Origin of the sequence: Altererythrobacter aquiaggeris (assembly GCF_037154015.1) — a bacterium.
GTDB classification, from domain to species: domain Bacteria; phylum Pseudomonadota; class Alphaproteobacteria; order Sphingomonadales; family Sphingomonadaceae; genus Aestuarierythrobacter; species Aestuarierythrobacter aquiaggeris.
The window spans coordinates 1,140,109-1,253,820 of sequence record NZ_JBANRL010000001.1; the positions used below are offsets into that span (position 1 = coordinate 1,140,109).

The window sequence follows — 113,712 nt, forward strand, 5'->3', positions numbered from 1 at the left end:
CAGTGCCGCAGCGGGTGCATCATATAGCAGGCGGTCCACCACACCATCCCATTTGCGCGCGCGTTCGAACGTTTCATGGTTTTTCACGCCAACAGCTTTCCAAAGCTGGTATGGCGCATGCTGTTTGACAAGCGCCAACCACTGTGTCGTTTCATTACCATGGAACTGGATTATGTCGGGCCTGACTGCATCAATGGCAGCAGTGAATGGCGCAGGTTCCATGTTCACGGTCAGCAAAACCACTTTGACCCGCCCGGGAACACGGCGGCGCAGCGCAGCGGCCTGATCCAGGCTGACATGGCGCGGGCTGGGGCTGAAATGGACCAGGCCGATATGGGTCGCGCCGGCATCCACCGCGGCATCTACGGTTTCGGGTGTGGACAGGCCACAGATCTTGATCTGGATTGTCATGGTTTGTGCTTTGCTATGCTTTTGAGAGGATTAAAGCGTTGCCCCGATCGCTCTGGCGGCAGCAACCGGATCATCTGCCCGGCTGATCGGCCGCCCTATCACGAGCACGCTGGCCCCATCGTCGCGGGCCTTGCGCGGGGTTACCACACGCTTCTGATCACCTATGGTCGAACCGGCAGGCCGGAGTCCGGGAACGACAAAAAATCCGTCCTTCCACTGTTTATGCACTGATCCGACTTCCTGACCGGAACACACAATCCCGTCCAGCCCCGCGTCCTGCGCCAGATCGGCCAGCCGCAGCACCTGATCATGCGCGCTGCCGGTTACGCCGGTTCTGGCCAGATCGCGTTCGTCCAGACTGGTGAGGACGGTAACAGCCACAACCTTTGTCCCGTTTGCGGCAGCGGCCTTGGCATCTTCCATCATGGATCGTCCGCCGCTGGCATGAACCGTCAGGATCGATGGTTCGAGCACGTGCAGAGCCTGCATCGCGCTCGCCACGGTGTTAGGAATATCGTGAAGTTTCAGATCAAGAAAGACCGGTAGCCCGACATGGGCAATTTCATGCACCCCGTGCGAGCCGTGGGCGCAAAAGAATTCCAGACCGATCTTCAGTCCGCCGACATGGCCTTTTACTTTCCTGGCCATCGCCACGGCATCATCGAGCTGCGGCATATCCAGGGCAAGATAGATGGGATTGGTCACGTCCATGTGCCGGTGGTGCGGCTGTTATCGGGGCCGTTGTCCTGGCTGTTATCCGGGTCGGCATTTTCCGCCGGACGATCCGGCATTGGCGCAACAGAATCACCCGCATCGACATCGGCTGCGTTCACAGCAGGAGCAGACGCCGAAACGGCATAGGCCTGAGCCGCGCCTTCCAGCGCGCTGATCCGGCGGCCAAGGCGCCATTTGGTGCCGCGGTGCACCAGCCACATCGGCAATAGGCCAAGCATGAAGGAGATGATCACCAGCGCGGGAACCTTGGTTTCAAGAATCAGGTTTTCCCAGATTTTCACCTCGACCGGGTTCCAGTTGGCAAGGCTGAAAGCGATCAGGCCAACCAGAATCAGGATCCAGATAAGCGAACGGACTATTTGCATTGGGGGCTCCGAGGCAATTAAGTTTCCGCGAGGATGCTAGACCTGTCGCCAACCGTTGGAAAGGGCAGCGTGCCTGCAGCTAACCGAAAACACGCTCGAAGATGGTATCGACCTGTTTGAAATGGTAATCCAGATTGAAGCTCTGCGCGAGCGTTTCGGGTGCGATATGTGCCGTAACAGCGCTATCATCGGACAGCAGTTCGAGCAGCGAGAGCGCGCCGTCCGATTCCCATACTTTCATGGCATTGCGCTGGACCAGTGCGTAGGCGTCTTCACGGCTGATGCCCGCCTGCGTCAGCGCCAGCAAAACGCGCTGGGAATGGACAAGCCCGCCCATCCGGTCGAGATTTTTCTGCATCCGCTCCGGGTACACCAGCAATTTGTCCATGACCCCGGTCAACCGCGCGAGCGAGAAATCGAGCGTGATCGTGGCATCGGGGCCGATGAACCGTTCGACCGACGAATGCGAGATATCGCGTTCGTGCCACAGGGCGACGTTTTCCATTGCGGGAAGGGCATAGGAACGGATCATGCGCGCCTGGCCGGTGAGGTTTTCCGTCAGGATCGGGTTGCGTTTGTGCGGCATCGCGCTCGAGCCCTTCTGGCCCGGCGAAAAATATTCTTCCGCTTCGAGAACTTCGGTGCGCTGCAAGTGGCGGATTTCGACAGCCAGCCGTTCGATCGAGCTGGCAATCACGGCGAGCGTTGCGAAAAACATCGCGTGGCGATCACGCGGGATGACCTGTGTGCTGACCGGCTCTATTTCCAGCCCGAGCTTTGCCGCGACATGCGCCTCGACAGCCGGATCGATATTGGCAAATGTTCCCACTGCGCCGCTGATTGCGCAGGTTGCAATCTCTGCGCGAGCGGCCACCATCCGGGCGCGGCACCGTTCAAATTCGGCATAAGCCTGGGCGAGCTTTAGCCCGAAAGTTGTCGGTTCGGCATGGATGCCGTGGCTGCGTCCGATTGTAGCGGTGTATTTATGTTCGGCGGCGCGGCGTTCCAGTGCGGCGAGCAGCGCGTCAAGATCTTCAAGCAGGATGTCCGATGCCCGCGTCAGTTGCACCGCCAGCGTCGTATCGAGCACGTCGGAGCTTGTCATGCCCTGATGCATAAAGCGCGCTTCATCGCCCACCTGATCGGAAACCCAGGTGAGGAATGCGATGACATCGTGTTTGGTTACAGCCTCGATCGCGTCAATCGCGGCGACATCGATCAGTGGGTCAGTTGCCCACCAGTCCCACAGCGCCTTCGCGGCGCTTTCGGGGACAACTCCCAACTCTCCCAGTTTTTCGGTCGCGTGCGCCTCGATTTCAAACCAGATGCGGTACCGCGCTTCAGGCTCCCAGATGGCTGACATTGCGGGGCGAGAATAACGCGGGACCATGTGCGACTCCAGTTGGACGAGTTGATGGCGCGGCTATGCGGGGGGCACCGGCTTTGCAAGGGTTAGTCGAAGGTTTCTTGCCGGTTGCTTCAAACCAAACCGTGTGGCGTAAGGCAGATAGGGCGCCTGAGGGCGAATTAGGGGATTGAAATGGTTCGCATATTTCTTGGCGGTGTAGCCACCTGCGCGTTGCTGGCGACACCTGCATTTGCCGGAGATGTTGTGCTGTACGGGGCAGCCCCTGACTGGACCTCGCCGGTCGATTTCGATGCTGCACTGACCACCGATGAAACCGTTGTCCTGGCCGACCGGCAGGTCAGGCTGGAAGACGGGGTGGTTCACATGTTCAGCGATATCGCACTGCGGATTGATAATCCCAATTCACTTACCCAATACGGCACGGTCAAGCTCAGCTGGTTGCCGGACAAGGGTGATCTTTATGTCCACCGGCTCGAAATCTACCGTGACGGCGCAATTATCGACGTCCTGGGCGGCGGGTCGAAGTTTGAAGTCATCCGCCGGGAGACATCGCTGGAAAATCGCACGCTGGACGGCGTTCTTACTGCAACCATGCCGATCCCCGGACTGCGCGTGGGGGATGTTCTGCGGCGGACCGAATCCAGCACCAAACGCGATCAGGCACTTGGCGGTGAAATGCAGTCAACCGGATTGATCTTTGTCGAACCCGTCAAGCTGGGTTTCGCGCGCGCAATTCTGCAATGGCCTGAAAATTCCGACATCGCCTATGCGTCGACCCGCGGTGTGCCGTTGCCTGAGCCTGTGATCAGGGATGGCTATAAATTGCTGTCTCTGATGATGCCGATCGAAGAACTGGACGAAATGCCGAAGGACGCGCCGCTGAGGTATCAGCAAGCGCCAGTGCTTCAGGCTTCGAGCTATTCCTCGTGGGAGCACGTTTCGCGCAATATGGCGCCGCATTTCGAAACCGAAGGCAAAATCAGACCGGGCGGTCCTGTGGCTGCGGTAATTGCGCGGATCATGGCCGAAAGCAGCGATCCCAAAGTGCGGATGGCAACGGCGTTACAGCGGGTGCAGGACCGCATCAGCTATCTCGCAAATGGTCTGAATGGCGGCAACTACCTGCCGCAAGATCCCGAAACGACGTGGGAAGTGCGCTACGGCGATTGCAAGGCCAAATCACTGATTCTGCTGGCGATGCTGCGCGAAATGGACATCGAATCGTCGGCTGTGCTAGTTCATAGCAAGCTGGGCGACAGTGTGCAGACATTGCTGCCCATGCCGGCCGCGTTTGACCATATGATCGTGCGCGCGACTCTGAACGGCGAAGATTACTGGCTGGACGGAACGGGAGGGGGCACCCGGCTGGATACTATCGGAGAAGTGCCCGGTTTTCATACCGCCTTGCCGATCACCAAGGAGGGCGCAGGCCTGGTGGCGTTGAAACAGCGCTGGCAGAATGTCCCCGACCGCATCGTCAGAGTGACATACGATCAATCGGCAGGGGTCGATTTTCCCGTCCTTTATCAGGCTGAAATCGAATTAACCGGCTCGATGGCATCGCAGATCCAGCCGCAGACAAAACAGACCGACCCGCAAAAGGTCCGCGAGTTTGCGGCCAATTACGTCAAGAACATCGTCGGCGAGGGCGTAGTGATCGACGCTGCAGTGACATATGACGATGTGAGCGGAGTCGGTCTGATCAAGACGCGCGGCCTGTTGGGGGCGGAATGGTCCTTCGAACGGGGGCGCGGAACGCTTCAACTGACCACTCCGAGCTCGGGTTTTGAATTTGCCCCGGACCGGGCGCGCAAGGAATGGCGCGACATTCCGTACCGCGTCAGCGGACCGGTCAGATACCGCGAAGAGTTAAGCGTAAAATTGCCTGATGGCGGCGCAGGTATTTCGATGCAGGGCCGGGGCAAAGTCGACGAGATGGTCGCAGGTCACTGGATCAGGCGAAACGCAAACTTACAGAACGGAATGCTGGCTTACACCGATGATGTGGCCTGGGTACCTGACGAGATCGCCCCTGCCGCCCTGTCGAGGGAAACCGCTGCTGCCGCCAGGCTTCGTAGCGGCGATGTGGAACTGCGCGCAGACCAGAGTGTGACGCGCTATTGGGAAATCGACAAGGACGCAGCGCGGAAACGCTCGGCAGCACTGATCAAGGCCTATGACGAGATTATCGCGATCGAACCGGATGATGCGTGGCGCCACAGCCTGCGGGCCGGGCTGCGCACGATGCATTCCGATTATGAAGGGCAGGTGGCCGATTATTCAAAAGCAATCGAACTGGAACCAAGTGCGGATTTGTACATCAGCCGTGCCGGAGTGCTGGCCCAGCTTGGCCGTTACCGCGAGGCCGAGGTTGACGCGGTAATTGCATACGAGCTCGAGCCCAGCACGGACAACGCGATTTTCCGGTCACAGATGCATGTCTGGAATGGAGAATTTTCCGATTCGCTGGAGCTTCTTGAAAGCATCGATGTGTCGGGCGACGAACGTCAGGCGATCCTGATCGAGATGGCTGATGTCGAGGGCGAATCAGGCAACAGGGAAAAGGGCTGGGCGCTGCTGGAGAATGCCCTTTCCGAACGGCCGGGAGACGGTCAGCTGCTCAATTCCCGGTGCTGGTTCGCGGCATTGAATTCATTTCGTGTCGATCAAACAGAAACAATCTGCACCGAGGCCGTGCAAGCCAATGATTATTCGGCATCGGCGCTGGATAGCAGGGCGTTGCTGCATTACCGGGCGGGCCGGAAAGACAAGGCGCTGGCCGATTATGAAGCAGCCTTGAAAAGCGAACCCGAACTGGGAAGCAGTCGCTATATGCGCGGTGTCATTCGGCGGGAACAGGGCGATGCCGGTGGCCGCGAGGATCTGATATTTGCCGGACGGGTCGCGCCGACAATTGCGGCCTATTACAAGCGCTACGGCATTCGGCCCCCAAGTAAGTGACCAGCGCCTAGATCAGGCCCTTAGATCAGACCCTTTGCCTTGAGCGAGACGTGACCATCACGGCCGATAATGACATGGTCGTGCACCATGATGCCAAGCAGTCTGCCCGCTTCCGAGATCCGGTTGGTAATCTGGATATCGGCGCGGCTGGGTTCGGGTGAGCCCGACGGATGGTTATGCGCCAGAATAATCGCGGTTGCACCTAGATCCAGCGCCCTGCGGATCACTTCGCGCGGGTGGATCGAAGCCTCGTCAATCGATCCGTCGGCCAGGTGATCATCCTGGATCAGGCGGTTCTTGCTATTGAGGTAAAGGATTCGCACACGCTCGACAGTCAGATGCGCCATATCGATATGGAGATAATCCAGTAGCGCCTGCCAGCTGCCCAGAACGGGTTTTTTATCAATTTCCGTCCGCGCCAATCTGCGAGCCGCAAGCGCAACAACCTTTAACGCGGCAGCACTGGTTTCGCCCATCCCCGGATGCTGTGCAAGAGCCGCCGAATCGGCATTGATCACGCCGGCAAATGATCCGTATTTACGCAGCAGGTCCTTGGCGAGCGGTTTGGTGTCGCGCCGCGGAATTGCCAGCGCCAGCAGATATTCGACAATTTCATGATCGCCGAGCGCGTCGGCGCCGCCGTCAAACAGCCGTTTACGCAATCTCGCGCGGTGCCCCTTGCTATCCGCTGCGTTTGGTCGGTGTCCGGGTTCTGCTTCAGCTTGCGGCAACCTTATTCCCTGCACATCGTTGTAATTGCCTGCATTGCCTTTCAAACTGCAGACGCGCAAGGGTGGGAAAATGACGGGCCAGCAAGAACAGTCCGATGCGGCGGCATCCGAAGACATCCAGCGCCGCCCCGGATTGAAGATGTGGCGCGTACGGATTTCGCTGGCACTGGCCTTAATCCTGATTGTGCTTGGCGCTATCGCCTGGTCCCAGCGTGAAGACATTGCCGGCGATATTATCGCCGACGAGCTTGCAAAGCTGGGCATCCCTGCAACCTACGATGTGGCCCGCATCGGCGGACGGCGCCAGATTCTCACCAACGTGGTGATCGGCGATCCGCAAAATCCTGACCTCACGATCGAGCGTGCCGAAGTGGCGATCGACTGGGGGATGTTTTCACCGCAGATTACGCGCGTCACGCTGACCAGACCAAGGCTTTACGGCGCCTATCGTAACGGCAGGCTGAGCTTTGGTGCGTTGGACCCGCTCCTGTTCGACGACCAAAGCGACAAGGCAGCCGGACTGCCCGACCTTGAAATGGCAATAATCGATGGGCGGGCGCGGCTGCTGACTGATTTTGGTGCTGTCGGGATCAAGGCCGAAGGCGCGGGGAACCTGGCTAACAGTTTCAGCGGCATTATTGCCGCCAATGCGCCGCAGCTTGAGGTTGCCGATTGCCGCGCAAGCGGGACCACGCTGTTTGGCAAGCTGACGACAACGACCGGCAAGGTCGGGTTTGACGGGCCTGTCAGACTCGCCGCGCTCGCATGCCGGTCTGCTGCTGTCACAGCGAACAATTTCGCGGCTGCAGTCAAGGGATCGTTCGCTCAGGATTTTTCCAGTTTCGATGGTGATCTGGGGCTTGAAGGTGAAAGGTTGGCGGTTTCCGGAACATCGCTTGGCGGCATTGGCGGAAACGGCAGTGTGAAATTGGGCGGCTCCGATTTCTCGGCAGTCTATAAAATATCCGCGCAAGAAGCTGCCTCAGCCGGCGCCACTGCCGCGCTGGTCAAACTCGACGGAGATCTCCGCGCGCAGGACAATTTCAGCTCGTGGGAGGCCCGCTCGGGGATAACCGGCGAAAGATTGCGGCCGGGCAAAGGCTTTTACGCTGCGGTGAATAATCGTGTGGAGGGTTTTGACGGCACCTTGCTGGCACCCATTCTGGCGAAAGCACGCACAGCGCTGGAACGTGAGGGGCGGGCAAGTGAATTCGGTGCGGAGGTAATTATCCGTGGAACCGGCAACGGTTTGACCGCGGCTATTCCGCAGGCAATCATTCGCGGCACAAGCGGGAGGCGCGTTCTGTCGGTTTCGCGTTTCCGGATTGCGAATACCGGTTCCGGCAGCCCGCGCATCTCGGGCAATTTCAGCACCAGTGGGGAAAACCTTCCGCAAATTTCGGGGCGGATGGAACGGCAACCGTCTGGCAGCACGATTTTCCAGCTCAATATGGCGCAATACAGCGCGGGCAGCTCGTCGATTGCGCTACCCGAACTGCGTATTTCGCAAGCAGCCAACGGTTCGCTTGCCTTTGTCGGCAAAGCTTTGGCGAGCGGTCCATTGCCCGGCGGCGGCACGCGTAATCTGATGCTGCCTGTGAACGGAAGCTATTCGTCATCGGGCAGATTGGCGCTGTGGAACAGATGCACCACCATTGCCTTCGATCAACTGACCTACGCAAATCTCACACTGGAGCGGAAAGGTCTGACATTATGTCCGCGGCCTGGCGGTTCGATTCTGGCGCTGGATAACGGAAGGCTCAAAATTGCGGCAGGCGTCCCCTCGCTCAATGTTGCGGGACGGCTGGGGAATACACCGATCCGGCTGGTCAGCGGCCCGGTCGGCTTTGCATATCCCGGTATTCTCAAAGCGAAAAATGTCGATATTGCGCTGGGTCCGGCGGACACGGCGACCCGCTTTCGCCTGACCGATCTGGATGCGAAACTGGGCGGCGACCGGATTGCGGGGACATTTGCCGGGACCGATGTGTTCCTCGCTGCTGTCCCGCTCGATATCTTCGGCGCAGCTGGCAACTGGAGCTATTCGGGCGGAAAACTGGGCCTGACCGGAGGAAGTTTCCGTCTGGAAGACCGTGAACGGTCTGACCGCTTCCAGCCGCTTGTTGCGCGCGATGCGGTGCTCGGACTGGAAAACAATCTGATTACCGCCTTCGCCGTGTTGCGGCATCCAGGCAGCGACCGCGTGGTTACAGAGGTTGATATCCGTCACAATCTGACAACGAGCAGCGGCTATGCCGATCTCACCGTACCCGGTCTGGTCTTTGACCAATCGTTGCAAGCGGATCAATTGTCCAGACTTGCACTGGGTGTTGTCGCTAACACGTTTGGCACTGTCACGGGCACCGGGCGGATCGACTGGAATTCCACCGCTGTCACCAGTACGGGGCAGTTCAGCAGCGAAAACCTTGATCTGGCGGCAGCATTCGGTCCGGTTAAGGGCGCATCGGGCACAGTTGTCTTTAGCGATTTGCTCGGCCTGACAACTGCGCCCGGGCAAAAGATCAAGGTCCGCTCGATCAATCCCGGTATCGAGGTGTTCGACGGGGAAATCGGCTTTGCCTTGCGAAATGGCGAATTGCTGGCGGTTCAGGGTGGGAGCTGGCCGTTCATGGGCGGAACCATCACTCTGCAGCCGGTCGATATAAATATCGGCGTGACCGAAAGCCGGACGTATGTTCTGGTGATCGAAGGGTTGGAGGCCGGGCAGTTTGTCCAGCAAATGGAAATCGGCAATTTGGCGGCAACGGGTACGTTCGACGGCCGGCTGCCGTTGATATTCGATGAAAATGGCGGGCGGATCGAGGGCGGGCAGCTGGCTTCGCGCGCGCCGGGAGGCAGTATCTCCTATGTCGGCGAGCTTACATACCGCGATCTGAACCCGATCGCCAATTTTGCCTTCGATGCGCTGCGTTCGCTGGATTATCAGGAAATGCGCGTCGCTATGGATGGCTCGCTCACGGGCGAGCTGGTTACGCGGGTCCGCTTTGACGGTGTAAAACAAGGTGTTGGAGCCCGCCAGAACATCATCACCAGACGGCTGGCGAAATTGCCAATCCGTTTCAACATCAACATCCGCGCCCCGTTTTACAAACTGATAACCTCGATCAAGGCGATGTATGACCCTGCCTTTGTCCGCGATCCGCGCGATCTGGGCCTGGTAAACCGCGACGGAACCGTGCTGAAACGGGCAGTTTCTGGTGAGGATGTCGAACCCGAACTTGGCCCCCTGGATATAATTCCCGACGAAATTCCTATTCAGACCACAGAAAGCGAGAATCAGCCATGATCCGTGAGAAATTGACCTCGGCCTATGTGGCTGCAACAAGTCCGCTGATGGATTTGGGGCAATCAAGGAAAGTCACGGGGGCCGCGCTGGCCTTGATTTGCGGGGCGGGCACGCTGGGCGGGTGCATCACAGTCAATGCACCGGAAGACGCCATCGTGATCGAACTGAATATCAATATCCGGCAAGAGGTTATTTACCGGCTCGCGGAAGATGCGGGCAATACGATTGATGAAAATGCCGACATCTTCTGATACGGCGTTTTTTAGAGGGTCAGGATTATGACGCAGAAATTTATTCGCAATGCCGCAATTGCCATCGGCACAGCCGCTCTGGCGGTGGGCGGATTTGCCAGCGCCGCTTACGCGCAGCGCGATCCTGCTTACGAAGCGGCGCGCGCTGACGGACGGGTCGGGGAAAAGATGGACGGCTATCTTGGCATAGTCGGGGCGGGGGATGCTGCGCTTCAACGGTTGGTAAACGACATCAATATCAAGCGCCGCGCGGTTTATGCCGAGCGTGCGAAGTCGGAAAATGCCACGCTTGAGGAATACGCCCTGACCGCCGGGTGCCTGGCAATAGCGCGCACTTCGCCCGGCGAGAAATACCAGGCGCCTAACGGTTCCTGGCAGACGCGCGGATCGACCCCGCCGCTGCGTGACAGCCGCTGCCCGTAATCGCGGTTATAAATTTCATGACATAGAAGCGTCCGCTCCGGTTGACTTGGCGGATGTGCTTTTCTAAGGGGGCGACGCCTTCGGCGGGCGGCTCCTTGCCCGTGCTATATTCCCCTTTTGGAGGATTAAAGCATGAGTGATGAAAAACCCGTCCGGGAACCCATCGGTGAAGATGCGCGAATCGATGCGCTCGAGCAGCGGCTGAAGGCCGCACGCGAGCGTGAAGATCACCGCAACAAGCCGCAAGTCCAGGGACACGATGCGAATTATCGCATGGGGTCCCGTGTCCTTGCGGATCTTCTCGGCGGAATTCTTGGCGGATTGGTAATTGGCTGGGTCATCGACCATTTTGCCGGTACCGGTCCATGGGGTCTGCTGGTGATGTTGTTCCTCGGGATCATCGTCGCCTTCAGGAATGTTTTCAGGACCGCGAGCCGGAAGCCCGACAGCGACCAGTAGGTTGTTTCGGGATCAGGGTATTCGCTCGAAGCCAAGGATAAGTGACAGCGTGGCCGAACCAGCCAAAGTCGACCCGATGTACCAGTTCACCATCAAGCCGTTCGCCGGCACTGAGGGCTGGGAAATTGCGGGTTACAATATTGCGTTTACAAACAGCGCGCTGTGGATGGGCATCACGTTTGTTGCCCTGCTGGTCTTTGTGCTCGGCGGGATGAAGCGCGAGCTGGTCCCCGGCCGCTGGCAGATGGCCGTCGAAAGTTTCACCGGCTTTATCGAGGATATGCTCGAAGCCAATGTCGGTAAGGAAGGGCGTAAGTATGTGCCCTATATCTTCTCGTTGTTCATGTTTATCCTGTTTGCCAACCTGCTGGGGCTGCTGCCGCTGGGCCTTGTAGGGGTTCACCCGTTCACCTTTACCAGCCACTTTACGGTTACTGGCGTTTTGGCGATTATCAGCTTCGCGATCGTCCTGATCGTGGGCTTCTGGAAGCACGGCTTTCACTTTTTCTCGCTCTTCGTGCCGCAGGGCACGCCGTGGCCGATGGTCCCGATCATCTTCCCGATCGAGCTCGTATCCTTCCTTGTGCGCCCCTTCAGCCTCGCCTTGCGACTGTTCGTGGCGATGATGGCCGGGCACGTTCTGCTGGAAGTTCTTTCCAGCTTCGTGATCGATGGCACCAACGCAGGCCCGCTTTGGGGCACCGTGGTCGGCCTTCCCAGCTTCCTGCTGATGATTGGCATCTGCGCGCTAGAAATTCTCGTGGCCGGCATTCAGGCCTACGTCTTCGCACTGTTGAGCTCGCTTTACATCAATGATGCCGAGAATTTGCACTAGGTTTTCGTTTCAATCTATCTGATTTTCTAAGGAGTAATTACTATGGACGCAGAAGCAGCAAAGCTGATCGGTGCCGGTCTGGCAGCTATCGGTGCCGGCATGGCCGCCATCGGTGTGGGTAATGTTTTTGGCTCGTTCCTGGAAAGCGCATTGCGCAATCCCGGTGCGGCTGACGGCCAGCAGGGCCGACTGTTCATCGGCTTCGCCGCCGCTGAACTTCTCGGCCTGCTGGCATTCGTTGTCGCGATGATCCTGATCTTCGTCGCCTGACGCAAACCGATAAATTCCGGCCGGAGTGAGCTCCGGCCGGTTATCCTCTGATTGACCCTTCGGGACGTTTTCAATGCCTCAGATCGCACAGATTGCCGATACCTATTCGAGCCAGATATTCTGGCTGCTGATATTTTTCGGCCTGGTTTTCTTCGTGATCGGACGCGGTATGGTTCCCAAGGTGATGGACACCGTTGCAAAGCGTGACGGGCAAATCGCGTCCGACCTCGCAGCTGCTCAGGCGGCACGCGATCAGGCCGATGTCGAAGAGGAAGCCTGGCGCAAGCGCGAAAATGAAAACCGCGCTGCCGCACAGGCTTTGGTCGCTGAAGCAAAGGCGAAAGCCGGTGCTGACAGTGATAAGAAACTTGCCGCCGCGCAAAAGCGTATCGACAAGAAGCTGACCGACGCTGAAATGCGGATCGATGCCTCACGCCAGTCGGCTCTCAGTGAAATTCAGGATGTCGCAGCACAAGCCGCACAAGATATCGTGCGACAACTCGCCGGCGTCAAAGTGACGGCAGCGGCAGCCAAATCCGCTGCAAAGGAGGCTATGGCCAATGTCTAATGCGCCTGAAGTCTTCGCGACACAAGCTGCTGAAATCAACGCCACGGTCGAACATGGCGCCGGAAAGCATATCGAACCCGAATTGTTTGGCATTCCGCCGTTTGGCATCGTGGCGATCGCAATGACGGTGTTGATCCTGATCGCAATTTTCGGCGCAAAGGTTCACAAGACAATCGCCGGCGGCCTCGACAGTAAAATTGCCGACATTCGCCAGCAGCTGGACGAAGCCAGACAGCTTCGTGCGGAAGCCGAGGCACTGAGGGCTGAATATACCGCCAAGATTGCCGGTGCTCAGAAAGACGCCGAAGCGATGCTGGAAACGGCTCGCGGCGAAGCAGACGGTATTGTCGCGAAAGCGGAGGCCGATGCGACTGCCATGGTTGAGCGGCGTCAACGCATGGCGCAGGACAAGATCGCCTCGGCAGAGCGCGATGCAGTCGATCATGTGCGTGAAACCGCGGCAGTTGTCGCAGCCGGCGCTGCAAAGACATTGATCGCCAAAAACCATGATGCAGCGGCCGATCGCAGACTGGCCGACGAACTGATATCCTCGATGTAGATTTACGTCGATATTCAAACGGGCGGCCCGCGTGGCCGCCCTTTTTGTTTTGGCGTGCCCAAACTGCGATTTGGGTTAAAAGTTATCCTTGGCGACGCGCAGTGCGGCGAAGGTCGCAGCAGGCGTGTCACCGCCCCAGCGGGCGCTGATTTCAGCGCTGTCTGCGCGAAGAAACGGATTAGTCCTGAGTTCGCGGGCCAGCGGCATCGGGACAGTTGGCTCACCGCGCGCCCGCTTGTCGCGGATTTCCTCCGCATAGGCCGCCAGATCGGCATTGTCAGGGTCGGCATGGACAGCGAAGCTGGCGTTCGCGGCGGTATATTCATGTGCGCAGTACAGCATCGTGTCGGCGGGAAGCGCCTTCACCCTTTCCAGACTGCTCCAGAACTGATCGGGGGTCCCTTCGAACATCCGCCCGCAACCAAGCGCGAACACGGCATCCCCGATAAACGCGACGCCTGCTTCGGGCAAATGGTATGCGATGTGGCCGTTTGTGTGGCCGCTCACGTCGATAACATTCGCAGTGTGCCGGCCGAGTGAAACGGTATCGCCGTGTGCAACGATTGTGCCGATCGGGCTAATCCGTTCGACTTCTTTCGGCGCAGTGATGGTGCATCCCGCGGCGTCCTGTATCACCTTGTTGCCGCCAGCATGATCGGGATGCCAGTGCGTGTTCCAGATCTGGGTGATTTTCCATCCCTTGGCATCCGCCTGGCGTAGATATTCTGCACCATCAGGCGTATCGATCGCGGCCGTTTCTCCGCTGGCGGGGTCGTGAGCGAGATATCCGTAATTATCGGACAGGCACGCAAACTGGTGAATTTCGATCATCACAGCATGATAGTCCAGCAAACCGAAGTAGAAAAGGCCCGCCAGCTTCGATGAGCTGACGGGCCTTGCCTTATCTCACTACCGCGCGCGAGCGCGGCAGGATCAACCGATCAATACGATCAGTCGCCTTTCTTTTTGAGCGCTTCACCCAGGATGTCGCCCAGCGATGCACCCGAATCGGATGAACCAAACTTGGCCACCGCTTCCTTCTCTTCGGAAATCTGGTGTGCCTTGATCGAGAAGTTCGGCTTCTTGGAACGGTCGAAACCGGTAACCATCGCGTCGATCTTCTGACCGGTCTGGAAACGATCGGGACGCTGTTCGTCGCGGTCGCGGCCAAGGTCCGAACGTTTGACGAAGCCGGTAGCGCCGTCGTCGCCGGCCTGCACTTCGAGGCCGCCATCGCGAACTTCGAGAACAGTCACGGTGACTACATCGCCGCGCTTCAGCGCGCCTGCTGCCGACGCGCCTTCAGCCGAAGGTGCGCCCTTTTCAAGCTGCTTCATGCCCAGGCTGATGCGTTCCTTGTCGGTATCGACATCCAGAACAACTGCCTGCACTTCTTCACCCTTACGGTGGAGAGCGAGAGCGTCTTCACCCGAGATGCCCCATGCAATGTCCGACATGTGAACCATGCCGTCCACATCGCCATCGAGGCCGATGAACAAGCCGAATTCGGTAGCGTTTTTGACTTCGCCATCGACAACCGTACCAACCGGGTGCTTGTCGGCAAATTCTTCCCAGGGATTGCCCATGGCCTGCTTGAGACCAAGCGAAATGCGGCGCTTTTCCGAATCCACTTCGAGGACCAGCACTTCGACTTCCTGTGATGTCGAAACGATCTTGCCCGGATGGACGTTCTTTTTGGTCCAGCTCATTTCCGAAACGTGAACCAGGCCTTCGATGCCGGATTCGATTTCGACGAATGCACCGTATTCGGTGATGTTGGTAACGGTACCGGTCAGCTTTGCGCCAACTGGATACTTCGCTGCAACACCGTCCCACGGATCGCTTTCGAGCTGTTTCATGCCGAGCGAAATACGTTGTGTTTCGGCATTGATGCGAATGATCTGCACGGTCACGGTCTGGCCGATTTCGATCACTTCGCTCGGGTGATTAACGCGCTTGTAGCTCATGTCGGTGACATGGAGCAGCCCGTCGATACCGCCGAGATCGACGAATGCGCCGTAATCGGTGATGTTCTTAACGACACCGTCGGTAACCTGGCCTTCAGCCAGCTTGTCGATCAGTTCGCTGCGCTGTTCTGCGCGGGTTTCTTCCAATACGGCCCGGCGCGAGACAACGATGTTGCCGCGGCGGCGATCCATTTTGAGGATCTGGAATGGCTGCGGCATGTCCATCAGCGGGGTAACATCGCGCACGGGGCGGATATCGACCTGGCTGCCGGGCAGGAAGGCTACAGCGCCGTCGAGATCGACTGTGAAGCCGCCTTTGACGCGGCCGAAAATGCGCCCTTCGACGCGCTTTTCTTCACCAAACTCGCTTTCGAGCTTGTCCCACGCGGCTTCGCGGCGTGCGCGGTCGCGGCTGAGCATTGCTTCGCCATCGGAGTTTTCGACGCGGTCGACATAAACTTCGACTTCATCGCCGACTTTCAGTTCGCTATCGCCTTCTCCGCGAACGAATTCCTTGAGCGGGACGCGGCCTTCTGATTTGAGGCCGACATCGATCACTGCCTTGTCGTTTTCGATCGCGGTGACAGTACCTTTGACTACGCGGCCTTCAAAGCCGCCATCGTCGGCATTGCCGAATTGTTCGTCGAGCATCGCGGCGAAATCGTCGCGTGTCGGGTTGGGCGCAGTTGCCATATGTTGGAGTTTCCTAAGTATTCAAATTCCGGCCGCCGGTGTAATCCCGGGGTCTTTTCTCCGCGCCGGCGGGATTGCCGTTGCGGGCCAAAGGGGCCGACATCTCCACCGGGCCGAATGCCGTAATGGAGGTTCGCATGGCTAACGGAACGGTGGAGGCGGAATTACCGGGAGGAAGGCTGGAAAGCGCTTGCACCTGCCGGCAATGCTGTTGAGCTTGCCTTCGCCGGGCCGTATGCCCTTCGAACGGACGCGCGCCTAGGCGAAGGGCACACAAAATGCAAGCGATTTGGCATTATCCGCCCGCGTCGGTAAGCGAGGAATGTGGCCTTCCCGCCAAACCCGGGACGACATTACGCAGGATGCTGTTTGATTGCCTCTTCGACAGCTTCGATGGCGGCGGCAATCGCCTCGTCGCGGCCAAGTGTGGAGGTGTCCAGAATATACGCATCAGGTGCGGGGAAAAGCGGCGACGCGGCGCGTTTGCTGTCGCGGTCGTCGCGGCGGCGAAGATCGGCAGCGATCGTGTCCAGTGTCACATTTTCGCCGCGGTCCCGCATTTCGCGAAACCTGCGCTCGGCACGCGCAGCGACTGTGGCGGTTACAAACAATTTGGCCGCTGCCTCTGGCGCGATCACGGTGCCGATGTCACGTCCATCAAGGACCGCGCCGCCGCCTTGCCGGGCAAAGGCCTGCTGCCGCCTGAGCAATGCCTCACGAACGGACGGATGGACCGAAACCCGGCTCGCGAGACCGCCGACCGCCTCGCTGCGAAGCACGTCATCGGCCAAAAGTCTGTCTGGGAAGTTGCAACCGCGCAGCGCATCGCCGGCATCATCGGCATCACCGCCGTTCAATTCGACCTGTCTGCCGACCGCCCTGTAAAGCAGCCCGGTGTCGAGGTGAGGCAGACCAAAATGCGCTGCCAGTGCCTTGGCAATCGTCCCCTTGCCTGATGCGGTAGGGCCATCGACCGCGATGATCATGACGCGGCTCTCCTGCGCTGTATGAGTTCCTTGCCAAGGCCGAACAAGGCAATGGCCATCCAGACGATTTCGAGCACCAATGTGGGCAAGTTGAAGTTTACCAGTAGCGATATAGTCAGTAGAACAGCCCCCGCGAAATTTGTCAGGTTAAACAGTATCATGTTCATTTGTTTTACCACATTGCTGTAAGCAAAGGCAGAGACGATACAGATCATCCCCGCAAAGCCGATGAGGTCGGCGGTGAATGAACTGATATGGTCTGTCATGTTGCTCCTAGTTCGTGCAGCAATTGTTCGAAATTGGGGAAGCTGGTTGCAATCGGGGCTGTATCGTCAAGCTCCACGCCGCCGCTGCTCGCCAGCCCCGCCACAGCCATGCTCATCGCGATCCGGTGGTCGAGACGCGTGATGACCGGGCCGCCTCCGGGTAGTGGCGCACCGCCCGTTCCATCGATAGTCAGGCCGTCTTTCTGCTGGGTGACCGTTGCTCCAGCCAATTCCAAAGCGGTGGCCATCGTGTCTAGCCGGTCCGATTCCTTGACCCGCAATTCTTCAAGGCCTCTGGTCACTGTGGTTCCGCCGGCAACCGAGGCTGCAACAAACAGCACGGGAAATTCGTCGATCATGGCAGGGGCGAGGGCGGGGTCAACCTCCACACCCCGCAATCCAGAGTGCTTCACGAGCAGATCGGAAACGGGTTCGCCGCCCACTTCGCGCAGGTTCACTTCCTCGATATGGCCGCCCATTTGGCGCAGGACCTGAAACAGTCCGGCGCGTGTGGGGTTGAGGCCGACGTTCTCGATGATAATTTCGCTGCCCGGGACGATCAGTGCGGCGACCGCAAAAAAGGCTGCAGATGATGGATCACCCGGTACGTCAATATCTTGCGGCTGCAGGTCTGCGCCGCCGCGCACTTTGATGATACGTTCGCCGTCGACAACTTCGACCGTAACGTCCGCGCCAAAGCCCCCGAGCATCCGTTCTGAATGATCGCGCGTCGGCACCGGCTCGATGACTGTGGTGATGCCGGGCGTGTTGAGCGCTGCCAGCATGACAGCGCTTTTAACCTGCGCAGAGGCGACAGGCAGCCGGTAGGTGATGGGAATTGCGGGCTGGATACCGCGTAATATCAGCGGCAGGCGGCCACCGGGGGCTGAACTGATTTCAGCGCCCATTTGCGACAACGGTTCAATCACCCGGCCCATCGGACGGCCCGAAAGGCTGGCATCGCCGGTAAAGCTTGCCGTAATGCCTTGGCTGGCAATCAGGCCCATCAACAACCGTGTCGAGGTGCCGCTGTTCCCCATGTCTAGCGGCGTATCAGGCTGCAACAATCCGCCCACACCCACGCCGTGGACTTCCCAAGTCCCGTCATCTCGGCGCTTGATCGTGGCACCCATGGCGCGCATTGCCGCCGCCGTCGCAAGGACATCTTCGCCTTCCAGCAGCCCGTGAATTGTCGTTTTGCCGATCGCCAACGCGCCCAACATCAATGCACGGTGGCTGATTGACTTGTCGCCCGGCACGCGAATGCGGCCTTTCAGCGGTCCGCAAGGCATGAAACGGCGCGGCACCAGGCCTTCCAAGGTAGTTCCGGTGGACAAGGTTGCAATTCTCACAAAATAGGCTGCAGTCAGGGCGCACGCTTTGACAGTGCCTTTGGCCTATGGCAAGGCGCGCGCCGAAGTGGTCGGGTGCTTGATTCAGGCACACGCGCCACCCATCCTGATTTAGTTGAAATTGCAGCCTGTCGCGGACGGCGGGCGCTAGCGAGGAATTACAATGGTCAAGCCAGAGTGGGGCACCAAACGGAGCTGCCCGAAATGCGGCACCCGGTTCTACGATCTCGGAAAAGCTGATCCCGTCACTTGCATCGAATGCGAGAACGAATGGGATCCGGAACCCGTGCTTAAGAGCAAGCAGCCAATTCCGTTCGAAGAGAACGAGAAAAAGAAAGACAAGCAGGCCGACAGCGACCTTGCCGACGATGATGCGGATCTGGAAGATATCGACGACGGCGAAGATTCGCCCGATAATGATGTCGATCTTGGCGGTGACGACGATCTTGGCGTAGGCCCGGGTAAAGGCGATGATGACGACAAGCCTGAAAGCTGATATAATTCTTGCCAAATGGCGGGGCTCTTAATAAAGGGCCACCTCCCGCCATTTGGCAGGTAAATTGGTATGGGGCCTTAGCTCAGCTGGGAGAGCGCAACACTGGCAGTGTTGAGGTCAGCGGTTCGATCCCGCTAGGCTCCACCAATCATCTGGAAACCACCGGAATGTCTGGAAATCCCAGGTATTCCGCTGGTTTTCTTTTTGAAACACATCAAATCCGGCGGGCCTCAAACCGGCATGGGTCCAACTGGCATGCGTCTAACCGGGGCGGGGTAGAGTGGGGCCGGCACCTTAACGCGAAATGGTTCTTTGGCAGCTTCGTCGGCGCGCCCCTTGCGGCATCAAACCTGCCCGATCCGGCGCCCTGCCTTTTGCCGCTGACAAATCCGAGCCTATGCGACGCGAACCCGCGATGCCGTGCCTGACAAAATTATATTGTAAGATTGCTCAAGCGGGATTATTCGAAATTTACGAGCCGGGCCCCTCTGGCGGATGAAGCGTCGAGTTGTTTCGCCCGCGATGTCGGATCGTGCCCCAGAAGGGGGACCGATCGTCTGGTGAACAAACTTCACAAATCGGGACGGCTGTTCTCCTTCGGATCGACATCGAAGGACTGATTATGGCGCGAATTGCACAGCCGCACGGCGGATATACCGATACTGTTTGCCAAAATGATGCACCCTCACGCCAGCGCGTGGAGGGTTAGATCATGCGAACCCACGAAAGTGTCGCGTCGATGCTGTGTCCGGTATGTAAAACCGGCCTTTCCATGGCTGACCGAAGCGGGGTCGAGATAGACTTTTGCCCCACTTGCAGGGGTGTCTGGCTGGATCGCGGAGAATTGGACAAGATCATCGACCGCACGCAGGTGCCTGATGTCCGGGAAACGGCCGGTATGCGCGCGCCGGAGAACCGCAGCGGCGAGCGGCGCGGCGCCGCCGCCGGGGGGTTATTGGGCATGGCGGCATCGCTGATGCAGGGTGATGATGATAGATACGATCGCAGCCGCGATGTCAGGTACAACGATCATTATGACAAACGCCGTCCCAAAAAGAAGAAATCGCTCTTGTCAGAATTTTTCGACTGATCGATTTGTGCCGCCGGTCCTTTCCTAAACCCCGATACGCCATCGGGCTTCGCACACCAAGGCCGACCCATGACCATACTGTTTCTGCTGCTCGACCTTTCGATTGTCGCGGCGGCCTTCCTTTCGGGCTATTTCTGGTGGCTCGCCAGCCGGAAACGGCTGCGGCGAATCGGCCGCGACGAAATGCTTGACCATGCTGATTTCAACCGGTTGGTCGTTTCGTATAACCGTACCCAGATTTTAAATGCGCGGGCGGCCATCGCAACAGCCGTTGCCGGCATTTTTGCCGCAATGCGCCTGTCCGGAAATATGTTTGCCGAGATATTTTTATGACTATCTTTCTTATATTTGTCGGGCTGGTGCTTCTTGCGATAGGCGGTGACGTGCTTGTACGCGGTGCCGTAGCTATTTCAGCGCGGTTAGGGGTATCGCCATTGCTGGCGGGGCTTACAATCGTCGGTTTCGGCACGTCGACGCCTGAACTTGTCACCAGCCTGTTTGCCGCTTTCGAAGGCGCACCCGGTATCGCGGTCGGCAACATCGTAGGATCCAACATCGCCAACATCCTGCTTATTCTGGGTGTTTCGGCGCTGATTTTACCCCTGGCAATCAATCCGGCTGCATTCCGGCGGGATGGACTGGCGCTGGCGGTGGCAACACTTGCCTGCCTGGTTGCCGTTTTGCTCGGCTCTCTTAGCCGACCGGTTGGCTTCGCGCTGCTTGCGCTTTTGATCGGATATATAGTCTGGGCATATCGTAGCGAGCGGCGCCATCCTGATGCGGAGGCGGAGATGCACGAACATGTCGTGGCTGATGTGACTTCGCCCGGAATGGGCCTGTTCACGGCACTGGGCCTGGCTGCGGCAGGCATTATCGGCACGATTATAGGCGCACGCCTGCTGGTCGATGGTGCGATCGAAATTGCGCGCGACTTCGGCGTTACCGAAACGGTGATTGGCCTCACGGTCGTAGCGGTCGGCACATCACTGCCCGAACTGGTTGCCTGCGTCATCGCAGCATTGCGCCGGCATGCGGATGTTGCGCTGGGAAATATAATCGGCTCGAACATCTACAACGTCCTTGGTATCCTGGGCGTGACTGCTGTCGCCCACCCGATCACGATTCCGCCCGAAATCGCGGCTTTCGATATCTGGATTCTGCTGGGTACAACGGCGTTGCTGGGGCTGTTTTTGCGGACCGGCTGGAAACTCAGGCGATGGGAAGGCGGCGTGTTTCTTGTGGTTTACGCCGGCTATGTCGGGTATCTGACCGTTTAGTGGTGGTGCGTATCGGCTTGTGAGCCGGGAATGGGGCGGCCGAAGCTGCAAGCCGAAATTTCGGATTGCAAAATGGCATGGTTTGCGGCAACGGGCGCGCCTGTAGCCCATGCTACGATATGATCCGGTTCTCCAGCCCCGCCATTTTCGCCTCGACCTACGCGAAATAGCAGGCTATTGATGCGGACATAGTTTAAAGCCGGGAAATTCCCGCACGCTGGCCAACGAGGTTTCGTTCGCCGGCGTTTTTGGCATTTTTGCGTTCCTGTTTCCGGGGCGCCGCATGACGAGGAGTGAGAGCATGTTCGATAACCTGTCAGATCGCCTTGGCGGTGTTTTTGATAGTCTGCGCGGGCGCGGTGCGCTGCGCGAGCAGGATGTGCTGGATGCCATGCGCGAGGTGCGTATTGCGCTGCTGGAAGCCGATGTGGCATTGCCGGTTGTCCGCCGCTTCATCGATGCTGTCAGCGCGAAAGCGGTCGGTCAGGATGTGCTGCGTTCGGTCACGCCGGGCCAGCAAGTCGTCAAAATCGTCAATGACGAGCTGGTCGAGATGCTTGGCGGAGAACAGACCGAGGGTCTGGATCTTGGGGCCAAACCGCCGGTTGTGATCATGATGGTCGGCCTGCAGGGCTCGGGTAAGACGACTACGACTGCCAAACTTGGCAAATATATCCGCGAGAAGCATGGCAAGAAGGCCATGATGGCCTCGCTCGATGTCAATCGTCCGGCAGCGCAGGAACAGCTCGAAATTCTTGGCGGCCAGGTGGATGTCGCAACCTTGCCGATCATCGCGGGCCAGCAGCCAGCCGAAATAGCCGCGCGCGCAATGCAGGCCGCGAAGCTCAACAATTCCGACGTTTTGCTGCTGGATACTGCGGGCCGCCTGCATGTTGACGAAGCGCTCATGGCCGAAATGAAGGCAGTGGCATCGATCGCACAGCCTACCGAAGTGCTGCTGGTGGTCGATGCACTCACCGGTCAGGATGCGGTCAACGTCGCGCAAAGTTTCAGCGGCGAAGTCAACGTGACCGGCGTCGTACTGACCCGGATGGACGGCGATGCGCGCGGCGGTGCTGCGCTGTCGATGCGCGCAGTCACAGGTAAACCGATCAAATTCGCGGGTACGGGCGAGAAACTTGACGCGCTCGAGGCGTTTCAGCCCAGCCGCGTGGCCGGCCGTATTCTGGGCATGGGCGACGTAGTCTCCATTGTCGAGAAGGCTGCGGCCACGATCGACAAGGACGAGGCTGACAAGCTGGCCGAGCGGATGGCCAAGGGGAAGTTCGATCTGAACGACCTGAGGATGCAATTGCGCCAGATGAACCAGATGGGCGGGCTGGGTGTTTTGGCCGGTATGATGCCCGGCATGAAAAAAGCCAAGGCCGCGCTCGCGAACTCAGGCATGGACGACAAGGTTCTGGTGCATATGGACGCGATTGTCGGCTCCATGACGCCAAAGGAGCGGGAGAATCCGGCGCTGCTTAATGCGAAACGCAAGAAACGCGTTGCAGCAGGTGCGGGGATGCAGGTTCAGGACGTAAACCGGCTGCTGAAAATGCATCAGGAAATGTCTCGCGCGATGAAGCAGATCAAGAAGATGGGCGGCCTGAAGGGGCTTGCCGCCATGTTCGGCGCCAAAGGTTCTGGGGCAGGGATGGGCGGCATTATGCCCGGCCTGGGCGGGGCTGGCGGCGGCATGGGCGGTTTCGGTGGCCCCGGTGGGGAGATTCCCGCCGACCTAAAAAATTTACTCGATAAAAAATGAATTCGACAACTTCAATTATTTATACTGGAAAGGTTATTTAACATGGCAATTGCACTGCGTTTGTCCCGTGGCGGCGCCAAGAAGCGTCCTTATTACCGTATTGTGGCTGCCGACAGCCGCCGGCCGCGTGACGGCAAGTATCTCGAGCAGGTCGGGATTTATAACCCGCTGCTCGCAAAGGATGACGAAGGCCGCGTAAAGCTGAACGAAGATCGCATCCGTTACTGGCTCGGCGTTGGTGCCCAGCCTTCGGACCGCGTTTTGCGTTTCCTTGACGCTGCGGGCATCCTGAAGCGCGAACCGCGCAACAACCCGAACAAGGCGAAGCCGGGCGAAAAAGCCACCGAACGCGCTGAGGAAAAGGCCGAGAAAGCCACTGCAGCAGCCGAGGCTGCCAAGGAAGCGGCAGCGACTCCGGCTGATGAAGCACCGGCTGACGATGCAACCAACGAGAACACGGCAACCGGTTCGGTAAAGACCGAAGAGACCGCAGAAGCAGTGGCCGACGCATCGACCGAAGCGCCTGCAGATGCTTCTGCAGAAGATGCTGCGGCAATCGCTGAGGAAGTCGCCGAAGGCGGCCCGGTCGCCGAGGAAAAGCCTGCTGAAGACGACAAGTCCGAAGACAAGGCCGAGGGCTAAGGTCTTTGGAACAGGATAAGCCCGTCACCCTGGCCGCCGTTATCGGTGCGCACGGTGTGGCGGGCGAAGTCCGGTTAAAGCTGTTCGGCGAGGGCTGGGCAGAGTTAAAGCGTTACAAGACCTTCAACGAGGGCGCGTTTACGCTCAAGAAAATCCGCGATGATAACAAAGGCGGCGCGGTCGCCCGTTTTGCGGAAGTACAGGACCGCAATGCCGCCGAAAAAATGCGCGGCACAGTGCTGACAATTCCGCACTCGCAACTGCCGAAACTGGGCGAGGGCGAGTATTATCACGCCGATCTGCTTGGCCTTGAAGTCGTTACGGACGGTGGAGAGGCTGTGGGCAGAGTTGCGGCCATCGAAAATTTCGGTGCGGGTGATATCGTTGAAATTGCCAAGCCCGACGGTAAGACATTCATGGTCCCGATGACTGAATCCGCTGTTCCAGGCTGGGATAGCGAGAAGTTGGTAATCTCGGCAGAATTCGCCGCATAAGCATACCGCGCCCGCATGCAGACGCGCCGGAACTCAACTGAAACTCTTTACATAGCCTAATAGTTATATAACATATGGCTGTGGATGATTCGCTCAACTTGGCTTTCTCGGCCCTATCTGATCCCACGCGCCGCGCGATCCTGGCGCGGCTTGCGACGGGAGAGGCGACCGTGTCCCAGCTGTCCGAGCCGTTTTCGCTTAGCCAGCCCGCCATTTCAAAACATCTCAAGGTACTCGAAAGCGCCGGCCTTATCGAAGCTATCCGCGACGGCAAGCAAAGGCCCCGCAGGCTCAAACCGGCAGGGCTGGAACAGACACGCCAATATGTCGAGCAAATGGCATCCTATTGGCCCGACCGGTTCGGCCAGCTCGGCGCGTTCCTCAAATCATCCCGCGCAGGGGGCACTGACACATGACCGATACGCCTGTGTTCACGATCACCTGCGTGTTTGATGCGCCGATTGGCGATGTTTTCGATGCGTGGGCCGATCCCGATAAGATGGCCGCATGGTCCGGGCCTCCGGGAGCAAAGCTGACATTGCTGTCAGGCGAAATCAGCGAAGGTTCGCTGATGCATACGCGCTCCGATCATGATGAAATGGGCACGAATTACACGCTGGCTTTGTGGACGGCGGTGCAACCGACCAGCCGTATCGCGTGGGAGCAAAGCTTTGCGGATGAGGCGGGCAATAAGATCAGGCCATCCTTCGTCCCGCGTTGGCCGCTTACGCTGCTGACCGATGTACGATTCGAAGAGGTCGATGGCGGCACCAGAGTGACACTGACGTGGACCCCCGTGGAAGCCACGGCCGAAGATCTCGCCGAGTTTACGAAGCAAATGGCATCGATGAAAGGCGGTTGGAGCGGCAGCTTCGACAAGCTCGCAGAGTTCCTCGCAGCGGGCTGAGCAATTCCCATGTCGGTTGCAAAAGGGGCCTGATTGCGCGCAAAGGCATTGAATGACGTTCGCGGCCACCATCCTTACCCTCTACCCCGAGATGTTTCCCGGCCCGCTGCGCCTGTCGCTCGCGGGGCGCGCGTTGGAGGAACAGAAGTGGTCGCTGGATACTGTCCAGATCCGCGATTTTGCGACGGACAAGCACAGCAATGTCGATGGTACGCCAGCGGGCGGGGGTGCGGGAATGGTGCTAAAAGTCGATGTGCTCGCCGCTGCGGTCGATCATGCCAAGCGCGTGCAGCCAAAGGCGCCAATCCTCGCCATGACGCCGCGCGGCAAGCCAATTACGCAGGAGCGAATTCGCGAACTTTCTGCCGGGCCGGGGGTCACGATCCTGTGCGGCCGGTTCGAGGGTTTCGACGAGCGCATATTCGAAACCCGCGAGATCGAGGAAGTGTCTGTTGGCGATATCGTTCTGTCGGGCGGAGAGCCTGCGGCATTGACGATTCTCGACGCTTGCATTCGCCTACTTCCCGGCGTAATGGGCGCGGCTTCAAGTGGTAGCGAGGAGAGCTTCGAAGAAGGGCTCCTTGAATATCCTCAATATACCCGGCCCGCTGAATGGGAAGGGCGCACGATCCCTGAAGTGCTGCGATCGGGGGATCATGCGAAGATCGCCGCATGGCGTAAATCCATGTCGGAAGATCATACACGGTTACGCAGACCGGACCTTTGGGAACGCCATATCGGTGTTCGGGACCAGTCTGCCTCTGGCGAGCGGCATGAAAATAGGAAACCAGGTAAATGAACCTGCTCCAGACTCTCGAGGCCGAAGCAATCGGCGCTCTTAGTGACGGGAAAGAGATTCCCAAATTCCAGGCTGGCGATACCGTCCGCGTGGGTGTGCGCGTCGTCGAAGGCGAACGTACACGTGTCCAGAATTTCGAAGGCGTCTGCATCGCCCGCTCCAACCGCGGCATGGGCAGCAACTTCACCGTGCGTAAAATGAGCTTCGGCGAAGGTGTGGAACGGGTGTTCCCGCTTTACTCGCCCAACCTCGACAGCCTGACCGTGGTTCGCCGCGGTATCGTGCGCCGTGCGAAGCTTTACTATCTGCGTGGCCGCACCGGTAAGCGTGCGCGCATCGCGGAACGCCGGGATAACGCACCAAAGGCTTGATCTTTGTCGGCATAAGTTTCTCGCAATTGCGAAATTGGAAGGGGCGCTCCGGGATGATCGGGGCGCCCTTTCCTCGTTCGCGCTTGCTATGGGCGGCAGGTGCGTTAACTTCGCAACAAAGAAACCTAGGGGTATCACATTGTTATGCGCTTCATTCGGGCAGCTCTGCTTTCAACAGCACTCGTTTCCGCTTTCACGGCAATTCCTGTTCTCGCCGGAGATGGCCATATGAAAACTGAAAAACGCGCAGCGGAAACCGGACAGGGTACACTGACATTCGAGCGGGTGTTCGGCAGTCCGGGGCTTAATGGCTCCAGCCCGCGCGCTACACGGATTTCGCCCGACGGACGCTATCTCACGCTGCTGCGGAACCGTGAGGATGACAAAGACCGCTACGATCTGTGGGGCTATGACCGGACAAGCGGCGAATGGACCATGCTTGTGGATAGCGAGAAGCTGGGTTCAGGCCGCGAATTGTCCGAAGACGAAAAGATGCAGCGCGAGCGTGCGCGGGTCGGCAATCTCAAGGGCATTATCACCTACCAATGGTCGGCCGATGGCAAATCGGTCCTCGTCCCGCTCGACGGCGATCTTTATCTTGCGGGGCTGGAGGGCAGTGTCACGCGCCTGACCGATACGGAGGCGAGCGAGCTTAACCCCAAACTCAGCCCCGAAGGCGGTTATGTTTCATTCGTCCGCGATCGCCAACTATGGACCGGAAAGGTGGGCAGTGATGCCGCACCGGTTACGCCCAAGGAAGGCGAAACCATTCGCTGGGGCGAGGCGGAATTCGTTGCGCAGGAAGAAATGGCCCGGCTGACCGGCTTCTGGTGGTCGCCGGATGATGGCCGGCTTGCGGTTGAAAGGTTTGACGAAGCGCCCGTGGGCATCGTCACCCGGGCGGCCATCGGCGCGACCGGCACCAAGGTTTATGATCAGCGTTATCCCGCTGCGGGCACACCCAATGCCGACGTCCAATTGTTTCTGATGGATCCCGATGGCAAGAACCGCGTCGAGGTTGATCTGGGCGCCGAGAAAGACATCTACCTTGCCCGCGTCGATTGGGCGCCAGATGGCAAGACCTTGTATGTCCAGCGCCAGAACCGCGGGCAAACAGTTCTAGACATGTTGAAAGTCGATCCGGCGACCGGCGCCAGCGAAGTGCTTTTCTCCGAGAACGCTGCGGTCAAGGATTACTGGATCAACCTGTCCGACAATTACAAATTTCTCAAGGACGGCAGCTTGATCTGGTGGTCGGAACGGGACGGCTATGGCCACTTGTATCATTTCAGTGGCGGCGCGTGGACGCAGCTTACTAGCGGCGAATGGGTCGTCACCAGCCTGAACGGGGTTGATGAAGACGCGGGCCGCATCTTTTTCACCGGGACCCGGGACGATGTGCTGGCCCAGCAGGTCTATTCGCTAAACCTTGCCGATCCGGCAAATGTGACGCAGTTGACGGATAGTGGTTACAGCAATGCTGCTCGGATGGACGAGAAGGGGCAAACGCTGCTGATTTCCCGTTCCAACGAAACGCAGCCGCCGCAAAGCTACATCGCCGATGCCGCTGGCACCCGTCTGGCGTGGATCGAGGAAAACGTGCTGGATGCCGCGCATCCTTACACGCCATTTGTCGCCAGCCACCGCGTGCCCGCTTACGGTACTGTGATGGCAGACGACGGCAAGACGCCGCTTTATTACCGGATGATCACACCTGAAATGGAGCCGGGAAAGCGCTATCCGGTCCTGTTCGCGCATTATGGCGGCCCAGGTCCGCAGGTGGTGCAAAAGAGTTGGGGCGGCGCACTGGAGCAAGCGGTTGTCGATATGGGTTACATCTGGTTTGAGCTGGATAACCGCGGTTCAGCCAATCGCGGTGTCGAATTCGAGCAGCCGATCTACCGCGCAATGGGCGGCGTCGAAGTGCGCGATCAGAAATCCGGGGCAGAATTTCTCAAGTCTCTCGCTTTTGTCGATGGAACCAAGATTGCGCTCGATGGGTGGTCTTACGGCGGGTATATGACACTGAAACAGTTGCAGGCCGATCCCGGTCTGTATGCGGCAGGTGTGTCGGGTGCGCCCGTCACCCGCTGGGAGTTGTACGACACGCATTATACCGAACGTTACATGGGCACACCGCAGGCTGACGGGGATGCCTATGCAAAGGCGGCTGCGATCGAGGACGCGGTGAAGATAACCGATCCGCTGCTGCTTATTCACGGCATGGCCGACGACAATGTCGTGTTTGAAAACAGCAGTGAACTTATCGCCAAAATGCAGGGCGCGAACGTGCCATTCGAAATGATGCTGTACCCTGGGTACACACATCGTGTTGGCGGCGAGAAAATCAGCCCGCACATGTGGAATACAATCATGCGGTTCCTCAAGGACAACGGCGTTACGCCGCCCGATTGAGCCGCGCCTGCTAAACGCGCTTTTGCAGAGACAGCCGATTTATGTTGCGGCGCCGCATGGCTTGCCTAGAGCGACGCTGAACACGGACGGAGTATAAAAATGGGTTACCGAGTAGTTGTGGTCGGCGCGACCGGAAATGTCGGGCGCGAAATGATGCAAATTCTTGCCGAGCGCGAATTTCCGATTGATGAAATCGCGGCTGTGGCGAGTTCGCGCTCGCACGGCTCGGAAGTCGAGTTCGGCGACACGGGCAAAATGCTCAAGTGCAGGAATATAGAGCACTTTGACTTTGCGGGATGGGATATCGCGCTGTTCTCCGCTGGATCTGCCGTGTCGAAACAATATGCTCCGATCGCTGCTGCGGCAGGGTGTGTCGTGATCGACAACAGCTCTCTTTACCGGATGGACCCCGATGTTCCGCTGATCGTTCCCGAGGTAAATCCCGATGCAATCGATGATTTTGCAAAGCGCAACATGATAGCCAACCCGAACTGTTCGACCGCGCAGCTAGTCGTTGCGCTGAAGCCCTTGCACGATGCGGCGACGATCAAGCGGGTGGTTGTTTCGACTTATCAATCGGTGTCGGGTGCGGGCAAAGCGGGTATGGACGAACTTTTTTCTCAAAGCCGCGCGATTTTCGTGGGTGATCAGGTCGAACCACGCACTTTTACCAAACAAATCGCTTTCAATGTAATTCCGCACATCGATGTCTTCCTTGATGATGGTTCGACCAAGGAAGAATGGAAGATGGTGGTCGAAACGAAGAAAATTCTCGACCCGAAAATCAAGATGAACGCGACTTGCGTGCGCGTGCCGGTTTTCGTGGGCCATAGCGAAAGCGTCAACATCGAGTTCGAAAACGAACTTTCAGCAGAGCAGGCACAGGACATCTTGCGCGAGGCGCCGGGTATCATGCTCATCGATAAGCGCGAAGATGGCGGATACATTACACCCACAGAAGCGGCGGGTGAGGGCGCCACATATATCAGCCGCGTGCGTGAAGATCCGACGGTTGAATACGGCTTGTCACTGTGGTGCGTGTCGGACAATCTGCGCAAGGGCGCGGCACTTAACGCAGTGCAAATCGCCGAATTGCTTGGCCGGAGACATCTGAAGAAGGGATAGACCGCGATGAGATTACTCAACGGAAGTCTGTGCGCGGGGGCACTGTTCCTGCTGGCAGCGTGTTCGGCCGAACCGGGTACTGGCCCGGCCGGACAAACCGGATCGCCCACACAGCCTGACGTCTCGGCGGAAAAACCGGGCTTCGTCCGGTTGTCGGGAGAGAGTGTGCGCACGACCGGCGCCGATGGTTTTGAAATTCCGTTTGGCACCTCGCGCCAACTGACCGAAACAGCAATAGGTCTGGCTCTGGGCGACCCGCAATCCCGCAACGAAAATCTGGAATGCGGTGCTGGACCAATGCAGTTCAGCGATTACAAATCAGGTCTGACGCTGAATTTTCAAAGCGGAAATCTGGTCGGATGGACGCTGCGCAAGAATGACGACGAGCGACTGGTCACAACCGCCGAAAATGTGGCGCCCGGCACCGGTTTAGCCGGCGCCATGCGTGTCTATAAGCTTGATGCGCTGGAAGAAAGCACGCTGGGCGAAGAATTCGCAACTGACGAAGGGATTGGTTTGTTTGTCACAGATGCCGAAAGCGGGAAAGAGATCGAAAGCCTTTATGCCGGTACGAACTGCTTCTTTCGGTGACGCTGGCGGCTGAACTTTACTGGTCGTTCCGCTCCCCTTACAGCTACCTGGCGATCGGGCGTTACCGGGCGCTGACCGAAATGTACGACGTCGCAATCGATCTTCGGCCAGTCTATCCGCTGGCGATCAGGCAGCCTGAATTTTTTGAACGCAGCCACCCCAACTGGCTCGGCTATACCTTTCGCGACATGATACGGGTTGCCAAATTTCATGGCATCCCTTTTGCGCCGCCGCGGCCGGATCCAATTGTGCAGGATATGACCACGCGCAAAATTGCTGACGTCCAGCCACATATTCATCGCCTTACCCGTATGGGACAATCTGCCGCCCGGCGGGGCAAGTCGCTTGCTTTCGCCGATGAGGTTTCGCGGCTGATATGGGGCGGGACCGAGCGCTGGGACGAAGGCGATCATCTGGCCGGTGCCGCAGCACGCGCCGGGCTCGATCTGGCCGTACTTGAGGCCGAAGCCGTTAATGATGCCGGGGGTCTGGATGCGGAGATCGCCGCCAATCAGGATGCGCTGGAGGCGGCGGGCCATTGGGGCGTGCCGACCTTGGTGTTCGAAGGAGAGCCATTCTTTGGACAGGACCGGATTGAAATGGTGCTGTGGCGTATGAACGAGCATGGTCTGACAGAACGGTGAGCGCGGTATCAACACAAATGGTCGCTTCGTTCGACGGACAGGATATGGCGGTTCACCGGATGGGCGCGGGCAGACCGGTAATGCTGTTGCATGGTCTGTTCTCGAGCGCGGACATGAACTGGGTTCGATATGGTCATGCGGCGCTGCTGGCTGACGCCGGATTTGAATGCATCATGCCTGATTTGCGCGCACATGGTGAAAGCGCGAAGCCGCATGATGCGGCAAGCTATCCCGATGATGTACTGGCCCGCGACACACACGCCATCGTGGAGGCGCTGGCGCTTGACGAATTCGACCTGTGCGGGTTTTCGCTTGGCGCCAGAACCGCTGTGCGTAGCGTCATGCTGGGGTTAAAGCCGCGCAAATTGGTGCTTGCCGGCATGGGGCTGCAGGGTCTTGCCGGGTGGAGCGGGCGCTCTGACTTCTTCATCGATGCCATCGACCGCTTCGAGGATATTGTAAGGGGCGACCCGGCATATTTTGCCGTGCAGTTCATGAAGACGATGAAGGTGGACCGTGTTGCTGCCCGGCATCTCCTCAAGTCCGTCAGCGATACGCGGCCCTCTGCACTTGCAGACATCACAGCGCAGACTGCAGTGATTTGCGGCGATCAGGACCGTGATAACGGGTCACCTGCCGAATTGGCCGACGCGCTGGCTGACGGCCGGTATATAGAAATTCCGGGCACCCACATGAGCTGCGTGACCAGACCCGAACTGGGTGACGCGATAGCAGAATTCCTGTCAGCCTGATATCAGGCCACGCTTGATAAACTGCGCATCTGCGTTCAAACTGGTTTCAATCAAAACAAATCTGGACCGAGGATCGCCCGTATGAATCGCCTTTCCGCTGCAACATCATTAATCGCGCTTGCCATGGCCAGCAGTGCCTGCGCCACCTTACCTGCAGAAACCGCCATGAGCACGCCGGCCATGCCCGGGGAAACGGAGCAAGCCAAAGCGTTTCCGATGACACCGCAAGGTGCGGCTGACTGGGTGGCGATGGCAGAAAAAGACCTGTTCGATTTCTCTGTCGAATCGAGCAAAACCTACTGGGTCAACGCGACTTACATAACTGTCGATACTGACGCGTTGGCGGCACAGATCGGCGCGGAAGGAACCGAAAAATCGGTGAATTACGCGTTGCAAGCCGCTGAATATGCTAAAATTTCCGGTCTCGATGCCGAAGTCGCACGCAAGCTGGATATTTTGCGTAACGGCATCGTTCTGCCTGCTCCGACAACTGCAGGCGCGGCCACAGAGCTCAACGAAATCGCGACGAAGCTCGGCTCGCAATATGGCAAGGGCATGGGCACGCTGAATGGCAAGCCGATCAATGGCTCCGACATCGAAGCGGAAATGGGCAACCTGGATCGTACGCCGGCCGAACTGTCGGAAATGTGGGCGAGCTGGCACACGCAGGTCGGCGCCCCTATGAAAGATGACTATGCCCGCATGGTGGCGATTGCCAATGCCGGCGCAGAAGAGCTCGGATTCGATAATGTCGGCGCGATGTGGCGGTCCGGTTACGATATGCCGGCGGACGAATTTACCGCCGAAACCGAACGGATGTGGCGCGAAGTCAAGCCGCTGTATGACAGCCTCCACACCTATGTGCGTTCAAAGTTGAACGAACGGCACGGTGACGCTGTCCAGCCGGCCAGCGGACCCATCCGGGCTGACCTTCTGGGCAATATGTGGGCCCAGGAATGGGGCAATATCTACCCGCTCGTTGCACCCAAGGGCGCAGGCGATATCGGTTATGATCTGACCGACCTGATTACCAAAAAAGGGCTGTCGGAAGTGGATATGGTCAGAGTGGGGGAAGATTTCTTCTCGTCATTGGGCTTCGATGCGCTGCCCGAAACATTCTATGAGCGTAGCCAGTTTACCAAACCGGCCGACCGCGACGTGGTATGCCATGCCAGCGCGTGGGATCTCGATAACAAGGATGATCTGCGGATCAAGATGTGTATCAAAAAGAACGCCGACGATTTCATCACGATCCATCACGAACTGGGCCACAATTATTACCAGCGTGCCTATAACACGCAGGACTATCTGCATCTGAATGGCGCAAATGACGGTTTTCACGAGGCGATCGGCGATATGGTCGCGCTGTCGATCACCCCTGAATATCTTGTCCAGATCGATATGCTGGACCGCAAGGATGTGCCGGGCACGGACAAGGACATTGGCCTGCTGCTGCGCCAGGCGATGGACAAGGTTGCGTTTCTTCCTTTCGGATTGCTGGTCGATAAATGGCGCTGGGGTGTTTTCGACGGGTCGATAACGCCCGATCAATATAACACCGCCTGGCACGGACTGAAGGAACAGTATCAGGGTATTACGCCGCCGGTTGCGCGGCCTGCCGATGCTTTCGATCCCGGTGCAAAGTATCACATTCCGGGGAACACCCCGTATTCGCGGTATTTCCTCGCCCGGATACTGCAGTTCCAGTTTTACAAGGCAGCGTGCGATCAGGCCGGATGGAAGGGGCCGCTGCATCGCTGCAGCTTCTATGGTAACAAGGAAGTGGGCAAGAACCTCGACGCAATGCTGAAAATGGGCGCATCGAAGCCATGGCCGGATGCATTGGAAGCTTTTACCGGTACGCGCGAAATGAGCGGCGAAGCAATGATCGAATATTTTGCTCCGCTAAAGGCTTGGCTTGATGAACAAAACAAGGGCAAGCCGCAGGGCTGGTGACCACTTTTAATTCGCTTGCCCACTTGCGGCGCTGCATGACACACGCCGCTGGAGGCTCATGAAAAAGAAAAAGTTGCCAATTGTCGGGTGGCGTGAAGTTGTGAACCTGCCGGAACTGGGTGTTACGGGTATTCCGGCCAAGATCGATACGGGTGCCCGTACGTCGTCGCTTCACGCTGCCAACATCAACCTCTTTACCCGTAACGGTGAGGAGATGGCGCGCTTTGACCTCGACTTTGGCCGGGGTCAGGCTTATCGACATTGCGAGGCTGTGCGCGTGGCGCATCGCAATATCACCAGTTCCAACGGCGCGGTCGAGGAACGTTTGATCGTCAAAACCGAGATTACCATCGGTGGCGAGGCATTCCGGGCGGAATTCAGCCTGGCCGATCGCAGTGATATGGTGTTCCCCATACTCATCGGGCGAACCGCACTCAAAAGCAGATTTCTCGTTAATCCGGGGCGGTCGTTTCTTATTTCGGACCGCGCTGACGCAAAGGAAGAATTTTTATGAAAATCGCCATGCTGGCACGTAACCCGAACCTTTATTCACATAAGCGCCTGGTCGAAGCGGCCAAGGAACGCGGGCATACCTGCGACATTCTCAACACCACGCGCTGCACGGTGAACATCGCCAGCCATCGGCCGACAGTGATGTACAAGGGTGAAACGCTGGACAAATATGACGCTGTCATTCCGCGCATCGGCGCTTCGATCACGGCATATGGCCTTGCGGTGCTGCGCCAGTTCGAAATGGGCGGCGTCTGGCCGCTGAATGAAAGCGTTGCTATCGGGCGTAGCCGCGACAAATTGCGCAGCACGCAGATCATGGCGAAATACGGGCTTGGCCTGCCGCTGACCGCATATGCCAACGATCCCAAACAGGCGGAAGCGATCATCAAGGCCGTCAACGGCCCGCCGGTGGTCATCAAGCTGCTCGAAGGGACGCAGGGCATCGGTGTGGTGCTGGCTGAAACGCTCAAGGGCGGCGCGTCGATCATCGAGGCGTTCCGGGGTGCGAATATCGCGATTATGGTGCAGGAATTTATCAAGGAGGCGGGCGGCAGCGACATCCGTTGTCTGGTCGTGGGCGGCAAGGTTGTCGCCGCGATGAAGCGCCAGGGCGCCGAGGGCGAATTTCGCAGCAACCTGCACCGCGGCGGCAGCGCCCAGCTTATCAAGATCACCCCCGAAGAACGCAGCACCGCCGTGCGCGCCGCCAAGGCGATGGGTCTGAACGTGTGCGGTGTCGACTTGCTGCGATCGAATCACGGGCCAGTGATTATGGAGGTGAACAGCTCGCCGGGTCTGGAAGGTATCGAGAATGCCACGGGCAAGGATATCGCCGGGCAGATAATCGAATTCATCGAAGGCAATGCAAAGGCCGGAAACACGAAAACCAAGGGTAAGGGGTGATAAGCCGGTCACCGCAGATAAATACTGGCGACGAGCTGGATCTGGCCAGGCTGGTCGCGAAATATTCCCTTTTTCCGCATCCCGCGGTTGTGCGCGACGTCCGCGATCCGGTGTTCCCTACCCTGAGGGTCAATCGGGAGCATCGGTATAAACCAACCGGATGCGGGAGATATGTCGGCGACGATAACAAAAGCCCGCGATGGGCATTGCTGTGGGCGCACGGTTATAAAAGACAGACGGTGGCAAGCGGTTGGCAGGTCGCGCATATTTGGGAACGCGCAAAAGATCCGGCGTCATTCTCCCGGTTGGCCAACCTTGCTTTCGTGCCTAAATCGCTGACCCGATTGACGGACGAGGGCGGCGCAGCGGCGGCATATTTGCGCTGGCATAGCGCCCAGGTCTATAAATGGTCACCGGAAGACGCGAAAATAACCAAAGCTCCGTCCGGCTACGCCAAGCTTGAATGGAATTATTTGCCATTCTGCAAAAACCCGGCAGCGATCATTCAAGAGAGAAGGGCCAGCCAGGATTCGCTTATGCTGGCCATCAACAAGCTTCTTACCTGAACGGTGGTTCGTTAAACGCGCGCAATTTACGCGAATGCAGCCGTTGGCCCTCCGCGCGCAATAACTCGCACGTGGTGGTCCCGATTTTCAGATGCGAGCTGATAGCCTCTTCGTAGAATTGATTGGCTTGGCCGGGCATTTTGATTTCACCATGCAGCGGCTTGTCGGATACGCACAACAGGGTGCCGTAAGGTACGCGGAAGCGGTAGCCCTGGGCCGCAATCGTTGCGCTTTCCATATCAATACCGACTGCCCGGCTGAGGCTGAGCCGTTTGGCCGAAGCAGTGTAACGCAGCTCCCAGTTCCGGTCATCAGTAGTGACGACCGTACCCGTACGCATCCGCTTTTTCAGATCGGCACCGCCTGCACCGCTGACCATCTCGGCTGCCTTTGCAAGCGCTTGTTGCACCTCGGCAATCGCCGGGATCGGGATTTCGGGCGGAAGGACCGGATCAAGCACATGGTCATCGCGCAAATATGCGTGAGCCAGCACATAGTCGCCGATCTTCTGCGTCGGGCGCAGGCCGCCGCAATGCCCGATCATCAACCACGCTTCCGGTCGCAGCACAGCAAGGTGATCGGTAATCGTTTTCGCGTTTGACGGGCCGACCCCGATGTTTACCAGCGTAATCCCGTTCCGGCCTTCGGCCATCAGGTGGTACGCTGGCATCTGGTGTTTGCGCCAGGCGGCATCGGAAGCGTGTTCGTTTGCGTTCTGCGTTGCTTGATCCAGATGCATGCCGCCAGCCCCGGCGAGTGCTGTAAAATGGCCGTTGCCAATCTGCGTTCCGCCCCACTGGACGAATTCATCTACATAACGGTGGTAATTGGTGAACAGAATGAACTTTTGAAAATGCCGGGTGTCGGTGCCAGTGTAATGCGCGAGGCGTGCAAGCGAGAAGTCCGTTCGCAATCCGTCGAACAAAGATAGCGGTATAGGCAGCGCCGGATCGAGGAATTCGATCCCGTCGGCCAGCTCGTCCCCAATCATCGCCAGTTCTGTTGCGGGAAAGTGCATGGCGAGTTGCTGAGGGCTGATTCCCGCCAGTTCGGCGCCCGCATCACCGTCCAGCACATAGGGAAAGGGGATCTCCTGACGCGACCGGGCGACGCTGACTTCAACGTCATAATCGCTTGAAATCAATTCGAGCTGTTCGGTCAGATAATCGGCAAACAGCGATGGTTTTGTCACAGTTGTCGCATAAATGCCCGCATCATTCAGGCGGCCAAAGGCGCGGCTGCGATCTTCTGGCTGGTGGCCGCCCGCAAAGGACATCCGTAATTCGGGATAACAATAGCTCCCGTCACTGCGGCGTTCTGCCGGAGGTATTGCGCCGCCCTTGCCGTAACCAACAATATCGTTGCGGAGAGTATCGACCGACTTGCAATAGATTTCTTCAAGTTGGGATAAAATGTCGTTTATTGATGTCATCCATCGCAACTAGCGCGTGGCAATGTCTTTTTGAAGCAAAGCTTGCAATTTCCGGCTTACAAAGAGCAAAGAAAAGGGCGCAGCCCGCGAAGACTGCGCCCCAAACTTGTAAAACCGCAGGCTGTTACGCTTCGGTTTCGTCTTCCGGAGTGCCAACGTCGGAATCGGCAGAAGCCCCGTCTTCCAGCATGTCGGCAGGAATTTCACCAGGTTCAAGCGATGGATCGACTGCTTCGGTGAAGCCGACTTTTTCGCTCTGCTCTTCTTCGAACATTGCGGCCATCACGTCGATGCCCTGGCTTTGCAATTCTGCTTCATCGTCGGAACGGGCCACGTTGGCTTTGACCGTAACGTCAACTTCGGGGTGCAAGCGAACACGCACATCGAACATGCCGATTGTCTTGATCGGCGCGCCCAGAATAATCTGCCGCTTGTCGATCTGGTGGTCCTGTTCGGCCAGCTTGTCCGCAATATCGCGAACAGTCACAGAGCCGTACAATTGGCCGGAGTTCGACGATGCACGGATCAGGACGATCTGTGCGCCATCGACTTTCTCGCCTGCAGCGACAGCATCGACACGGCGTTCGTCATTCTCTTTTTCCAGACGTTCGCGGTTCGCTTCAAACACCTGCTTGTTGCCGTCATTGGCGCGAAGGGCCTTTTTGTTAGGCAGCAGGAAGTTGCGGGCGTACCCGTCCTTCACGGTGACAACGTCACCGATCGTACCAAGCTTTTCGATACGTTCGAGGAGGATGATATCCATGATTTAGTCCTCCTTACTTCACGAGGTAGGGCAGAAGGCCGATCTGGCGCGAACGCTTGATAGCCCGGGAAAGTTCACGCTGTTTCTTCGCAGAGACAGCCGTGATGCGGCTTGGGACGATCTTGCCCCGCTCGGACATGAAGCCCTGAAGCAGGCGTACGTCCTTGTAATCGATCGCGGGCGCACCCTTGCCGGAAAACGGGCAAGACTTGCGGCGGCGGAAAAACGGACGTGCCATTAGCTATCTCCATCCCGATCACGGCGCTTGGGGCGCTCACGATCATTTTTGCGCATCATAACCGATGGACCTTCTTCATGGGCGTCCACACGGATCGTCATGTAGCGGATCACATCTTCATTGATGCGGGTCTGGCGCTCAAGCTCGGCGATCAGCGTTCCCGGGCCGTCGATGTTCAGGAGAACAAAGTGTGCCTTGCGGTTGCGTTCGATCTTGTATGCGAGATTCTTGAGGCCCCACGTCTCGGTCTTGGTAACCTTACCGTCGTTCTTTTCGACGATTTCGGTGGCGGCTGCGGCCAATGCGTCAACCTGAGCCTGGCTCAAATCCTGCCGCGCGAGAAAGACATGCTCGTAAAGAGCCATCTTCGCTTCCTTTCACTTTTAATGCCGATCGCTGGCTAATCCGCAGGATTGCGGGGCCTCTCCGGCTTTCTTGATTCCCTACTTGCGTAGCGAAGGCGCGCGTCTAGCTGATCTGCAGCGTATTGCAAGCTTTGTGAGCAAGGCACGCGGATCAGTGCGTGCCGCGATGAGTTGACGGGTGACAAAGCTTGAAACCGATTTGCCAACCGCCCGTTTGGAAGGCCATGGGGGATTCAAACATACAGGAGAATTGGTTTGCCCGGTGGCTTGGTAGCTTTGCTTGATGATGTAGCGGTGATCGCCAGGACAGCTGCGGCCTCGATGGATGACATCGGCATCGCGGCAAGCCGTGCGGGCAGTAAAGCGGCCGGCGTCGTGATCGACGATGCGGCCGTGACCCCGTCTTATGTCACGGGCCTGTCACCCGCGCGAGAATTGCCGATTATCTGGAATATCACCAAAGGCAGTTTGAAGAACAAGCTTCTGATTTTACTACCGGGCGCCCTGATACTCAGCGAATTTTTGCCCGCTGCCATAATCTTTGTCCTGATGCTCGGCGGGCTTTATCTGAGCTACGAAGGGGCCGAAAAAATCGTCGAAAAGCTTGGCGGTCAAAAGCATGGCAAGACGCTGGAAGATCCGATCGAAGATCTGGACGCATTCGAGAAAGAACGCGCATCAGGCGCCATCCGTACCGATTTGATCCTGTCGGCCGAAATCATGGCGATTACCTTGAACGAAGTGGCGGCGGAATCGCTGGTTACGCGCGCAGTGGTCCTCGCTGTTGTCGGCATTGCCATAACTGTCGTAGTTTACGGCGCTGTCGCCATGATCGTGAAGATGGACGATGTCGGACTGCATCTGTCGAAGAAAAGTTCGGCGATTGCACGAAATGTCGGGCGTTTCCTGCTTGCGGCGATGCCGAAGCTTCTGACGGTTCTGTCGGTTGTTGGAACCGTTGCGATGTTGTGGGTGGGCGGCGGCATCCTGATCCACGCTCTGCATGAGCTCGGGCTGCATAACTTGTCCGACTTCAGCCATGGATTGCAGCACGGCGTAGAGGAACTGACCGGCGGGCTCGGCGGCATTCTTGGCTGGGCTACCTACGCAGGAGTTTCGGCCATGATCGGTCTTTTGGTAGGTGCGGTTCTGGTGTTCATTCTGCACAAAGTGCTCAAGATCGGCCATAAGGAAGCGCATTAGACTCACAGCGGGAGTCTGGTCTGGACACTGATCTGGAAACCGGTCCGCCCTCTTGTTTGGGCTCTGGTCCGGGCTCTGGTCCGGGCTCTGGTCCGGGCTTTGGGCCCAACTCTGACCGGCACTGATCCGGCCGGCGTGCCAGCCACTCTTCGTTCAGGCCAACAGGGAAAACAATTCGCGCGCAAAAACGGTCAATGTATCATCCCGGGCGCCCATCACGGCAATCCTGTCGCCGGGCCGAGCAATTTCCGCGATGCGGCGGGCGCAGTCTTCTCGTGCGCCAATATACTCGGCATTCCCGCCCGCTTCGCTGATCAACTTGACAATCCGTTCGCTCCCCTGCGTTTTATCGGTGGTCCCGCCGAAATATACCGGGTCGCAAAATATCGTTATATCGTGCGGCCCGAGTTCGCCGGCAAACGTTTCCGCCAATTCGCTTCCCATCTGGCGCAGCGGTCCATAGCCGTGAGGTTGGAAAAAGGCGATTATGCGGCCCTCGTGTGATTTGAGAGTCCGCAGCGTTGCTGCGCATTTTTCGGGATTGTGGCCGAAGTCGTCGATCACGGTAATATCGTCCGCCGTTGTGCCGATGATATCGAAACGCCGGGCAAGGCCCGCAAAACCGCCAAGTGCTTTCACCGCTTCGCCCACTGTCATGCCGGAGGCTGCCGCACCGGCAATCGCACCCAACGCGTTGGACAGATTATGTCTCCCGGGCAGGGCAAGTGCCAGTTTATGCTCGCTCCCGTCGCGACGGTCGATCACCACCGCATCCTGGCTGGTCGTGCCTTCTTTTACCGAGCCCGGCAGAACACCGATATCGGCATGTTGGGCGTTGATGCCAAAGGTGATCAGCTTTTGCGCGCGGCCAGTCAGTGCCATCGATTCCGGATCATCGGCATTGACTGCCGAGACCGCTGAACCCGACAGAAAATCGCCAAACAGAACACGCAGTTCTGCCATACTTTTGTGGTCGAGGCTGACGTTCAGCAGCACCGCAACTTCAGGCGCATATAGCGCAATCGTGCCATCGCTTTCGTCAACTTCGCTCACATAGGTTCCACCATTACCGGTTTGGACGCCGACCACCGCGCTGGCGAACGGTGCATCGATGTCGGCGAAGTTCTTCATCACCGCGCCGTTCATGATCGTCGGTTCGCATCCCGCGTCATGCAAAATCCAGCCGAGCATTCCGGTGACCGTTGATTTGCCGCTCGTTCCGCCGATCGCGATGCCTGTGTCAGCCGCATTAAACAGTGCCGAGTTGAGATCCGCGCGCGTCATCCGCCCGCAGCCAAGTGCCTCGGCCCTCATCATCTCGGGGATAGTATCCTCGACTGCTGCGGATGCGACCAGCACTTGCTCTCCCGTGGTTACGCCGCTGCCGTCCTGGGGAAACAGCTTAAATCCGTTCCGCTCAAGCCAGGCGAATTTTTCGGGCGTTCGGCCCTGATCGAAACTGCGGTCTGAACCGGCAACTTCAGCGCCGCGTCCTTTGAGGATTGTAGCGAGTGGCAACATCCCCGATCCGCCGATACCGACAAAAAACCAGGGATGTGCTGTCAGCGCGTCTGCCGCTGTTGTGGAATTTGGCATGAAGCCCGATTACGCGGGGTATCACAATATGTGAAGCGGGTGTTATGAGGGCACAATGACACGTATCGCAATTTGCGCTCCGGCGACCCCGATAACCCGCGAACATGCTGCGGCGCTTCAAAAACTGGTGGCGGAGGAATTCCCAAGTCACAGCGTCCACTTTCATGAACAGTGCTTCGAAGAATGGCATCATTTCGCCGGGCCGGACGCGGTGAGGCTTGATGCGTTTCTCGAATGCGCCAACGATGCTTCGTTTGATGCGGTCTGGTTTGCCAAAGGCGGCTATGGTTCGAACCGGATTGCCCAGGCCGCGATACCGTTCTTAAAACCCGCGGCTAAGGACAAGACATACGCCGGGTTTTCGGACTGCGGCTATATTCTGGCCCAGCTTTACCGCGCGGGGATCGGTCAGCCTGTCCACGCGCCAATGCCAGTGAGCGCCCGGAGCGAGCGCGGGCGCGAAGCCGTGCGGCGTGTGCTGCGATGGTTTGACGGCGACAATAGCGGGCTGGAACCATCGCTGGATGGCAAGACACCTGTTGCGGCATTCAATCTGATTACTCTGACCATGATTGCCGGCACGCCGCTGATGCCCGATCTGAAAGGGCATGTCGTGATGGTTGAGGAAGTGAGCGAGCATCTGTATTCTGTGGACAGGTTGATGTTCAATCTAACCAATTTTCTGCCCGGTATCGCAGGTCTGAGGCTGGGCCAGGTGAGTGCCGTCCCCGAAAACGATCGCGATTTCGGTTATTCACCTGAAGAAATCACGAAATTCTGGTGCTCGCGCAACGGAATCCCGTATCTTGGCCGCGCACAGATTGGCCATTATTCCGGCAATTGTGTCGTCCCGTTTGGCCTTGCCAGCCCCGCAAACCGGACCTAGTCGCCCATCAAATTCAACATCCGGAGTAACCCATGCGCGCTTTCGTTTTTCCCGGTCAGGGCAGCCAGAAGATCGGCATGGGTGTGGAGCTTGCAGCGGCAAGCGCAGCTGCCAGAGAAGTGTTCGAGGAAGTTGACGACGCGCTGGGGCAAAAACTGTTCCGGATCATGAAAGATGGTCCCGACGATGCGCTGACGCTGACCGAAAATGCGCAGCCTGCGATCATGGCCAATGCTATCGCGGTGCTTCGAGTGCTGCAGAAGGACGCCAATATATCGCTCACGGAAGCCGGTAATTGTGTCGCCGGACACAGCTTGGGCGAATACACCGCGCTGTGTGCGGTAGGTGCATTCTCGCTTGCCGACACCGCCAGGTTGCTCAAGTTGCGCGGACAGGCGATGCAGGCTGCGGTTCCGGTAGGGCAGGGCGCGATGGCGGCGTTGCTGGGCGCCGACATCGACAAGGCTCAGGCACTTGCGGACGCTGCTGCAGAGGGCCAGATTTGCACGATCGCAAACGACAACGACCCCGGGCAGGTGGTAATCTCAGGCCACCGTGAAGCGGTCGAGCGCGCAATCGATATGGTGAAGTCCCACGGTATCAAGCGCGGTATCCTATTGCCCGTATCGGCGCCTTTCCATTGCCCGCTGATGCAGCCGGCAGCCGATGCGATGGCGCAGGCATTGGCCGACACGCCGCCCAAATCTTTTCATCTCCCGCTTTTTGCCAATGTCACGGCGAGCGAAGTGACCGACCCTGGAGAGGTACGGCGCTTGCTTGTCGATCAAGTGACGGGCCGCGTTCGTTGGCGTGAAAGTGTCCTGGCAATGCGAGAGGCGGGCGTAGAAGAATTCGTCGAGCTTGGCGGGAAGGTTCTCGGGCCGATGATCGGACGAACCGACAAGGAAGCAAAAACTACCAGTGTTGTGTCGATGGATTGCATCGAAGCGCTAGCCAAGGAGATTTGACGATGTTCGACCTCACCGGAATGAATGCGCTGGTAACCGGGGCGAGTGGCGGGATCGGCTCATCGATTGCGCGCGCGCTTGCGTCACAAGGTGCGCGGCTGGCACTATCGGGTTCGAACGGCAGCAAGCTCCGGGCATTTCGCGAGGAACTGAACGATGATTTCGGGCATGACCATGTCGAGATTACTTGCGACCTTTCGGATAGCGAAAGCGTCGAGCATCTGATCCCTGCGACCATCGATACGTTCGGAAAAATCGATATCCTCGTGAATAATGCCGGTATCACGCGCGACAATCTCGCGATGCGCATGAAAGACGATGAATACGAACAGGTAATGAAAGTGAATCTGGAGGCTGCCTTTCGCCTGATGCGCGCATCGGCGCGTCCCATGATGAAGGCCCGGTTCGGCCGGATACTCAACATCACCAGCGTGGTCGGTGCGACGGGGAACCCGGGACAAATGAACTACGCCGCTGCCAAGGCCGGTCTTGTAGGGATGTCCAAAAGCCTCGCGCAGGAACTTGCCAGCCGCGGTGTAACCGTCAATTGCGTCGCGCCCGGATTCATCCGCACAGCGATGACCGACGAACTGCCGAATGCCCAGAAAGACGCGCTCAATGCGCGCATTCCGATGGGCCGAATGGGCGAGGGTGAGGATATCGGTGCAGCGGTCGCATATCTCGCATCCAGAGAAGCCGCATACATCACCGGCCAGACGCTTCACGTGAATGGCGGTATGGCGATGATGGGCTGACAATCGGCTCATTTATCCCCAGTTTCGGGGTGAACTTGCGCCGCCAGCCTTGCCGCTGCGGTCATGCCCGCTAAGGATATCGGGAACATTTCCGGCGCTTCGGGGCGATTCCGGCCCCTATGCTTACAGCGGGGCGCACAGAGGGGAAGATACCGGATTATGAAGGCCACAATCGAACGCGCCACGCTTCTGCGATGCCTGTCGCATGTGCAATCTGTGGTGGAGCGTCGCAACACCATTCCTATTCTATCCAACGTGCTGATCGAAGCTGCCGATAGCGGTACGGTCCGCGTGATGGCGACAGATCTGGACTTGCAGGTCATCGAAAACATGGCTGCTGCATCGGTCGAAACTGCGGGTGCGGTCACGGTGTCGGCGCATCTGTTGTTCGATATTGCGCGCAAACTTCCTGAAGGTAGCCAGGTCAGCCTCGAAACGTCCGACAACCGGATGGAAGTCAAAGCGGGACGAAGCAGGTTCAAACTGCCGACACTGCCGCGAGATGACTTCCCGGTAATAGTCGAAGGTGATTTGCCGACCAGTTTCGAAATTCCGGCCAAGACCCTTGCTGAGATGGTCGATCGCACGAGGTTTGCCATTTCGACCGAGGAAACACGCTATTACCTTAACGGAATTTTCCTGCACGTGTCGGACGAGGATAAGCCGGTGTTGAAAGCCGCAGCAACCGATGGCCACCGTCTTGCGCGTTATACGCTTGACCGGCCGGAAGGCGCAGAAGGCATGCCGGATGTCATCGTTCCGCGTAAAGCTGTTGCAGAGCTTCGCAAGTTGCTCGAAGAAACTCTCGATACCAATGTCCAGATCGATCTTTCAGCCAGCAAAATCCGCTTCACACTCGGCGGTGAAAATGGCGTCGTCCTGACCAGTAAGCTCATCGACGGCACATTCCCCGATTACAGCCGCGTTATTCCGACGGGGAACGATAAACTGCTGAAGCTGGATCCAAAAAGCCTTTACGCGGGTGTTGACCGTGTTGCGACCATCGCAACCGAAAAAACCCGGGCCGTGAAAATGGGGCTGGAGAACGACAAGGTCACACTATCAGTCACCAGCCCGGACAACGGTACGGCTTCGGAAGAAGTGGCCGCCGATTATTCGTCAGAGGGTTTTGAGATCGGGTTCAATGCCAATTATCTCAAAGACATCCTCAGCCAAATTGACAGCGACACCGTCGAATTGCATCTGGCGGATGCAGGCGCGCCAACGCTGATCCGCCAGGATGACAAAAGCCCGGCGCTGTACGTTCTAATGCCTATGCGGGTGTAATACCGGATAAACCGGGGCGGTATCGGCTTATTGCCCCTCGCATCCCGGACTTTGGCGCGCTAGGCTGGCATTCGAAATCGGGAGAGTTCCATGTCACAAACAGTCCATGTCGCGCGCGATAATCTTGGCTCGGCGCAGCTTGCCGATACACCGCTGCCCGAACTGGAGCCAAATGCTGTCCGGCTCAAAATCGACAGTTTTTCGGTTACTGCCAACAATGTGACTTATGCCGTTGCGGGCGAGCAGATGGGTTATTGGAATTTTTTCCCTGCGCCTTCGGGCAAGGGCGTCGTACCGATGTGGGGCCATGCGGTCGTCACCGCCTCCAATCATCCTGATATTGTAGCCGGGGAACGCGTTTACGGTTATCTGCCAATGGGCACACATCTTGATGTCGAGCCTGGCAAAGTAAGCGACGGCAGCTTCGTGGATTTGGCCGGTCACCGCCAGCCGATGAGCCCGATTTACAACACATATTCGCGCCTTTCTGCCGATCCCGAACATGATGCCGCGCGCGAGGCCGAGCGGATGATTTTTGGCCCGCTGTTCAAGACGGGCTATTTGATCGAAACGATGTTTCGAAGCGAGGGCTGGTCCGGTGCGGGCGCGATGGTGATGACCAGCGCATCGTCCAAAACGTCGATGGCGCTCGCGAGCGTGGCCAAGGAAAAATCGCCAGCAATAAAGCGCATCGGGTTAACGTCTGCGGGCAACGTCGCTTTTACCCAGGGCACCGGGCTATATGACGAAGTGCTTGCCTACGATGCGGTGGCCAAGCTCGAGAATGCCCCTACAGTCTCGGTCGATTTCGCCGGAAACTCCTCGATCCTGCGGTCCATCCATGAACACTTACGCGAAAATCTTGCCTATTCGTGTTTGGTTGGCGCGACGCATGTTGGCGGCCGTGATGGCAGCGCCGGTTCGTTACCCGGCCCGCAACCAATTCTGTTTTTTGCGCCTACCTACGCCGTTGCTGCAATCAAGGAACAAGGCCCCAAGGCGTTTGGCGAGGCTGTTGCTGCCAGCTGGAAGACTTTTCTTGAACAGATTGCCGGTACTGTCGATGTCGAAATACGCGAAGGGCTTGACGCTGCACGCAGTACCTATCTGGAAATTTTAAGCGGCAATGTTGATCCGGCGAAGGGAATTGTGATCCGGCCGTAACTGGGAAGGACCCGGTTATTCTGCCGCCTCGGCAATGTCCGCATATTGCGGTCCGCGGATCAAGCCGCCCGGGGTACTTCCCGTCCACTCCCCTTCGCGGAATGTGACTTCGCCGTTTTTAATGGTCGCAACGTAGCCTTCGGCCTTTTGCAGCAACCTTTTCCCGCCCGCCGGCAGGTCGAACGCAAGCCATGGTTTGCCAAGATCAAGCCGCTCAAGGTCGATAACGTTGAGGTCCGCTTTATAACCGGGCGCGATAATTCCGCGATCATCGAGACCATACAACCTGGCAGTATCGAAGCATTGTCGTTTGATTGCCAGTTCCAGCGGGATGCGATTGCCGCGTTTGCGGTCACGCACCCAATGCTGCAGCATAAAGGTCGGGCTCGCCGCGTCGCAAATGGTGCCGCAATGCGCGCCGCCATCCGATAAGGAATTCACGCAGTCACTGCTTAACTGCAAATCATGCAGAAAATCGAGATTGCCGTCGGCGTAGTTGAGAATTGGCAGATAAACGAAGCCCTTGACATCTTCGCTGCACAGCAGATCATATGCATATTCCTGCGGATCAACCCCTTTCACATTTGCACGGGAATTGATGCTGGCGGATTGTTCAGGCTCGTAATCGAAGCCGGGATCCATTTCGTATTGTAGCGCCCAATCCTGGGTCACAACCATCACAACCGGCAATATGTCCTGCGGCGCATCGGTGTAATCATTTGCCTCCGAAAGCAGCTGCGCCTTGAATGCCGGATCAAGCAGCTTTGCCTTTTGTGCTTCCCACTCAAGCCCGGAAATTGCTTGCCAGCTTGGCCGGTAAACAAACGGGTTTACGCTTCCCTGCCAGGCCATAATGATGCCGTTACCACGCAGCGCAATCTGGGCGACAATATTGGCGCCATTATCGTTTTCGGCGCGCATGGAAGCAATTTGTTCGTCAAGCGGGATTTCTTTGGCAATCGACTGGAGCGCGGCGAAGGTTACAGGCAAGCCGGTTTCGCGGCTCAAGTTCCCCATCCATTCAAATTCGTTCCAGTCGCGCTGAAGGTCGCTGGCCATTTCAAACACACCGTAGCCAACGCGGCCCATGGCGCGTCCGATAGTCAGCAATTCTTCCGGTGTCGCGGTGGTGCCCGGCACCAATTCACCATCGACCGACTTATGCAGCACTGTCCGACTGGTGGAGAACCCTAGCGCACCGGCACGGACACCTTCTTCGACAATGGCGGACATCTGCGCCATATCGTCCGCTGTCGGTACAGCACCGGGCTGTTCACGGTCGCCCAGCACATAGGCCCGCACCGCTCCGTGCGGAACATGTGTGGCAACATCCACTGTGCGGGGCAGTTTTTCCAGCGCATCAAGATATTCTGGAAAAGTTTCCCAATCCCAAGTCATCCCTTCGGCAAGCGCCGTACCGGGAATATCTTCGACACCTTCCATCAGGCTTATGAGCCATTCGTGGCGGTCAGGCCGCGCGGGGGCAAAGCCGACCCCGCAATTGCCCATGATTACCGTGGTTACACCGTGCCAGCTGGACGGTGCCATTTCCTGATCCCAGGTCGCCTGGCCGTCATAATGCGTGTGAATATCCACAAAGCCGGGCGTAACCAGCTGGCCATTTGCGTCGATTTCTTTGACAGCTTTGCCGTCAACATCACCAACTTGCGCAATCAGGCCGTCCTTGATCGCAACATCCCCGGAAAATTTTGCGGCACCTGTTCCATCCACAATCGTTCCATTGCGAATTATCAGATCAAATTCTGGCATTGCCAAAGCTCCTGATTAACTATCGTGGCCGGCAGCGATCATTGCCGCGATATCGACGAATTTCTCGCGCGGAGAGCCATCGCGCGCTGCGGCAGTTTCGGCTTCCTCGATTTTCTTCCAGTCCCTGAACGTTACCACATCCAGACCGCGTTGTCCGGCCAGAGCATCAAAACCCTCGCGGCCGGCCTTTGTTGCCGGGCCCAGCCGGCCCGCATCGGCGTCTTCCGCGATCTTTTCAACCAATCCGAACCCGTCAGGCCTGTTGGTGCCAATTGTCCCGGTTGGCCCACGGCGTGCCCATCCGGCGCAATACAGTCCCGTAAGAATTCGCCCCTCGTCATTCGCAAAACGTCCCGCGCGTTCGTCAAATGGCACGTCTGGTATCGGTGAGGATCGGTAACCGATACAGGTTACCACCACATCTGCCGGGACCGAGTAGGTGTCACCTGTGCCGACCGCGCGCCCTTTTTCCACTGTCGTTCGCTCGACCTCTACAGCATTCACCGCACCGTCGCCGTGGATCGCAATCGGGCTGGCGAACAGATCGAACTCGATCTCTATTCCGGCGTCCGCATGGACGCTTTCGGGAATGGCGGCAAAACTGCGCAAATGGGTCACTGACTTGCGAAGCCCGGGCTCGAGGATTGCGTCCTCGGCTTCGGGGGGAAGGTCTCTTGGATTTACGCGGGGGACAGCGCGCTCCAGATGTGCCAATTCGCCGAGCTCTTTTGGCGTCATTGCCACCTGATGCGGGCCGCGGCGGCCAATGATGGTTATCTTTTCAATTTTGGACGCTTTTAATCGGTCGAGTGCATGGCCCACGATGTCACTTCCCGCAAACTCGGCCTCTGTCTTGGCCAGGATGCGCGCTACGTCCAGCGCGACGTTCCCCATCCCGATCACTACCGCATGTTTCCCCGAAAGGTCCGGATCAAGGTTGGCGAATTGCGGATGCCCGTTATACCAGCCAACAAAAGCGGCACTGCCAAACACATTGCCAAGATCATCACCGGGCATTTCCAGCGTGCGGTCATTGGGCGCACCTGTCGCCAAAACCACGGCGTCGTACAGACCCTGGAGTTCCGCAATGCTGACATCCCGGCCAATCGTGACATTGCCCACAAACCTTACATTTCCGGTCAGTGCGGTTTTTTCGTACCGCTTCGAAACCGCTTTGATAGACTGGTGATCAGGCGCAACGCCCGTGCGGATCAAGCCGTACGGGACCGGCAGACTATCAAAAATATCAACCTGAACACCATCGCCCCATAACTTTTGCGCGGCTTCGGCAGTATAATATCCTGCCGGGCCTGACCCGATAATGGCGATCTGCCTCATCAGGCCGCTTCCGGAAGGCCCATTTCGCCCGGCACATCCAGGAAGTCGCGCATCTCGCGCAATGATTGTTCCTTGTGGCTGAGCAGGAACAGATGCCCTCCGCCCTTGATCATCACCAACTTGCTGTTCGGAATAAGACTGTTGAGGAATTTCCCGTTTACCGCCGGTACAATCTGGTCATCGTCGCCCATCAGAATGAGGGTATCCTTGCGCATGAAGGGCAGGGCTGGTGCGCTGGTCCAACCCAGCATCGCCAGAAGCTGATACATATATCCGCGCGGCGTCGGAGGCGTAAGACGCGCCATATGGCCCTGCTTGCCCGGACCCCGGCCCAGCCCTTCACCATAGAGCGTTTCGAAATTCTTCATCATGAATTCCGGGTCGATGTACCGACGGGGGTTGGCCATCTTCGTCAGTGCTTTCGGATTGCCGGGCATCATGAGCATACCCGCGCTGGTGGCGATCAGCACCAAGCGGCGCGTCCGGCCGGGGTGCTGGATGGCGAAATGCTGCGCCATGCCGCCGCCCCAGCTGATGCCCATTACATCGACGACATCAATGCCGAATTTGTCGAGTAATTTCGCTGAAGTCCAAGCCATCGTCACAACATTGTAGGGCACAACAGGTTCGGGCGATCCGCCAATTCCCGGCATATCGAACATGATGAAAGCCCGGTCATCAAACGCGGCGGCCAGCGGCGCCACTGCTTCGATATTCGCACCTATACCGTTAAAAAACAGGATCGGTGGGTGCGCACTTGGCGCACCCATCCGCCAACGCGCCACGCGCAGGGTCCTGCCGCCGACGTTTTCCATAGTGATTTCGGCGTGTTTCATCGGGTCGCTCAATTAGAATACCTTAAAATGAGAGTGGAAGCGCCGCTCAGCGTTCTTCGAGAACATACAGTCCGGGTGCCGGGTCAAGCGGTTTGAACTTCGTGTTACCCAGCTTGGCCGGAGAAGTTTTCAGTTTGCCAGAACGGTCCTGCACCCACTGCATCCAATATGGCCACCAACTGCCAGGAATTTCTTCGGTGGTCTGCAGCCATTCATCGGCTGTTTCCGGCAGCGAGCCGCCGCCTTTCTTGATGAAATACTTGGCTTTCGGATTGCCCGGTGGGTTGAGGATCGCCTGCATGTGACCAGCCTGGCTAAGTACATATGTTACATGTTTCGAACCGAACAGCCTGGTCGAACGATATGTCGCCTTCCAGGGGGTAATGTGATCAGTGACCCCGCCGAGAACGAACAGGTCGCTTTTGACCTTGGACAGGTCGATTTTATGGCCTGCCATCTCGACTTCGCCTTGCTTGGTAAAGGCCAGTGTTTCGAACAAAGTTAGGAAATCGCCCATCAGGCTGGCCGAAAGATTTGTCGCATCGGCATTCCAGAACAGCACATCGAACGCGGGTGGATCCTCGCCAAGCAGATAATTATTGATCACATAATTCCAGATCAGATCGTTCGGTCGCAACCACGCGAAACCGCGAGCTAGAGAATCTCCTTCTATCACGCCCTTCTTCGCTGCGCGCTGGCGGGCCAACTGCATTCCGTTTTCGCTGACCAGAGAACCTGCCTCGATATCGTTTTGCTTGGGATGTAATACACACACCATCAAAGTGAGCGAGCCGAGCAGACTTTCTCCATCGGCTGCCAGTCTGCTGGCCAGCAAAGCGGCTGTCTGACCACCTGAGCAGCCTGCCGATACATTGACCTTTTTTGACTTCGTGATGGCGGCAACGGCATCCATCGCTTCGCGGCATGAATCGATGTAATCCGCCATATCCCAATGGCCTTGATCCTTCGCGGGATTTCGCCAACTGATGACAAAAGTCTGAATGCCGTTATCAAGCTGGTATTTAACGACCGATTTATCCGGCGTCAGATCATTGATATACATTTTGTTGATCTGGGGCGGAATCGTCAGCTGCGGCACTTCGTGCACCTTGGCTGTCGTGGGTGCGTATTGCACCAGTTCCATCATCTCTGTTCTGAGTACGACAGAACCCTTCGAAATCGCAACGTTTTCGCCCAGTTTGAAGGGGCGCTTGTCGACCTGACTGACCATGCCCTTGTTATGGACCATATCGTCATAGGCGTTTTTCAAACCTTTGACGAGGCTCAGCCCCCCGCTGTCTATAACCCGCTTCTGGGCCGTGGGATTGCCTAGCAGCGAGTTCGTCGGCGCCAGACTATCGATGATGATGTTGGAAATAAAGTTGGCGCGATCACGCTCGAGGTCGTCCAGCTCCAACTCCTCGAGCCAATTGCTCATGCCCTTCTGGATAGCCAGATAATATTGCGCACCGGCACGGAAAAACGGGTTATATTGCCAAGCCGGATCGCGGAACCGCTTATCTTTCGGGTCCGGTTGGAGTTCCGACTTTCCGGTCATTATCTTGACCATGTCCTGGCCGAAGCTTTGGGCGTGCTTCATCGTGCGCCCGGGATCAGATGCAGTCTCGCGCAATAACAACGCGATTGCCCCGACAAAATCCTCTCTGGCGAGCCCGATCATCGGCCCAAGGGCAGTGGTTGATTGTGCGGCCTCGTTTTCCAGCGTCTTCTGGTTTGGCATCGATATCCCCTTTTATCCGCTATTCTGCGGCATTTGGCACATTCATGCACGGCGTTAACGAAGTTGGCAAGTTGACTAAGCCAGCGCGAGATTTAGCCGCCTGACGCCAACGGGAAGTAACCACGTCATTAACCGTTATCAAAGGAATTTGGCGCAGAGCAGCATGATGGTGGCAGCGCATCGTTATATCGCAGAAAATGGGCTGGCTGCGTCAAGCGAAGGCGCGGCAACGGAAACCCTTGTAGCAGGGTCCGCAATCGACAACTACGTTTCGTCCCCGGCGGAAGTTCCAATCATGCGCAGCAAGGTGGCGGAAGACCGCAGATCTGTGCAGATGGCTACGGTTAAAAAGCACCAGTCATTCATCCCGAGAACCTGGGCATGGATGGCTGTCGTTCTGGGGGCTTCATATGCCTTGGCGATGATCGTGTCGTTCACGTTGATGCCCTTGCCGGTGTTGCTGTGCGCGATCGGCGCGGTTGCGCTGGCATCTGCCGGTCACAGGCTGGGCGTGTGGGAAAGGCAGCTGCCCCGCTCCAAGGCGCTGGTCGCTGCCGCAATCATACTCACGATTGTCGCGCCACTTGCGTTAACCGGCACAGGTTTTGCAATCTGGCTTTTTTCCGGCGCATTCGATTGGCGCTGGGGCGTTTCCGGTCTGATCTCGATAAACGCCTTTTCGTCCACATTTCTTAGTCGGCGTGTACCTCTTCTTTTTGTCTCGATCATGGCGGTCTGGACGCCAATAGCTCTCTTCGACGGATCCTTCGAAGCCATCATTGCGCTGGGCATGAGCAGTGTTGTGATGCTGGTCGTTGCAAGACACCAAACGACATTAGACAAGGAATTCGAACGCCGTCAGGAAGTGCTTGACCGGCGGCGCAACCGTTATCGCGATCTATTGAACGAGTATGAACAGGCTGGTCTGGGTTGGTTTTGGGAAACTGACAGACGTGGTCACTTGACTTATGTTTCATCACGGATCGCACGACTGCTTTGCTCAACCCCCGAAAAGCTGGTTGGAACCGCGTTTCTCAGCCTCTTCGCGCTCGGCAATGATGGCGATGAAAGTGAGCGGACGCTGACTTTTCACATATCGGCACGATCATCGTTCCAGGAGCTACCTGTTCGGGCGGCAATCGAGACCGAAGAACGGTGGTGGTCTGTCAGTGGCCGCCCGATGTACGACAGCTTTCAGAATTTCGTCGGGTTCAGGGGGTCCGGATCGGATCTTACCGAAAAACGGCGGAGTCAGGAGCAGGCATCACGTCTGGCCCATTTCGATTCTCTCACCGGTCTGGCGAACAGGATGCAGATGGGGCAGACGCTCGAAAAGATCCTTCAGTCTCCGCGGGTAAGCCAGCGAGAATGCACGGTGATGCTGCTTGATCTCGACCGGTTTAAACAAGTGAACGATACACTCGGACACCCTGTTGGCGACAAATTGCTGAAACAAGTAGCGCAGCGCCTGGAGCGATGCGTTGGGAAGTCCGGCCAAGTCGGCCGTTTGGGAGGGGATGAATTTCAAATTGTCCTGGCTGGCCGCCAGACAAACGTCACCTTATCAAACATGGCCAATGATATCATCAAAGGCCTTTCACAGCCTTATTCGATCAACGGACAGAGAATTGTCATAGGCGCTTCCATCGGCATCGCCCGCTCGCCGTCCAACGGACTTACCACAGAAGCCATAATCAGGAACGCTGATCTGGCGCTTTATGCTGCGAAAGATGGTGGGCGCGGTCGCTACCATTTCTACTCGGAGAACCTACACACCGCGGCTGAGGAACGTGGTCAGTTGGAAAGCGATTTACGTGATGCCATCACCAACGGCAGCCTGAAGCTATTCTACCAGCCAGTAATCCAGGCGGCGAATGAACAGATTTCCGGTTTTGAAGCGCTTTTGCGCTGGCATCATCCGGTTCACGGATGGTTGTCGCCGGTAAAATTCGTTCCCGTTGCCGAAGACAGCGGGCTGATAGAAGCGATTGGCGAGTGGGCTCTAAGGACTGCCTGCCACGACTTGGCGAAATGGCCCGAATCGGTTCGCTGCGCTGTCAATGTATCGCCCCTGCAATTTGCCAATCCACAACTGCCGGCGATTGTTACCAGCGCCTTGGCGCAGGCGCAGGTTCATCCCTCGCGCTTGGAATTGGAAATAACCGAAAGTGTTTTCCTGAACGAAGGGGAAGGTACGGACGCGATGTTCGCCGCGCTCAAAGGTGTCGGTGTTCGCCTTGCGCTGGATGATTTTGGCACTGGCTACTCATCGCTCGGATATTTGAAAAAGGCACCGTTCGACAAAATCAAGATTGACCAGAGCTTTGTGCGCGGGGCGACGCAAACCGGTAGTCGGAATGGCGCGATAATAGCTTCGATCTGTAGTTTGGCGCAGGCGTTGGGAATGGATACGACCGCAGAGGGTGTCGAAACACTCGACGAGCTTGATCTGGTTCGTTCGCACGGATGTAGCCATATCCAAGGACACATTTATCATAAAGCTCTCAGCGCCGATGATGCGACTGCGAGGCTCGCGGCAGGATTGAATGCTGTGGCGAACGGGCCGCGATCTGCCCGCGAGCATCGCCGTACGATGTTCCGAAAGATCATTTTGAGCCACGGCGGAAAACCATACACCGGAACAATCCGAAACATTTCAACGACCGGTGCGCTGGTCACGGGTATATGGGAGGTGCCAGCCGGTACAGAATTCGAATTAATGCTGACAGATACGCAAAAAGTGGTCGCAACTAGCAGGTGGTCCACTGACGACCGGGTGGGTGTAGAATTTAAAAACGCGCTAAAGCAGGATGCCAGCGGGAAAATCCTCGATGATAGCGATAGCACCGAAAGCGCACCTGCCCCCTTGCGAAAAGCGGGTTAAACTCCACCGGACATAATGCGTGGCTGACATGGCGCTACGAGCGAGGTAAGGGCACTTGCATCGGGGGCCAACAATTCTCCTTTTCCCGAATACTCAAATCAGCGGCGCAAAATGACCGAATTTCAAAATATCCGCAATTTTTCGATTATCGCTCATATTGATCACGGCAAATCCACGCTTGCTGACCGGTTGATCCAGCATACTGGCGGCCTAACCGCGCGCGAGATGTCGGAGCAAGTCCTTGATAACATGGATATCGAGAAGGAGCGCGGCATCACCATCAAGGCCCAGACCGTGCGCCTCAATTATACGGCCAGGGACGGCGAGACGTATCAGCTCAACCTGATGGATACGCCCGGCCATGTCGATTTCGCTTATGAGGTTTCCCGCTCGCTCGCCGCTTGCGAAGGCGCGCTGCTGGTGGTCGATGCGGCGCAAGGGGTCGAGGCGCAAACGCTCGCCAATGTGTACCAGTCCATCGAACATGATCACGAAATCGTCCCCGTCATCAATAAAATCGATCTGCCCGCGGCCGAGCCTGAAATGGTCCGCAAGGAAATCGAGGATATCATCGGGATCGACGCGTCCGAGGCTGTGCTCACCAGCGCCAAATCGGGCATCGGGATCGAAGACGTCCTCGAAGCCGTGGTCACCAAAATCCCCCCTCCCAAGGGCGACCGCGACGCGCCGCTGAAGGCCATGCTGGTTGACAGTTGGTATGATCCCTACCTCGGCGTGGTCATCCTCGTCCGCGTGCTCGACGGGGTGATCAGGAAGGGCCAGCAGATCAAATTCATGGCCGGCGGCACCCAGCATCTGATCGACCGGGTGGGCTGTATGCGCCCCAAGATCGAACAATTGCCCGAACTCGCGGCGGGCGAAATCGGTTTCATCACCGCGCAGATCAAGGAAGTGGAACAGGCCAAGGTCGGCGACACCATCACTACGGTAAAGGGCGGCGCGACAGAGGCGCTTCCCGGCTTCAAGGAAGTCCAGCCGGTGGTTTTCTGCGGGCTGTTTCCCGTCGACGCAGCCGATTTCGACAAATTACGCGAAAGCATCGGCAAGTTGCGGCTGAATGACGCCAGCTTCAGTTTCGAGACCGAAAGCAGCGCCGCGCTGGGCTTCGGTTTTCGCGCGGGCTTCCTGGGTCTGCTGCATCTGGAGATTATCCAGGAACGGCTGACGCGCGAATATGATCTCGATCTGATTACCACCGCGCCATCGGTGGTTTACCGGATCCAGCTGAACAAAAGCCGGACCGACGATGCGCGCGAGATGATGCTGCACAACCCCGCCGATTATCCCGATCCCAGCCGGATCGACACGATCGAGGAACCGTGGATCAAGGCGGTGATTTACACCCCCGACGAATATCTCGGCAGCATTCTGAAATTGTGCCAGGATCGCCGCGGCATCCAGAAAGACCTGACTTACGTGGGCGGCCGCGCGCAAGTGACGTATGAACTGCCGCTCAACGAAGTGGTGTTCGATTTCTACGACCGGCTAAAAAGCATCAGCCGCGGCTATGCCAGCTTCGATTACGAACAGATCGGCCTGCGCGAAGGCGATCTGGTGAAAATGGGCATTCTGGTCAACGGCGATCCGGTCGATGCGCTCAGCATGATCGTCCACCGCGATGTGGCCGAGGCCCGCGGGCGAGGGATGTGCGAACGGCTGAAAGACCTGATCCCGCGGCATCTGTTCAAGGTGCCGATCCAGGCAGCCATCGGCGGCAAGGTGATTGCGCGCGAAACCATCGCAGCGATGCGAAAAGACGTGACCGCCAAATGCTACGGCGGCGATATTTCGCGCAAGAAAAAGCTGCTCGACAAGCAGAAGAAGGGCAAGGCCAAGATGCGCGAATATGGCAATGTGTCGATTCCGCAGGAGGCGTTTATCGCTGCGCTGCGGATGGGGGAGGAGTAGGGTGTGCAAAAATCACGTCAGACGAGATAAATTGCAACGCATCCGAAGTGGACCAAAGGTTCCAAACGATGCAATGGGCGTAAATCGAAATTTGATTTGAATGTATTGGACGCCCATGAGCGACAAAACCAAGAATGTTGATCGGGGAACGCCTTCTGAGCGAGCTTTTGACCGGTCCGAAATCCTCAGACATTTAGAGGTTTGCCTCGCTGACCTCGACAAATTAGGGGAGGGTGTCGCGAGCGCACATCTGGCTATGGCTATCGATGTGCTCAAATTGAAATAGGTCAAACATCCGGAACTGGCTTCGTTAACCTTAGTTAATGTAATGACAGTGACTTAAATTTTGCGCCTAATGGTAAATCCGTGGCGTTTATGATGTTATTTTCATGGTCGAGCGGTTCTAAAGCGGGGAGGGGCAAGAATGATGAATAATCAGGCACCAACTTTCTTGATTTTGACAGATAAGCAGCGAGAGATTTTACCCTATCTGGCGGATAATCACACCAGCAAAGAAATCGCGCGCGTAATCGGGATATCCGAGTCGGCGGTGGTCCAGCGGGTGGAAGGAATACGCCGCCGCTTTCATGGCGCATCGCGCACTGAAATTGGACGCAGATATCGCGATTGGGCCGGATCTTATGAGACCTGTAATCGCCTTACAGGTAAGCCAATTCAGGTTCGCAAACATCACGACATCAACCAATTGGGTTTTCAAGACGACCAGTCTGGGACGATTGATCTGGCAGATTCTGCAACCTTTTCGGTTCAGACGCCATGGCAAAGATTACCAGAGGTTGTCCCGAAGGCGCTCGACGGTGAGAATGCCGGATTGAATCGTTGGATAGCAGTTCTCAAGATTGCAATCGGCCTGGTAATTTTGCCCCTTGTGGGGCTCGCAATTGCGCAGGCCCTGTCCAACGTGATTTAATTCGGCGCTCCTGGTCCTTCTCCGTAAAACTTTTTGGCATCATACGCGAGAATGATGCTTGGAGACCTTAGTGATGACAATGACTATCCCGATTGCAACCCAGCGCATTCAACGCGAACTTCCAGAAGCAGAGCGGGTAATCAGCGAAGCATTATTGGCCAGTACTCGCCTAATGGCGACTATGTTGCTGGCAAGACAAGAAACCGGTGTGGATGCCCATCTTGGTCAAGCCGCTCTGCTGCGGCTAATCGAATCGCAGAAGGCATTAGTTACGGCGGGTAGTGATATGTTTCGTGTCCACAAAGAGCTTCTCAAGGTCGGCTTTGAAGTAAAGGCCGTGCCAGACGAAGATTACTGCCCCCCATCGGGCGAGCATCTCGATACTGTCTTGCCAACCATTGCTGCCTGATAAGCGCGAGTTATAGGTTTGCCTCGGGCTATGGCATCAGTAGCTTCAAATTATGTTAGAAACTGAAGTCTTAACCCGAGCAGACCTACAACATATTTTCACGGTGCTGTTGGCCCTCTGGGCATGGAAACTAGGCGACAAACCAGAGCAAGCTATCGGAGCGATACTCGTAGCCACCATTGTCGCAGATTATTCTTACCATGCCCTGATCGAAGGACGAGGCAACTATGTGTCGGCCGATATGGGACACTTTGCCATTGATTTATTTACCTTTGTCGCCGTTGCGCCAGTGGCACACTATGCCAATAGGATTTACCCGTTATGGATCGCAGCAGCACAGCTGATCGCAATTTCAATGCATCTTGCGCGAGAATTGAACGCTATGGTGGACCCACTAGCTTATGCAGTGTTGATCAGAATTCCATTTTATCTCGCTATTGGGGCTTTTTTGGTAGGTTTGTTCAACCACACGCGTCGAACTCGCAAGTGGGGAACGTATCCGGCTTGGCGGAGCTCCTCACCCCGTTCCTAGGTGTTGATGCCGAAAGATATTCGATAGCGCTCATCAGTCACTTCGGGTCGGTTGGCCGTGTTGTCGCTGCGTCCGAAGATCAAATCACCAAGGCGACAGGTCAACGAAGGATTGCTGAGATCATAGTTGGCGCACGAAAGTTGCATCTGGCCGGGCTATGCGAAGTTCTCGATGGTAAAGTCATCCATGCGGGCGATCCTGACTTGATGCAATTCCTGGCGTCCAAGCTTTGCAGCAAAACCCAAGAGATTGTTTTCGCAGTATATCTGGATGGCCGAGGAGTCTTTATCAGAGGCGAGGAAGTTGCCTTCGGTGTTCAAGGCAAAGTCTCGATACATATTCGCTCGCTCGTAGGTAGGGCGATTGAACTTGGCGCAGCGCAATTGATCTTGGCGCACAATCATCCGTCAGGCGATTCAACGCCGAGCGGGCAAGATTTGGCGGCAACCACCACCTTAGTCGAAGTTGCGAAATCACTTGAAATTTCGATAGTCGATCATTGCATCGTAGCTGGAAGAAACATTTTCAGTATGCGCCATGCGGGTATGCTGGGATGAACAAAGCATCTCAACACCGTATGGCCCGTCACCTTCGCGAAAATGCGTTGCAGCAGTTGAACCTTGCCAAGGAATTAGACGGCCAAGAATGCGATAATGACGAATATTTGATCACAAGGCGGGAAATATATCCGCGAAACGTTCACGCTCAAATAGACTATGATCTGGGATTAGTTGCCGAAAATTTATATCGCGAGCGGCGGCACCGCGACCAGTATTTCGAGAGTAGCCTATTTGGCGAACCAGCTTGGGATATACTTCTGGACCTGTTTCTGCATCGAGCGAAGGGGGTGCAAATAACAGTCACAAGTGCATGTCTCGCATCCTCTGTTCCTGCCACAACTGCGCTCCGCTGGATTAACGTGCTGATTGACCAAGGCTTAGTTGCCAAGATGGCTTCGAAAACAGACGCACGGGTCCAATTTTTGTATCTTTCACCAAAAGGCATTTTGGCGATACGCAACTATCTGCTCGACAGCAGGGGCCAGCTGGGCCGATCAGCTAATGTAAAGCTGAACACGTCAGGAAGTTTTGAGGTAAATGATCATGGCAAAAGATCATGAAGGAGTATGGCATTGAGTTTTGCCTGATAGCGGCAATATGGGTTGCGTTGGCGGCCAACGGTTTGCGCCTGATGCTTGCCGTATTTTAGCAGGCTTCACTGATAAACGTGATTCCCACTCCCGCACCATCCGCTCCCGCTCGTATTGGGTATCGCTGCACTCCGGCCCGCGTGGCACGCCTTTGGGATGCAGCGGCGAGTAGGTCTTGCCGTATGGGTAGGTGAGGGCTGGGTCGCCCGCTTTCAGGAAGTTTTTGTGAATGGTGACGCTCATGGGCGGGGTCCTGTTTGTCAGGTTAGTGATTGAGAGCGCGCGTGACGTGAGGCGGGTGTTGAGGTTTTTGTTTGGCCCCTCAAGCGGCGGGCGGGATGCGTCCGAATCCCTTGCCTTACCTTGCATAAGCTCGGGCGGGCGGTCGCCCTTGCGGTCCGCCGGGCGCTGACCGGGCCATTCCAAGCCAGCCATCTCTTTCCCGTTTTTGGTCACGGAAGTCAGCCTGCGACCGCAGGCCGCCGCTTATGCGGCGAAGCCAAGCAGGCCGGATGGCCTGCGCCCGGCGTCCGAGGCGCTCCGAAGGAGCCAAACAAACAACACCCGCGCGGCGCTTGAGGGGGCCCAACAAAAAAACCGAGCCATTCCACGCCGCCTTCATTCTTCCGGCGCCTCCCTCCCATCCGGCGCTTCCAGAGCCAGAGGTTCCGGCGCGCGGCCTTCATCCAGCGCCTCCAGCCGCTTATATTCCTCATAGGCGGCGCGGGTGGGGGCGCTCAGATTGTCCAGATGTGCCTCCCATTCCTCCTTCATCTTGCCGATTACATCATCGATACTGTCGAGCACATCCTGCTCGTTGCCGAACTCCTCCGCCTGCCATTCGGCGCGCCATTCCTTTTTAAGTCTGGTGAGCATCTGTTTATCGACCGCATTAAGCGCCTTGGCCCCGTCGGCGGCAAAGCGTTTGGGCGCGCGGTTTCTCAGCATGAACATCAGCAGGCGGTCATTATACACCCGCCGCGTGCCGATGATCTTGCCGTAAGCATAAACCGGCACCTCCACCCCGTTCAGCGCGCGGTCCATCGCGACATCCTCGATCCGCTGGATGCCGATATCGAGCGCGGCCTGCCACGCCTTGCGGAAACTCTCCGCCCCGGGATGGCGGCGCAGCAGATACACGCCGTGATTGGCGCGGCCCACGCGGCGGCAGGCGGCCTGCACGCTTCCGGTATCGGCCAGCGCCTCGATAAAGGCGCGCTGGACCTCGGGCTTCCAGCCGTTGGAGCGATCGACCTTGCGCGGGACGGGGGTAAATGCGGGCAGGGTGGTGGCGGGGGCTAGGGACATGGCGCGGGGCTCTCTGGCTTGGGCGGACTGGGGGGCCGTGGCAGGGGGAGCGCGTCATGCACAAAATTATTGGTGTAGGAAAATGAACTTCACTTGGCGTTCAGCAGAGGGCTGGCTATAGCGGCGGGCATGAACGCTGCCCGCTCCACAAAACTCGCCCTTCTTGCCGCTTCGCTCGGCGCCATGATGCTGACCACCGGCTGTGCCGGCAGCGGCGCGAAGAAGGACACCGCCTATGTCGCGCGGGATGTGGAAACGCTGTATGGCGAGGCCAAGGCGCGGCTCGACCGCGGCGACACGAAAACCGCTGCCGGCCTGTTCGACGAGGTGGAGCGCCAGCACCCCTATTCGCCGTGGGCCCGCCGCGCCCAGCTGATGAGCGCATTCAGCTATTACGTGGCGCGTGATTACAACCAGTCGATCCAGTCGGCCCAGCGGTTCCTGTCGATCCACCCGGGTAACAAGGATGCGCCTTACGCCTATTATCTGATCGCGCTGAGTTATTACGAGCAGATCAGCGATGTCGAACGTGACCAGGGCATTACCCAGCAGGCGCTGACCGCGCTCAACGAAATCAATCGCCGTTACCCCACCACGCAATATGCCGCCGATGCGCGGCTCAAGATCGATCTGGTGAACGACCACCTGGCGGGCAAGGAAATGCAGATCGGCCGCTTTTACGAACGCAGCGGCAATTGGGTGGCCGCGCAGATCCGGTTCCAGAATGTCGTCGGTTTGTATGATACCACCAGCCACGCACCCGAGGCGCTTTACCGGCTCACCGAAACCAGCCTCGCGCTGGGTATTCCGGCAGAAGCGAAGAAATATGCCGCGGTTCTGGGGGCAAACTATCCCGGCAGCGAGTGGTACGAGAAGGCTTACGAGCTGATTGGTGACAAGGCTCCATCCCAGCTCGGCGGTTAATCCGCCGCGACTGGCGCGTTCGATCACGCCTGTCCAAAACCAGAACGCCGGACGTGACGCGCGCGCGACGCTGCGCTAGACGGGGCGTGCAATGCTGACCCGGCTGTCCATCCGCAACATCGTGCTGATCGAGGCGCTCGATCTCGACTTTTCGGGCGGATTGGGCGTGCTGACCGGCGAGACCGGAGCAGGCAAGTCGATCCTGCTCGATGCACTCGGCCTGGTGCTGGGAAACCGCGCAGAGACAGCTCTGGTTCGCGCGGAAGCCGATCAGGCCAGCGTCACCGCGACATTTGAATTTGGCACCATCCCGCGGCTTATCCGGCAGGCGCTGGATGAAGCCGATATCGAGGTCGAATCGGGCGAACCGCTGATCCTGCGCCGCCGCGTCAAGGCGGATGGCGGATCAAAGGCGTTCGTCAACGATCAGCCCGTCAGCGCCGCGTTGCTGCGTTCGCTCGCTCCCGCTCTGGTGGAATTGCACGGCCAGCACGATGATCGCGGGCTGGTCAACCCCAAGGGTCACCGTTTGCTGCTCGATCGCTATGCCGGTGCCGATCTGGAAAAGGTCGAGACCGCGTGGACCGCCTGGCGCTCGGCCCAGGATGCATTGGCGGCCGCACGCGCAGATATAGCACAAGCGAAAGATGATCAGGATTTGCTGATCGCGCATCTGGCCGAATTGACCACGCTCGCACCCGAACAGGGCGAGGAGGGGGTGCTCGCCCTGTCGCGCGCCGCAATGCAAAAGGGCGAGAAACTGTCAGCTGATCTGGAGGAACTGCGCCATTTCTGGGACGGGTCCGATTCCGCTACCGCGCAGCTGCGTTCTGCGGCCCGCCGGCTTGACCGGATCGCGGGCGAACATCCGCTGCTCAAGGAAGCACTCGACGCGCTGGACCGCGCGGTGATCGAAGCGGGCGAGGCGGAAGACAAGCTGGCCGCAGCGGGCGAAGCCATGCTGCACCATCCGCAAGAACTCGACCGGATGGAAACGCGCTTGTTCGAATTGCGCGCCTTGGCCCGCAAACACCGCTGCGAAGCGGACGAACTGCCCGCCAGAATGCGCGAAATGCGCGCTGCCCTCGACGCAATCGAGGGCGGCGAGGCCAATATCGGCAAACTGGAAAAGACCGCCGAGACCACGCATCAGATTTACCGCGCGCAGGCTAAGGCTTTGCATGCCGATCGGATCGCGGCAGCGATGAGGCTGGACGAGGCGGTCGCCGCCGAACTCGCCCCGCTGAAACTGGATGCGGCGCGGTTCAAAACCGCCGTGGCCGATCTGCCCGAAGACCGCTGGGGCCCGCATGGGATGGACAACGTCGAATATCTTATTTCCACCAATCCCGGTGCAGACTTTGCACCGCTGGGCAAGATTGCCAGCGGCGGCGAGTTGTCGCGCTTCATTCTCGCGCTGAAGGTCGCCTTGGCCGAACAAGGCGGGGCGGCCACGGTGATATTCGACGAAATCGACCGAGGGGTAGGCGGTGCGGTTGCCAGCGCGATCGGCGAACGCCTCGCAAGGCTGGCAAATGGCGGACAGCTGCTTGCCGTAACGCACAGCCCGCAGGTCGCCGCACGCGGACAGGTGCATTACATGATTGCGAAATCGTCCGAGGGGACGGTTACGAAAACCTCGGTTGCGTTGCTCGATGAAGCGGGACGGCAGGAAGAGATTGCGCGGATGCTGTCAGGCGCGGAGATTACGAGCGAGGCCAGGGCGCAGGCGGATCGTTTGCTGGAGGGTGTGTGAAGGTAAGTCACCACCCCCCGACCCCCTCCTTTAAAGAGGAGGGGGAGAAGAACAGCAAAGCCCCATCCCCTTCAGAGGAGGGGGTTGGGGGTGGTGGCGGGTCAAGAAAGACCATGCTCGCGCGCGCCGCAGCAATGCGTAACAATCCTGCCGAACCGGAACGTCGCTTATGGATGGCGCTGCATAATAGCCGATTGTCAGGATACACATTTCGCCGGCAATCCATCGCTGGATACAGGATTATCGACTTTTGCCGTCCATCTCGAAGGCGGGGTATAGAGGTTGACGGCAACACGCATGACCGCGCTGCAGATAACGCAAAAGATCGCAGTTTTACGATCGCGACAAGCTTTGCCATTATTCGCTTTACGAATGAGGAAGTGATGCGGAATATGAACGGCGTGATATCAGCGCTTGAAATCTCGCTTAAGGCACAGCCCGTGCGGTGGAATTCGCAAGCCAATGACTGAAATCACCGAAGCCGAAGCCGCCAACGAGCTTATGCGGCTTGCGCGGCAGATTGCGCTGCATAATCGGCTCTACCATGCAGAGGATTCGCCGGAAGTTTCGGACGCTGAATATGATGCGCTGGTGCGCCGTAACACCGAGTTGGAAGACGCGTTTCCGCATCTGGTCCGCGATGATAGCCCCAGCACAGTCGTCGGGCACCAGATCGCCGCTTCACCGCTGTCCAAAGTGCAGCATGAAGTACGGATGATGAGCCTCGACAACGCTTTCTCTGACGAAGAAGTCGCCGAGTTTGTCACCCGCGTGCGCCGCTTCCTGAACTTGCCCGATGACGAGCCGGTTGCGATGACTGCAGAGGACAAGATCGACGGTCTGTCCTGTTCGCTGCGTTACGAGAACGGCAGGCTGGTTCGCGCGGCCACACGCGGGGACGGGCAGGTGGGCGAAGACGTTACGCCCAATGTGGCGCATATCGCGGACATCCCGCAAATGCTGCGCGGCAATGCGCCCGCCGTGTTCGAGGTCCGCGGCGAGGTCTATATGGAAAAACAGGCGTTTACCGCGCTTAATGCTGCGCAGCAAAAGGCTGGCGGAAAACTGTTTGCCAACCCCCGGAATGCTGCAGCAGGATCGCTGCGGCAAAAGGATGCCAGCGTGACGGCAAAACGGCCGCTGCGGTTCTGGGCGCATGGCTGGGGCGCAGCTTCGGACATTCCCGGTGCCACGCAGATGGAGGTAATCCGGCAATTGAAAGCATGGGGATTGCCCGTCTCGCCCGCGCTCGAGCTGTGTGAAACGACCGAAGAATTGCTGCAGCATTACCGCAGCATTGCGTCTGGCCGTGATGCACTGGATTACGAAATCGACGGCGTTGTTTACAAGGTTGACCGGCTCGATTGGCAGCAGCGGCTTGGCTTTGTGGCCAAGGCGCCGCGCTGGGCGATGGCGCATAAATTTCCCGCAGAACGCGCCGAGACTACGCTTGAAAATATCGACATTCAGGTTGGCCGCACTGGCAAACTGACTCCGGTCGGCAGGCTTGCTCCGGTGCTGGTTGGCGGGGTCACCGTGACCAATGTGACCTTGCATAACCGCGACGAGATCGAACGGCTTGGCGTGCGTCCGGGCGACCGGATTGTGGTGCAGCGGGCGGGCGATGTTATTCCGCAAGTTGTCGAGAATTTGAGCCGTGAAGACAAGCGCCCGCCGTTTGCCTTCCCGGACCGCTGCCCCCAGTGCGACAGCGAGGCTGTTGCGGAAGAAGGCGAAGTCGATGTGCGCTGCACGGGCGGGTTGATCTGTCCCGCGCAGCGGACCGAACGCCTCAAGCATTTTGTCAGTCGCGGCGCGCTGGATATCGAGGGGCTGGGCGAGAAAACCATCGACCAGTTTTTCGGACTGGGCTGGCTTGAAAGTCCTGCCGATATCTTCCGTTTGAAAGATCGCCGCGACGACATTCTGGCGCTGGAAGGCTGGAAGGAAAAATCGGTCGATAATTTGCTTGCGGCAATCGAGGCCAAGCGGCAGCCCGATGCGGCGCGTTTGCTGTTCGGACTTGGCATCAGGCACGTGGGGGCGGTGACTGCGCGCGATTTGCTCAAGCGTTTCGAAACCTTGCCGCGAATGCGCGAGTTGGCGGAAAAGGCGCATACCGGCGACGCGGAAGCCTTGACCGAGATCAGCGATATCGACGGTGTCGGCCCTGCCGTGGTCGAGGCGCTTGGTGATTTCTTTCACGAACCGCACAACCGCGCCGTGTGGGACGATTTGCTGAACCGCGTCGAACCGCCTGCCTACATAATCGAAACGCGGCAAAGTCCGGTCACCGGTAAAACGGTGGTGTTCACCGGCAAGCTGGAAACCATGAGCCGCGACGAGGCCAAGGCGCAGGCAGAAAGGCTGGGCGCCAAGGCAGCAGGCAGCGTGAGCGCCAAGACCGATCTGCTGGTCGCAGGGCCGGGCGCGGGATCGAAACTGAAAAAGGCCGCCGAACTGGGCATCGAAGTCATGGACGAAGCCGCCTGGGCCGCAATCGTGGCTGCGTGCTTTACACCTAAGTAACCATGTTGTCCTAATGCCGGACAGGATGGCGAACGAGGAATGCTTTTCATGGGGATATTGACGAAGCTGGAGCAATTGGGCGACCGGGCCAGGCGCTTGGCTGCGGGTTCCACACTTCGCGGCGAAAACTACTATTGCCCGATTTGCAACAAACATTCATCCCGGTTTCTCGACTTCGGTATACCGCCCCGACGCGAGGTCCAATGCCCACATTGCGGCTCGCTCGAACGGCACCGTCTGTTGTGGCTATTCCTCGAGCAGAGGACGGACATATTTACGCGCTGCGGCGGCAACATGCTGCATATCGCACCAGAACAGTGCTTGCGCGAACACTTCACCAACCAATTTGATGGCAATTATATAACGGCCGATTTCATGGCGCCCGATGTCGATGTAAAAATGGATATTCAAAATATCGATTTTCCCGACGAGAGCTTTGATATCATTTATTGCAGCCATGTTCTTGAACATGTCGACGATGATCGCAAAGCCATGCGCGAATTCTGCCGGGTGCTTAAGGCGGATGGTTGGGCGATATTGCTCGTGCCGATTACCGCGCAGTCTACTTATGAAGATAAATCGATCACCAGTCCGGAAGAACGCCTGAAGCATTTCGGACAAATAGATCACGTCCGCCGGTATGGACCGGATTATATCGACCGCCTGCGTGAAGCCGGATTCACCGTCACTGAAACGCGGCCCAGCGATCTTGCCGACGCGGCATTTGCTGGCAAGGCCCGGCTTGCCGACGGCAGCTCGATTTTTATGTGCCGCAAGGTTCCCGTTACCGCCTAATCCTTTGGTTCGGGTTGCTGCTTGGGTTCCGCGGCAGATTGATGGACAATCCCGAACGGCAGTTTTGCCCAAGCGCGTTCGTGGAAAAAGTACAGAATCAGTTTTGTAAACACTTCAAGCCCGCCGATAGAGATTGCGGTGGCGATGTTGCCGGTAAAAAACCACGCCAGAAACATCGTATCGAGCGATGCAATCGTGCGCCAGGTTGCGGTCTTTGTGGACGAGCGCGCTACGGTTTCCTTGCGCTTTCCTCCGACAACCGAAGTTCCCCATGAAAGCCACACCCAAAAGCGTTCGTGCAGGAAATAAAACACCATCTTCGTCGCGACCTCGGTGATCGCGATGTAGCTTGCGGCTTGGAGAGCCTCACCCTCGGAATTTTGCATCCCGAGCAGCGGGCCGAGATAGGTAATCAGGAGGTAGGACAGGATTAACGTGTCGATCGTCCCGACGACGCGCCATGACACTGCCTTCGCTACCGAGCGGGAAGCCTTGATGCGAGGCGGGTTTACGGGATCGAGTTTGGGGTCTTCGGGGCCGAATATCGGCTTTTCAGGGGCATCACGCATAGCGGACCCCGTGGGCCTAACTGGCAGCCTTGTCGAGCGTTGCAGTCGTTTGCACGGCTTTTGGCACCCATTTCATCACGCCGCCCGCCAGCGGGGTCCACCAGCCGGTTTTGATCCCTGCGGCGGCGAGCGTGTCGCTGGTCCATTGATTACAGGTGTTGGTGGCGGTGTAGTGGCCCGGTGCATCGTAGAACACATCCTGCGCGTAATAGCCGGGATATTTCTGCCGCGCCGCCGGTGCGACGACGGCTTGCCCGATTTGCGCCACCAGTTTGCGGTATTCATCGGGTGTGATGGTAAGCGGGCGCAGATCGCTCGCCGGGGCGGGGCGGATGTAATGCGCGACATGCAGCAAACCCTCGCCGCCGATGCCGACAATGCGCGCGGCGGTGACAGGCGAAAGATCGCTCCATGTCGGGGTATTGAGGAACACTTCCTTTTCGCCCCAACTGATCGACACGTGGGTGTATGCGCCCGAGGGTGCTGCGATATCCTCTGCCGGAAAGTCGCCTCGCCAGTCCTTGATGCCATTCACCAGCGGCAGGATCAATGCGGTGTGAACGCCGTTGCTTTCGACCATGATCTCGATGCCATTCCCGGCTTCCTCCCAACCGGCATTGCGCGGAACCGATGAACCGATCCAGGCAGACAGCAGAAATAGCGCAGCGGCCGCCGCGAAGGCAGCGGCGACCCATTTTAAGGCGCGGATTAGACCTTGAAGCGCTTGCGCAGCCACAATATCGACCAGTCGCCATTTACAAGCCGCGCGGCAAGGCGGAACCCGGCACGGCGATACGCGCGGCGCACCGCCGGTTCCTGCTCGGTCAGCAAACCGGCAAGCAGGATATGGCCGCCGGCAATAACGGCCTTGCCGAATTCGGGGGCCATTTCGACCAGCGGCCCTGCCAGTATGTTCGCGATCAGCAAATCATAGGGACCGCGCACTTCCAGCACCGGATCGACCATGCCGTCGGCAGTTACCATCAGCAAAGCGCCATTGCCCGTGCCGATGGGCACATGGTTGGTTTTGGCATTCACGGCGACCACATCCTCGCACACCGGATCGATATCGCTCGCGGTGGCGACTGCGCAGGGCCACAAGTGCATCGCGGCAAAGGACAGCAAACCTGTCCCGGTGCCGATATCGACATGATTGCGGATTACGGCGCCTTGCCGTTTCATCAAATCGAGCATCGCGAGACAACCGGCGGTTGTTTCGTGCTGGCCGGTCCCGAATGCCTGACTGGCAGGTATTACGAAGTCGGCTAGTGTCCGGTCCGCATGACACTTGTGATCGGGGGTGCGAACATAAAACCGTCCGGCCCTGATTGGATCGACACCCTGCTGGCTGGCGGTCACCCAATCGGCCTGCGCCAGTTTCTGAACGGTAAGTTTGGGCGCGACGCCGCCGAACAGCCTGATCAACGCGTTTTGGTCGGCGGCCCCGGGCTTATGCGAATAATACGCTTCAAACACCCAGTTATCGGGCTGGTTGGGTTCGACTTCAAACCCTGTGATGACAACTTCGGGATCGAAGTCCTCATCCAGTTCATGCATAATCAGAGCGTCCTGAATAACCGGTTTTCTGGCGTAAGCGGTTATCTTCCAGCTATCGGACATAGCTGGCTCCATTGGCGTCGAGAACCGCGCCGGTCATGCTGCCAGGTGCATCGAGCGCGCAGAATACGGCCATCGTGGCAATTTCGTCAGGCGTGGCAACGCGGCCAAGCGGAATGTCGGCAAGCAACCCGTCGCCGCCGCGCGTTGCCAGATAATCGCCCGCCATGGCAGTATCGACGAAACCCGGGGCGATGGCATAGCTCAGCACGCCGCGCGAAGCATAGGCACGCGCGATTGTCTTGTGCATTGCCAGCATCCCGCCTTTCGCGGCAGCATAATGCCAATGGCCGGGCGAATCGCCGCGGTGGCCGGCGCGGCTGGCAATATGCACCAGTCGCCCGGCATGGGACCCGTCCAGCCAGTGATTGATCGCCAACCGCGAAAGCTGCGCGGCTGCGGTCAGATTGACCCGCAGGGTTTCCTCCCATCCGTCCAGCCAGGCAATATCCGAAACATCCAATGCTGTTTCGGCAAACAATCCGGCATTGTTGATGACCGCATCGATCCGGCCGGAAGCGCGATCAAGTGCTTCGTCCCATAGCATGGCGGGGGCCAACGGATCGGACAGATCCGCGCCGATGGTCGCTGCATCATGCGCTTTGCTGCCGTGGCCGATCACCTTGATGCCGCGTGCCTCCAACTGGCTGCGGATGGCAGCGCCGATGCCTCTGCTGCTGCCGGTAACAAGGATAGTTTTCTGGATCATAAACCGGCGATAGGCGTTCAAATATCGCAGGCCAAGCCGCAGCAACACCAAATTCGTCTCTTGCGCGCTCTTGCCCCGCACAACACTTTCGTTAAGGACGCTGCCAAACCTGCGTTTCTATTTTGGAGCACCGATGGCCGACCGTCCACTTTCACCCCATTTGCAAATCTGGAAATGGGGCCCGCATATGCTGACCTCGATCCTGCACCGCGTGACGGGGAATGCGTTGGCGTTTGCCGCGCTGCCGCTGCTGCTGTGGTGGCTAGGGTCGATGGCGTCGGGCGAGGGGGCGTATAATGACTTTATCGAACTGGCGACTTCTCCCTTCGGGTATTTCGTTCTGGCCGGTATCAGCTGGTCGTTCTTCAACCACCTGGTATCGGGGCTGCGCCATTTCGTTATGGATATCGGCGCGGGATATGAACTCGACACAAACAAGATGTGGTCCATCGCCTCGCCGGTTCTGGGCATTTTGCTCACCGCCGGTTTCTGGGCGCTGGCGCTGCTGGCTTAGGATTTAGACATGGGAAACGGAACATCGATCGGCCGGGTACGCGGTCTTGGTTCGGCTAACGAAGGCGCGCACCACTGGTTGATCCAGCGGTTTACCGCCATCGGCAATCTGGTGCTGGCGATCTGGTTTGTCGCATCGCTGCTGCTGATGTCCGACCTGTCATACGCCTCGGTCACCAAATGGTTCGCCTCGCCCGTTACGGCCACGGCCATGGCGCTGCTGGTGATCTCGACATTCTGGCATGCGCGGCTGGGGGTGCAGGTTCTGATGGAAGATTACATCAAGGCTTCGGCCAACAAATTCGCGCTACTCACCTTGCTGAACTTTGCCGCGCTTGGCGGCGCGGCGTTCGGCCTGTTCTGCATTTTCCGTCTTGCGCTTGGAGGCGCCTGAAATGGCTACTGCCGCTAACACTTCCGGTTCTACTGCCGCACCTGCTTACAAGATTATCGACCATGTTTACGATGTGGTTGTCGTGGGTGCGGGCGGTTCCGGCCTGCGCGCCACAATGGGCGCTGCCGAAAGCGGCCTGCGCACGGCCTGTATTTCCAAAGTATTCCCGACCCGCAGCCATACGGTTGCAGCGCAGGGCGGCATCGCTGCCTCGCTGGGTAACAACACGCCCGATCACTGGTCCTGGCATATGTATGACACGGTCAAGGGTTCTGACTGGCTGGGCGATCAGGACGCGATCGAATATCTTGTGCGCGAGGCGCCGCAAGCGGTGTACGAGCTGGAACACGCGGGTGTTCCCTTCAGCCGGAATGATGACGGCACGATTTACCAGCGGCCGTTTGGCGGCCATATGCAGAATTTGGGCAAGGGACCTCCCGTCCAGCGCACCTGTGCCGCTGCCGACCGTACCGGCCACGCCATGCTGCACGCGCTGTATCAGCAGAGCCTGAAATACGATGCGGATTTCTTCATCGAGTATTTCGCGCTCGACCTGATCATGAAAGACGGGAAATGCATTGGCGTGATCGCGCTGTGCATGGATGACGGATCGATCCACCGTTTCCGTTCGCATTCGGTCGTGCTGGCAACCGGCGGTTATGGCCGCTGCTATTTTACCGCGACATCCGCGCATACGTGCACGGGTGACGGCGGGGGAATGGTGCTGCGCGCCGGATTGCCGTTGCAGGATATGGAATTCGTCCAGTTCCACCCGACCGGCATCTACGGCGCGGGTGTGCTGATCACCGAGGGTGCGCGCGGCGAAGGCGGTTATCTGACCAACTCCGAAGGCGAACGTTTCATGGAACGCTATGCCCCTTCGGCCAAGGATCTGGCATCGCGCGATGTGGTGTCGCAATCGATGGCGACTGAAATGCGCGAAGGCCGCGGTGTCGGGCCGGAAGGTGATCATCTTTACCTTCATCTCGACCATATTGCGCCAGAAGTTCTGGCCGACCGGCTGCCCGGCATTACCGAAAGCGGCAAGATATTTGCGGGCGTCGATCTGACGCGCCAGCCGCTGCCTGTGACCCCGACGGTCCATTACAATATGGGCGGTATTCCGTGTAACTACCACGGCGAAGTGGTGACCATCGGCAAAGATGGCGATCCCGATACGGTTGTGCCGGGTCTGTTCGCTGTAGGCGAAGCGGCCTGCGTTTCGGTCCACGGCGCAAACCGTCTTGGCTCCAACTCGCTGATCGATCTGGTGGTGTTTGGCCGCGCGACCGGCCACCGTCTGGCCGAATTGATCAAGCCGGGCACTGCCAAGGAAGAATTGCCCGCTGACAGCAGCGATCTCGCGCTGGGCCGTCTCGACCGCTTCCGTCACGCCGATGGCGGTTCCCCGACGGCACGCATTCGCAATGATATGCAAAAGACGATGCAGAAACACGCTGCCGTTTTCCGCAATGATGCTTTGCTGGCCGAAGGTCTGGAAAAGATGGCCGCGGTCAACAAGCAGCTTGAAGATGTCCATGTTTCCGACCGTTCGCTGATCTGGAATTCCGACCTGATCGAAACGCTGGAGCTCGACAATCTGATGTCGCAGGCGAGCGTCACGATGGCATCGGCTGCCAACCGCAAGGAATGCCGCGGCGCGCACGTGAACGAGGATTATCTGGACGACAAGACCAACGGCCGCAACGATGACGAATGGATGAAGCACACCGTCGCCTGGTTTGACGGCTGGGGCGGCAAGGGCGGCGAGATGAAAATCGATTACCGCCCGGTCCACGAATATACGCTGACCGACGACATCGAATATATCGAACCGAAAAAACGGACTTATTAACCTGACAGTTTGACGATTGATTAAATGGGCCGGGGCGGATTGCGCCGGCCCTCCGTATGTCTGCTGACGACCCCATTGCGGACTGACAGGGAAAAGTCGATATAGTTCTATGCCTCGCATCCTGACACTGCTTCTTTCGCTCGGTTTGCTTTCAGCCTGCGCGACGAAAGGGCAAGCTAGCGTAAGTGCGGATGGCAGCTCGGACGCACTTTTCGAGACTGATGCAAGTGCTTTCACTGCAATAGCTGAATTGGGGGGTGCGTGGCGCTTGAGCCCTACTCTCCTTGACAGGCCTCAACCACAGCTCCCGACCTTCATGCCATACAGGTACGACGAAGCGCGGGCCGTTTTCTTGCACAAGAACGAGCACGGGGACCTGAACCGAATTGTTCTCAGCGACCTTGGTTGCTGGCAAGAAGACAGAGAACAGGCATTGCGGGTCATTGTGCGAATATCGGGAGCGCCTCCCGAGGCGCTTCGCATTCTAAACTTTGCAGCTGCGATCGTTTTTGACCATGACGTGAAAATTCAGACCGTTCAAGTTGCCTCGCACCGTCAAATCGTGTTCCAGAGAAGCAATAGGAACAGTCGATGTGGGATAGAAATCGTGAGAACGGTCACCACACCAATCTTTTGACGTATGGTAAGCGGAGTTTGGCGGCCTACTATGTGGCAGCTTTCCACCCCATAAGCGGACATGCTAATTCTCGTCCAAAACCCGCCGTGCTTTCAAGATAACCACCGGATCGCCCAGCATCTGGCCTTTCAACCAGCCTTCGCCTTTTTCGGGATCGGTCGGGGCGGCGTGGATGGCTTCGATTATATCCATACCATCAATGACATAGCCGAACGCGGCGTAGCCTTCTTGCCAGTTGGGATCGGAGTCCTCGGGATTAGCGTCCATTCCCGGCGCATCCTGCAACATGACCGAAAAATCACCCGTTGCCGTGCCCGGATCGTTGCGCGCCATGGACAAGGCGCCGCGCAGATGGAGCACGCCCGTGTCGGTGGTTCGCTCATGCGCAATCGGGGGCAGGGTGCGCTCGGGATCATATTGCGTGCCCGCCTGCACCAGCCCGTTTGGCTGATCACCCCAATCGAGCTGCATCGCGCGGTAGAACACGGTGCCGTCAAACCTGCCCTCATCGACATAGCGCAGGAAGTTTGCGGCGCTTATCGGCGCGCGCTCAGTTTCAAGCGAAACGGCGATGTCACCAAATTCGGTTTCGAGCACCACCAGAACAGTGCCCGGTTCGGCAGCGACAGGTTCTGCGGCCGCTTGCGCGTGCGCGGCGGGGCTCAGGGCGAGGGCCATTACGGCGAGCAAATATCCTATCATGCCGTATTCTTGCGCCAATTTCGCGAGGCTTTCCAGTGTGCAGTTTTCATTCATCCGGGCTTCAGGTTTACAACTGTAATCGTACGCTTACAGATGTAATCACAAGGCTGGTATACTTGGCGGGAGGCGACAATGCCCGATAGTGCGAATGGGGCTGCGAAGGCGGAGCGAATAAGCGAAGCCGAATATGCGGTGATGGAAACGCTGTGGAAACGCAGCCCGCTGACCGCGGCTGAAGTTTGCGCTGATGTCTGCACCGATCGCAGCTGGTCGCTCGCCACGGTGAAAACATTGCTGTCGCGTCTGGTGACCAAACAAGCCATCACGACCAAGCCTGAAGGAAGGCGGTTTTTATATAGTCCGGTGCTTCGGCGGACGGATTATATCGGCGGCGAATCGCGCCGTCTGGTTGACCGGCTGTTTGGTGGCCGCGCCGCGCCTTTGTTTGCACATCTGGTTGAACAGGAAGCACTGACCGAAGCCGATCTCAGCGAAATCGAAAGCCTGCTCAAGGAGCTCAGGAAGTGAGCGCCGGGCTGAGCCAGTGGCTGCTTGATACTGCGCTGTGGACGGGCATTATCATTGCCTTTGTCCTGCTTGTTCGCAGACCCGTTTCACACCTGTTCGGGGCCAGCGCGGCCTATGCCCTTTGGGCACTGCCGTTTCTGCGGCTGATCCTGCCGCCGATCACCTTGCCCGCTGCGATGGCACCGGCAAGCGAAGCTGCATCCGTCACCGTTAGCTCCATATCCGCGAGTCACTCAGGCAATGTGGCCGGCAGTGTGGCCGGCAACATGGCCCCCTATGTGGCCGGCAACATGGCCCCCTATGCTGACCACGCCGCCGCCATTCCCCAAGCAATCCCTTTTGATTGGACGGGCACAATCCTGTCTGTCTGGTTGGCGGCGGCTTGTGCATTTCTTGCCTGGCGCATCGTCCAGTACCGGAAAATGCGCGGCGAACTGCTCCATGATGCAATTCCGGTGGGCGAAACAGGCGATATTCGATTGGTCGAAACACCGAAGGTGGCTGCGCCTGTTGCATTCGGGTTGTTCGACCGCATTATCGCACTACCGCCCGAATTCATGCATCTGCGCGATCGTAAAGCGCGTGATCTGGCGCTGGCACACGAAGTGGCGCATCACCGCGGCGGCGATATTCTGGCAAATTTCCTGGCCCAACTGGTGCTGGCGCTGCATTGGTTCAACCCGCTTGCATGGCTGGGATGGCGCGCGATGCGCCGCGATCAGGAGGCTGCCTGCGATGCCCGCGTGATGGCCGGACGCTCTGCAGAAGAACGCGCCCGTTACGGGCAGGTAATCGCCAGTTTTGCCGCTGGCCACCATCTTGCACTGGCAGCGCCGATGGCCTGTCCCGTGCTTGGCGAAAAATCGATCATCCACCGTCTAAGGAGCTTGAACATGAATAACTTGTCTCGCCGCCGCCGTATCGCCAGCCGTCTGTTGATGGGCTCCGCTGCGCTGGCACTGCCGCTGACAGCCTCGGTCAGTTACGCCGAAGCGCCCGCAACCATCGCCGCTCCGGCCGCAACGATCGCCGCTCCGATCGCCGCTCCGGCCCGGCCGGATGCGCCGCCCGCGCCACCCGTGTCTGCTTTGCAGGACGGGCCGCAGGTCGAGGCGGAAATCGAGATCGAACCCGGTACGGACGATGCGGGTCCGGGCAGGACATGGGTGATTGAAGATGAGGATGTCGGCGAGGACGGTGGCGAAACCGGGGAAGTCCGCAAAATTCGCAAAGCCTATGTTATTCGCGGTGGCGAACGGCTGAGCGATGAGGACATGGAAGAAGTCATGGCGGATGTGCGCGAGTCCATGGAGGATGCGCGCGAAGCGATGGGGCACGTGCGCAAGTCCATGGAAAAGGCCGATGGCGCGCGGGCCAAAGCCGAAATCCACCGCAAGCTGGCAGTAGTCAAATTGAACCGCGCCGATGGTGCAATCACGACTGTCAGGAAAAACTGCACGAACAGCGGCAGCACCGCCCACACATCGCACGACGGAGAAAAGGTCACGGTGGTCTGCAGCACCGAAGTCGGCCCGCAAGCACTGACCGGGCTGCGCGCAGCACGAAACTCGCTCGCGAAAGATACGAAATTGGACAAGGAAACGCGCGATCAGATCGTTGCCGAACTTGACCGCGAGATTGCCAAAATGTCCAAAGAAGACTGACGGCAACAAGCCGGTATATTCCGGTGACTGACCATGGGAGGGGCGTCTGCCCCTCTCTTTTTGCCCCTCTCTTTTTTGCCCCTCTCCCTTTGCCCCCCTCTCCTTTTGCCGCTACATTTTGGGGCGGGACACGGGTTCACCCGCTATTCATTCGTCGCTAGTATTGCACGGTTCATCTCTTCAGATGAGGGAATCCGATGCACCAACGCACTCCGGGGATAAAGCTGGTTTTTGCCATTCTGATTGCGGCGGCGCTCAGCGTCCCCTTGCTGGTGGTGTACGGTCTGGTCAGCGACCGCGAGGCCCAGTCGCGCATCGCACAAAGCGCCATCGTGGCGGGCTGGGGCGGGCCGCAGACAGTGTCCGGCCCCGTCATAGCCATCCCGTACCGCGAACAGAACGAACAGATAAGCATCGTCGATGGCAAGTCGGTCACGCGGACGGCAACGGTCCGCAGCGAATTGTTTCTGTCGCCAGCCAGCCAGACAATGCGCGCGGAGCTGGAACCCGACACCAAAAAGAAATCGATTTACGAGACGGTGATCTACACAGCCGATCTGTCCGGCCGCGCAAACTTTGTCTTGCCTGAAGATTTCGAACAGTTCGGGGTGCAGCGCGATCAACTGATTCTGGATGAGGCTGAACTGCGGTTCGGCATATCCGATCCGCGCGGTTTGCAAAGCGCCGCCAATGTGACGAGTGGAGGCAGTAAAATGGCACTGCTACCGGGCAAGGGTGTTGCCGCCAGCAATGGTTCGGGATTCTTCGGACAGCTTGATTGGGACGGCGAACGCGCGCTGGATATTGTCTGGAGTTATGATCTGCAAGGCAGCCGCTCGCTCGGGCTGGTTCCGCGCGGCGGGCAAACCAAAATCGATATTGCATCACCCTGGGCGCACCCGAATTTCGGCGGCAGCTTCCTGCCGCCTGATCCGGCCATCAGCGATAGCGGGTTCGAAGCAAGCTATGACATTTCCAATTTGGCGCTGGGGCAAGCACTGGTCATGACGCATGACCCGGGACCGCCCATGTTCTCGGGCAGCGATGTGATGGTCGAAGAAGCCATGATAGAGGGCGCCGCGCGTCCCGGTATCAGCATGGTTGCCTCTGTCGGATTGACCGATCCGGTTGATCTTTACAGCCGCATAGACCGGTCGGTGAAATACGGCTTCCTGTTCATCGGCTTTACCTTTCTGACCTATCTGATGTTCGATATCGTCGCAGGCGCGCGTGTGGCAGCGGCAGAATATCTGCTGACGGGTACCGGGCTGGTGCTGTTTTTCGTCATGTTGCTCGCATTTGCCGAGGTTATCGGTTTTGCGCTCGCCTATCTTGTCGCAAGTGCGGCGATCATCGGCCTGCTGACCGCTTACAGCGCGGCAGTGCTGGGCAGTTGGCTGAGGGCGAGAGTCATCGGCGGGATGCTTGCGGGGCTTTATGCGCTGCTTTACGTTCTGCTGAGCCTGGAAGCGTGGTCGCTGATGATCGGTTCGCTGCTTTTGTTCGCTGCGCTTGCCGCGGTCATGTACGCCACGCGCCGGATCGACTGGTCTGATATAGGCCAGTCACCCGAAGGCTACGCCGAAGCCGTATAACCCGCGTTCACCGATGGGGCGGCCCGTCCGGCAGGACAGGGCCGCCATCCGGTTCAGCGCATCTGCACGTAACGGTCGCAAACCGTATCATCGGCTGCCTGGATACCGTCGCGCAATGCCTGCATCCGCTGCGCGCTGCTGCCATGCGTGAAACTTTCGGGATTGGCGCGGCCACCCGTCAGCGTGTCATCACCGATGGCATTGGCGGCGCGCATGCCTTCCTCGATGTCGCCGCGCTCGATCAGGTTGCGGTTCAGGCCTGCCCACACGCCGGCATAGCAGTCAGCCTGCAATTCCATGCGGACCTGCAACTGGTTGGCCGCACGCGGATTTTGCTGCTGCGCGCTGCGGATCTGGCCCGCGACACCGGTCAGCTTCTGGATATGGTGGCCATATTCGTGCGCCATCACATAGACGCGCGCGAAATCACCACCGGCACCCATCTGCTGTTCCATTTGCTGGAAGAAGGCGGTGTCGATGTAGATACCCTCATCACCGGGGCAATAAAACGGGCCCATTGCGCTTTGCGCGCTTCCGCAGCCGGAGTTCGTGCCGCCTGTGTAATAGGTCAACAGCGGATCCCGGAATGTTATGCCGGCTTGCTGGAAAAGCGGTGCCCAGGTGGTGTTGAGCGAATCCAGAGCTGCACAACCCTCGGCAGCGTAGGCATTCTGCGTACAGATGTCGGTTTCGCTTTGCGAGCCGGCGACGGGCCCGCCGCTTTGCTGCTGGCTTTGTTCGATGGTGCCGAGCATTTGCGCCGGATCAACCCCGAATATCAGCGCGGCCAGAATCGCGATTACGATACTTCCGCAACCCAGTTTACCACCGCCGCCACCGGGGAAACCACCGCCTCCGCCCTGCCGCACACGGATATTACTGGTGTTGAATGGGTTGAGACGCATAGAATTCCTCCCTTTCGGCGCAGACTGTGACTACTGGACAGCGGCCGGTGTTACGGCAAAAGCCGTTTGTTGTTGTTACAGCTAACTAATTCGCAGGAGATTGCAAATGTTCCTCAAGGGCAAGCGGGCACTCATCACCGGGTCAACATCGGGTATCGGACTGGCCATGGCGCGCGCGCTGTTTGCCGAGGGTGCAGAAGTCGCTTTGAACGGATTTGGCGACGCCGGTGAAATCGCCGCGCTGTGCAGCGAACTATCAGCCCGGCATTTTGCCGCCGATCTCACCGATGCCGCCGCCATTGCGGATATGATGGCGCAAGCCGGGCCGGTGGATATTCTGATCAACAATGCCGGAATGCAGCACGTCGCGCCGGTTGAAGATTTTCCGCCCGAAAAATGGGATCAGGTGATCGCGCTCAACCTGACAGCGCCGTTTCACACCACCCGCCATGCAGTGCCGCATATGAAAAAAACCGGATGGGGCAGGTTGATCAACACCGCCAGCGCACATTCGCTGACCGCATCGCCGTTCAAAAGTGCCTATAACGCCACCAAACACGGGCTGGTCGGGTTTACGAAAACTGTGGCGCTGGAATTGGCGCAAACGGGCGTTACAGCCAATTGCATCAGCCCGGGATATGTCTGGACCACGCTGATCGAAAACCAGATCCCCGATACGATGAAGGCGCGCGGGCTGACCCGCGAACAAGTTATCAACGATGTTCTTTTGGCCAAACAACCGACCAAGCGGTTCGTCCAGCCGCACGAGGTTGCCGCTTTTGCGCTGTTCCTCTGCCGCGAGGAAGCCGGTAACATAACCGGCTCCAATCACAGCATCGATGGCGGGTGGACCGCGGAATAAAGCGTCCACACCCTCTATTATCTGTCACACACCGCGTTTACATGGTCCGCCACGAATCAATCGACGAATGCGAAAGTGGCAGTCATGCAAATCCCAATCGGTCTGACCTTCGACGACGTGCTGCTGCGCCCCGCCGAGAGCGACATTCTGCCAAGCATGGCGAACACCCAGACCAAGCTGACGCGTGATATCAATCTGAACATTCCTGTGCTGTCGGCGGCAATGGATACAGTCACCGAAAGCGACATGGCCATTTTGATGGCCCAGCTGGGCGGGATCGGTGTCCTCCACCGCAATCTGGAAATTGACGAGCAGGCCGCTGCGGTTCGCATGGTGAAGCGGTTCGAAAGCGGGATGGTCGTCAATCCGATTACCATCGCGCCGGACGCCACGCTGGGCGAAGCCATAGCGTTAATGACCAGGAACAAGATCAGCGGCATCCCCGTGGTCGAGCCTAAAAGCGGCAAGCTGGTCGGGATCGTCACAAACCGCGACGTGCGCTTCGCGGAAAATCCTGCGCAAATGGTCAGCGAACTGATGACCAGCGACGATATTGTCACTGTCGGCCTTGGTGTCAGTCAGGAAGAAGCGCGCCGCGAGCTGCACCGTCACCGGATCGAAAAACTGCTGGTTGTGGATGACCAGTACCGCTGCGTCGGACTGATCACGGTCAAGGACATCGAAAAAGCGGTCAATTACCCTCACGCGACGAAGGATGGCACGGGCCGGCTGCGCGTCGCGGCGGCGACCACGGTGGGGGACAAGGGCTTTGCCCGCACCGAGGCGCTGATCGATGCCGAATGCGATGTCATTATTATCGACACGGCTCATGGTCACAACAAGGAAGTCGCGCGCGCGGTGGAACGGGCCAAGAAACTGGCGGGCAACGTCCAGATCATCGCCGGTAACGTCGCCACTGCCGAAGCAACCCGGTCTTTGATCGATGCCGGTGCAGACGGGGTGAAAGTCGGGATCGGTCCCGGATCGATCTGCACTACGCGGATTGTTGCGGGTGTGGGCGTCCCGCAGCTGACCGCGATTATGGAAAGCGCCGAAGAAGCCGCCAAATCGGGCATCCCGATTATCGCCGATGGCGGGCTGCGGACATCGGGTGATGCCGCCAAAGCGCTGGCTGCGGGGGCCAGCACGATCATGATCGGGTCGATGCTGGCGGGCACCGAAGAAGCGCCGGGCGAGACATTCCTGTACCAGGGGCGCCGCTACAAAAGCTACCGCGGTATGGGCAGCGTCGGCGCGATGGCGCGCGGCAGCGCCGACCGCTATTTCCAGCAGGACGTGTCGGACCAGATGAAACTGGTGCCCGAAGGGATCGAAGGGCAGGTACCGTTCAAGGGCACCGCCAAGGATGTCGTCCACCAGCTGGTTGGCGGGGTGAAGGCGGCGATGGGTTACACCGGCTCTGCCACGATTGCCGATCTGCAAAAGCGCGCGCAATTCGTCCAGATCACCAATTCGGGTCTGAGCGAAAGCCATGTGCATGACGTCGCGATCACCCGCGAAGCCCCGAATTACCCCACGCGATGAGGCCATCTGCCCGCGTTCAGGCGGCAATCGAGCTGCTGGATTCCATCATCGCTGCTGCGCGCAGCGGTGGATCGCCGGCTGACCGGCTGATTGCCGATTATTTCAAGCTGCGCCGTTATGCCGGATCGAAAGACCGCCGCGCGGTGCGAGAGATGGTTTATTCCGCGATCCGTGCGTGTGGTCCGGTGCCCGAATCCGGCCGCGCTGCGATGCTTCGCCTTGCCGAACTGGACGATACCATTCTGCCGTTGTTCGACGGGGACGGACATGGCCCTGCACCAGTGGGGGCTGCCGAGATTGCAGCTGTTGGCGGTATCGCGCCCGATTGGCTCGAGCAGGCTCTGGCGAAGTCGGATATCGCGGGCGACGAAGCTGCCGCTTTGCTTGAGCGCGCACCGCTCGATATTCGGGTCAACACCTTGAAATCCGCGCGCCATCTGATCGATTTGCCCGAGGCCGGGGAGCATCTGGCAGCGCCCAACGGCCTGCGTTTCCCGTCCGGCACCAATGTCGAACAATGGGACGCGTGGAAACAGGGGCAGATCGAAGTGCAGGACGGCGGCAGCCAGCTTGCATGCGGTGCGGTCGCCGCGCGTCCGGGTGAGGCAATCGTCGATTTGTGCGCGGGGGCCGGGGGCAAAACCATCGGACTGGCTGCGGCGATGGAGAATAAGGGCTGGCTGGTTGCGGCGGATATCGACCGCGGGCGGCTGTCGAAACTGGAGCCGCGCGCACGGCGATCCGGCACGGCCATAATCGAACCGATCCTGCTTGATCCGGGCAGGGAACTGGAACGGTTGGCGGATTACCGCGGCAAGGCTGATGCTGTGCTGGTCGATGCGCCATGTTCGGGCACGGGAACCTGGCGGCGAAACCCCGAAGCGCGTTGGCGCCTGGGCGACCAGCGGTTTGAAAAGCTGCTCGAATCGCAGGCACGCCTGCTGGGTATCGCTGCGCAGCTGGTTCGCCCCGGCGGCAGATTGATCTATGTGACGTGTTCCCTGCTGGACGAGGAAGGTGCCGACCAGATCGATGCATTCCTGCGCGCCAATGACCGGTGGAGCGCGGCCCCCCTCGATCTTCCCGCAGGCCGCCCTCGCGGTAAGGGCACGCGCCTCACACCGATGCATGACGGCACTGACGGATTTTTCATCGCGCAGCTCACTTCAGCGTGATAACCTTGTGATCTATGGCAACCGCCACACATAACGGCCGATCCAGCGCCAAGGACATAATTATGCGTTTCGCTCCTGCAGCCGCCGCTCTCTCGCTCATGTTTGCCGTCACCGCCAGCGTCGGCCAGAGTGCCCAGCTGGTTGCCGATCCGCGTGCCGCCGCGCTGGTTGCCGAAGGCCGCGGCGCGCTTGCCGCCGGCGATACACAGCGTGCAGTGGACGCATTCGAGGCAGCCCTGGCGGCCGATCCGGCGTATACGCCGATTTTCATCGATCTGGCAGAAGCGGCCCGGCGCGAAGGATTGCCCGGCAAAGCCATCGCACTGTACCGCGAGGCTTTGGAACGCGATCCGGATAATCTGGTTGCGATGGCCGGTGTCGGAAGGGCGATGCTGGAAAAAGGCGCGGTGGAAAAAGCGCGCGCGACGCTGGCCAAACTGGAAAGTGTGTGCGGTTCGAACTGCGCCGAAACCCGCCAGTTGGCAGCAGCGATCGCGCAGGCACCGCAGCCGCGAACTCTGGCCGCAGAAAGCGTGATGCCCGAACCTGTCGTCACCCAGAATTGAAGGCCGCGTTGATATGATCACCTTGCATCACCTTGAATATTCACAGTCTTTCCGCATTCTGTGGCTGCTCGAAGAACTGGGCGCGAAATATGAACTGAAGCTCTATAATCGCGATCCGCAATCCAATCTGGCTCCGGCAGAATATAAAAAGATCTCGCCGCTGGGCACTGCGCCGGTAATCACCGACGGCGATCTGGCGCTGGCGGAAAGCAACGCGATCATCGACTATATACTGGACCAGCATCCGGGTAGCCCGCTCAGGCCTGCCGCCGATAGCCCGCACCGCGCGCGGCATTTGTTCTGGTTTCATGCCTCGCAGGGTTCGCTGATGGCCAATGGCGGAATTGAAATGATCATGCGGGTGCTTGAAAGCCGCAGCCCTTGGCCGATCAGCAAATTGCTGGGCGCGGTGTTTGGGCAGGCGCGCAAGGCATTTACCGGCCCGCGCAATGCCGCGCTGATTGCAAAGATCGAAAGCGATCTGGGCACCGCACCGTGGTTTGGCGGCGATCAGGTGACAGCGGCGGACATCACGATGAGTTATCCGATGGAAGCGTTGCGCGACCGCGGCGGGCTGGATGCGGCGCATCCCAATGCGATGGCCTGGTTCGGCCGTGTCGAAGCGCTGCCGTCCTACAAATCAGCGCGCAAGATCGATGACCGCCCGACTGTCGCCTTCGCGATTTAATCCGGGGGTCAGACCAGCGCGCTGAATTCTTCGACAACGGAACGGTAAACACGCTTCTTGAACGGGACTATCAAATCCTCCAGCGCGCTGGTTTCGACCCATTTGAACGCGCAGAATTCAGCCGGATCATGCGCCGCCAGATCGACCTGCGCATCATCACCGTTAAAGCGCATGAGGAACCACACCTGTTCCTGCCCGCGATATTGGCCTTTCCACAATTTGCCGACCAGTTCTTCGGGCAAATCATAGCGGATCGGCTGCGCGGTTCGCTGCAAAACCGTTACCATATCGGCGGTCACGCCGGTTTCTTCGGCCAGTTCGCGCAGCGCAGCCGCTTCCATATCTTCGCCCGTATCGACCCCGCCTTGCGGCATTTGCCAGAAGTCGCCCTCGCGGTTGTCGATCCGCTGCCCGACAAACGCGTGGCCGTTGCGGTTCACCAACATCACGCCCACGCAGGGGCGGTATTGGGTCGGTGTCATGAATATTTCTCCAGCATGGCCTTGGTCGCTGCGATAACCCGCACCGTGTCGTCCTGCGCACTTGGCAAGGCTTGCCGCAAATTCAAGAAGCTGTGGGTCATTCCCTCCATTTCCAGAAATTCGACATCGACGCCGTGTTCTTTCAGCGCAGCGGTATAATCGCGCCCTGAATCGCGGATCGGATCCAGGCTTGCGGTGGCAACAATTGTCGGCGGCGAGGCAGACAAATCGCCCAGGATCGGCAGCGTCCGGCTGTCGTTTTTATCGCCCGCATAAGCACGGTCGAAGAAATCTACCGCCAAAGCAGTCAGCACATATCCGTCGGCAAAATGCTTGATGCTTTCAGCGTCTGCGACATCGCTGGCCAGCGGATAGACCGCAACCTGCACCAGCACCGGCACATTGGCAGGCTGCGCGACAAGCGCCTGCGGGACAACAATTGCCAGATTGCCGCCCGCGCTGTCACCAAAGGTGATCAGGCCGGTGCAAGTGCTGCCGAGTTCAGCCGGGCTGGCGGCGACCCAGCGGGTGGCCGCTTCGGCATCATCGACCGCAGCGGGATAGGGATGTTCGGGCGCGAGCCGGTAATCCACCGCCACCACGGGCAGATCGAACTCCGCCGCCAGTTCGGTGCACAGATTGTGATGCGTTTCGAGATCGCCGATCACGAACCCGCCGCCATGGTAGAACATCACCACCGGACCGGCCTCGCGGGTTTCGCGTGCATCATAAATCCGTAGCGGTATTTCGCCCGCCGGGCCGGGGCATATCGCATCCCTGATCACAGCAAGGTCGCGGGCAGGGCGGTCAGCCATCGCGTGCAGCGCAGCATAAGCCATCCGTGCTTCTTCCAGCGACATTTCGGTAATTGCCGGCCCGTTCATCGCTGCAAGCGTGTCCAGAAACGCACGCACTTCATCGCGTATATAAGGTTCGTTTTCGGCCATGGATCACTCTCTCCTGCTATCTTGAAGCGAAGCCTAGGCCCCCCGCTTGCGCTTTTCCACTCGACATTTTGTGCCTAGGGGAGAAAAACTTGTTTGCGGGAGAGAGGCAAGGCCCATAGGCACCCTCGCAATATGTGATACAGCGCACCCTCACTTATTCCGGCATTTATCCCGGGTGTGCAACTGAAGGTGATTAATGGCGACGCAAGCGGCTGACAGACCGGTAACCGATACTTCACCGGAGGCGGTTGTTGTCCGCTTCGCCGGTGATAGCGGCGACGGAATGCAATTGACGGGCGGACAATTCACGCTGTCCACCGCACTGGCGGGTAACGATCTCGCCACATTCCCCGACTTTCCGGCTGAAATCCGCGCACCGCAGGGCACGCTGTTTGGCGTTTCCGCATTCCAGATCAATTTCGGCAGCCGCGAGATAAACACTGCGGGGGATGCGCCCGATGTGCTGGTGGCGATGAACCCCGCCGCGCTCAAGGTAAATCTCGCATCGCTGAAACCCGGCGGTCTGGTAATCATCGACACGGGCGAATTTACCAAACGCAACCTTGATAAGGCCAAATATGATGTCAGCCCGCTGGACGATGATACGCTGGCGAAATGGGAAGTGCTGGCTTTCGATATCAGCGCGCTGACAATCGAAGCGGTCAAACCGTTTGGCCTGGGCAACAAGGATGCGCTGCGGTCCAAGAATATGTGGACGCTGGGCCTTGCGCTGTGGATGTTCGACCGCGAACGCGCGCCGATCGAAAACTGGCTGAAAACCAAGTTCAAAACCAAACCCGACATTGCCGGCGCCAATATTGCTGCGCTCAATGCCGGCCATGCTTACGGCGAAACGGCTGAACTGACCGGACCGCTGAAGCAGGTTCACGTCGATCGGGTAGAAAGCAAGCCGGGTCTTTACCGCACCATCAACGGCGCCGAAGCGATCTCGCTCGGGCTGGTTGCGGGTGCACAATTGTCCGAACTGTCGCTGTTTTTCGGTGGTTATCCGATCACGCCGGCCTCGGCGATCCTGCACCATCTGGCGCGGCTCAAGGAATTTGGCGTTACGACGTTCCAGGCCGAAGACGAAATCGCCGCGATTTGCGCCTCCATCGGTGCATCCTATGCGGGGCAGTTGGGGGTTACCTCGTCGTCCGGCCCCGGCATCGCGCTCAAAACCGAAGCGATGGGCCTCGCGATCATGACCGAGCTTCCGCTGGTTATCGTCAACAGCCAGCGCGGCGGACCTTCCACCGGCCTTCCCACCAAGACCGAACAAAGCGATCTGTATCAGGCGGTGTATGGCCGCAACGGCGATGCGCCGATGCCGGTCGTATCCTGCAGCAGCCCGGGCGACGCGTTTGAATGCGCGATCGAGGCGTGCCGGATTGCGACGCAATATATGACGCCCGTTATGCTGTTGACCGATGGTTATATTGCCAATGCCTCCGAACCATGGCCGGTGCCCGATCCCGCGACATTCAAACCGTTTCCGGCCAAGTTCCTGCAGGAAAAGAACGCAGGCGATACGCTGTTGCCATACAAACGCGATGCCAGGGGTGCGCGACCGTGGATCAAGCCGGGTACGCCCGGTTTGATGCACCGTATCGGCGGAATCGAAAAACAGGTCGATACCGGCCACATCGATTATGCGCCGGACAACCATCAGGCGATGACCGACGCGCGCAGCCAGAAGGTGCTGGGTATCGATGTGCCCGATCAGGAGGTTTCGCTGGGCGAAACTTCCGGAAAACTTGCGGTCGTGGGCTGGGGATCGACTTTTGGCCCGATCCGCCGCGCAGTGGACAATTCGCGCAATAAAGGGCTCGACGTCAGCCATATCCATGTGCGCCACATCTGGCCGCTGCCTGAAAACCTTGGCGAACTGCTGCACAGCTATGACCATGTGCTGGTGCCCGAAATGAATACCGGCCAGTTCAAAACCGTGCTGCGCGATCAATTCCTGGTGGATGCGCAGCCGCTGACCAAGACCAGTGGACAACCCTTCGCCATCGCCGAGCTGGAAGAAGCCATCGGCAAGTTTTTCGACGGAGTGCCGGACAATGAAGGCGGTCAGGTCGAAGTGAACAAGACACAATTACCCAGCCCGGAGTTGGACGCATGAACGCACCGGTTAAATTCGAGACCACGCTGAAAGATTGGGAAACCGATCAGGAAGTCCGCTGGTGCCCCGGCTGCGGGGATTATGCGATCCTGAAGGCTGTGCAGCGCACGTTGCCGCAGCTTGGTGCTGATCCTTCGAACACGGTGTTCATCAGCGGTATCGGCTGCTCCAGCCGGTTCCCCTATTACATGGAAACATACGGCTTCCATACGATCCACGGGCGTGCGCCTGCGGTGGCCACAGGCGTTAAACTGGCCAATCCAGATCTCGACGTGTGGCTGGTGACGGGTGATGGTGACGGGCTGTCGATCGGCGGCAATCACATGATGCACGTGCTGCGCCGCAATGTGAATATGCAGATCATGCTGTTCAACAACGAGATTTACGGCCTGACGAAGGGACAATCATCGCCTACCAGCCGCGAAGGCACCAAAAGCCCCTCGACCCCGATTGGTTCTTACGACCATCCAGCCAATCCTTGCGCTTTTGCGCTGGGTTCGGGCGCGCGCTTCATCGGGCGCGGGTTCGATGTATCGAAAAACCTGCCTGATGTTCTGAAAGCTGCCCATGCCCACCAGGGTGCTGCATTTATCGAGATTTTCCAGAACTGCATCGTCTATAACAAGGATGTGTTCAACGATTTCGCCGCGCCCAAGGGGGCGGAGGACCGCCAGCTATGGTTGTCCAACGCGGAGCCGATGCTGTTTGCTGGCGGCGCCAAGGGCATTGCGCTCGACCGTGACGCGCTCGCGCTCAAAGTCGTCGATGTGGTGGATGGCAATTGGGAAGCGGCTGGCGTGCTGGTGCATGATGCGACCAACCGTTCGGTCTGCCATATGCTGATCGAAATGCCGTTTGGTCCGTTTCCGATGGCGCTTGGGGTTTTGTATGATGATCCGCGCGAAACCTTTGAAAGCGCGGTTATCGAAGAACGCGCCAGGTCGTCTGCCGGCAAGGAGGCCAATCTGGCAAAATTGCTGGCCAAGGGGCAAACCTGGACAGTGGCAGCAGACGAGGGGCATCCGGCCGATTGATCGGCAGGCTGCGTGGATAATCTCACACACTCGCTCGTCGGCGCTTTGCTCGGTCAGGCCGGGCTGAAGCGCAAAACCGGTCTGGCGATGCCCGCGCTGGTTATCGGCGCGAACTTGCCCGATGTGGACGCGGCGTGTTTCTTTTGGCTGGAGGGCGTGGAACATCTCGGTTTCCGGCGCGGGATTACGCATGGCCCGCCCGCGATGGTGCTGCTGCCGCTGATGCTGGCGGGGCTGCTGTATGGCTTTGACCGCTGGCAGACCGGGCGCGGGAAACGGCCCGAGGGTCGGCTTCCGGTAAGTTTCAAATGGCTGTTCCTGCTGAGTTTCATCGGCTGTCTGACCCATCCGGCGATGGATTGGCTCAACGTCTATGGCATCCGGCTGCTCGAACCGTTTTCCAGCCAATGGTTTTATGGCGATACGCTATTTATCATCGATGTATGGCTGTGGGCGCTAATGGGCTTTGCGACATGGTTCTCACTTAGGCGGGAGAAAAAAACCGGCGGCGACTGGCGAAAGCCCGCGCGGATCGCGATTGCTGCAAGTTTGGCGTATATCGGGGTAAACGGAGCGATCACCCACGCTTCCAAAGTTTCCTTTCTTAAAACGACCAATTTTAACGAAGTGATCGCCAATCCACTGCCGTTGACTTTCTGGCAGCGCGAAATGGTCTTCGACGCTGACGGGACGGTTTATATGGGCATGGCTCAACAGGACTGGAGCGCCTTTGGCGGCCTGTCGGATGAGACGGTTTACCTTTTGCCGCAAGGCCCGTCATGTCTGGGGCCGGAGGAATTGCGAAAATACGCTCCGGCAGATAAACAGCTGGCCGCTTTCCTTTTCTGGTCACGATCGCCTTACGTCGTCCCCGACCGCAAGGGCGGCCGCGCTACGATCCGCGACGGGCGCTTTGCTTCGCCCATGGTAGGTGACAGGTTCAGCCATTCGATTAAAGTTCCGGCGGGGGCCGAAAACTGCGGTTTCGACTAAGGAACCCGAATAGCGTTGGGCCCGTTATCCCAATGACAAAGGGGCATTCATGACGACACCGCAAATAGTCTGGCTCCGGCGCGATCTTCGCATTGCCGATCAGCCTGCGCTTTATCACGCCGCTCAGGTGGGGCCAGTGGTTCCGGTTTATGTGCTCGACGATGATGCGCCCAAGCACCACGCATATGGCGGAGCATCGCGCTGGTGGCTGCATCATTCACTGGAATCGCTCGGGCGCGATCTGGGCAAGCACAATTCGCGGATCATCCTGCGGCGCGGCGATGCGGCGGACGAGCTTGCGGCGCTGTCAAAGGAACTTGGCGGCGCGCCGGTCCATGCAAACCGCCATTATGAGCCATGGTGGCGCAATGCCGAGGCCAAGCTCGCCAGAGAAGCTGACTTGCAGCTCTACGATGGCAATTATTTACTGCCCGTGGGCGCGGTAAAAACCGGATCGGGCACACCCTATAAGATCTATACGCCATTTTCGAAAGCCACGCTGGAGGAGTTTCCGCCGCGTGATGCATTGCCTGAGCCCGATACGATATCGTTACCGGATACGTGGCCTGACAGCGAAGAGTTGGCAGATTGGCACCTGCTCCCGGCACAGCCGGATTGGGCGGGCGGGATGCGCGATTTCTGGAGTGTGGGCGAGACAGCAGCGCATGAGCGTCTGGCCCAGTGGGAAGACGACGTCGCCGACTATGACGAGGGCCGCAATTTGCCCTCGCAGGATGGATCGAGCCGGTTGTCCCCCCATCTGCATTGGGGCGAAATTTCGCCGGTTACTATCTGGCACGCGCTCAAGGACAAGCGCAGCAAGGGTTGGAAAACCTACGAAAAAGAGCTGATCTGGCGCGACTATGCACAGAATGTCATCAGCCAGTTTCCGAAATATCCGGTCGAAAGTTACCGTGATGGTTACGGCGAGGTGTGGCGCAATCCCAATCGCGGCCATCTGATCGATGAAGATTTGCATGCCTGGCAACGCGGCCGCACCGGCTATCCGATTGTCGATGCCGGAATGCGCCAATTGTGGGCGACCGGGTGGATGCACAACCGTGTGCGGATGATCACCGCCAGCTTCCTGATCAAACATCTGCTGATCGACTGGACGCATGGCGAACGCTGGTTCTGGGATACGCTGGTCGATGCCGATTACGGCAGCAACGGGACCAACTGGCAATGGGTGTCGGGAACCGGCGTGGACAGCAATATGTTCGTACGGATCATGGCGCCGCTCAGCCAGTCGGAGAAATTCGATGCGGCAAATTATATCCGTGAATGGGTGCCCGAGCTGGCCGAGCTGTCCGATGACGACATTCACGATCCGGCGGATGAGAAGCGCGGGGAATACCCGGTAAAACGCATCGGTCACAAGGAGGCGCGCGAACGGGCGCTGTCGGCATATCGCGAAATGAAGGACAAGTCGGGCTAACCCGCTTGCCGCAACGGGCCTTGCGGGGCATAGTTAATCCATGACCGCACAGGGATTGAATCGGGGCGGCGGGCTTATCAGGGGCGGCCGCAAATTTGGCACTTCGCCGGGTATTTTTGCGCGGCTGCTTGCGCCCGGATTTCACAAATTGCTGGACCGGATCGACGCGGGGCTGGAGACCGGCTCGATCCTGGGGCATTTGCCCAATGGCGAGACGCGTCTGTTGGGCGGACGCGCAGCCGGATTCGACGCTGTGGTCCAGCTGAATGACTGGCGCGGATTGATCCGGCTTGCCACTGCCGGATCGGTCGGGTGGTTTCAGGCCTGGGAAGCGGGAGAATGGGAAACGCCCGATCTGGTTACCGTGTTTGCGGTGTTCAACGCTAATGCTGCCAGCCTTGGCGATGCCGGGCGCGCCAAGGGATTTTGGCGAGCCGGAATGCGGTTCGCGCATTGGCTGAACCGCAACACGCACGCGGGGTCCGAACGCAATATCAACGCACATTATGATCTCGGGAATGATTTTTACGGTCCGTGGCTGGGCGAGACGATGGCCTATTCCAGCGGACTGTTCAGCGACGGAGAAACGCGGCTTGGCGCAGCACAAACCCGCAAAATTGCCGCGCTGGCTGAAAGGCTGGAAATCACCCCGAATGACAGGGTGCTGGAAATCGGCTGCGGTTGGGGCACGCTGGCTGCGCATCTGGCGGATGATTTCGGTGCCGATGTCACCGCGATCAGCCTGTCGGACGAACAGCTGGCCTATGCCAGGGACCACCGCGTGCCGGGCAAGGGTTCGGTCCAATATCTCAAACAGGATTACCGCGATGTGGCGGGCCGGTTTGACAGCATCGCCAGCTGCGAAATGGTGGAGGCGCTGGGGCGCGCATATTGGCCCACATTCATGGACACGATCGCACGGTGCCTGAAACCGGGCGGGCGTGCCGCGATCCAGTATATTTCGTTCCGCGATGATTTGTTCGAAGCCTATGCTTCCAGCGCCGATTTTATCCAGGCCTATGTGTTTCCCGGTGGGCTGCTTATCCGCAATTCGGAGTTCAGGGCGCTGGCCGAGGCGCGCGGTCTGGCATGGTCCGATCAGACCGATTTCGGGATGGATTACGCCGAAACGCTCAGGATCTGGCGGGAAAATTTTGAACAGGCGGTCGATGCCGGCCAGCTTCCGGCGGGTTTCGATCAGAAATTCATCCGGCTGTGGCGCTATTACCTGACCTATTGCGAGGGCGGTTTTCGCGGCGGCGGGATCGACGTGCATCAGGTCACATTGGTGAAGGAAACGACGCATGCTTAAACGCCTCATACCTTTGATGGCAGCGATGATGTTGCCCGGATGCGCGCAATATAGCGACGCGCCCGCCGGAACCGTTGCCCGCCCGGCGGCAACCCTGCGGATGCCGCCGCAGGAGCACGCACCCGAGGATTTGCAAGTCCTGTTCTGGACGGCCGGGCAGCGCGAGACACGCTTCAGGCAGATGGAAAACTGGTTTCCCGGTTATGAGGTTCCGGCTGCAAAAAACATGCGTCAACTTGAGCGGGGGGCAGGTCTAAGCCCCGATCTGAAGCAGAAGATTGCCCGCTTCATGCTGGAGACGAATTCTGCGGGCGTGATGATTCTGCAAGACGGCAAATTGCAGCACGAAGCCTATTCGCTGGGGTTCGATGCGACGCAGCGCTGGACCAGTTTCTCGGTGGCGAAAAGTTTCACCTCGACATTGCTGGGCGCAGCAGTGCGCGACGGATTGATCGGCAGTCTGGATGATAGCGTGGCTGATTACGTCCCTGAGTTGAAGGGGACGATATATGAGGATGTTACGGTAAAACAGGTTGCGACCATGACGTCGGGTGCGGCGTGGAACGAGGATTACTCCGATCCCGATAGCGACATTGCCAAAATGGCCGCGATGGTTTCGGACACGGAAAATGATGCGCTTGTCACACAGCTCAAGACACTGCCGCGTGAAGCGCCGCCGGGCGAAAAGTTTGTCTATAAAACCATCGAGACCAATCTGCTGGGCGCGATCGTGGAAAATGCCACAGGCATGAAGCTGGCTGAATACGCCAAGGCAAAAATCGTCGATCCGGCAGGGTTCGAAGCATCGATGTTCTGGATGATCGAGCCGACCGGGCGGACCATCGGTGGCTGCTGCCTGTCGCTGCGCCTCGCGGATTATGCCCGGCTGGGCCAGTTTGCGCTGGATGGCGGCGAGGGGATCGTGCCTGACGGATGGTTTGGCGAAGCGGGCGGACAGCAAGTCGATTTCAATGGTTCAGGCTATGGTTACGGCTACCAGTGGTGGACTTATCCGGGCGGCAATTTCGGCGCGCAGGGAATATTCGGCCAGGCAATTTCAATTATGCCTGCGGAAAAGATCGTCGCCGCAGCTGTCGGCAATTGGTCCACCGCAAGCAGTTCGGATAATCGCCGCAAATGGTTGAAGCTGGTTCAGGAAATCGCCGAGGCCGAATAGCCGCGTCAGGCGCACTGCGTTCTAGCGGCGAAACCCGCCATCGCCGCGATAACGGGCCAGGATATTGTCATGGACGATCGGGCTTAGCAATTCGGTAAAGGCCACGCCGACCATGCAATTGTCCCACCAGACAACCTGCCCTTGCAGCGATTCCAGACCGGGCAGGGTAAGCCAGCAGACCGTACCCGTGTGCAGGCGGTTGATTGCCGCGCCGGAATAACCCGAAATCGACAGATCGTGGATCACAGTCTGGAACCCGCGGCCGCCCGATGCCCTCAATTGTGCGGGGATCGACAGTCTCGTGCGCGGTGCACAGCGATCTTCCTGTGCCGCAATCTCGTATCGGTCCTGTGCGTCGAAGGTCATCAGCGCCCCCTCCTACCTTGAAGCAACCGCAGGGGATTGCGAAATTGCTAAACGCACGGTGGCGCGGGCAGGTTTACGTGGCCCTGACAAAGATGGTTAAGCGGTCTTAACCGACCCGTTTTTTGCAGGGCGTGGGGAAGTCGGTTTGCAGGAGTTCCAGAATAGCGTCGGCCACGATCCCGGGCTCCTTGACGGTTGCGGGATCTTCACCGGGATAGGCTTTGGCGCGCATCGCGGTCCGTGTGGCGCCCGGATCGACGATGGCCACGCGGATTCCGGATATATTTTCAACCTCTTGCGCGTAACTTTCCAGCAAGCTGTCAAACGCGGCCTTGCTCGAGCCATACGCACCCCAATAGGCCCGCGCCCGTGACCCCACGCTGCTGGTCAACCCGATCACACGGCCAGCCTTGCTGCGCTTCAACATCGGATCGAATGCGGCCAGCAAGGCCTGTGTCGCCAACACGTTTACAGTCAGCGCCTGTCCAAAACTTTTGGGCGTTATCTGGGTAACCGGCGTCAGCGCGGGCAGTGTCGCGGCCGAAATCACCAGAATATCCAGCGTATCCCAGCGGCCCGAAATGGCCGCGGCCAACCGCGCGATCCCGTCTTCTTCGGACAGATCAAGCGGCGCGATGGTAGAATTGCCCCCCAGCGCATGGACTTCGTCTTCGACTTTTTCCAGTGCGCGGACGTCGCGGCCGGTCAGCACGACATGCGCCCCCTCCCGGGCCAGAGCAAGCGCGGTTGCGGCGCCGATGCCACGGCTTGCGCCGGTTACAATGGCGAGCTGGCCGGCAAGCGGCATTATCTTGGTATTTCTGGACATTATGCGACTTTGTTTACAGGAAATGGTAATTGCGCGGGACTGTCGTCACCCGCGTGATCGGTCAGGCTGGTGGGATATTCGCCGGTGAAACAGGCGTCGCAATATTTCGGTTGCGCGCTATCGCGTTCGATACCGCTTACTGCGCGATAAAGCCCGTCTATGGAGACAAATGCGAGGCTGTCCGCCTTGATGAATTGCTGCATCGCCTGCAATTCCATCCGCGCGGCAAGCAGTTTTGAGCGTTCGGGCGTGTCGACACCATAAAAGCAGCTATGCGCGGTGGGCGGGCTGGCCACGCGGAAATGGACTTCGGTGGCGCCCGCTTCGCGCATCATTTCGACGATCTTGAGGCTGGTTGTCCCGCGCACGATCGAATCGTCTATCAAAACGATCCGCTTGCCGGCGACCAGCCCGCGATTGGCATTGTGTTTGCGTTTCACACCTGAATGGCGCGCGCTGTCCGATGGCTGGATAAATGTGCGCCCGACATAGTGCGAGCGAATAATCCCCAGTTCAAACGGTACGCCCGATTGCTGGGCATAACCGATTGCAGCGGGAACCCCGCTGTCGGGCACGGGAACGACCAGATCGACATCGACATGGTTTTCAATCGCCAGCTGCATTCCGATAGCCTTGCGCGCTTCGTAAACCGAGCGGCCATCGAAAATCGAATCCGGCCGGCTGAAATAGACGTGTTCGAAAATGCACGGGCGCGGTTTGTGATTGCCGAATGGCCGGTGGACCGAAACATTGCCCTGATGATTGACCTGGATCAGTTCGCCGGGCTCCACCTGCCGTTCGAATTTCGCGCCCACCACATCCAGCGCCACCGTCTCGCTTGCAAAAATAACCGTCTCGCCGATCCGGCCCATCACCAGCGGGCGGATGCCCAGCGGATCGCGGCAGGCAATCATGCCTTCCTTGGTCATGCACACCAGAGAATATGCGCCTTCGACCATCCGCAATGCATCCACGAACCGGTCGAGCAAAGTCGGATAACGGCTGGTGGCGACAAGGTGGATGATGACCTCGGTGTCGGAGGTTGACTGGAAGATTGCACCGCGCCGGACCAGATCATCGCGCAGGTGCCGCGCGTTGGAGATATTTCCGTTATGCGCGATTGCAAAACCGCCAGCGGCCAGATCGGCATACAGCGGCTGGACATTACGCAGGCCCGCGCCGCCGGTGGTCGAATATCTGACATGACCGGCTGCCATATTGCCGGGCAATACACCGAGCGCTTCGGACGTGGAGAAATTATCCGCGACATGGCCGGTGCCGCGCAGCGAATGGAATTCCTCACCGTCATAGCTGGTAATCCCGGCAGCTTCCTGCCCGCGGTGCTGCAAGGCATGGAGGCCCAGCGCGGTAACCGCAGATGCATCGACCGCATTGATTGCGCCGAACACGCCGCATTCTTCGCGGAGCTTGTCGCCATGCAAATCGAGTAATGGATTGGTGAGGTTCATTTTGGTCCGCCGCAAGCCAGATTGACCTTGCGCGACCAATGGCGATGTTACGGCTTCATTACAAGGCCGGATTACCCGGCCGGTGACACTATTGCGGACCAAATCGCAATCTGCGTCCGGTGGCACCACCAATTTCATTGCACCTTCACATTGGCCCGCCTAAGCCGCTCCGACATATGAACAAGCGAAGTACAGCAGTTTGATCCTCTCTCCTTTTGAATGGACCATCGCCAAACGGTATATGATGCCGGGGAAGGGCGAAGCCTTTATTGCGCTGGTCGCGGGTATATCCGTGGGCGTCGTCATGCTCAGCGTTGCGTTGCTTATCGTGGTGATGAGCGTCATGAACGGGTTCCGCGCGGAATTGCTCGACAAGATCGTGGGGCTGAACGGCCATGCGATTGTCCAGGCCTATGGCGGCAGGCTGGATGACTGGCAAAGCGTGCTGAAAAATGTGCGCGAGACAGAAGGCGTTGTCAGCGCCTCGCCGCTGATCGAACAGCCGCTGCTGGCCAGTTTCAATGGCCGCGTCGAAGCAATTCTGGTGCGCGGCAACACGCAAGGCGACATCAACAAACTGCAAGATAAAGTCATTCTGGGCCAGCTTGCGCCGCTCAGGGCGGGCGCGAACAAGGTCGCGATCGGCGCGCGGCTAGCGGAAAACCTGGGTGCGCGGATCGGCGATACGGTCACCATCATCAATCCGCAGGGCCGTTCGACACCGTTCGGCACCGTGCCGCGCCAGATCGGTTACGAGGTTACGGCCTTGTTCGAAACCGGGATTTACGATTACGACCAGGCATTTGTCGTCATGCCGATGGCTGATGCGCAAACGCTGCTGCTTATTGGCGATACGGTCGGAATGATCGAGGTGAAGACCACCGATCCGGACGAGGTCGAGACGATCATGGCGCCGCTGCAGGAAATGCTTGCGGGCCGCGCGGTCGTGAATGACTGGAAGACGATCAATTCCAGCCTGTTCGAAGCGCTTGAAGTCGAGCGCGTGGCGATGTTTTTCGCGCTTTCGATGATCGTGATTGTTGCTGCTTTCAACATTCTGTCATCGCTTGTGATGCTGGTGCGCGCAAAAACGCGCGATATTGCGATCATGCGAACGATGGGCGCCACGCGCCGCAGCTTGTTGAAGATTTTCGTGACCACCGGCGTCATGGTTGGCGCTTTTGGCACGTTAAGCGGTTTGGCGCTGGGCTTCCTGATCCTGTATTTCAGACAAAGTATCGTGCGCGGTATCGAATTCATCACCGGCCAGAATTTATGGGACCCGTCGATCCGGTTCCTGTCGGAACTGCCTTCCAAAACCGATCCTTCCGAAGTGCTGGGCATTTGTGTGCTGGCGATGGGCCTCAGTTTTCTCGCAACGCTGTATCCCGCGCTGAAGGCGGCCAACACCGATCCCGTACAGGTGCTTCGCTATGAGTGATCCGGTGGTTCGTCTGACAAAGCTGACCCGAAGTTTCGAACAGGGCGGTGTGCGGATCGATGTCCTTCGCGGCGTCGATCTGGCAATCCGGCCCGGCGAGATTGTCGCGCTTGTCGGCCCGTCCGGTTCGGGCAAATCGACTTTGCTACAAGCTGTCGGACTGCTCGAAGGCGGTTTTGGCGGCAAGATCGAGATCGCCGGTACCGATGCCAGCGGTCTGTCCGGCGATGCGCGCAGCCGGTTGCGGCGCGACCATCTGGGCTTTGTCTATCAATTCCACCATTTGCTGCCCGATTTCAGCGCGCAGGAAAACGTCATCCTGCCGCAAATGGTGGCCGATGTTTCGCGCGCCAATGCCGAAGTGCGGGCGGATGAATTGCTGACGGGCCTCGGGCTTGGCAAGCGCCTGACACACCGGCCCAGCCAGCTATCGGGCGGCGAACAGCAACGCGTCGCGGTGGCGCGCGCGCTGGCCAACCATCCCGCGCTGGTGCTGGCCGATGAACCGACAGGCAACCTCGACGAAGCGACTGCCGACCGGGTGCTTGAGGAATTTCTCCGGCTGGTAAGGGGCGAAGGCAGCGCCGCACTGGTCGCCACGCATAACGAACGCCTTGCCGCCAGAATGGACCGCGTTGTGCGTTTGCATGACGGCGTGCTTGGATAGCCAGCCTATGCGCTGCGTGCTAATGTGCGCGTGCGATACCGGAAGGAAGTCTGATGACCACGATTGCCGATTTCAAAGCGACACAGCCGGACGGCAGCACAATCGATTTGTCCGACAAGCAGGGTAAGGTTTTGCTGGTGGTCAACACCGCCAGCCAATGCGGCTTCACGCCGCAATATGAAGGGCTGGAGAAACTGCACCGCGAACTGGCGGACAAGGGTTTCGAAGTTATCGCATTTCCCTGCAACCAGTTCGGCGCGCAGGAACCGGGTAATGCCGAAGAAATTGCCAGTTTCTGCAGCTTGAAATATGATGTGACCTTCCCCCTGATGGAAAAAGTCGATGTCAACGGCGCGGATGCAGATCCGCTGTTCGACTGGATGAAGAAAGAAGCGCCCGGACTGATGGGTTCGCGCCGGATCAAGTGGAACTTCACCAAATTCCTGATCGACCGCGATGGCAAGGTCGTGCGGCGTTATGCGCCGACCGACACCCCGCAATCGATCCGCCGCGATATCGAAAAACTGCTCTGATCCGGTAATGTGCAAAACGGGGCTACGCCCCCTTCCAACGCGCGGCAAATAGCCTAGTTTCAGACCATGGCCCACACCCCGTTCGTCCCTTTGCGAATTCTTTCGTCCTATTCGCTGCTTGAAGGGGCGATAGATCCCAAGGCAATCGCGAAACTGGCCAAGGATCGCGGATTTCCGGCAATCGCAATCTGCGACCGCAACGGGCTTTACGGGGCAGTCGCCTTTGCCGGCGCTTGCATGGCCGAAGGCATCCAGCCAATCATCGGGACGTTGCTGGGCGTGTGCCGCGGCGACAGCGAAAACACGATCGATTATCTGCCGCTTTATGCGCAAGACGAGCAGGGTTACGAAAATCTGTGCCACCTCGTCAGCGAAGCGCATCTGGCGCGCCCTCCGCAGCTTGACCCGCATGTTTCGCTGGAAGCGTTGGAAGGATATACGAAAGGTCTGATTGCGCTCACGGGTGCGCGCGAGGGGGCAATCGAACGTTTACTGGCTGACGGGAAACACGACCGGGCCGAAATCTACTGCGAACAACTGGAAGCGTTGTTTCCGGGCCGGCTATATGTCGAAATGTCGCGCCTGCGCCAAACGCAGGAATGCCAAACCGATACCGCACTGATCGAACTTGCCTATGCGCGCGATCTGCCGCTGGTCGCCACCAACCCGGCAAATTATGCCGATCCGCATTTCCATTCCGCGCATGATGCGATGTTATGCATCGCCAATTCCACGCACATCGACGCTGCGGAGCGGCCGCGTTCGAGCCCCGAAGCTTTCGTGAAATCCGTGCGGATGATGGAAGAATTGTTCGCCGATCTGCCCGAAGCCATCCAGAACACGCTGGTGATTGCCCGGCGCTGCGCCTTTGCGCCGCCAAATCGCGATCCGATCCTGCCCAGTCTTGCCGGCGATCTGAAGGCTGAAGCCAGCGCGCTGGCCGACGATGCGCGCAAGGGACTTGAAAAACGGCTCGCCCCGTATGGCGGGATGTCGGCTGCCGAGCGCAAGATTTATGACGACCGGCTTGAATTCGAAGTCGAAGTTATCGTCAAAATGGGATTCCCCGGATATTTCCTGATCGTTGCCGATTTTATCAAATGGGCCAAGGATAATGGCATCCCGGTTGGCCCGGGGCGCGGCTCCGGCGCGGGATCGCTGGTGGCATGGTCGCTGACGATTACCGATCTGGATCCGATCAAACTCGGTCTGCTGTTCGAACGGTTCCTGAACCCCGAACGCGTGTCGATGCCCGATTTCGATATCGATTTCTGCGAAACGCGGCGCGGCGAGGTTATCCGCTATGTCCAGCAGAAATACGGTAGCGATCATGTCGCGCAAATCATCACTTTCGGTAAGATGAAGGCCCGCGCCGTGCTGCGCGATACGGGCCGCATTCTGCAGATGAGCTACAATCATGTGGACCGGCTTTGCAAGATGATCCCCAATCATCCGACCGATCCGTGGACTTTGCCGCGCGCGCTGAACGGCGCTGCCGAATTCAGGAATGAATATACATCGTCCGCAGATGTGAAGCGTCTGGTCGATCTGGCGATGCAACTGGAGGGTTTGCCGCGCAACAGTTCGACCCATGCGGCGGGTGTGGTGATCGGCGACCGTCCGCTGGCGCAGCTTGTGCCACTATACCGCGATCCGCGTTCGGATATGCCGGTGACGCAATTCGACATGAAACACGTCGAAAGCAGCGGGCTCGTCAAATTCGATTTCCTCGGTCTGAAAACGCTTTCCGTCCTGCGCAAGGCGCTCGATCTGCTGGAAGCGCGGGGCATCGAACTCGATCTTGATACGCTCGCCTGGGACGATGCAAAGGTCTATGACCTGCTCAAATCGGGCAATACCGTGGGTGTGTTCCAGCTGGAATCAGAAGGAATGCGCCGCACGCTGACGGCGGTAAAACCGACAAAATTCGAAGATATTATCGCGCTGGTATCGCTCTACCGGCCGGGCCCGATGGATAATATCCCGCTGTTCGGCCAGCGCAAAAGCGGTGAAGTGCCGATCGAATATCCGCATCCCAAACTCGAAGGCATCCTGTCGGAAACATACGGCATTTTCGTCTATCAGGAACAGGTGATGCAGGCGGCGCAGATCCTCGCGGGATATTCGCTGGGCGATGCCGATTTGCTGCGCCGCGCGATGGGCAAGAAAGTGCAGTCTGAAATGGATGCGCAGCGCCAGCGCTTCGTCGATGGGTGTCTGGAAAATTCCGCTATCGAGAAAGCCAAGGCCAACGAGCTGTTCGATTTGATCGACAAATTTGCCGGCTATGGCTTCAACAAATCGCACGCCGCCGCATATGCGCTGCTGGCGTATCAGACCGCCTGGCTCAAGACGCACTACCCGCACGAATTTTATGCTGCTGCGATGTGTTTCGAGATGCATCAATCGGAAAAGCTGGCGATATTCGTCGATGATATGCGCCGCGCCGGCTACGAGCTTGCGGGGCCCGACATCAACCGATCGGTAGCAGAATTTACCGTCGAGCGAACCGATGAAAGTTTCGCCGTCCGCTATGGTCTGGCCGGACTGCGTAACGTCGGCGAAAAAGCGATGGAAGCCATCGTTACCGAACGCGATGCTCATGGCGAGTTCGAAAATCTGCAACAGATGTTCGAACGGCTTCCGCAGGGGTCGATGAACCGGCGGCAGCTTGAATCGCTGGCTGCATCGGGCGCATTGGACGCGCTGGAGCCCAACCGCGCCGCTTTGGTCGCCAATGCCGATATGCTGATTGCGATAGCTGACGCGGCGCAGCGTGAACGGTCCAGCGGTCAGGGCGGCCTGTTTGGCGGTGACGACCATAGCGCGCCGGAGCTGAGGCTGAGCCCGACCGATGAATGGACCCGGTCGGAGCGGATGGCGGCCGAACGCGAGACATTCGGGTTTTATTTTGCCGCGCATCCGGTCACCCAGTTCAAGGAAGTCGCATCCGCCAACGGGGCCCGGTCTTACGCCAGCATAATGGAATCGGGTGTGCCGGGCGGCGGCAGGCAAGCTGCAGTCATGGCGGCGATGGTCGAATCGGTGAACCGCGGAAAAACGCGCCGCGGCAAGGATTTCGTGCGTGCGGACTTCTCCGATCCCTCGGGCCAGTTCAGCGCCGCGTGTTTCGAAGAAGCTCTGGTCGAACCGATGCAGCGCTGGGCCAAAGATGGCACCACGCTGCTCATCCAGGTCGAACTGGATTCGCCCAGTCCGGACGAACCGCCGCGCATTACCATTCGCGGGGCACGTCCGCTTTCCGAGGTCAAAGGCAGCACCGAAATGCAGCTGACTCTCGACATCCGGCATGAGGCTGCCTTGAAACAACTGGCAGTAATGCTCAAAACCGGCGCCGACGCGCGCGGCGAAGTTCTGGCGCGCATGCAAACACAGAGCGATGGAGCCGCGACATTGCTGCTTGGCAGCGATTTTCAGCTGGACGGCGATCTTGCAGGGGAACTGGCAGAAATCGAAGGCCTCGATAATGTCTCGCTAAAACCCAGGCGTGCCGGATCGCATCTGCGGCTTGTTTCCTAGCGCGTCCTGAAAATGCGGGTATGGCGCGCGGCCAGCATGATGATGGTCGGCACAAGCATCGTGTTCCACAAATCCTTGAAATTCCAGGCAAGGATTATTGGCCGGTCATAAACCCAATTATCGCGGATATCCCAGGCTTCGCCAATCGCAGCCACAGCCAGAACCGCCAGCCACGGCCGCCATTGATGCGCCTTCCAGCCAAACGCGAAACAGCATCCGAAAAACACGATCAGCGCGACATAGATATGCAGCGCATCCTTCGCGAGATCGAGATTGTCCACCAGAACCGTCTTGATAGCCTGAAGTGCGCTCATGGATTGCAGGTTTGACCTGTGCGGCAGTCCAGTGCAACCAGTCGTCAAAAGAAAACTTCAGGAGAGTCAGATGTCAAATGCCAAGATCGGCGCGATGCAGGATTACAAGCTGCGCGTTACCAACATAATCGATCACGCAGCGCGTGAACATGGTTCGCGGGAAATCCTGACTTATTGGGCGGACGGTTCGGAAACCGCCACCAGTTGGGGCGAAGTGCGGCATGATGCATTGCGGATGACACAGGCGCTGCGCAAACTGGGCATCAATGCGGGTGACCGGATTGCGACGCTGGCGATGAACCATTCGCGCCATCTGGTCAGCTGGTACGGCGCGGTTGGCGTGGGCGGGGTGCTGCATACAATCAATCCGCGCCTGTTCGAAGACCAGCTCGAATACATCGCCAATCACGCCGAAGACAAGGTGATGCTGTATGATGCGGCATTCCAACCTGTGATCGACAAGATGAAGGACCAGTGGACCACGATCGAACATTACATCTGCTATGATCCGCCCGCCGGCAGCGACGCGATTGCATTCGAGGACTGGATCGGCGCCGAGGACGGGAACACCCGGTGGGCCGACGGTGACGAGCGCGATCCCTGTATGCTTTGCTATACCAGCGGCACCACCGGAAATCCCAAGGGCGTGTTGTATGAACACCGTTCGACATATTTGCACGCCATGGCCGGATTGCAGCCGCACGCGTTCGACTTTTCCGTGCAAAGCGTAATGCTGCCCGTGGTGCCGATGTTCCACGCGGCAAGCTGGGGCCTGCCGTGGTCCGGCGCGATGGCGGGTGTGAAATTCGTCTATTCGGCGGTCAACGATCCGCAAGTCCTGCTGAATTTGATGAAGCGCGAGAAAGTCTCTCATTCGGCAGGCGTGCCGACTGTCTGGCTAGGAATTTTTCAGCACTGTGATGCGACCGGCGAGGAACTGCCGAAACTGAAACAGGCTATCATCGGCGGTTCGGCTGCACCGCGATTCATGATCGAGCGGCTGATGAAAAACGGCACGCGCGTCGCGCATGCGTGGGGCATGACCGAAACCAGCCCGATCGGCACTTGCGGCGCACCAACGCATGACTGGGACGATCTGACCTTCGATCAACAGGTCGATACTGTGGTCATGCAGGGCCGTCCGGTGTTCGGGGTGGAGCTGCGGATCGTCGATCTGGGCGATATGAAAACCGAATTGCCGCGTGACGGCAAAGTGTCGGGGGCGCTGCAAATTCGCGGGCCGTGGGTTATCAAACGCTATTTCAAGGCTGAAGAAGATGCGGTCGATGCCGAACAATGGTTCGACACCGGAGATGTCGGGATCATCCATCCTGACGGGACACTGCAGCTGACCGACCGGACGAAAGACGTGATCAAGTCGGGCGGGGAATGGATCAGTTCGGTCGAGCTTGAAAACGAAGCTGTGGCGCATCCGGCAATTGCCGAGGCGGCAGCCATTGGAATGCCGCATCCCAAGTGGGACGAACGCCCTGTGCTGTTTGTAGTCAGGAAAGAGGGACAGCAGGTTTCAGCGGACGAGGTGAAAGATTTCCTGTCCGACAAAATTGCCAAATGGTGGATGCCTGACGCGGTCGAGTTTGTGGACGATATTCCGCATACGGCCACGGGCAAGATCAGCAAAAAAGATCTGCGTGCGCGGTTTGCCGATTACAGGCTGGATGCGTGAGATGACCGACTATCTCAATCCGACCCGTGAGAGCTTCGAATTCTTCAAATCACTTCCGCGCGACACGCCGATCCATATGTTCAACCTGCTGCGTTATCGTAAATTTGCCGAATATCCCGGCGGGCACGAAAACGGCGACAAAGGCTGGAGCGGCCGCCGCGCTTACGAGGAATATGGCAAGACCAGCGGCCCGATTTTCGAGCGTGTCGGCGGCACGATACTCTGGCGGGGGAAGATGGAAGCGATGGTCACCGGTCCGGCTGATATGAGCTGGGATGACGGTTTTGTGGCTGCCTATCCGCACGCAGGCCGGTTTCTCGAGATGATCACCGACCGCGAATATCAGGAAGCGGTGGTCAATCGCGGCGCAGCATTGATCGACAGCCGCCTGATGCGTTTTGCACCAGGCGAAGCTGGCGGCGGGTTTGGATGACTTAGCCCGCGGTAATAAACAGAAGTTGGCGCGCGTCGATCAGTCTGACATGAACCTGGTAGTAATATTTGCCCGTTCGCTCGCCATTAGCGATAAAGTCGATCCGCACCCGTTTTGCCGTGCCTCTGATAATCATGCGCTTGCCTAGAAAATGCTCTCTTACGCTGGTGAGGTTTGGGCGGCCCGCTGCAAACTTTAAAAATTTCGAAGCTGTTTCAGGCCTGAGCGAGATCGTCAGGTTATTCCGGTCGCGATAATCCTCTTCGGTGTTGAGAAAGAACAGTCCATCTTTCTCGCCAACTTCTTTGACGATGATGTCGAAATCGGCGGCGACGCCGGCCTTGTCACCCAGATAATCGGCAAAGGTGACTGCCTCGACAGCATTCAAACAGCCATTGGCACATAGCGGCAGTATGCGAACCGTTTTTACAGATGAGGCAGACTGCGCCGACAAGTTTGTGGTCGGCACCGATAGTGAAACGAGGAGGGTGGTTGCTGCCATGAGCATCCGGCGCATTTGCGGTTTCTTTCTGTAGAACTTCAACGGTTTGACACCAATCCGATGCCGATAAACAGGTTGGCTGTATCAGCGGTGCGCAGTCAAGTTCTAAACCGCCACAACCGCAGCGACTTTTGCGTGTCTGGCGTACCATTGCGAGCGCTTGAGGCGCCTGGCGAGGAACCACGGTACGATCACCGACAGCGCGATCCCGCCCAATGTGCACACACCCATATAGATCGCCAGCCACGTTCCGCCGCTTTCGTAAATTCCGTAAAGGACCGGTCCGGCAAGGATCAGGCCGCGGATTTCGTTTGCAGCGATCATCCCGAAACCCAGTTTCAGAAACAGATCGACGATAAAGGCGAACGGATTTGTCATGCCGGGCGGTGTGGCAGAAGAAGTTTAGCAATTAGTTGATGTGCGCGAAATTGCGTTAAAGTGGGGAATATGGCCGAACATACGATCCGCTTCAGAATTACCGAACAGGACGTCGTCCGCGCGACAAAGCTTGGTGCCGCACGCAAATTGCCGATCCCGGTCCTCCCGCTGATCCTGATCGGTTTGGCAGTCGCGCTGTTTGCAATGCGGTGGGACCGGATGGAAGAAAGCGCAATCGGCACGGCTCTGGCTCCAGCCTTGCTCGCGCTCATCGTCGTGGTCGTGCTGGTGCAATATTTGATTATCCCGTGGAATGCGCGGCGGCATTACCGCCAGTCAGCGTCGCTCAAGGACGAGATTACTGCGCAATGGGATGCAAAGCGGATAGAGATCAAGGGCGAGCATGGCAGCTTGAAATTCGACTGGTCGGACTTTCACCGCTGGTCTGAAGATCAAGCGATCATACTGCTGTATCACAGCGAACAGGCTTTCAATGCGGTCCCGAAGTCTGCCCTGGATGATCACCAATTATCGAGCATTAAGAGCTATCTACAGAAGGCCGGTGTCAAAAAACGATAATTGGAGGCGGGGCGGAATATCCTATTTCTCGTTTAATCTGGGCATCAGTTCGACAAAGTTGCAGGGCCTGTTGCGGCTATCCAGTTGCTCGGACAGAATGCTGTCCCAGCCATCCTTCACCGCGCCGTTCGAGCCGGGCAAGCCGAACACATAGGTGCCATTTGCAATCACAGCGCAGGCGCGCGACTGGATCGTGCTGGTGCCGATGGTGCCGTAACTGATCCAGCGGAACAATTCTCCGAAGCCGGGAATATCCTTGTCCTTGATCATGCCAAACGCCTCGGGGGTCACGTCGCGCCCCGTCAGCCCGGTACCGCCGGTGGTAATGATCGCATCGATCGCCTTGTCGCCGGTCCAGACGCGCAGCTGGGCGGCAAGGGTGGCCGCGTCGTCCTGCACAATCATCCGCGCCGCCAGCATATGTCCGGCCCCGGCGATCCGTTCCGCCAGAATATCGCCTGATGTATCGTCTGCCGCCGTCCGCGTGTCCGATACCGTCAGCAAGGCGATGTTTATCGGCGTAAAAGTCAGCGATTTATCGACCGCCACGGGGCGTTTCCGGGAATTTGGGCCATTCGCCCTGGGCCATCGCTTGACGGCTGGGCGATGCGCTGCCGGCCTGTCGTTCGTACATCCAGTAATTGCGCATGACGATGCCGACATATCCGCGCGTCTCCCAATAAGGGATGCTTTCGATATATAGCAGCGGGTCATCCTGGTCGCGGATCTCGCTTTCCCAGCGGGTCACAGGCGTCAATCCGGCATTATACGCGGCCATTATCTTGGGGAGTTTCCCCTGCGTTGCGCGGCTGGTGTTCAGTTGCTGCAAGGCGCGCTGGCCAAATGCCAGATTGACCTCCGGATCGGCGAGGTTCGCATAACGGGCGTCCATATTGAGCGAGGATGCATGTTCGCGCGCCGCGATCGGCATAATCTGCATCAGCCCCTTCGCGCCCGCCGGACTGACGACCGCTGCACGAAAGTTCGATTCCTGCAGCGCATGAGCGTAAGCGAGCGCGGGATCGACTTCCCATCCGCTGACCGGGGTCCATTTCGGCGCGGGATACCGCAAGACCGGCTGCGAGCGTGCCCCGCGCGGCGCGTTATGCGCCATCCATAATTGCGTCGAGGGCAGTCCGAGATCGCGTGCCAGCCGCGACAGCGCATCATAATCGCGGGGATTGCCGATCCGTGCCTGATGGCGCAAAACCTCGTCAGCCAGCGCGCTGCGCCCGATTTCGGCCAACTGGATGGCCACCCGAACATTCTGCTCGTCGTCGAGCCGCTTCCAGTCATCGTTGCTGAAGTCGGCTTCGCTGTGGGTCTGCGCCAACTGCTGGCCCAGCTGTTCGCGCGCCAGCATCCCGTAAAGCGTTTCGTCGTAAACGGCTGCAGCGCGCAATTGTTCGGCCGCCCGTTCGGGAAAACGGCAGCGGATATAGGACCGGCTTGCCCAATACCGCGCCGCTGCGGTCAATTCAGGATCTGTCGAACCAAGTGCCGCACGTTCGAACCCCGATGCAGCCAGGTCGCAATCGCCCAGCCGCCATGCAGCCAGACCCACCACCCAGTCGCCCTCCGCGACCCAGGGCCCGCTGCCTTCGCGGACTGTCTGCGCCATGCCCAAAGCGGCGCGGTCGTCATTTTCTATGTAATAGCTCCACGCGACACGGCGGCGCCATTCCGCTCTGGCTGACGAGCTCAGACCGGAATCAATCCCGTCCAGCAACTGCCTCGCGCCATCCGGATCATCATTCTTGATCCTGTCCAGAATTCCGGCACGGATTTCTTCGGGCAGGGTGCCATCATTGATCGAACGCGGATTGACCCGCTTGGATGCATAAGGCTGCGGCACAAGGCTGCTTGCCTGGGGCAAGGAAGGCAGGCTGGTTGCGCCGCGCTTCAACGCGAGATTTGATAGCTGTTCGGCTTGCGGCAGATAACGGCCGGTTTCCAGCAGCGCCTCGATTGCGGGCAATGCGATTTGCGGGCTGTTGGCATGAAGATAATATTCTGCGCGCGCGACATCGTGCAGCGGGCCACCACTCCGGCTGTTCAGCCGGCTTTCGACATCGACCCATTGCTCACGGTCGATCAGGCGGAATATCTCGCGGTAGAATTCGCGGTCTGCAGGCGACAGCAAAGTGGGTGCGGCCGATTGGGCGATCCTTGCGCGGAAATACTCAGCAGTATCGGCACGTGCTGCGGTTGCGGGAAGCGCCGCTGCGAGCGATGCGGCGGTTACCAATGCCAGGTGGCGGAATTGCATTTCTAGTTACTCGTCCAATCAAGCCAGTCCGCCCAAAAACGGGACCGGGCTACTGCGGATTGCAGCAGCATCGCAATGTCACGGCTAGCCATAGCCGGAATATTTCCCGATTCTTGCGCTATTTCCTGCAAAGAGGCAGGGCTTTGCGCCTTGTCGTGGCCCAAAAGCGGCAGGATGCCCGAACCGAAGATGCACAGCCGTTTCGGCGCCACCAATCCGATGTGATGGCGCAGGATCCGACCCATCCCGCGCGCCTCGATCTGCGCCCAGTCAGCCAGCGGCGTGTGCCGCGGCAGGGCTGAAGCAAGATATATTGCACTCTCGTCATACCCCATTGCGGCCGCCATATTGCCGATCAGCACGCCGTGTGGCCCGCCGAGCAAAGTGCCCCGGTCATCGATTTCGGGTTCCGCCACCACAATCATCAGTTCCGCGCCGTGCACACCGCGCGGCGGAACGCGCGGACAGGTTCCGTTATCGTCGAGTGTTTTTTCGCTCAGCCACCAGCCGCCAAATTCAGCCAGCCGCGTTGGCCAGCTTGCCGCATCACCGCCGATTTGGGGGATGGCAACCTTTGCAACTGCGCCATTCCCGGCAGGCGTATCGGCAGCCTCCGACGTTACGGTTTGCGTGGCTGCTGCAGAATCATCCTTTTCATCCAGAAGCCAGTTTGCGGGCTGATCGGAGTAATCCATATCGACACCCGCACCGCGCCACCAGTCGATAGCGCCGGCGATCTGTGCGGCCAGATCAGGGGGCGGGGTTTGATTCATTGTCACGCAGCGGGTCTTGACCTGCAACGCCGCAGCAATCAAGGCTTTTGCAACAGTTTCAAGGGCCGCGAAACCGGGCCCCATGCAAGTCGGGGAATACGCGAAATGAGCGAACGCGAATCTATGCCATGCGATGTGGTGATTGTCGGGGGCGGTGTTGCCGGCCTCGCTGCGGCAATCCGCCTTAAGCAAATCAACGAAGACCTCGAAGTCATCGTGCTCGAAAAAGGTTCGGAAATCGGGGCGCATATATTGTCCGGCGCGGTGGTCGATCCCAAAGCCCTCGACGAACTGGTTCCCGATTGGCGCAATCAGGAATGCCCGATGGCGCAGACGCCTGTGACGGACAATCTGCACTGGGTGCTCTCGGCCAGCAAGAAATACGGTTTGCCGCATCTGATGCTTCCTCCGCTGATGTCGAACAAGGGGTGTTACACAGGATCGCTTGGAAATCTGGCCCGCTGGATGGGCGAACAGGCCGAAGCGCTGGGCGTGATGGTTTTTCCGGGATTTCCTGCATCGGAGGTGATGTTTAGCGACAATGGTGCCGTGCGCGGCGTCATCACACAGGACATGGGGGTTGCTGCCGACGGGTCCCAGAAGGCCGATTTCCAGCCCGGTATGGAAATCGAGGCGAAATACACCCTATTTGCAGAGGGTGCGCGCGGTAACCTGACCAAACAGATGAAGGCCAGATTCGATCTGGAGGCCGATTGCGAACCGCAGGTTTACGGGCTTGGCATCAAGGAACTGTGGGATATCGACCCCGACAAGCACGTGCCGGGACGGGTCATCCATACGCAGGGCTGGCCGCTGTCCGAAAGCGACAGTTGGGGCGGCGGGTTTTTATACCATCAGGCAAACGGACAAGTCGCGTGTGGATTTGTGACCGCGCTCGATTACAAGAACCCCTATGTCTCACCGTTTCAGGAATTCCAGCGCTGGAAACACCATCCCGCGATTGCCGAAATTCTCGAAGGCGGAAAGCGGGTGGCCTATGGCGCGCGCGCAATCAACGAAGGTGGCTGGCAAAGCATTCCCAAGCTGGCGTTCCCCGGCGGCGCGCTGATCGGCTGTGCAGCAGGATTTGTAAATGTACCGCGAATCAAGGGAAGCCATACCGCGATGAAGAGCGGTATGCTCGCAGCCGAAAGCATTGCCCAGGCGATTGCCGGTGGTAACGAGCATTCCGAACTATCTGATTATGAAGCCAATCTGCGTAGTAGCTGGATTGCCGATGAACTGAAAAAGGTTCAGAATGCCGAACCTGCAGTTGCCAAATATGGCGGCGATCTGGGGACCATCCTGGGCGGGATCGACATGTGGATGCGGACGCTGAAAGTCGGCCTGCCCATTTCGATGGAGCATCACCGCGATTACACGACAACCCAGCGTGCCGACCTGTATCGGCCGATCCAATATCCCAAACCCGATGGCGTGCTGAGTTTTGACCGGCTGACGTCAGTCGCGTTTTCTTATACCAATCACGCAGAAGACCAGCCTAATCATTTGAAAGTAGGGGACTTGACCCTTCAAAAGGAAAGCGAGCTGGACGTCTTTGCCGGACCATCGACACGCTATTGTCCGGCCGGTGTTTACGAATGGGTGACCGAGGACGGAGCAGAGCCGAAATTCGTTATCAACTCGCAAAACTGTGTCCATTGCAAAACGTGCGACATCAAGGATCCGAACCAGAATATCAACTGGACCACGCCTGAGGGCGGCGGCGGCCCCAATTACCCGAATATGTGATCGCGTTGCGCGAAACGGCCTATGCAAAGATCAACCTTGCGCTGCACGTTCGCGCGCGGCGTCCGGACGGTTATCATGAGTTGGAGACGATTTTCGCGTTTGTCGATGATGGTGATTTGCTGACTGCGGCGCCAGCGGCGCAGGATCGTTTGACAACTGTTGGAGAATTCGCGCCCCAACTGACTGATCCTTTTGATAATATCGTCGCCAAAACGCTAAGCCAATTACCGCGCCAGGGCGGTCTGTATATCACTTTGGAAAAACGCCTTCCGGTCGCGGCTGGCCTGGGCGGAGGGTCCGCGGACGCCGGGGCTGTGTTCCGCCTGGTTCGTGATGCGCACGGATTGCCGGAAGACTGGAAGTTGCGCGCTGCGAAATTGGGCGCTGATGTGCCCGCCTGCGTCGCAAGCGTTACCTGCATAGGGCGCGGGACAGGCACCGAACTGGCCGCGATCGAGAATGATCTGGCCGGAACGCCCGTGCTGTTGGTCAATCCCGGAGTTGCGCTCTCGACTGCTGCGGTATTCAACGCCTGGGACGGGCAGGATCGCGGTACAATGCCCACCGGCAGCGTCAGCGAAATTGCGCAGCATGGCAGAAACGATCTCGAAAAGCCCGCAATCAGTCAGTGTCCGGTGATCGCAGACGTGCTTGCCACGCTCGCACAGACACCCGCATTTCTTGTCCGTATGTCGGGCTCCGGTGCGACTTGTTTCGCGCTTTACCGCAGTCATGACGTCATGCGTGAAGCGGCAGAAATGCTGGATTCGAAGCAGCCGGCGTGGTGGCAGATGCAGGGCGCGCTCAGATGAACGAAATGGTTTACCGGCGCATCGGCAGCGCACGGCGGGGCGGGATAGTCTGTATCGGAGACCATGCGTCCAACGCCGTCCCCGAGGACATTGATCTGGGTATTGCGGCAGGCCTGCTGGACAATCACATAGCGGTCGATATCGGTGTCGAAGGTGTCACCAGCAGGCTTGCCCTGCAACACGGGATTGCGGCGCATATCGCGGCCGTCAGCCGCTTGGTGTGCGATCTGCACCGCCATGAACATGAAAATGCGGTCGTTCCGGTATCGAGTGACGGCCATGCGATCCCGGGCAATATCGGCGCCGATATTGAATCCCGCCTTGCAACGTTTCACAGGCCCTATCACAGTGCGTTGGCCGATTGGCTCGGCGAAATCGAGCCGGCGCTTATTATCGCCGTGCACAGCTTTACGCCCGTGCTGGAGAGCAAGCGCGAAGCCCGCCCGTGGGAAGTGGCATTGTTATATAATCAGGATGAACGCGCGGCCCGCCATGCTATCAAACTGTTTCAGGATGAGGGCCTATGTGTCGGAGATAACGAGCCTTATTCGGGTAAACAGTTGAACGCGACCATGGACCGTCACGCTGAACTCGCCGGCAGACCCTATCTGACAATCGAAATCCGGCAGGACCAGATCGCTGATGATGCAGGGCAAATCCGATGGGCCAGGCTTCTCGCTTCTGTGGCAGCAAAGGTCGAACAGTCATTGCGCGTCCCGTGACTTTCCTGATTGGTCTTCCGCACCAGTAATTTTGCAATTCTGTTTCGCCGGGCAATTATGCTAGAGCATTATTCGTACAAATCTGACGCAACCGCGACCTTTCGCCTGGAGTAACCAATGCCCGCCTATCGTTCACGTACGACAACCCATGGCCGCAATATGGCGGGCGCGCGCGGCTTGTGGCGCGCAACCGGAATGAAGGACGGCGATTTCGGCAAACCGATTATTGCGGTTGTGAACAGTTTTACACAGTTTGTCCCCGGACATGTCCACTTGAAGGATCTGGGGCAACTGGTCGCGCGCGAGATCGAGGCTGCGGGCGGGGTAGCCAAAGAATTCAACACGATAGCGGTCGATGATGGCATCGCGATGGGCCATGACGGGATGTTGTATTCGCTGCCCAGCCGCGATCTGATCGCCGACAGCGTGGAATATATGGTCAACGCGCATTGCGCCGATGCGATGGTTTGCATTTCCAATTGCGACAAGATTACGCCGGGAATGTTGATGGCGGCCATGCGGATCAACATTCCGGTGGTGTTTGTTTCGGGCGGCCCGATGGAAGCGGGCAAGGTAATCGTCGATGGCAAGGAACGCGCGCTCGATCTGGTCGATGCAATGGTTGCCGCTGCTGACGAGCGTTATTCCGACGAGGAGGTTGCCGAGATCGAACGCGCGGCCTGCCCGACCTGCGGATCATGTTCGGGTATGTTCACCGCCAATTCGATGAACTGCCTGACCGAGGCGCTGGGCCTGTCCTTGCCCGGCAACGGTTCAACCCTGGCGACGCATTCCGACCGCAAGAGCTTGTTTTTAAGGGCCGGCCGCCTCATCGTGACCTTGGCCAAGCGTTATTATGAAGAAGATGACGCAAGCGTTCTACCGCGCACCATCGCCAGCTTCTCGGCATTTGAAAATGCCATGTCGCTCGATATCGCGATGGGCGGTTCGACCAATACGGTGCTGCATCTGTTGGCTGCGGCGCACGAAGCCGGCGTCGATTTCACGATGGCCGATATCGATCGCCTTTCGCGCAAAGTTCCCTGTCTTTCCAAAGTGGCGCCCGCCAAAGATGATGTGCACATGGAAGATGTGCACAGGGCGGGCGGGATCATGTCGCTGCTGGGCCAACTGGATCAGGCAGGGTTGCTGAATACCGCGCTGCCCACCGTCCATAGCCCCACCATGGCCGATGCGCTTGATGATTGGGACATTTCGCGCACCAACAACCCCAAGGTCCACGAATTCTTCAGTGCCGCGCCCGGCGGCGTTCCGACGCAAACCGCCTTCAGCCAGTCCCGCCGC

113 protein-coding genes and 1 tRNA gene (2 of these 114 cut by a window edge) are annotated in these 113,712 nt (G+C 58.3%); 76 read left to right on the forward strand and 38 right to left on the reverse strand.

The features are described from left to right. The 4 genes from WFP06_RS05545 to purB form a co-directional block, all read right to left on the reverse strand. Nucleotides 1-411 carry the 5' portion of a phosphoribosylanthranilate isomerase gene (locus tag WFP06_RS05545; RefSeq protein ID WP_336986230.1) on the reverse strand. Its footprint begins 225 nt before the window's first position, so 411 of the gene's 636 nt are visible here — the first part of the coding sequence; its start codon is at nt 409-411; the stop codon falls past the left edge of the window. A 30-nt stretch (nt 412-441) separates the two neighbouring features. After that, on the reverse strand, nt 442-1,116 hold the full coding sequence (gene pyrF, locus WFP06_RS05550) for an orotidine-5'-phosphate decarboxylase (protein WP_336986231.1): 675 nt from the start codon (nt 1,114-1,116) through the stop codon (nt 442-444). Then, nucleotides 1,113-1,511, reverse strand: a complete 399-nt coding sequence (locus WFP06_RS05555; RefSeq protein WP_336986232.1) for a DUF1049 domain-containing protein — start codon at nt 1,509-1,511, stop codon at nt 1,113-1,115. The genes pyrF and WFP06_RS05555 overlap by 4 nt, the downstream gene beginning before the upstream one ends. 79 nt (nt 1,512-1,590) lie before the next feature. Next, on the reverse strand, nt 1,591-2,901 hold the full coding sequence (gene purB, locus WFP06_RS05560) for an adenylosuccinate lyase (protein ID WP_336986233.1): 1,311 nt from the start codon (nt 2,899-2,901) through the stop codon (nt 1,591-1,593). Between the two features lie 150 nt (nt 2,902-3,051). On the opposite strand from purB, the gene WFP06_RS05565 reads away from it, so the two are divergent. Further along, on the forward strand, nt 3,052-5,841 hold the full coding sequence (locus WFP06_RS05565; RefSeq protein ID WP_336986234.1) for a DUF3857 domain-containing protein: 2,790 nt from the start codon (nt 3,052-3,054) through the stop codon (nt 5,839-5,841). A gap of 20 nt (nt 5,842-5,861) precedes the next feature. Here the strand turns inward: WFP06_RS05565 and radC are convergent, their stop codons facing one another. Then, nucleotides 5,862-6,572: a RadC family protein gene (radC, locus tag WFP06_RS05570; protein WP_336987643.1), complete on the reverse strand. Its 711-nt coding sequence runs from the start codon at nt 6,570-6,572 to the stop codon at nt 5,862-5,864. Nucleotides 6,573-6,642: 70 nt separating this feature from the next. On the opposite strand from radC, the gene WFP06_RS05575 reads away from it, so the two are divergent. From WFP06_RS05575 to WFP06_RS05610, 8 genes are all read left to right on the forward strand, one after another. Then, nucleotides 6,643-9,879, forward strand: coding sequence for an intermembrane phospholipid transport YdbH family protein (locus WFP06_RS05575; RefSeq protein WP_336986235.1), 3,237 nt, complete (start codon nt 6,643-6,645; stop codon nt 9,877-9,879). 47 nt (nt 9,880-9,926) lie between these two features. Next, a complete protein-coding gene (locus tag WFP06_RS05580; protein ID WP_336987644.1) occupies nt 9,927-10,130 on the forward strand; it encodes a YnbE family lipoprotein in 204 nt (67 codons plus the stop codon). A gap of 27 nt (nt 10,131-10,157) precedes the next feature. After that, nucleotides 10,158-10,553 (forward strand): YdbL family probable chaperone protein, encoded by a 396-nt coding sequence (locus tag WFP06_RS05585; RefSeq protein ID WP_336986236.1) that lies wholly within the window; start codon nt 10,158-10,160, stop codon nt 10,551-10,553. A 132-nt stretch (nt 10,554-10,685) separates the two neighbouring features. After that, a complete protein-coding gene (locus tag WFP06_RS05590) occupies nt 10,686-11,012 on the forward strand; it encodes an AtpZ/AtpI family protein (protein WP_336986237.1) in 327 nt (108 codons plus the stop codon). A 49-nt stretch (nt 11,013-11,061) separates the two neighbouring features. Continuing rightward, entirely contained in the window at nt 11,062-11,847 is a 786-nt protein-coding gene (locus tag WFP06_RS05595) for a F0F1 ATP synthase subunit A (protein ID WP_336986238.1), read from the forward strand. Between the two features lie 42 nt (nt 11,848-11,889). Continuing rightward, entirely contained in the window at nt 11,890-12,117 is a 228-nt protein-coding gene (locus tag WFP06_RS05600; RefSeq protein WP_114520182.1) for a F0F1 ATP synthase subunit C, read from the forward strand. Between the two features lie 73 nt (nt 12,118-12,190). Continuing rightward, the gene (locus WFP06_RS05605) at nt 12,191-12,685 is read left to right on the forward strand and encodes a F0F1 ATP synthase subunit B family protein (RefSeq protein WP_336986239.1); all 495 of its coding nucleotides are present in this window, start codon (nt 12,191-12,193) and stop codon (nt 12,683-12,685) included. Beyond that, on the forward strand, nt 12,678-13,244 hold the full coding sequence (locus tag WFP06_RS05610; RefSeq protein WP_336986240.1) for a F0F1 ATP synthase subunit B family protein: 567 nt from the start codon (nt 12,678-12,680) through the stop codon (nt 13,242-13,244). Before WFP06_RS05605 ends, WFP06_RS05610 begins: the two co-directional genes overlap by 8 nt. Before the next feature lie 75 nt (nt 13,245-13,319). On the opposite strand, the gene gloB is transcribed toward WFP06_RS05610, so the two are convergent. From gloB to aroA, 5 genes are all read right to left on the reverse strand, one after another. Then, nucleotides 13,320-14,075 carry a hydroxyacylglutathione hydrolase gene (gene gloB, locus WFP06_RS05615; RefSeq protein WP_336986241.1) on the reverse strand — a complete coding sequence of 252 codons (756 nt, stop codon included), beginning with the start codon at nt 14,073-14,075 and terminating at the stop codon, nt 13,320-13,322. Between the two features lie 119 nt (nt 14,076-14,194). Then, complete coding sequence (gene rpsA, locus WFP06_RS05620; RefSeq protein WP_336986242.1) at nt 14,195-15,904, reverse strand: 30S ribosomal protein S1; 1,710 nt, start codon at nt 15,902-15,904, stop codon at nt 14,195-14,197. Nucleotides 15,905-16,257: 353 nt separating this feature from the next. Beyond that, the gene (locus WFP06_RS05625; protein ID WP_336986243.1) at nt 16,258-16,890 is read right to left on the reverse strand and encodes a (d)CMP kinase; all 633 of its coding nucleotides are present in this window, start codon (nt 16,888-16,890) and stop codon (nt 16,258-16,260) included. Next, nucleotides 16,887-17,156: a CBU_0592 family membrane protein gene (locus WFP06_RS05630; RefSeq protein WP_336986244.1), complete on the reverse strand. Its 270-nt coding sequence runs from the start codon at nt 17,154-17,156 to the stop codon at nt 16,887-16,889. Before WFP06_RS05630 ends, WFP06_RS05625 begins: the two co-directional genes overlap by 4 nt. Continuing rightward, complete coding sequence (gene aroA, locus WFP06_RS05635) at nt 17,153-18,448, reverse strand: 3-phosphoshikimate 1-carboxyvinyltransferase (RefSeq protein ID WP_336987645.1); 1,296 nt, start codon at nt 18,446-18,448, stop codon at nt 17,153-17,155. The genes WFP06_RS05630 and aroA overlap by 4 nt, the downstream gene beginning before the upstream one ends. Nucleotides 18,449-18,671: 223 nt before the next feature. On the opposite strand from aroA, the gene WFP06_RS05640 reads away from it, so the two are divergent. From WFP06_RS05640 to WFP06_RS05740, 21 genes are all read left to right on the forward strand, one after another. Next, the gene (locus tag WFP06_RS05640; RefSeq protein ID WP_336986245.1) at nt 18,672-19,004 is read left to right on the forward strand and encodes a TIGR02300 family protein; all 333 of its coding nucleotides are present in this window, start codon (nt 18,672-18,674) and stop codon (nt 19,002-19,004) included. Nucleotides 19,005-19,075: 71 nt separating this feature from the next. Then, nucleotides 19,076-19,151 (forward strand) — tRNA-Ala (locus WFP06_RS05645). Between the two features lie 565 nt (nt 19,152-19,716). Further along, nucleotides 19,717-20,094: a TFIIB-type zinc ribbon-containing protein gene (locus WFP06_RS13075; protein ID WP_419716216.1), complete on the forward strand. Its 378-nt coding sequence runs from the start codon at nt 19,717-19,719 to the stop codon at nt 20,092-20,094. Nucleotides 20,095-20,163: 69 nt separating this feature from the next. Further along, nucleotides 20,164-20,427, forward strand: coding sequence for a hypothetical protein (locus tag WFP06_RS05655; protein ID WP_336986246.1), 264 nt, complete (start codon nt 20,164-20,166; stop codon nt 20,425-20,427). Next, nucleotides 20,424-21,371 carry a calcium/sodium antiporter gene (locus WFP06_RS05660; protein WP_336986247.1) on the forward strand — a complete coding sequence of 316 codons (948 nt, stop codon included), beginning with the start codon at nt 20,424-20,426 and terminating at the stop codon, nt 21,369-21,371. Before WFP06_RS05655 ends, WFP06_RS05660 begins: the two co-directional genes overlap by 4 nt. Before the next feature lie 301 nt (nt 21,372-21,672). Further along, the gene (ffh, locus tag WFP06_RS05665) at nt 21,673-23,139 is read left to right on the forward strand and encodes a signal recognition particle protein (RefSeq protein WP_336986248.1); all 1,467 of its coding nucleotides are present in this window, start codon (nt 21,673-21,675) and stop codon (nt 23,137-23,139) included. 42 nt (nt 23,140-23,181) lie between these two features. After that, a complete protein-coding gene (gene rpsP / locus WFP06_RS05670; RefSeq protein ID WP_336986249.1) occupies nt 23,182-23,781 on the forward strand; it encodes a 30S ribosomal protein S16 in 600 nt (199 codons plus the stop codon). Between the two features lie 5 nt (nt 23,782-23,786). Continuing rightward, entirely contained in the window at nt 23,787-24,275 is a 489-nt protein-coding gene (gene rimM / locus WFP06_RS05675; RefSeq protein ID WP_336986250.1) for a ribosome maturation factor RimM, read from the forward strand. 74 nt (nt 24,276-24,349) lie between these two features. Beyond that, a complete protein-coding gene (locus WFP06_RS05680; RefSeq protein ID WP_336986251.1) occupies nt 24,350-24,691 on the forward strand; it encodes an ArsR/SmtB family transcription factor in 342 nt (113 codons plus the stop codon). After that, entirely contained in the window at nt 24,688-25,182 is a 495-nt protein-coding gene (locus WFP06_RS05685; RefSeq protein WP_336986252.1) for an SRPBCC family protein, read from the forward strand. The genes WFP06_RS05680 and WFP06_RS05685 overlap by 4 nt, the downstream gene beginning before the upstream one ends. A gap of 52 nt (nt 25,183-25,234) precedes the next feature. After that, the gene (gene trmD, locus WFP06_RS05690; protein ID WP_336986253.1) at nt 25,235-25,981 is read left to right on the forward strand and encodes a tRNA (guanosine(37)-N1)-methyltransferase TrmD; all 747 of its coding nucleotides are present in this window, start codon (nt 25,235-25,237) and stop codon (nt 25,979-25,981) included. Beyond that, nucleotides 25,978-26,352: a 50S ribosomal protein L19 gene (gene rplS / locus WFP06_RS05695; protein WP_336986254.1), complete on the forward strand. Its 375-nt coding sequence runs from the start codon at nt 25,978-25,980 to the stop codon at nt 26,350-26,352. Before trmD ends, rplS begins: the two co-directional genes overlap by 4 nt. A gap of 144 nt (nt 26,353-26,496) precedes the next feature. Further along, nucleotides 26,497-28,767, forward strand: coding sequence for a S9 family peptidase (locus WFP06_RS05700; protein ID WP_419716217.1), 2,271 nt, complete (start codon nt 26,497-26,499; stop codon nt 28,765-28,767). A 99-nt stretch (nt 28,768-28,866) separates the two neighbouring features. After that, nucleotides 28,867-29,892 (forward strand): aspartate-semialdehyde dehydrogenase, encoded by a 1,026-nt coding sequence (locus WFP06_RS05705; RefSeq protein WP_336986256.1) that lies wholly within the window; start codon nt 28,867-28,869, stop codon nt 29,890-29,892. Nucleotides 29,893-29,898: 6 nt separating this feature from the next. After that, entirely contained in the window at nt 29,899-30,483 is a 585-nt protein-coding gene (locus WFP06_RS05710; protein WP_336986257.1) for a hypothetical protein, read from the forward strand. Next, nucleotides 30,480-31,127 (forward strand): 2-hydroxychromene-2-carboxylate isomerase, encoded by a 648-nt coding sequence (locus tag WFP06_RS05715; protein WP_336986258.1) that lies wholly within the window; start codon nt 30,480-30,482, stop codon nt 31,125-31,127. Before WFP06_RS05710 ends, WFP06_RS05715 begins: the two co-directional genes overlap by 4 nt. Before the next feature lie 17 nt (nt 31,128-31,144). After that, a complete protein-coding gene (locus tag WFP06_RS05720) occupies nt 31,145-31,879 on the forward strand; it encodes an alpha/beta fold hydrolase (RefSeq protein ID WP_336986259.1) in 735 nt (244 codons plus the stop codon). An 81-nt stretch (nt 31,880-31,960) separates the two neighbouring features. Beyond that, nucleotides 31,961-33,835, forward strand: coding sequence for a M2 family metallopeptidase (locus tag WFP06_RS05725; protein WP_336986260.1), 1,875 nt, complete (start codon nt 31,961-31,963; stop codon nt 33,833-33,835). 58 nt (nt 33,836-33,893) lie between these two features. Further along, nucleotides 33,894-34,349: an ATP-dependent zinc protease family protein gene (locus WFP06_RS05730; protein ID WP_336986261.1), complete on the forward strand. Its 456-nt coding sequence runs from the start codon at nt 33,894-33,896 to the stop codon at nt 34,347-34,349. Beyond that, nucleotides 34,346-35,251 (forward strand): 30S ribosomal protein S6--L-glutamate ligase, encoded by a 906-nt coding sequence (rimK, locus tag WFP06_RS05735; protein WP_336986262.1) that lies wholly within the window; start codon nt 34,346-34,348, stop codon nt 35,249-35,251. The genes WFP06_RS05730 and rimK overlap by 4 nt, the downstream gene beginning before the upstream one ends. A gap of 89 nt (nt 35,252-35,340) precedes the next feature. Continuing rightward, on the forward strand, nt 35,341-35,817 hold the full coding sequence (locus tag WFP06_RS05740; RefSeq protein ID WP_336986263.1) for a hypothetical protein: 477 nt from the start codon (nt 35,341-35,343) through the stop codon (nt 35,815-35,817). On the opposite strand, the gene WFP06_RS05745 is transcribed toward WFP06_RS05740, so the two are convergent. From WFP06_RS05745 to rpsF, 4 genes are all read right to left on the reverse strand, one after another. Then, nucleotides 35,810-37,249, reverse strand: a complete 1,440-nt coding sequence (locus tag WFP06_RS05745; RefSeq protein ID WP_336986264.1) for an AMP nucleosidase — start codon at nt 37,247-37,249, stop codon at nt 35,810-35,812. The genes WFP06_RS05740 and WFP06_RS05745 overlap by 8 nt on opposite strands. 124 nt (nt 37,250-37,373) lie before the next feature. Next, nucleotides 37,374-38,012 carry a 50S ribosomal protein L9 gene (gene rplI, locus WFP06_RS05750; RefSeq protein ID WP_336986265.1) on the reverse strand — a complete coding sequence of 213 codons (639 nt, stop codon included), beginning with the start codon at nt 38,010-38,012 and terminating at the stop codon, nt 37,374-37,376. 13 nt (nt 38,013-38,025) lie between these two features. Beyond that, nucleotides 38,026-38,250: a 30S ribosomal protein S18 gene (rpsR, locus tag WFP06_RS05755; protein WP_336986266.1), complete on the reverse strand. Its 225-nt coding sequence runs from the start codon at nt 38,248-38,250 to the stop codon at nt 38,026-38,028. Beyond that, nucleotides 38,250-38,615, reverse strand: coding sequence for a 30S ribosomal protein S6 (rpsF, locus tag WFP06_RS05760; protein ID WP_336986267.1), 366 nt, complete (start codon nt 38,613-38,615; stop codon nt 38,250-38,252). Before rpsF ends, rpsR begins: the two co-directional genes overlap by 1 nt. Nucleotides 38,616-38,870: 255 nt before the next feature. Between rpsF and WFP06_RS05765 the strand changes: the two genes are divergently transcribed. Beyond that, complete coding sequence (locus WFP06_RS05765; RefSeq protein ID WP_336986268.1) at nt 38,871-39,818, forward strand: DUF808 domain-containing protein; 948 nt, start codon at nt 38,871-38,873, stop codon at nt 39,816-39,818. A 153-nt stretch (nt 39,819-39,971) separates the two neighbouring features. Here the strand turns inward: WFP06_RS05765 and WFP06_RS05770 are convergent, their stop codons facing one another. Next, the gene (locus WFP06_RS05770; RefSeq protein WP_336986269.1) at nt 39,972-41,414 is read right to left on the reverse strand and encodes a glutamate ligase domain-containing protein; all 1,443 of its coding nucleotides are present in this window, start codon (nt 41,412-41,414) and stop codon (nt 39,972-39,974) included. A 55-nt stretch (nt 41,415-41,469) separates the two neighbouring features. On the opposite strand from WFP06_RS05770, the gene WFP06_RS05775 reads away from it, so the two are divergent. The 5 genes from WFP06_RS05775 to WFP06_RS05795 all read left to right on the forward strand — a co-directional run bounded on the left by WFP06_RS05775 (nt 41,470) and on the right by WFP06_RS05795 (nt 46,474). After that, nucleotides 41,470-42,300 (forward strand): LD-carboxypeptidase, encoded by an 831-nt coding sequence (locus WFP06_RS05775; protein WP_336986270.1) that lies wholly within the window; start codon nt 41,470-41,472, stop codon nt 42,298-42,300. Nucleotides 42,301-42,332: 32 nt separating this feature from the next. After that, on the forward strand, nt 42,333-43,268 hold the full coding sequence (gene fabD / locus WFP06_RS05780) for an ACP S-malonyltransferase (RefSeq protein WP_336986271.1): 936 nt from the start codon (nt 42,333-42,335) through the stop codon (nt 43,266-43,268). Between the two features lie 2 nt (nt 43,269-43,270). Next, on the forward strand, nt 43,271-44,023 hold the full coding sequence (fabG, locus tag WFP06_RS05785; protein WP_336986272.1) for a 3-oxoacyl-[acyl-carrier-protein] reductase: 753 nt from the start codon (nt 43,271-43,273) through the stop codon (nt 44,021-44,023). A 159-nt stretch (nt 44,024-44,182) separates the two neighbouring features. Continuing rightward, nucleotides 44,183-45,310 (forward strand): DNA polymerase III subunit beta, encoded by a 1,128-nt coding sequence (gene dnaN, locus WFP06_RS05790; protein WP_336986273.1) that lies wholly within the window; start codon nt 44,183-44,185, stop codon nt 45,308-45,310. Between the two features lie 90 nt (nt 45,311-45,400). Beyond that, on the forward strand, nt 45,401-46,474 hold the full coding sequence (locus WFP06_RS05795; protein WP_336986274.1) for a DUF2855 family protein: 1,074 nt from the start codon (nt 45,401-45,403) through the stop codon (nt 46,472-46,474). Nucleotides 46,475-46,489: 15 nt separating this feature from the next. On the opposite strand, the gene WFP06_RS05800 is transcribed toward WFP06_RS05795, so the two are convergent. The 4 genes from WFP06_RS05800 to WFP06_RS05815 are packed head-to-tail and all read right to left on the reverse strand — an operon-like array spanning nt 46,490 to nt 52,159. Then, entirely contained in the window at nt 46,490-48,244 is a 1,755-nt protein-coding gene (locus WFP06_RS05800) for an N-acyl-D-amino-acid deacylase family protein (RefSeq protein ID WP_336986275.1), read from the reverse strand. Nucleotides 48,245-48,259: 15 nt separating this feature from the next. Beyond that, on the reverse strand, nt 48,260-49,582 hold the full coding sequence (locus WFP06_RS05805) for an FAD-dependent oxidoreductase (RefSeq protein WP_336986276.1): 1,323 nt from the start codon (nt 49,580-49,582) through the stop codon (nt 48,260-48,262). Beyond that, entirely contained in the window at nt 49,582-50,430 is an 849-nt protein-coding gene (locus WFP06_RS05810) for an alpha/beta fold hydrolase (RefSeq protein WP_336986277.1), read from the reverse strand. The genes WFP06_RS05805 and WFP06_RS05810 overlap by 1 nt, the downstream gene beginning before the upstream one ends. Nucleotides 50,431-50,464: 34 nt before the next feature. Further along, nucleotides 50,465-52,159: a PHA/PHB synthase family protein gene (locus WFP06_RS05815; RefSeq protein ID WP_336986278.1), complete on the reverse strand. Its 1,695-nt coding sequence runs from the start codon at nt 52,157-52,159 to the stop codon at nt 50,465-50,467. A 148-nt stretch (nt 52,160-52,307) separates the two neighbouring features. Between WFP06_RS05815 and WFP06_RS05820 the strand changes: the two genes are divergently transcribed. The 7 genes from WFP06_RS05820 to WFP06_RS05850 all read left to right on the forward strand — a co-directional run bounded on the left by WFP06_RS05820 (nt 52,308) and on the right by WFP06_RS05850 (nt 59,964). After that, nucleotides 52,308-55,043, forward strand: a complete 2,736-nt coding sequence (locus WFP06_RS05820; RefSeq protein WP_336986279.1) for an EAL domain-containing protein — start codon at nt 52,308-52,310, stop codon at nt 55,041-55,043. A gap of 111 nt (nt 55,044-55,154) precedes the next feature. Beyond that, complete coding sequence (gene lepA / locus WFP06_RS05825) at nt 55,155-56,972, forward strand: translation elongation factor 4 (protein WP_336986280.1); 1,818 nt, start codon at nt 55,155-55,157, stop codon at nt 56,970-56,972. 424 nt (nt 56,973-57,396) lie between these two features. After that, nucleotides 57,397-57,903 carry a response regulator transcription factor gene (locus tag WFP06_RS05830; protein ID WP_336986281.1) on the forward strand — a complete coding sequence of 169 codons (507 nt, stop codon included), beginning with the start codon at nt 57,397-57,399 and terminating at the stop codon, nt 57,901-57,903. A gap of 73 nt (nt 57,904-57,976) precedes the next feature. Next, complete coding sequence (locus WFP06_RS05835) at nt 57,977-58,312, forward strand: hypothetical protein (protein ID WP_336986282.1); 336 nt, start codon at nt 57,977-57,979, stop codon at nt 58,310-58,312. 52 nt (nt 58,313-58,364) lie between these two features. Beyond that, on the forward strand, nt 58,365-58,844 hold the full coding sequence (locus tag WFP06_RS05840; protein ID WP_336986283.1) for a hypothetical protein: 480 nt from the start codon (nt 58,365-58,367) through the stop codon (nt 58,842-58,844). Continuing rightward, the gene (locus tag WFP06_RS05845) at nt 58,817-59,401 is read left to right on the forward strand and encodes a JAB domain-containing protein (RefSeq protein WP_336986284.1); all 585 of its coding nucleotides are present in this window, start codon (nt 58,817-58,819) and stop codon (nt 59,399-59,401) included. Before WFP06_RS05840 ends, WFP06_RS05845 begins: the two co-directional genes overlap by 28 nt. After that, a complete protein-coding gene (locus WFP06_RS05850; protein ID WP_336986285.1) occupies nt 59,398-59,964 on the forward strand; it encodes a MarR family winged helix-turn-helix transcriptional regulator in 567 nt (188 codons plus the stop codon). Before WFP06_RS05845 ends, WFP06_RS05850 begins: the two co-directional genes overlap by 4 nt. On the opposite strand, the gene WFP06_RS05855 is transcribed toward WFP06_RS05850, so the two are convergent. Next, nucleotides 59,959-60,237: a hypothetical protein gene (locus tag WFP06_RS05855; protein WP_336986286.1), complete on the reverse strand. Its 279-nt coding sequence runs from the start codon at nt 60,235-60,237 to the stop codon at nt 59,959-59,961. The two genes, WFP06_RS05850 and WFP06_RS05855, sit on opposite strands and share 6 nt — an antisense overlap. A 375-nt stretch (nt 60,238-60,612) precedes the next feature. Then, entirely contained in the window at nt 60,613-61,302 is a 690-nt protein-coding gene (locus WFP06_RS05860) for a hypothetical protein (protein WP_336986287.1), read from the reverse strand. Between the two features lie 129 nt (nt 61,303-61,431). Here WFP06_RS05860 and WFP06_RS05865 point away from each other — a divergent pair, with 129 nt between their 5' ends. The 5 genes from WFP06_RS05865 to WFP06_RS05885 all read left to right on the forward strand — a co-directional run bounded on the left by WFP06_RS05865 (nt 61,432) and on the right by WFP06_RS05885 (nt 67,306). Beyond that, entirely contained in the window at nt 61,432-62,226 is a 795-nt protein-coding gene (locus tag WFP06_RS05865) for an outer membrane protein assembly factor BamD (RefSeq protein ID WP_336986288.1), read from the forward strand. A 91-nt stretch (nt 62,227-62,317) separates the two neighbouring features. Continuing rightward, nucleotides 62,318-63,982 (forward strand): DNA repair protein RecN, encoded by a 1,665-nt coding sequence (gene recN, locus WFP06_RS05870; protein ID WP_336986289.1) that lies wholly within the window; start codon nt 62,318-62,320, stop codon nt 63,980-63,982. A 113-nt stretch (nt 63,983-64,095) separates the two neighbouring features. After that, nucleotides 64,096-64,452: an endonuclease domain-containing protein gene (locus WFP06_RS05875; protein ID WP_336986290.1), complete on the forward strand. Its 357-nt coding sequence runs from the start codon at nt 64,096-64,098 to the stop codon at nt 64,450-64,452. After that, a complete protein-coding gene (gene ligA / locus WFP06_RS05880) occupies nt 64,445-66,511 on the forward strand; it encodes an NAD-dependent DNA ligase LigA (RefSeq protein WP_336986291.1) in 2,067 nt (688 codons plus the stop codon). The genes WFP06_RS05875 and ligA overlap by 8 nt, the downstream gene beginning before the upstream one ends. A 48-nt stretch (nt 66,512-66,559) precedes the next feature. Beyond that, entirely contained in the window at nt 66,560-67,306 is a 747-nt protein-coding gene (locus tag WFP06_RS05885; protein ID WP_336986292.1) for a class I SAM-dependent methyltransferase, read from the forward strand. Here the strand turns inward: WFP06_RS05885 and WFP06_RS05890 are convergent. Genes WFP06_RS05890 through WFP06_RS05905 form a run of 4 tightly spaced genes read right to left on the reverse strand, consistent with a single transcriptional unit; the run spans nt 67,303 to nt 70,201 of the window. Next, nucleotides 67,303-67,875: a DUF2061 domain-containing protein gene (locus tag WFP06_RS05890; protein ID WP_336986293.1), complete on the reverse strand. Its 573-nt coding sequence runs from the start codon at nt 67,873-67,875 to the stop codon at nt 67,303-67,305. The genes WFP06_RS05885 and WFP06_RS05890 overlap by 4 nt on opposite strands. 16 nt (nt 67,876-67,891) lie before the next feature. Beyond that, nucleotides 67,892-68,611, reverse strand: coding sequence for a TIGR02117 family protein (locus tag WFP06_RS05895; RefSeq protein ID WP_336986294.1), 720 nt, complete (start codon nt 68,609-68,611; stop codon nt 67,892-67,894). Beyond that, entirely contained in the window at nt 68,584-69,495 is a 912-nt protein-coding gene (locus WFP06_RS05900; protein WP_336986295.1) for a 50S ribosomal protein L11 methyltransferase, read from the reverse strand. Before WFP06_RS05900 ends, WFP06_RS05895 begins: the two co-directional genes overlap by 28 nt. After that, entirely contained in the window at nt 69,485-70,201 is a 717-nt protein-coding gene (locus WFP06_RS05905) for an SDR family NAD(P)-dependent oxidoreductase (protein WP_336986296.1), read from the reverse strand. The genes WFP06_RS05900 and WFP06_RS05905 overlap by 11 nt, the downstream gene beginning before the upstream one ends. Before the next feature lie 133 nt (nt 70,202-70,334). Here WFP06_RS05905 and sdhC point away from each other — a divergent pair, with 133 nt between their 5' ends. From sdhC to sdhA, 3 genes are read left to right on the forward strand one after another with little or no spacing between them, the layout of a single operon-like run. After that, on the forward strand, nt 70,335-70,715 hold the full coding sequence (gene sdhC, locus WFP06_RS05910; RefSeq protein ID WP_336986297.1) for a succinate dehydrogenase, cytochrome b556 subunit: 381 nt from the start codon (nt 70,335-70,337) through the stop codon (nt 70,713-70,715). 9 nt (nt 70,716-70,724) lie between these two features. Beyond that, entirely contained in the window at nt 70,725-71,108 is a 384-nt protein-coding gene (gene sdhD, locus WFP06_RS05915; RefSeq protein WP_336986298.1) for a succinate dehydrogenase, hydrophobic membrane anchor protein, read from the forward strand. 1 nt (nt 71,109) lies between these two features. Beyond that, entirely contained in the window at nt 71,110-72,963 is a 1,854-nt protein-coding gene (sdhA, locus tag WFP06_RS05920) for a succinate dehydrogenase flavoprotein subunit (protein WP_336986299.1), read from the forward strand. 700 nt (nt 72,964-73,663) lie between these two features. Here sdhA and WFP06_RS05925 read toward each other — a convergent pair. Then, on the reverse strand, nt 73,664-74,356 hold the full coding sequence (locus WFP06_RS05925) for a peptidylprolyl isomerase (protein WP_336986300.1): 693 nt from the start codon (nt 74,354-74,356) through the stop codon (nt 73,664-73,666). Between the two features lie 78 nt (nt 74,357-74,434). Between WFP06_RS05925 and WFP06_RS05930 the strand changes: the two genes are divergently transcribed. The 3 genes from WFP06_RS05930 to creD all read left to right on the forward strand — a co-directional run bounded on the left by WFP06_RS05930 (nt 74,435) and on the right by creD (nt 78,089). Further along, nucleotides 74,435-74,830: a BlaI/MecI/CopY family transcriptional regulator gene (locus WFP06_RS05930; protein WP_336986301.1), complete on the forward strand. Its 396-nt coding sequence runs from the start codon at nt 74,435-74,437 to the stop codon at nt 74,828-74,830. Then, nucleotides 74,827-76,494, forward strand: coding sequence for a M56 family metallopeptidase (locus tag WFP06_RS05935; protein ID WP_336986302.1), 1,668 nt, complete (start codon nt 74,827-74,829; stop codon nt 76,492-76,494). The genes WFP06_RS05930 and WFP06_RS05935 overlap by 4 nt, the downstream gene beginning before the upstream one ends. Nucleotides 76,495-76,691: 197 nt before the next feature. Beyond that, nucleotides 76,692-78,089, forward strand: a complete 1,398-nt coding sequence (creD, locus tag WFP06_RS05940; protein ID WP_336986303.1) for a cell envelope integrity protein CreD — start codon at nt 76,692-76,694, stop codon at nt 78,087-78,089. Between the two features lie 53 nt (nt 78,090-78,142). Here creD and ypfJ read toward each other — a convergent pair whose 3' ends face one another. Beyond that, complete coding sequence (ypfJ, locus tag WFP06_RS05945) at nt 78,143-78,994, reverse strand: KPN_02809 family neutral zinc metallopeptidase (RefSeq protein WP_336986304.1); 852 nt, start codon at nt 78,992-78,994, stop codon at nt 78,143-78,145. Between the two features lie 106 nt (nt 78,995-79,100). Here ypfJ and WFP06_RS05950 point away from each other — a divergent pair, with 106 nt between their 5' ends. The 5 genes from WFP06_RS05950 (at nt 79,101) to WFP06_RS05970 (ending at nt 83,830) form a co-directional block, all read left to right on the forward strand. After that, complete coding sequence (locus WFP06_RS05950) at nt 79,101-79,856, forward strand: 3-hydroxybutyrate dehydrogenase (protein WP_336986305.1); 756 nt, start codon at nt 79,101-79,103, stop codon at nt 79,854-79,856. A gap of 84 nt (nt 79,857-79,940) precedes the next feature. After that, nucleotides 79,941-81,401 carry an IMP dehydrogenase gene (gene guaB / locus WFP06_RS05955; RefSeq protein ID WP_336986306.1) on the forward strand — a complete coding sequence of 487 codons (1,461 nt, stop codon included), beginning with the start codon at nt 79,941-79,943 and terminating at the stop codon, nt 81,399-81,401. Further along, nucleotides 81,398-82,576: an RsmB/NOP family class I SAM-dependent RNA methyltransferase gene (locus WFP06_RS05960; protein ID WP_336986307.1), complete on the forward strand. Its 1,179-nt coding sequence runs from the start codon at nt 81,398-81,400 to the stop codon at nt 82,574-82,576. Before guaB ends, WFP06_RS05960 begins: the two co-directional genes overlap by 4 nt. Before the next feature lie 62 nt (nt 82,577-82,638). Next, nucleotides 82,639-83,142, forward strand: a complete 504-nt coding sequence (locus tag WFP06_RS05965) for a tetratricopeptide repeat protein (RefSeq protein ID WP_336986308.1) — start codon at nt 82,639-82,641, stop codon at nt 83,140-83,142. Between the two features lie 13 nt (nt 83,143-83,155). Beyond that, complete coding sequence (locus WFP06_RS05970; RefSeq protein ID WP_336986309.1) at nt 83,156-83,830, forward strand: glutathione S-transferase family protein; 675 nt, start codon at nt 83,156-83,158, stop codon at nt 83,828-83,830. 8 nt (nt 83,831-83,838) lie between these two features. Here WFP06_RS05970 and WFP06_RS05975 read toward each other — a convergent pair whose 3' ends face one another. Further along, nucleotides 83,839-84,312: an RNA pyrophosphohydrolase gene (locus WFP06_RS05975; protein WP_336986310.1), complete on the reverse strand. Its 474-nt coding sequence runs from the start codon at nt 84,310-84,312 to the stop codon at nt 83,839-83,841. Next, complete coding sequence (locus tag WFP06_RS05980) at nt 84,309-85,259, reverse strand: alpha/beta hydrolase (protein WP_336986311.1); 951 nt, start codon at nt 85,257-85,259, stop codon at nt 84,309-84,311. Before WFP06_RS05980 ends, WFP06_RS05975 begins: the two co-directional genes overlap by 4 nt. A 196-nt stretch (nt 85,260-85,455) precedes the next feature. Between WFP06_RS05980 and WFP06_RS05985 the strand changes: the two genes are divergently transcribed. From WFP06_RS05985 to WFP06_RS06010, 6 genes are read left to right on the forward strand one after another with little or no spacing between them, the layout of a single operon-like run. Beyond that, entirely contained in the window at nt 85,456-87,387 is a 1,932-nt protein-coding gene (locus WFP06_RS05985; RefSeq protein WP_336986312.1) for a 2-oxoacid:acceptor oxidoreductase subunit alpha, read from the forward strand. Continuing rightward, nucleotides 87,384-88,421: a 2-oxoacid:ferredoxin oxidoreductase subunit beta gene (locus tag WFP06_RS05990; RefSeq protein WP_336986313.1), complete on the forward strand. Its 1,038-nt coding sequence runs from the start codon at nt 87,384-87,386 to the stop codon at nt 88,419-88,421. The genes WFP06_RS05985 and WFP06_RS05990 overlap by 4 nt, the downstream gene beginning before the upstream one ends. A 12-nt stretch (nt 88,422-88,433) precedes the next feature. After that, nucleotides 88,434-89,414: a metal-dependent hydrolase gene (locus WFP06_RS05995; RefSeq protein ID WP_336986314.1), complete on the forward strand. Its 981-nt coding sequence runs from the start codon at nt 88,434-88,436 to the stop codon at nt 89,412-89,414. A gap of 49 nt (nt 89,415-89,463) precedes the next feature. After that, the gene (locus WFP06_RS06000; protein ID WP_336986315.1) at nt 89,464-90,852 is read left to right on the forward strand and encodes a cryptochrome/photolyase family protein; all 1,389 of its coding nucleotides are present in this window, start codon (nt 89,464-89,466) and stop codon (nt 90,850-90,852) included. A 40-nt stretch (nt 90,853-90,892) separates the two neighbouring features. After that, a complete protein-coding gene (locus tag WFP06_RS06005) occupies nt 90,893-92,164 on the forward strand; it encodes a cyclopropane-fatty-acyl-phospholipid synthase family protein (RefSeq protein WP_336986316.1) in 1,272 nt (423 codons plus the stop codon). Beyond that, the gene (locus tag WFP06_RS06010) at nt 92,157-93,341 is read left to right on the forward strand and encodes a serine hydrolase domain-containing protein (protein ID WP_336986317.1); all 1,185 of its coding nucleotides are present in this window, start codon (nt 92,157-92,159) and stop codon (nt 93,339-93,341) included. The genes WFP06_RS06005 and WFP06_RS06010 overlap by 8 nt, the downstream gene beginning before the upstream one ends. 21 nt (nt 93,342-93,362) lie before the next feature. On the opposite strand, the gene WFP06_RS06015 is transcribed toward WFP06_RS06010, so the two are convergent. The 3 genes from WFP06_RS06015 to purF all read right to left on the reverse strand — a co-directional run bounded on the left by WFP06_RS06015 (nt 93,363) and on the right by purF (nt 96,005). After that, entirely contained in the window at nt 93,363-93,707 is a 345-nt protein-coding gene (locus tag WFP06_RS06015) for a PilZ domain-containing protein (RefSeq protein ID WP_336986318.1), read from the reverse strand. A gap of 106 nt (nt 93,708-93,813) precedes the next feature. Beyond that, nucleotides 93,814-94,536: an SDR family NAD(P)-dependent oxidoreductase gene (locus tag WFP06_RS06020; RefSeq protein ID WP_336986319.1), complete on the reverse strand. Its 723-nt coding sequence runs from the start codon at nt 94,534-94,536 to the stop codon at nt 93,814-93,816. After that, nucleotides 94,536-96,005, reverse strand: coding sequence for an amidophosphoribosyltransferase (gene purF / locus WFP06_RS06025; protein ID WP_336986320.1), 1,470 nt, complete (start codon nt 96,003-96,005; stop codon nt 94,536-94,538). The genes WFP06_RS06020 and purF overlap by 1 nt, the downstream gene beginning before the upstream one ends. A gap of 199 nt (nt 96,006-96,204) precedes the next feature. Between purF and WFP06_RS06030 the strand changes: the two genes are divergently transcribed. From WFP06_RS06030 to dnaE, 4 genes are all read left to right on the forward strand, one after another. Then, nucleotides 96,205-97,446, forward strand: a complete 1,242-nt coding sequence (locus WFP06_RS06030) for a lipoprotein-releasing ABC transporter permease subunit (protein ID WP_336986321.1) — start codon at nt 96,205-96,207, stop codon at nt 97,444-97,446. Further along, nucleotides 97,439-98,113, forward strand: a complete 675-nt coding sequence (locus tag WFP06_RS06035; protein WP_336986322.1) for an ABC transporter ATP-binding protein — start codon at nt 97,439-97,441, stop codon at nt 98,111-98,113. Before WFP06_RS06030 ends, WFP06_RS06035 begins: the two co-directional genes overlap by 8 nt. A 53-nt stretch (nt 98,114-98,166) precedes the next feature. After that, nucleotides 98,167-98,646: a glutathione peroxidase gene (locus WFP06_RS06040; protein WP_336986323.1), complete on the forward strand. Its 480-nt coding sequence runs from the start codon at nt 98,167-98,169 to the stop codon at nt 98,644-98,646. A 66-nt stretch (nt 98,647-98,712) separates the two neighbouring features. Next, nucleotides 98,713-102,186, forward strand: coding sequence for a DNA polymerase III subunit alpha (gene dnaE, locus WFP06_RS06045; RefSeq protein WP_336986324.1), 3,474 nt, complete (start codon nt 98,713-98,715; stop codon nt 102,184-102,186). On the opposite strand, the gene WFP06_RS06050 is transcribed toward dnaE, so the two are convergent. Then, the gene (locus WFP06_RS06050) at nt 102,183-102,500 is read right to left on the reverse strand and encodes a hypothetical protein (RefSeq protein WP_336986325.1); all 318 of its coding nucleotides are present in this window, start codon (nt 102,498-102,500) and stop codon (nt 102,183-102,185) included. The two genes, dnaE and WFP06_RS06050, sit on opposite strands and share 4 nt — an antisense overlap. 70 nt (nt 102,501-102,570) lie before the next feature. Here WFP06_RS06050 and WFP06_RS06055 point away from each other — a divergent pair, with 70 nt between their 5' ends. Next, on the forward strand, nt 102,571-104,187 hold the full coding sequence (locus tag WFP06_RS06055) for a long-chain fatty acid--CoA ligase (protein ID WP_336986326.1): 1,617 nt from the start codon (nt 102,571-102,573) through the stop codon (nt 104,185-104,187). A gap of 1 nt (nt 104,188) precedes the next feature. Then, nucleotides 104,189-104,620 (forward strand): DUF1330 domain-containing protein, encoded by a 432-nt coding sequence (locus tag WFP06_RS06060; protein WP_336986327.1) that lies wholly within the window; start codon nt 104,189-104,191, stop codon nt 104,618-104,620. Between the two features lies 1 nt (nt 104,621). Here the strand turns inward: WFP06_RS06060 and WFP06_RS06065 are convergent, their stop codons facing one another. Continuing rightward, nucleotides 104,622-105,122, reverse strand: coding sequence for a hypothetical protein (locus WFP06_RS06065; protein WP_336986328.1), 501 nt, complete (start codon nt 105,120-105,122; stop codon nt 104,622-104,624). Between the two features lie 105 nt (nt 105,123-105,227). Then, nucleotides 105,228-105,500, reverse strand: a complete 273-nt coding sequence (locus WFP06_RS06070) for a hypothetical protein (RefSeq protein WP_336986329.1) — start codon at nt 105,498-105,500, stop codon at nt 105,228-105,230. A gap of 69 nt (nt 105,501-105,569) precedes the next feature. On the opposite strand from WFP06_RS06070, the gene WFP06_RS06075 reads away from it, so the two are divergent. After that, on the forward strand, nt 105,570-106,079 hold the full coding sequence (locus WFP06_RS06075; RefSeq protein WP_336986330.1) for a YcxB family protein: 510 nt from the start codon (nt 105,570-105,572) through the stop codon (nt 106,077-106,079). Nucleotides 106,080-106,100: 21 nt separating this feature from the next. On the opposite strand, the gene moaB is transcribed toward WFP06_RS06075, so the two are convergent. From moaB to WFP06_RS06090, 3 genes are read right to left on the reverse strand one after another with little or no spacing between them, the layout of a single operon-like run. Beyond that, complete coding sequence (gene moaB, locus WFP06_RS06080) at nt 106,101-106,628, reverse strand: molybdenum cofactor biosynthesis protein B (RefSeq protein ID WP_336986331.1); 528 nt, start codon at nt 106,626-106,628, stop codon at nt 106,101-106,103. After that, a complete protein-coding gene (locus WFP06_RS06085; protein ID WP_336986332.1) occupies nt 106,615-108,348 on the reverse strand; it encodes a lytic transglycosylase domain-containing protein in 1,734 nt (577 codons plus the stop codon). The genes moaB and WFP06_RS06085 overlap by 14 nt, the downstream gene beginning before the upstream one ends. A 2-nt stretch (nt 108,349-108,350) precedes the next feature. Beyond that, nucleotides 108,351-109,121, reverse strand: a complete 771-nt coding sequence (locus WFP06_RS06090; protein WP_336986333.1) for a uracil-DNA glycosylase family protein — start codon at nt 109,119-109,121, stop codon at nt 108,351-108,353. Nucleotides 109,122-109,226: 105 nt separating this feature from the next. Here WFP06_RS06090 and WFP06_RS06095 point away from each other — a divergent pair, with 105 nt between their 5' ends. The 4 genes from WFP06_RS06095 to ilvD form a co-directional block, all read left to right on the forward strand. Next, nucleotides 109,227-110,873 carry an electron transfer flavoprotein-ubiquinone oxidoreductase gene (locus WFP06_RS06095; protein ID WP_336986334.1) on the forward strand — a complete coding sequence of 549 codons (1,647 nt, stop codon included), beginning with the start codon at nt 109,227-109,229 and terminating at the stop codon, nt 110,871-110,873. Next, nucleotides 110,873-111,685, forward strand: coding sequence for a 4-(cytidine 5'-diphospho)-2-C-methyl-D-erythritol kinase (locus tag WFP06_RS06100; protein ID WP_336987646.1), 813 nt, complete (start codon nt 110,873-110,875; stop codon nt 111,683-111,685). Before WFP06_RS06095 ends, WFP06_RS06100 begins: the two co-directional genes overlap by 1 nt. After that, the gene (locus WFP06_RS06105; RefSeq protein ID WP_336986335.1) at nt 111,682-112,407 is read left to right on the forward strand and encodes an N-formylglutamate amidohydrolase; all 726 of its coding nucleotides are present in this window, start codon (nt 111,682-111,684) and stop codon (nt 112,405-112,407) included. Before WFP06_RS06100 ends, WFP06_RS06105 begins: the two co-directional genes overlap by 4 nt. Before the next feature lie 117 nt (nt 112,408-112,524). After that, nucleotides 112,525-113,712, forward strand: partial view of a dihydroxy-acid dehydratase gene (gene ilvD / locus WFP06_RS06110; RefSeq protein WP_336986336.1) — the 5' portion only. The gene runs 669 nt beyond the window's last position; only the first 1,188 of its 1,857 coding nucleotides appear in the window; the start codon lies at nt 112,525-112,527; the stop codon falls past the right edge of the window.

Coding starts and splice junctions, on each gene's coding strand:
- WFP06_RS05555 (WP_336986232.1), bottom strand. CDS start 1,511: ATGCAAATAGTCCGTTCGCTTATCTGGATCCTGATTCTGGTTGGCCTG.
- purB (WP_336986233.1), bottom strand. CDS start 2,901: ATGGTCCCGCGTTATTCTCGCCCCGCAATGTCAGCCATCTGGGAGCCT.
- WFP06_RS05565 (WP_336986234.1), top strand. CDS start 3,052: ATGGTTCGCATATTTCTTGGCGGTGTAGCCACCTGCGCGTTGCTGGCG.
- WFP06_RS05575 (WP_336986235.1), top strand. CDS start 6,643: ATGACGGGCCAGCAAGAACAGTCCGATGCGGCGGCATCCGAAGACATC.
- WFP06_RS05580 (WP_336987644.1), top strand. CDS start 9,927: ATGGATTTGGGGCAATCAAGGAAAGTCACGGGGGCCGCGCTGGCCTTG.
- WFP06_RS05585 (WP_336986236.1), top strand. CDS start 10,158: ATGACGCAGAAATTTATTCGCAATGCCGCAATTGCCATCGGCACAGCC.
- WFP06_RS05590 (WP_336986237.1), top strand. CDS start 10,686: ATGAGTGATGAAAAACCCGTCCGGGAACCCATCGGTGAAGATGCGCGA.
- WFP06_RS05600 (WP_114520182.1), top strand. CDS start 11,890: ATGGACGCAGAAGCAGCAAAGCTGATCGGTGCCGGTCTGGCAGCTATC.
- WFP06_RS05605 (WP_336986239.1), top strand. CDS start 12,191: ATGCCTCAGATCGCACAGATTGCCGATACCTATTCGAGCCAGATATTC.
- WFP06_RS05610 (WP_336986240.1), top strand. CDS start 12,678: ATGTCTAATGCGCCTGAAGTCTTCGCGACACAAGCTGCTGAAATCAAC.
- gloB (WP_336986241.1), bottom strand. CDS start 14,075: ATGATCGAAATTCACCAGTTTGCGTGCCTGTCCGATAATTACGGATAT.
- rpsA (WP_336986242.1), bottom strand. CDS start 15,904: ATGGCAACTGCGCCCAACCCGACACGCGACGATTTCGCCGCGATGCTC.
- WFP06_RS05625 (WP_336986243.1), bottom strand. CDS start 16,890: ATGATCATCGCGGTCGATGGCCCTACCGCATCAGGCAAGGGGACGATT.
- WFP06_RS05630 (WP_336986244.1), bottom strand. CDS start 17,156: ATGACAGACCATATCAGTTCATTCACCGCCGACCTCATCGGCTTTGCG.
- aroA (WP_336987645.1), bottom strand. CDS start 18,448: ATGCCTTGCGGACCGCTGAAAGGCCGCATTCGCGTGCCGGGCGACAAG.
- WFP06_RS05640 (WP_336986245.1), top strand. CDS start 18,672: ATGGTCAAGCCAGAGTGGGGCACCAAACGGAGCTGCCCGAAATGCGGC.
- WFP06_RS13075 (WP_419716216.1), top strand. CDS start 19,717: ATGCGAACCCACGAAAGTGTCGCGTCGATGCTGTGTCCGGTATGTAAA.
- WFP06_RS05655 (WP_336986246.1), top strand. CDS start 20,164: ATGACCATACTGTTTCTGCTGCTCGACCTTTCGATTGTCGCGGCGGCC.
- WFP06_RS05660 (WP_336986247.1), top strand. CDS start 20,424: ATGACTATCTTTCTTATATTTGTCGGGCTGGTGCTTCTTGCGATAGGC.
- ffh (WP_336986248.1), top strand. CDS start 21,673: ATGTTCGATAACCTGTCAGATCGCCTTGGCGGTGTTTTTGATAGTCTG.
- rpsP (WP_336986249.1), top strand. CDS start 23,182: ATGGCAATTGCACTGCGTTTGTCCCGTGGCGGCGCCAAGAAGCGTCCT.
- WFP06_RS05680 (WP_336986251.1), top strand. CDS start 24,350: ATGGCTGTGGATGATTCGCTCAACTTGGCTTTCTCGGCCCTATCTGAT.
- WFP06_RS05685 (WP_336986252.1), top strand. CDS start 24,688: ATGACCGATACGCCTGTGTTCACGATCACCTGCGTGTTTGATGCGCCG.
- trmD (WP_336986253.1), top strand. CDS start 25,235: ATGACGTTCGCGGCCACCATCCTTACCCTCTACCCCGAGATGTTTCCC.
- rplS (WP_336986254.1), top strand. CDS start 25,978: ATGAACCTGCTCCAGACTCTCGAGGCCGAAGCAATCGGCGCTCTTAGT.
- WFP06_RS05700 (WP_419716217.1), top strand. CDS start 26,497: ATGCGCTTCATTCGGGCAGCTCTGCTTTCAACAGCACTCGTTTCCGCT.
- WFP06_RS05705 (WP_336986256.1), top strand. CDS start 28,867: ATGGGTTACCGAGTAGTTGTGGTCGGCGCGACCGGAAATGTCGGGCGC.
- WFP06_RS05710 (WP_336986257.1), top strand. CDS start 29,899: ATGAGATTACTCAACGGAAGTCTGTGCGCGGGGGCACTGTTCCTGCTG.
- WFP06_RS05720 (WP_336986259.1), top strand. CDS start 31,145: ATGGTCGCTTCGTTCGACGGACAGGATATGGCGGTTCACCGGATGGGC.
- WFP06_RS05725 (WP_336986260.1), top strand. CDS start 31,961: ATGAATCGCCTTTCCGCTGCAACATCATTAATCGCGCTTGCCATGGCC.
- WFP06_RS05730 (WP_336986261.1), top strand. CDS start 33,894: ATGAAAAAGAAAAAGTTGCCAATTGTCGGGTGGCGTGAAGTTGTGAAC.
- rimK (WP_336986262.1), top strand. CDS start 34,346: ATGAAAATCGCCATGCTGGCACGTAACCCGAACCTTTATTCACATAAG.
- WFP06_RS05745 (WP_336986264.1), bottom strand. CDS start 37,249: ATGACATCAATAAACGACATTTTATCCCAACTTGAAGAAATCTATTGC.
- rplI (WP_336986265.1), bottom strand. CDS start 38,012: ATGGATATCATCCTCCTCGAACGTATCGAAAAGCTTGGTACGATCGGT.
- rpsR (WP_336986266.1), bottom strand. CDS start 38,250: ATGGCACGTCCGTTTTTCCGCCGCCGCAAGTCTTGCCCGTTTTCCGGC.
- rpsF (WP_336986267.1), bottom strand. CDS start 38,615: ATGGCTCTTTACGAGCATGTCTTTCTCGCGCGGCAGGATTTGAGCCAG.
- WFP06_RS05770 (WP_336986269.1), bottom strand. CDS start 41,414: ATGCCAAATTCCACAACAGCGGCAGACGCGCTGACAGCACATCCCTGG.
- WFP06_RS05775 (WP_336986270.1), top strand. CDS start 41,470: ATGACACGTATCGCAATTTGCGCTCCGGCGACCCCGATAACCCGCGAA.
- fabD (WP_336986271.1), top strand. CDS start 42,333: ATGCGCGCTTTCGTTTTTCCCGGTCAGGGCAGCCAGAAGATCGGCATG.
- fabG (WP_336986272.1), top strand. CDS start 43,271: ATGTTCGACCTCACCGGAATGAATGCGCTGGTAACCGGGGCGAGTGGC.
- dnaN (WP_336986273.1), top strand. CDS start 44,183: ATGAAGGCCACAATCGAACGCGCCACGCTTCTGCGATGCCTGTCGCAT.
- WFP06_RS05795 (WP_336986274.1), top strand. CDS start 45,401: ATGTCACAAACAGTCCATGTCGCGCGCGATAATCTTGGCTCGGCGCAG.
- WFP06_RS05800 (WP_336986275.1), bottom strand. CDS start 48,244: ATGCCAGAATTTGATCTGATAATTCGCAATGGAACGATTGTGGATGGA.
- WFP06_RS05805 (WP_336986276.1), bottom strand. CDS start 49,582: ATGAGGCAGATCGCCATTATCGGGTCAGGCCCGGCAGGATATTATACT.
- WFP06_RS05815 (WP_336986278.1), bottom strand. CDS start 52,159: ATGCCAAACCAGAAGACGCTGGAAAACGAGGCCGCACAATCAACCACT.
- lepA (WP_336986280.1), top strand. CDS start 55,155: ATGACCGAATTTCAAAATATCCGCAATTTTTCGATTATCGCTCATATT.
- WFP06_RS05830 (WP_336986281.1), top strand. CDS start 57,397: ATGATGAATAATCAGGCACCAACTTTCTTGATTTTGACAGATAAGCAG.
- WFP06_RS05835 (WP_336986282.1), top strand. CDS start 57,977: ATGACAATGACTATCCCGATTGCAACCCAGCGCATTCAACGCGAACTT.
- WFP06_RS05840 (WP_336986283.1), top strand. CDS start 58,365: ATGTTAGAAACTGAAGTCTTAACCCGAGCAGACCTACAACATATTTTC.
- WFP06_RS05850 (WP_336986285.1), top strand. CDS start 59,398: ATGAACAAAGCATCTCAACACCGTATGGCCCGTCACCTTCGCGAAAAT.
- WFP06_RS05855 (WP_336986286.1), bottom strand. CDS start 60,237: ATGAGCGTCACCATTCACAAAAACTTCCTGAAAGCGGGCGACCCAGCC.
- WFP06_RS05860 (WP_336986287.1), bottom strand. CDS start 61,302: ATGTCCCTAGCCCCCGCCACCACCCTGCCCGCATTTACCCCCGTCCCG.
- WFP06_RS05865 (WP_336986288.1), top strand. CDS start 61,432: ATGAACGCTGCCCGCTCCACAAAACTCGCCCTTCTTGCCGCTTCGCTC.
- recN (WP_336986289.1), top strand. CDS start 62,318: ATGCTGACCCGGCTGTCCATCCGCAACATCGTGCTGATCGAGGCGCTC.
- WFP06_RS05875 (WP_336986290.1), top strand. CDS start 64,096: ATGCTCGCGCGCGCCGCAGCAATGCGTAACAATCCTGCCGAACCGGAA.
- ligA (WP_336986291.1), top strand. CDS start 64,445: ATGACTGAAATCACCGAAGCCGAAGCCGCCAACGAGCTTATGCGGCTT.
- WFP06_RS05885 (WP_336986292.1), top strand. CDS start 66,560: ATGGGGATATTGACGAAGCTGGAGCAATTGGGCGACCGGGCCAGGCGC.
- WFP06_RS05890 (WP_336986293.1), bottom strand. CDS start 67,875: ATGCGTGATGCCCCTGAAAAGCCGATATTCGGCCCCGAAGACCCCAAA.
- WFP06_RS05900 (WP_336986295.1), bottom strand. CDS start 69,495: ATGTCCGATAGCTGGAAGATAACCGCTTACGCCAGAAAACCGGTTATT.
- WFP06_RS05905 (WP_336986296.1), bottom strand. CDS start 70,201: ATGATCCAGAAAACTATCCTTGTTACCGGCAGCAGCAGAGGCATCGGC.
- sdhC (WP_336986297.1), top strand. CDS start 70,335: ATGGCCGACCGTCCACTTTCACCCCATTTGCAAATCTGGAAATGGGGC.
- sdhD (WP_336986298.1), top strand. CDS start 70,725: ATGGGAAACGGAACATCGATCGGCCGGGTACGCGGTCTTGGTTCGGCT.
- sdhA (WP_336986299.1), top strand. CDS start 71,110: ATGGCTACTGCCGCTAACACTTCCGGTTCTACTGCCGCACCTGCTTAC.
- WFP06_RS05925 (WP_336986300.1), bottom strand. CDS start 74,356: ATGAATGAAAACTGCACACTGGAAAGCCTCGCGAAATTGGCGCAAGAA.
- WFP06_RS05930 (WP_336986301.1), top strand. CDS start 74,435: ATGCCCGATAGTGCGAATGGGGCTGCGAAGGCGGAGCGAATAAGCGAA.
- creD (WP_336986303.1), top strand. CDS start 76,692: ATGCACCAACGCACTCCGGGGATAAAGCTGGTTTTTGCCATTCTGATT.
- ypfJ (WP_336986304.1), bottom strand. CDS start 78,994: ATGCGTCTCAACCCATTCAACACCAGTAATATCCGTGTGCGGCAGGGC.
- WFP06_RS05950 (WP_336986305.1), top strand. CDS start 79,101: ATGTTCCTCAAGGGCAAGCGGGCACTCATCACCGGGTCAACATCGGGT.
- guaB (WP_336986306.1), top strand. CDS start 79,941: ATGCAAATCCCAATCGGTCTGACCTTCGACGACGTGCTGCTGCGCCCC.
- WFP06_RS05960 (WP_336986307.1), top strand. CDS start 81,398: ATGAGGCCATCTGCCCGCGTTCAGGCGGCAATCGAGCTGCTGGATTCC.
- WFP06_RS05965 (WP_336986308.1), top strand. CDS start 82,639: ATGCGTTTCGCTCCTGCAGCCGCCGCTCTCTCGCTCATGTTTGCCGTC.
- WFP06_RS05970 (WP_336986309.1), top strand. CDS start 83,156: ATGATCACCTTGCATCACCTTGAATATTCACAGTCTTTCCGCATTCTG.
- WFP06_RS05975 (WP_336986310.1), bottom strand. CDS start 84,312: ATGACACCGACCCAATACCGCCCCTGCGTGGGCGTGATGTTGGTGAAC.
- WFP06_RS05980 (WP_336986311.1), bottom strand. CDS start 85,259: ATGGCCGAAAACGAACCTTATATACGCGATGAAGTGCGTGCGTTTCTG.
- WFP06_RS05985 (WP_336986312.1), top strand. CDS start 85,456: ATGGCGACGCAAGCGGCTGACAGACCGGTAACCGATACTTCACCGGAG.
- WFP06_RS05990 (WP_336986313.1), top strand. CDS start 87,384: ATGAACGCACCGGTTAAATTCGAGACCACGCTGAAAGATTGGGAAACC.
- WFP06_RS06000 (WP_336986315.1), top strand. CDS start 89,464: ATGACGACACCGCAAATAGTCTGGCTCCGGCGCGATCTTCGCATTGCC.
- WFP06_RS06005 (WP_336986316.1), top strand. CDS start 90,893: ATGACCGCACAGGGATTGAATCGGGGCGGCGGGCTTATCAGGGGCGGC.
- WFP06_RS06010 (WP_336986317.1), top strand. CDS start 92,157: ATGCTTAAACGCCTCATACCTTTGATGGCAGCGATGATGTTGCCCGGA.
- WFP06_RS06015 (WP_336986318.1), bottom strand. CDS start 93,707: ATGACCTTCGACGCACAGGACCGATACGAGATTGCGGCACAGGAAGAT.
- WFP06_RS06020 (WP_336986319.1), bottom strand. CDS start 94,536: ATGTCCAGAAATACCAAGATAATGCCGCTTGCCGGCCAGCTCGCCATT.
- purF (WP_336986320.1), bottom strand. CDS start 96,005: ATGAACCTCACCAATCCATTACTCGATTTGCATGGCGACAAGCTCCGC.
- WFP06_RS06035 (WP_336986322.1), top strand. CDS start 97,439: ATGAGTGATCCGGTGGTTCGTCTGACAAAGCTGACCCGAAGTTTCGAA.
- WFP06_RS06040 (WP_336986323.1), top strand. CDS start 98,167: ATGACCACGATTGCCGATTTCAAAGCGACACAGCCGGACGGCAGCACA.
- dnaE (WP_336986324.1), top strand. CDS start 98,713: ATGGCCCACACCCCGTTCGTCCCTTTGCGAATTCTTTCGTCCTATTCG.
- WFP06_RS06050 (WP_336986325.1), bottom strand. CDS start 102,500: ATGAGCGCACTTCAGGCTATCAAGACGGTTCTGGTGGACAATCTCGAT.
- WFP06_RS06055 (WP_336986326.1), top strand. CDS start 102,571: ATGTCAAATGCCAAGATCGGCGCGATGCAGGATTACAAGCTGCGCGTT.
- WFP06_RS06060 (WP_336986327.1), top strand. CDS start 104,189: ATGACCGACTATCTCAATCCGACCCGTGAGAGCTTCGAATTCTTCAAA.
- WFP06_RS06065 (WP_336986328.1), bottom strand. CDS start 105,122: ATGGCAGCAACCACCCTCCTCGTTTCACTATCGGTGCCGACCACAAAC.
- WFP06_RS06070 (WP_336986329.1), bottom strand. CDS start 105,500: ATGACAAATCCGTTCGCCTTTATCGTCGATCTGTTTCTGAAACTGGGT.
- WFP06_RS06075 (WP_336986330.1), top strand. CDS start 105,570: ATGGCCGAACATACGATCCGCTTCAGAATTACCGAACAGGACGTCGTC.
- WFP06_RS06085 (WP_336986332.1), bottom strand. CDS start 108,348: ATGCAATTCCGCCACCTGGCATTGGTAACCGCCGCATCGCTCGCAGCG.
- WFP06_RS06090 (WP_336986333.1), bottom strand. CDS start 109,121: ATGAATCAAACCCCGCCCCCTGATCTGGCCGCACAGATCGCCGGCGCT.
- WFP06_RS06095 (WP_336986334.1), top strand. CDS start 109,227: ATGAGCGAACGCGAATCTATGCCATGCGATGTGGTGATTGTCGGGGGC.
- WFP06_RS06105 (WP_336986335.1), top strand. CDS start 111,682: ATGAACGAAATGGTTTACCGGCGCATCGGCAGCGCACGGCGGGGCGGG.